The 114,337-nt window shown below is 73.5% G+C and carries 103 protein-coding genes and 1 pseudogene (1 of these 104 running past the window's edge); 56 read left to right on the forward strand and 48 right to left on the reverse strand.

Features of this window, described 5'->3' with window-relative positions:
• Positions 1–533: 533 nt before the first annotated feature.
• From EIW28_RS14375 to EIW28_RS14390, 4 genes are all read right to left on the reverse strand, one after another.
• A complete protein-coding gene (locus tag EIW28_RS14375; protein WP_125248415.1) occupies positions 534–968 on the reverse strand; it encodes a CBS domain-containing protein in 435 nt (144 codons plus the stop codon).
• An 85-nt stretch (positions 969–1,053) separates the two neighbouring features.
• On the reverse strand, positions 1,054–1,698 hold the full coding sequence (locus tag EIW28_RS14380) for an NADPH-dependent F420 reductase (protein ID WP_125248416.1): 645 nt from the start codon (positions 1,696–1,698) through the stop codon (positions 1,054–1,056).
• Complete coding sequence (locus EIW28_RS14385) at positions 1,695–2,738, reverse strand: LLM class flavin-dependent oxidoreductase (RefSeq protein ID WP_125248417.1); 1,044 nt, start codon at positions 2,736–2,738, stop codon at positions 1,695–1,697. The genes EIW28_RS14380 and EIW28_RS14385 overlap by 4 nt, the downstream gene beginning before the upstream one ends.
• A 129-nt stretch (positions 2,739–2,867) precedes the next feature.
• Positions 2,868–3,335: a carboxymuconolactone decarboxylase family protein gene (locus EIW28_RS14390; RefSeq protein ID WP_232013995.1), complete on the reverse strand. Its 468-nt coding sequence runs from the start codon at positions 3,333–3,335 to the stop codon at positions 2,868–2,870.
• A gap of 114 nt (positions 3,336–3,449) precedes the next feature.
• Here EIW28_RS14390 and EIW28_RS14395 point away from each other — a divergent pair, with 114 nt between their 5' ends.
• Positions 3,450–4,814, forward strand: a complete 1,365-nt coding sequence (locus tag EIW28_RS14395; protein ID WP_125248418.1) for a bifunctional pirin family protein/GNAT family N-acetyltransferase — start codon at positions 3,450–3,452, stop codon at positions 4,812–4,814.
• Between the two features lies 1 nt (position 4,815).
• Here the strand turns inward: EIW28_RS14395 and EIW28_RS14400 are convergent, their stop codons facing one another.
• Complete coding sequence (locus tag EIW28_RS14400; RefSeq protein ID WP_125248419.1) at positions 4,816–5,304, reverse strand: MarR family winged helix-turn-helix transcriptional regulator; 489 nt, start codon at positions 5,302–5,304, stop codon at positions 4,816–4,818.
• 110 nt (positions 5,305–5,414) lie between these two features.
• Between EIW28_RS14400 and EIW28_RS14405 the strand changes: the two genes are divergently transcribed.
• The 5 genes from EIW28_RS14405 (at position 5,415) to fahA (ending at position 10,586) form a co-directional block, all read left to right on the forward strand.
• The gene (locus EIW28_RS14405; protein ID WP_125248420.1) at positions 5,415–5,885 is read left to right on the forward strand and encodes a MarR family winged helix-turn-helix transcriptional regulator; all 471 of its coding nucleotides are present in this window, start codon (positions 5,415–5,417) and stop codon (positions 5,883–5,885) included.
• A gap of 179 nt (positions 5,886–6,064) precedes the next feature.
• Positions 6,065–7,270 carry a 4-hydroxyphenylpyruvate dioxygenase gene (gene hppD / locus EIW28_RS14410; protein WP_125248421.1) on the forward strand — a complete coding sequence of 402 codons (1,206 nt, stop codon included), beginning with the start codon at positions 6,065–6,067 and terminating at the stop codon, positions 7,268–7,270.
• An 18-nt stretch (positions 7,271–7,288) separates the two neighbouring features.
• Complete coding sequence (locus tag EIW28_RS14415; protein ID WP_125248422.1) at positions 7,289–8,485, forward strand: homogentisate 1,2-dioxygenase; 1,197 nt, start codon at positions 7,289–7,291, stop codon at positions 8,483–8,485.
• On the forward strand, positions 8,482–9,417 hold the full coding sequence (locus tag EIW28_RS14420; protein WP_197717278.1) for a hypothetical protein: 936 nt from the start codon (positions 8,482–8,484) through the stop codon (positions 9,415–9,417). The genes EIW28_RS14415 and EIW28_RS14420 overlap by 4 nt, the downstream gene beginning before the upstream one ends.
• Entirely contained in the window at positions 9,414–10,586 is a 1,173-nt protein-coding gene (gene fahA, locus EIW28_RS14425; RefSeq protein WP_125248423.1) for a fumarylacetoacetase, read from the forward strand. Before EIW28_RS14420 ends, fahA begins: the two co-directional genes overlap by 4 nt.
• A gap of 50 nt (positions 10,587–10,636) precedes the next feature.
• On the opposite strand, the gene EIW28_RS14430 is transcribed toward fahA, so the two are convergent.
• From EIW28_RS14430 to EIW28_RS14445, 4 genes are all read right to left on the reverse strand, one after another.
• Positions 10,637–11,485 carry a deoxyribonuclease IV gene (locus tag EIW28_RS14430; RefSeq protein ID WP_125248424.1) on the reverse strand — a complete coding sequence of 283 codons (849 nt, stop codon included), beginning with the start codon at positions 11,483–11,485 and terminating at the stop codon, positions 10,637–10,639.
• A gap of 74 nt (positions 11,486–11,559) precedes the next feature.
• Positions 11,560–12,768, reverse strand: a complete 1,209-nt coding sequence (locus EIW28_RS14435; RefSeq protein ID WP_125248425.1) for an ROK family transcriptional regulator — start codon at positions 12,766–12,768, stop codon at positions 11,560–11,562.
• A 112-nt stretch (positions 12,769–12,880) separates the two neighbouring features.
• Entirely contained in the window at positions 12,881–15,016 is a 2,136-nt protein-coding gene (locus tag EIW28_RS14440) for an alpha-galactosidase (RefSeq protein WP_125248426.1), read from the reverse strand.
• Positions 15,013–16,287 carry an ROK family transcriptional regulator gene (locus tag EIW28_RS14445; RefSeq protein WP_125248427.1) on the reverse strand — a complete coding sequence of 425 codons (1,275 nt, stop codon included), beginning with the start codon at positions 16,285–16,287 and terminating at the stop codon, positions 15,013–15,015. Before EIW28_RS14445 ends, EIW28_RS14440 begins: the two co-directional genes overlap by 4 nt.
• A gap of 116 nt (positions 16,288–16,403) precedes the next feature.
• Here EIW28_RS14445 and EIW28_RS14450 point away from each other — a divergent pair, with 116 nt between their 5' ends.
• The 7 genes from EIW28_RS14450 to manD are packed head-to-tail and all read left to right on the forward strand — an operon-like array spanning position 16,404 to position 25,736.
• Positions 16,404–18,080 (forward strand): ABC transporter substrate-binding protein, encoded by a 1,677-nt coding sequence (locus tag EIW28_RS14450; protein ID WP_125248428.1) that lies wholly within the window; start codon positions 16,404–16,406, stop codon positions 18,078–18,080.
• A 30-nt stretch (positions 18,081–18,110) separates the two neighbouring features.
• Entirely contained in the window at positions 18,111–19,100 is a 990-nt protein-coding gene (locus tag EIW28_RS14455; protein WP_125248429.1) for an ABC transporter permease, read from the forward strand.
• A gap of 12 nt (positions 19,101–19,112) precedes the next feature.
• Positions 19,113–20,117 carry an ABC transporter permease gene (locus tag EIW28_RS14460; RefSeq protein ID WP_125248430.1) on the forward strand — a complete coding sequence of 335 codons (1,005 nt, stop codon included), beginning with the start codon at positions 19,113–19,115 and terminating at the stop codon, positions 20,115–20,117.
• Positions 20,114–20,995 (forward strand): ABC transporter ATP-binding protein, encoded by an 882-nt coding sequence (locus EIW28_RS14465; RefSeq protein ID WP_125248431.1) that lies wholly within the window; start codon positions 20,114–20,116, stop codon positions 20,993–20,995. Before EIW28_RS14460 ends, EIW28_RS14465 begins: the two co-directional genes overlap by 4 nt.
• Complete coding sequence (locus EIW28_RS14470) at positions 20,992–21,903, forward strand: ABC transporter ATP-binding protein (RefSeq protein WP_125248432.1); 912 nt, start codon at positions 20,992–20,994, stop codon at positions 21,901–21,903. Before EIW28_RS14465 ends, EIW28_RS14470 begins: the two co-directional genes overlap by 4 nt.
• Positions 21,904–21,939: 36 nt before the next feature.
• The gene (locus EIW28_RS14475; protein ID WP_125248433.1) at positions 21,940–24,468 is read left to right on the forward strand and encodes a glycoside hydrolase family 2 protein; all 2,529 of its coding nucleotides are present in this window, start codon (positions 21,940–21,942) and stop codon (positions 24,466–24,468) included.
• A 29-nt stretch (positions 24,469–24,497) separates the two neighbouring features.
• Positions 24,498–25,736 (forward strand): D-mannonate dehydratase ManD, encoded by a 1,239-nt coding sequence (gene manD / locus EIW28_RS14480; RefSeq protein WP_125249018.1) that lies wholly within the window; start codon positions 24,498–24,500, stop codon positions 25,734–25,736.
• Positions 25,737–25,843: 107 nt separating this feature from the next.
• Here manD and EIW28_RS14485 read toward each other — a convergent pair whose 3' ends face one another.
• The 7 genes from EIW28_RS14485 to EIW28_RS14515 all read right to left on the reverse strand — a co-directional run bounded on the left by EIW28_RS14485 (position 25,844) and on the right by EIW28_RS14515 (position 33,332).
• Positions 25,844–26,791 (reverse strand): DUF389 domain-containing protein, encoded by a 948-nt coding sequence (locus EIW28_RS14485; RefSeq protein WP_125248434.1) that lies wholly within the window; start codon positions 26,789–26,791, stop codon positions 25,844–25,846.
• Between the two features lie 174 nt (positions 26,792–26,965).
• Positions 26,966–27,721, reverse strand: coding sequence for a hypothetical protein (locus tag EIW28_RS14490; protein ID WP_125248435.1), 756 nt, complete (start codon positions 27,719–27,721; stop codon positions 26,966–26,968).
• A 130-nt stretch (positions 27,722–27,851) separates the two neighbouring features.
• Positions 27,852–28,736: an ABC transporter ATP-binding protein gene (locus EIW28_RS14495; RefSeq protein WP_125248436.1), complete on the reverse strand. Its 885-nt coding sequence runs from the start codon at positions 28,734–28,736 to the stop codon at positions 27,852–27,854.
• The gene (locus EIW28_RS14500) at positions 28,736–29,689 is read right to left on the reverse strand and encodes an ABC transporter ATP-binding protein (RefSeq protein WP_125248437.1); all 954 of its coding nucleotides are present in this window, start codon (positions 29,687–29,689) and stop codon (positions 28,736–28,738) included. The genes EIW28_RS14495 and EIW28_RS14500 overlap by 1 nt, the downstream gene beginning before the upstream one ends.
• Positions 29,690–29,691: 2 nt before the next feature.
• Entirely contained in the window at positions 29,692–30,573 is an 882-nt protein-coding gene (locus EIW28_RS14505) for an ABC transporter permease (protein WP_125248438.1), read from the reverse strand.
• Positions 30,570–31,565 (reverse strand): ABC transporter permease, encoded by a 996-nt coding sequence (locus tag EIW28_RS14510; RefSeq protein ID WP_125248439.1) that lies wholly within the window; start codon positions 31,563–31,565, stop codon positions 30,570–30,572. Before EIW28_RS14510 ends, EIW28_RS14505 begins: the two co-directional genes overlap by 4 nt.
• 48 nt (positions 31,566–31,613) lie before the next feature.
• Complete coding sequence (locus EIW28_RS14515; protein ID WP_125248440.1) at positions 31,614–33,332, reverse strand: ABC transporter substrate-binding protein; 1,719 nt, start codon at positions 33,330–33,332, stop codon at positions 31,614–31,616.
• Between the two features lie 673 nt (positions 33,333–34,005).
• Here EIW28_RS14515 and EIW28_RS25415 point away from each other — a divergent pair.
• Positions 34,006–36,477: an Hsp70 family protein gene (locus EIW28_RS25415; protein WP_158630408.1), complete on the forward strand. Its 2,472-nt coding sequence runs from the start codon at positions 34,006–34,008 to the stop codon at positions 36,475–36,477.
• A 3-nt stretch (positions 36,478–36,480) separates the two neighbouring features.
• On the opposite strand, the gene EIW28_RS14525 is transcribed toward EIW28_RS25415, so the two are convergent.
• Positions 36,481–37,365: a transglutaminase domain-containing protein gene (locus EIW28_RS14525; RefSeq protein ID WP_125248442.1), complete on the reverse strand. Its 885-nt coding sequence runs from the start codon at positions 37,363–37,365 to the stop codon at positions 36,481–36,483.
• Positions 37,366–37,523: 158 nt separating this feature from the next.
• On the opposite strand from EIW28_RS14525, the gene EIW28_RS14530 reads away from it, so the two are divergent.
• The 7 genes from EIW28_RS14530 to EIW28_RS14560 all read left to right on the forward strand — a co-directional run bounded on the left by EIW28_RS14530 (position 37,524) and on the right by EIW28_RS14560 (position 41,424).
• Complete coding sequence (locus EIW28_RS14530; protein ID WP_125248443.1) at positions 37,524–37,922, forward strand: YbaB/EbfC family nucleoid-associated protein; 399 nt, start codon at positions 37,524–37,526, stop codon at positions 37,920–37,922.
• A 70-nt stretch (positions 37,923–37,992) separates the two neighbouring features.
• Positions 37,993–38,391, forward strand: a complete 399-nt coding sequence (locus tag EIW28_RS14535; RefSeq protein ID WP_125248444.1) for a hypothetical protein — start codon at positions 37,993–37,995, stop codon at positions 38,389–38,391.
• 2 nt (positions 38,392–38,393) lie between these two features.
• On the forward strand, positions 38,394–38,741 hold the full coding sequence (locus EIW28_RS14540) for a WXG100 family type VII secretion target (RefSeq protein WP_125248445.1): 348 nt from the start codon (positions 38,394–38,396) through the stop codon (positions 38,739–38,741).
• A gap of 10 nt (positions 38,742–38,751) precedes the next feature.
• On the forward strand, positions 38,752–39,246 hold the full coding sequence (locus EIW28_RS14545) for a WXG100-like domain-containing protein (protein WP_125248446.1): 495 nt from the start codon (positions 38,752–38,754) through the stop codon (positions 39,244–39,246).
• Complete coding sequence (locus tag EIW28_RS14550) at positions 39,239–39,973, forward strand: YwqJ-related putative deaminase (RefSeq protein ID WP_125248447.1); 735 nt, start codon at positions 39,239–39,241, stop codon at positions 39,971–39,973. Before EIW28_RS14545 ends, EIW28_RS14550 begins: the two co-directional genes overlap by 8 nt.
• Positions 39,974–39,982: 9 nt before the next feature.
• Positions 39,983–40,453 (forward strand): toxin-antitoxin system YwqK family antitoxin, encoded by a 471-nt coding sequence (locus tag EIW28_RS14555; protein ID WP_125248448.1) that lies wholly within the window; start codon positions 39,983–39,985, stop codon positions 40,451–40,453.
• Positions 40,454–40,503: 50 nt separating this feature from the next.
• Positions 40,504–41,424 (forward strand): aminoglycoside phosphotransferase family protein, encoded by a 921-nt coding sequence (locus EIW28_RS14560; RefSeq protein WP_125248449.1) that lies wholly within the window; start codon positions 40,504–40,506, stop codon positions 41,422–41,424.
• 48 nt (positions 41,425–41,472) lie between these two features.
• Here the strand turns inward: EIW28_RS14560 and EIW28_RS14565 are convergent, their stop codons facing one another.
• A complete protein-coding gene (locus EIW28_RS14565; RefSeq protein WP_125248450.1) occupies positions 41,473–41,985 on the reverse strand; it encodes a winged helix-turn-helix transcriptional regulator in 513 nt (170 codons plus the stop codon).
• Positions 41,986–42,067: 82 nt separating this feature from the next.
• On the opposite strand from EIW28_RS14565, the gene EIW28_RS14570 reads away from it, so the two are divergent.
• The 6 genes from EIW28_RS14570 (at position 42,068) to EIW28_RS14595 (ending at position 50,453) form a co-directional block, all read left to right on the forward strand.
• The gene (locus tag EIW28_RS14570; RefSeq protein ID WP_125248451.1) at positions 42,068–43,417 is read left to right on the forward strand and encodes an MFS transporter; all 1,350 of its coding nucleotides are present in this window, start codon (positions 42,068–42,070) and stop codon (positions 43,415–43,417) included.
• 287 nt (positions 43,418–43,704) lie between these two features.
• A complete protein-coding gene (locus EIW28_RS14575) occupies positions 43,705–45,387 on the forward strand; it encodes an ABC transporter substrate-binding protein (protein ID WP_125248452.1) in 1,683 nt (560 codons plus the stop codon).
• Positions 45,388–45,434: 47 nt separating this feature from the next.
• Positions 45,435–46,448, forward strand: coding sequence for an ABC transporter permease (locus EIW28_RS14580; protein ID WP_125248453.1), 1,014 nt, complete (start codon positions 45,435–45,437; stop codon positions 46,446–46,448).
• A gap of 17 nt (positions 46,449–46,465) precedes the next feature.
• Positions 46,466–47,368 (forward strand): carbohydrate ABC transporter permease, encoded by a 903-nt coding sequence (locus EIW28_RS14585; protein WP_408612222.1) that lies wholly within the window; start codon positions 46,466–46,468, stop codon positions 47,366–47,368.
• Between the two features lie 53 nt (positions 47,369–47,421).
• A complete protein-coding gene (locus EIW28_RS14590; protein WP_125248454.1) occupies positions 47,422–49,764 on the forward strand; it encodes a beta-xylosidase/alpha-l-arabinosidase in 2,343 nt (780 codons plus the stop codon).
• Positions 49,761–50,453, forward strand: a complete 693-nt coding sequence (locus EIW28_RS14595) for a hypothetical protein (protein ID WP_125248455.1) — start codon at positions 49,761–49,763, stop codon at positions 50,451–50,453. Before EIW28_RS14590 ends, EIW28_RS14595 begins: the two co-directional genes overlap by 4 nt.
• On the opposite strand, the gene EIW28_RS14600 is transcribed toward EIW28_RS14595, so the two are convergent.
• Positions 50,450–51,379, reverse strand: a complete 930-nt coding sequence (locus EIW28_RS14600; protein ID WP_125248456.1) for a cation diffusion facilitator family transporter — start codon at positions 51,377–51,379, stop codon at positions 50,450–50,452. The two genes, EIW28_RS14595 and EIW28_RS14600, sit on opposite strands and share 4 nt — an antisense overlap.
• A 237-nt stretch (positions 51,380–51,616) precedes the next feature.
• Here EIW28_RS14600 and EIW28_RS14605 point away from each other — a divergent pair, with 237 nt between their 5' ends.
• Positions 51,617–53,455 carry a glycoside hydrolase family 2 protein gene (locus EIW28_RS14605; RefSeq protein WP_125248457.1) on the forward strand — a complete coding sequence of 613 codons (1,839 nt, stop codon included), beginning with the start codon at positions 51,617–51,619 and terminating at the stop codon, positions 53,453–53,455.
• Here the strand turns inward: EIW28_RS14605 and EIW28_RS14610 are convergent.
• On the reverse strand, positions 53,452–53,898 hold the full coding sequence (locus tag EIW28_RS14610) for an aminoacyl-tRNA deacylase (RefSeq protein WP_125248458.1): 447 nt from the start codon (positions 53,896–53,898) through the stop codon (positions 53,452–53,454). The two genes, EIW28_RS14605 and EIW28_RS14610, sit on opposite strands and share 4 nt — an antisense overlap.
• On the reverse strand, positions 53,895–54,350 hold the full coding sequence (locus tag EIW28_RS14615) for an Lrp/AsnC family transcriptional regulator (protein WP_125248459.1): 456 nt from the start codon (positions 54,348–54,350) through the stop codon (positions 53,895–53,897). Before EIW28_RS14615 ends, EIW28_RS14610 begins: the two co-directional genes overlap by 4 nt.
• Before the next feature lie 116 nt (positions 54,351–54,466).
• Between EIW28_RS14615 and EIW28_RS14620 the strand changes: the two genes are divergently transcribed.
• On the forward strand, positions 54,467–55,846 hold the full coding sequence (locus tag EIW28_RS14620; protein ID WP_125248460.1) for a tryptophanase: 1,380 nt from the start codon (positions 54,467–54,469) through the stop codon (positions 55,844–55,846).
• Positions 55,847–55,849: 3 nt separating this feature from the next.
• Here EIW28_RS14620 and EIW28_RS14625 read toward each other — a convergent pair whose 3' ends face one another.
• Positions 55,850–56,800, reverse strand: a complete 951-nt coding sequence (locus EIW28_RS14625) for a helix-turn-helix transcriptional regulator (RefSeq protein ID WP_125248461.1) — start codon at positions 56,798–56,800, stop codon at positions 55,850–55,852.
• A gap of 62 nt (positions 56,801–56,862) precedes the next feature.
• Between EIW28_RS14625 and EIW28_RS14630 the strand changes: the two genes are divergently transcribed.
• Both EIW28_RS14630 and EIW28_RS14635 read left to right on the forward strand, forming a co-directional pair.
• Complete coding sequence (locus tag EIW28_RS14630) at positions 56,863–59,094, forward strand: ATP-binding cassette domain-containing protein (RefSeq protein ID WP_125248462.1); 2,232 nt, start codon at positions 56,863–56,865, stop codon at positions 59,092–59,094.
• A 58-nt stretch (positions 59,095–59,152) separates the two neighbouring features.
• Positions 59,153–59,809, forward strand: coding sequence for a hypothetical protein (locus EIW28_RS14635; RefSeq protein WP_125248463.1), 657 nt, complete (start codon positions 59,153–59,155; stop codon positions 59,807–59,809).
• Here the strand turns inward: EIW28_RS14635 and EIW28_RS14640 are convergent.
• The 3 genes from EIW28_RS14640 to EIW28_RS14650 are packed head-to-tail and all read right to left on the reverse strand — an operon-like array spanning position 59,792 to position 64,517.
• The gene (locus EIW28_RS14640; protein WP_125248464.1) at positions 59,792–60,580 is read right to left on the reverse strand and encodes a nucleotidyltransferase domain-containing protein; all 789 of its coding nucleotides are present in this window, start codon (positions 60,578–60,580) and stop codon (positions 59,792–59,794) included. The genes EIW28_RS14635 and EIW28_RS14640 overlap by 18 nt on opposite strands.
• A gap of 15 nt (positions 60,581–60,595) precedes the next feature.
• Positions 60,596–63,136: a polynucleotide kinase-phosphatase gene (locus tag EIW28_RS14645; protein ID WP_125248465.1), complete on the reverse strand. Its 2,541-nt coding sequence runs from the start codon at positions 63,134–63,136 to the stop codon at positions 60,596–60,598.
• Complete coding sequence (locus EIW28_RS14650) at positions 63,129–64,517, reverse strand: 3' terminal RNA ribose 2'-O-methyltransferase Hen1 (protein WP_187350610.1); 1,389 nt, start codon at positions 64,515–64,517, stop codon at positions 63,129–63,131. The genes EIW28_RS14645 and EIW28_RS14650 overlap by 8 nt, the downstream gene beginning before the upstream one ends.
• 120 nt (positions 64,518–64,637) lie before the next feature.
• On the opposite strand from EIW28_RS14650, the gene EIW28_RS14655 reads away from it, so the two are divergent.
• Positions 64,638–65,210, forward strand: a complete 573-nt coding sequence (locus EIW28_RS14655; protein ID WP_125248466.1) for a dihydrofolate reductase family protein — start codon at positions 64,638–64,640, stop codon at positions 65,208–65,210.
• Here EIW28_RS14655 and EIW28_RS14660 read toward each other — a convergent pair.
• A complete protein-coding gene (locus EIW28_RS14660) occupies positions 65,207–65,680 on the reverse strand; it encodes a carboxymuconolactone decarboxylase family protein (protein ID WP_125248467.1) in 474 nt (157 codons plus the stop codon). The two genes, EIW28_RS14655 and EIW28_RS14660, sit on opposite strands and share 4 nt — an antisense overlap.
• Before the next feature lie 224 nt (positions 65,681–65,904).
• Between EIW28_RS14660 and EIW28_RS14665 the strand changes: the two genes are divergently transcribed.
• Positions 65,905–66,123: a hypothetical protein gene (locus tag EIW28_RS14665; RefSeq protein WP_125248468.1), complete on the forward strand. Its 219-nt coding sequence runs from the start codon at positions 65,905–65,907 to the stop codon at positions 66,121–66,123.
• A 46-nt stretch (positions 66,124–66,169) separates the two neighbouring features.
• Here the strand turns inward: EIW28_RS14665 and EIW28_RS14670 are convergent, their stop codons facing one another.
• From EIW28_RS14670 to EIW28_RS14695, 6 genes are all read right to left on the reverse strand, one after another.
• Positions 66,170–67,177, reverse strand: coding sequence for a CobW family GTP-binding protein (locus tag EIW28_RS14670; RefSeq protein ID WP_125248469.1), 1,008 nt, complete (start codon positions 67,175–67,177; stop codon positions 66,170–66,172).
• A 98-nt stretch (positions 67,178–67,275) separates the two neighbouring features.
• Complete coding sequence (locus tag EIW28_RS14675) at positions 67,276–67,680, reverse strand: DUF1761 domain-containing protein (protein ID WP_125248470.1); 405 nt, start codon at positions 67,678–67,680, stop codon at positions 67,276–67,278.
• Between the two features lie 69 nt (positions 67,681–67,749).
• A complete protein-coding gene (locus EIW28_RS14680) occupies positions 67,750–68,022 on the reverse strand; it encodes a DUF2277 domain-containing protein (protein ID WP_125248471.1) in 273 nt (90 codons plus the stop codon).
• 20 nt (positions 68,023–68,042) lie between these two features.
• On the reverse strand, positions 68,043–68,714 hold the full coding sequence (locus EIW28_RS14685) for a phosphotransferase family protein (protein WP_125248472.1): 672 nt from the start codon (positions 68,712–68,714) through the stop codon (positions 68,043–68,045).
• Between the two features lie 74 nt (positions 68,715–68,788).
• Complete coding sequence (locus tag EIW28_RS14690; protein ID WP_125248473.1) at positions 68,789–71,581, reverse strand: AfsR/SARP family transcriptional regulator; 2,793 nt, start codon at positions 71,579–71,581, stop codon at positions 68,789–68,791.
• Positions 71,582–71,675: 94 nt separating this feature from the next.
• Positions 71,676–72,719, reverse strand: coding sequence for an aldo/keto reductase (locus EIW28_RS14695; protein ID WP_125248474.1), 1,044 nt, complete (start codon positions 72,717–72,719; stop codon positions 71,676–71,678).
• An 89-nt stretch (positions 72,720–72,808) separates the two neighbouring features.
• Between EIW28_RS14695 and EIW28_RS14700 the strand changes: the two genes are divergently transcribed.
• Entirely contained in the window at positions 72,809–73,417 is a 609-nt protein-coding gene (locus EIW28_RS14700) for a TetR/AcrR family transcriptional regulator (protein WP_125248475.1), read from the forward strand.
• Positions 73,418–73,500: 83 nt separating this feature from the next.
• On the opposite strand, the gene EIW28_RS14705 is transcribed toward EIW28_RS14700, so the two are convergent.
• The 3 genes from EIW28_RS14705 to EIW28_RS14715 are packed head-to-tail and all read right to left on the reverse strand — an operon-like array spanning position 73,501 to position 76,821.
• Positions 73,501–74,235: a phosphotransferase gene (locus tag EIW28_RS14705; protein ID WP_197717280.1), complete on the reverse strand. Its 735-nt coding sequence runs from the start codon at positions 74,233–74,235 to the stop codon at positions 73,501–73,503.
• A gap of 4 nt (positions 74,236–74,239) precedes the next feature.
• Positions 74,240–74,875 (reverse strand): hypothetical protein, encoded by a 636-nt coding sequence (locus EIW28_RS14710; RefSeq protein ID WP_125248477.1) that lies wholly within the window; start codon positions 74,873–74,875, stop codon positions 74,240–74,242.
• Positions 74,876–74,910: 35 nt separating this feature from the next.
• Positions 74,911–76,821, reverse strand: coding sequence for an acetoacetate--CoA ligase (locus EIW28_RS14715; protein ID WP_232014027.1), 1,911 nt, complete (start codon positions 76,819–76,821; stop codon positions 74,911–74,913).
• A gap of 159 nt (positions 76,822–76,980) precedes the next feature.
• Here EIW28_RS14715 and EIW28_RS14720 point away from each other — a divergent pair, with 159 nt between their 5' ends.
• The gene (locus tag EIW28_RS14720) at positions 76,981–78,135 is read left to right on the forward strand and encodes an acetyl-CoA C-acyltransferase (RefSeq protein ID WP_125248478.1); all 1,155 of its coding nucleotides are present in this window, start codon (positions 76,981–76,983) and stop codon (positions 78,133–78,135) included.
• Between the two features lie 2 nt (positions 78,136–78,137).
• On the opposite strand, the gene EIW28_RS14725 is transcribed toward EIW28_RS14720, so the two are convergent.
• From EIW28_RS14725 to EIW28_RS14760, 8 genes and pseudogenes are all read right to left on the reverse strand, one after another.
• Positions 78,138–80,048: a helix-turn-helix domain-containing protein gene (locus tag EIW28_RS14725; RefSeq protein ID WP_187350611.1), complete on the reverse strand. Its 1,911-nt coding sequence runs from the start codon at positions 80,046–80,048 to the stop codon at positions 78,138–78,140.
• 16 nt (positions 80,049–80,064) lie between these two features.
• Positions 80,065–81,429: pseudogene (locus EIW28_RS14730) on the reverse strand (MFS transporter); the annotation flags it as partial.
• Between the two features lie 31 nt (positions 81,430–81,460).
• A complete protein-coding gene (locus EIW28_RS14735) occupies positions 81,461–82,246 on the reverse strand; it encodes a 3-hydroxybutyrate dehydrogenase (RefSeq protein ID WP_125248480.1) in 786 nt (261 codons plus the stop codon).
• A 67-nt stretch (positions 82,247–82,313) separates the two neighbouring features.
• Complete coding sequence (locus EIW28_RS14740) at positions 82,314–83,519, reverse strand: MFS transporter (RefSeq protein ID WP_125248481.1); 1,206 nt, start codon at positions 83,517–83,519, stop codon at positions 82,314–82,316.
• A 139-nt stretch (positions 83,520–83,658) separates the two neighbouring features.
• The gene (locus EIW28_RS14745) at positions 83,659–83,841 is read right to left on the reverse strand and encodes a hypothetical protein (RefSeq protein WP_125248482.1); all 183 of its coding nucleotides are present in this window, start codon (positions 83,839–83,841) and stop codon (positions 83,659–83,661) included.
• A gap of 117 nt (positions 83,842–83,958) precedes the next feature.
• Positions 83,959–85,080: a winged helix DNA-binding domain-containing protein gene (locus EIW28_RS14750; protein ID WP_197717281.1), complete on the reverse strand. Its 1,122-nt coding sequence runs from the start codon at positions 85,078–85,080 to the stop codon at positions 83,959–83,961.
• A 29-nt stretch (positions 85,081–85,109) separates the two neighbouring features.
• Positions 85,110–85,964: a hypothetical protein gene (locus tag EIW28_RS14755; protein ID WP_125248484.1), complete on the reverse strand. Its 855-nt coding sequence runs from the start codon at positions 85,962–85,964 to the stop codon at positions 85,110–85,112.
• Positions 85,965–86,036: 72 nt separating this feature from the next.
• Entirely contained in the window at positions 86,037–86,669 is a 633-nt protein-coding gene (locus tag EIW28_RS14760; protein ID WP_125248485.1) for a dihydrofolate reductase family protein, read from the reverse strand.
• A 529-nt stretch (positions 86,670–87,198) separates the two neighbouring features.
• Here EIW28_RS14760 and EIW28_RS14765 point away from each other — a divergent pair.
• Positions 87,199–87,744 carry a hypothetical protein gene (locus tag EIW28_RS14765; RefSeq protein ID WP_125248486.1) on the forward strand — a complete coding sequence of 182 codons (546 nt, stop codon included), beginning with the start codon at positions 87,199–87,201 and terminating at the stop codon, positions 87,742–87,744.
• 86 nt (positions 87,745–87,830) lie between these two features.
• Entirely contained in the window at positions 87,831–88,295 is a 465-nt protein-coding gene (locus EIW28_RS14770) for a hypothetical protein (RefSeq protein ID WP_125248487.1), read from the forward strand.
• Here the strand turns inward: EIW28_RS14770 and EIW28_RS24250 are convergent.
• The gene (locus EIW28_RS24250; RefSeq protein WP_158630409.1) at positions 88,292–88,813 is read right to left on the reverse strand and encodes a hypothetical protein; all 522 of its coding nucleotides are present in this window, start codon (positions 88,811–88,813) and stop codon (positions 88,292–88,294) included. The genes EIW28_RS14770 and EIW28_RS24250 overlap by 4 nt on opposite strands.
• A gap of 126 nt (positions 88,814–88,939) precedes the next feature.
• Positions 88,940–89,620 (reverse strand): NUDIX hydrolase, encoded by a 681-nt coding sequence (locus EIW28_RS14785; protein ID WP_125248490.1) that lies wholly within the window; start codon positions 89,618–89,620, stop codon positions 88,940–88,942.
• 69 nt (positions 89,621–89,689) lie between these two features.
• Between EIW28_RS14785 and EIW28_RS14790 the strand changes: the two genes are divergently transcribed.
• From EIW28_RS14790 to EIW28_RS14815, 6 genes are all read left to right on the forward strand, one after another.
• A complete protein-coding gene (locus tag EIW28_RS14790; protein ID WP_125248491.1) occupies positions 89,690–90,691 on the forward strand; it encodes an SPFH domain-containing protein in 1,002 nt (333 codons plus the stop codon).
• A complete protein-coding gene (locus EIW28_RS14795) occupies positions 90,688–91,611 on the forward strand; it encodes a diacylglycerol kinase catalytic domain-containing protein (protein WP_125248492.1) in 924 nt (307 codons plus the stop codon). Before EIW28_RS14790 ends, EIW28_RS14795 begins: the two co-directional genes overlap by 4 nt.
• Positions 91,612–91,666: 55 nt before the next feature.
• A complete protein-coding gene (locus tag EIW28_RS14800; protein WP_125248493.1) occupies positions 91,667–92,404 on the forward strand; it encodes an SDR family NAD(P)-dependent oxidoreductase in 738 nt (245 codons plus the stop codon).
• Between the two features lie 406 nt (positions 92,405–92,810).
• Complete coding sequence (locus EIW28_RS14805; protein WP_125248494.1) at positions 92,811–93,170, forward strand: RNHCP domain-containing protein; 360 nt, start codon at positions 92,811–92,813, stop codon at positions 93,168–93,170.
• 11 nt (positions 93,171–93,181) lie between these two features.
• Positions 93,182–93,595, forward strand: coding sequence for an RNHCP domain-containing protein (locus tag EIW28_RS14810; RefSeq protein WP_125248495.1), 414 nt, complete (start codon positions 93,182–93,184; stop codon positions 93,593–93,595).
• Between the two features lie 131 nt (positions 93,596–93,726).
• Complete coding sequence (locus EIW28_RS14815; protein WP_125248496.1) at positions 93,727–94,296, forward strand: hypothetical protein; 570 nt, start codon at positions 93,727–93,729, stop codon at positions 94,294–94,296.
• A gap of 39 nt (positions 94,297–94,335) precedes the next feature.
• On the opposite strand, the gene EIW28_RS14820 is transcribed toward EIW28_RS14815, so the two are convergent.
• Positions 94,336–95,175 (reverse strand): serine protease, encoded by an 840-nt coding sequence (locus EIW28_RS14820; RefSeq protein ID WP_158630410.1) that lies wholly within the window; start codon positions 95,173–95,175, stop codon positions 94,336–94,338.
• Positions 95,176–95,326: 151 nt separating this feature from the next.
• On the opposite strand from EIW28_RS14820, the gene aac(3) reads away from it, so the two are divergent.
• A complete protein-coding gene (gene aac(3) / locus EIW28_RS14825; RefSeq protein ID WP_125248498.1) occupies positions 95,327–96,142 on the forward strand; it encodes an aminoglycoside 3-N-acetyltransferase in 816 nt (271 codons plus the stop codon).
• Here aac(3) and EIW28_RS14830 read toward each other — a convergent pair.
• Positions 96,139–97,884 carry a glycoside hydrolase family 35 protein gene (locus tag EIW28_RS14830; protein WP_125248499.1) on the reverse strand — a complete coding sequence of 582 codons (1,746 nt, stop codon included), beginning with the start codon at positions 97,882–97,884 and terminating at the stop codon, positions 96,139–96,141. The genes aac(3) and EIW28_RS14830 overlap by 4 nt on opposite strands.
• 165 nt (positions 97,885–98,049) lie before the next feature.
• On the opposite strand from EIW28_RS14830, the gene EIW28_RS14835 reads away from it, so the two are divergent.
• The 12 genes from EIW28_RS14835 (at position 98,050) to EIW28_RS14890 (ending at position 113,180) form a co-directional block, all read left to right on the forward strand.
• Entirely contained in the window at positions 98,050–99,066 is a 1,017-nt protein-coding gene (locus tag EIW28_RS14835) for a LacI family DNA-binding transcriptional regulator (protein WP_125248500.1), read from the forward strand.
• Positions 99,067–99,179: 113 nt separating this feature from the next.
• Positions 99,180–100,061: an ROK family protein gene (locus EIW28_RS14840; RefSeq protein ID WP_125248501.1), complete on the forward strand. Its 882-nt coding sequence runs from the start codon at positions 99,180–99,182 to the stop codon at positions 100,059–100,061.
• 10 nt (positions 100,062–100,071) lie between these two features.
• Positions 100,072–101,892: a class I mannose-6-phosphate isomerase gene (locus tag EIW28_RS14845; RefSeq protein ID WP_125248502.1), complete on the forward strand. Its 1,821-nt coding sequence runs from the start codon at positions 100,072–100,074 to the stop codon at positions 101,890–101,892.
• 31 nt (positions 101,893–101,923) lie between these two features.
• Positions 101,924–103,186, forward strand: coding sequence for an ABC transporter substrate-binding protein (locus EIW28_RS14850; protein ID WP_125248503.1), 1,263 nt, complete (start codon positions 101,924–101,926; stop codon positions 103,184–103,186).
• A 7-nt stretch (positions 103,187–103,193) separates the two neighbouring features.
• Positions 103,194–104,090 (forward strand): carbohydrate ABC transporter permease, encoded by an 897-nt coding sequence (locus tag EIW28_RS14855; RefSeq protein WP_125248504.1) that lies wholly within the window; start codon positions 103,194–103,196, stop codon positions 104,088–104,090.
• Between the two features lies 1 nt (position 104,091).
• Positions 104,092–104,904: a carbohydrate ABC transporter permease gene (locus EIW28_RS14860; protein WP_125248505.1), complete on the forward strand. Its 813-nt coding sequence runs from the start codon at positions 104,092–104,094 to the stop codon at positions 104,902–104,904.
• 8 nt (positions 104,905–104,912) lie between these two features.
• Complete coding sequence (locus EIW28_RS14865; RefSeq protein ID WP_125248506.1) at positions 104,913–107,060, forward strand: glucosidase family protein; 2,148 nt, start codon at positions 104,913–104,915, stop codon at positions 107,058–107,060.
• Positions 107,057–108,229 carry a GDSL-type esterase/lipase family protein gene (locus tag EIW28_RS14870; protein WP_125248507.1) on the forward strand — a complete coding sequence of 391 codons (1,173 nt, stop codon included), beginning with the start codon at positions 107,057–107,059 and terminating at the stop codon, positions 108,227–108,229. Before EIW28_RS14865 ends, EIW28_RS14870 begins: the two co-directional genes overlap by 4 nt.
• Complete coding sequence (locus EIW28_RS14875; protein WP_125248508.1) at positions 108,226–109,311, forward strand: DUF4185 domain-containing protein; 1,086 nt, start codon at positions 108,226–108,228, stop codon at positions 109,309–109,311. Before EIW28_RS14870 ends, EIW28_RS14875 begins: the two co-directional genes overlap by 4 nt.
• A 79-nt stretch (positions 109,312–109,390) precedes the next feature.
• The gene (locus tag EIW28_RS14880; protein ID WP_125248509.1) at positions 109,391–109,792 is read left to right on the forward strand and encodes a DUF7144 family membrane protein; all 402 of its coding nucleotides are present in this window, start codon (positions 109,391–109,393) and stop codon (positions 109,790–109,792) included.
• 41 nt (positions 109,793–109,833) lie between these two features.
• Entirely contained in the window at positions 109,834–110,874 is a 1,041-nt protein-coding gene (locus EIW28_RS14885) for a LacI family DNA-binding transcriptional regulator (RefSeq protein ID WP_125248510.1), read from the forward strand.
• A 308-nt stretch (positions 110,875–111,182) separates the two neighbouring features.
• On the forward strand, positions 111,183–113,180 hold the full coding sequence (locus tag EIW28_RS14890; protein WP_125248511.1) for a hypothetical protein: 1,998 nt from the start codon (positions 111,183–111,185) through the stop codon (positions 113,178–113,180).
• Positions 113,181–113,513: 333 nt separating this feature from the next.
• On the opposite strand, the gene EIW28_RS14895 is transcribed toward EIW28_RS14890, so the two are convergent.
• Positions 113,514–114,337, reverse strand: the 3' portion of a protein-coding gene (locus tag EIW28_RS14895; RefSeq protein WP_125248512.1) for a phytoene desaturase family protein. It continues 739 nt past the right edge of the window; only the last 824 of its 1,563 coding nucleotides appear in the window; the start codon falls outside the window, past its right edge; its stop codon occupies positions 113,514–113,516.

A 114,337-nucleotide genomic window follows, 5' to 3' on the forward strand; every position in this document is an offset into this window, starting at 1 on the left:
CTGGTTTTGATGGATTCGTATGCCGAGTCGTAGACCGCTGCGGCGGTCACGATGATGGAGCGGTGCGGTCGCGCGTCTACGGTCGCCAACTCCCGTCCCCGGCGACCTGGACCCGGTTCGCGACCGCGAGTTGGGTGTGAAGGCGGGGTTCGCCGTTGCGGTTGTCGAAGTAAACGAGAGAGCGCGACCAGGCTGTTCATGTCGACTTGGGGGCCCGTCGGCCACCGACACGTTTAGACGCGGCGTGCTCCTCCAAGTATGGGGGTCAAACTGGGTGAATCGTCGATAGCCGATGGACTCGGCAATGATCTTCCCAGCGAGCTCACCGAGGTTCTCGTGGCATACCAGCCCGTACTAGGGGGATGAGCTTTCGATGGGGTTGGGCCGGAGGGTCAGGATGCGGGAGACAGTCCGGAGCTGGCCGACAGTAGCGAGGGCTGACACGGTGGTCTCACAGAGAGGGCAATAGAACCCAGGGGGCAACCAAATTTGGCCCCCTGGGTGATGTACTTACCTTGCATGTGCGGGGGTGGTCAGGTGACTCCTGAGATGTAGCCCTCGAGTTGGCGCTTCTCGAATTCGAGTTGGCCGATGCGGTTCTTGACGACGTCGCCGATGCTCACGATGCCGGTGAGGGCGCCGTCGGCGGTGACGACCGGGACGTGGCGGATGCGGCGTTCGGTCATGAGGACCATGAGGTCCTCGATGGAGTCGTCGAGGACGCGAGTGTGGACTTCGGGCGTCATGATCCGCGAGACGGGGGCGTCGAGCACGTCGGGGTCGGCGTGCAGGCCCCGCGCCACGTCCCGTTCCGAGACGATGCCTTCGACGGTGGAGCCGTCGGCGCTCACCACGAGCGCGCCCACGTTGTGCTCGGCGAGGCGGGCCAGCAGGACCCGCACGGAGTCCTCCGGTCGGATGGTCACCACGGTCGATCCCTTGGACCGCAAGATGTCGCTGATGCGCATGGGACACCCTCCCGAAAGCACTGAACGAGTAGCTTTTCAGAGTAACCCAGACAAGGCCCCAGGAACAGCGTCACAGCGCACCGGATTAGGCGGCCGGGGCGGTCTCCAGCAGCTCGCGCAGCCGTGCGGCGTCCACATTCGCGCCGAAGACCGGGGTGCCCGGCTCCATCCGCGCGCCCGCGGCGAGCGGGCCGACGGGGACCGGGTCGAAGCCGAGGGCGTCGACCAGGGCGGCCGCGGCCGCGACGTCGGCCGCGTCGTCACCGGCGACGGCGATCGCCTTGCGGCCCGGCGCGCCCGCGGGCCGGGACTCGGCTTCGAGGTCGTGGTAGCCCATGTGATTGAACGCCTTCACCAGGCGCGGCGTGCCGAGGAACGACCGCACGGCCTCGCTGGAGGTCGTGCCCGGGTCCAGAATGCGCTCGCGCGGGCCGTCGACCTCCCACCAGTGGTTCATCGCGTCGATCACGAGCGCGTCGCCCAGCCCGGCCGGGATCGTGCGGTGCCTGCCCAGCGGCAGCGCCAGGACCGCGATGTCGGCCTCGCGCGCGGCCTCGGCCGGTGCCACCGCGACCGCGCCGGGCGTGAGGACCTCGACGGTGAGGGCGATCCTCTCGGGGTCGCCCGACCCCGCGATGAGGGTCCGGTACCCGGCGGCGACCGCGAGGCGGGCGAGGACGGTGCCGACCTTGCCCGCCCCGAGGATGCCGACCGTCTCCGGGCGGCTCATCGGGCGCCGTCCGAGAGCATGTCGCGGAGCATCGGGATGACCTTGGCGCCGTAGAGTTCCACGGCCCGCAGGCGCGCGTCGGCCGCCATGGCCCCGCCCGCGGAGTAGATGAGGTCGAAGCGGCCGACGTCGAGCGCGCGGATCGCGGCGGCGACCCGGCGGGCCACCGTCTCGGGCGATCCGATGTAGAGCGAGCCGTGCTCGACCTCCGCGTCGAACTCCTCGCGGCGCAGCGGCTGCCAGCCGCGGAGCTTGCCGATGCGGTCGCGGACCACCTTGTACCCCGGGTAGAACAGCTCCTTGGCCTCCTCGTCGGTGTCGGCGACGAAGCCCGGCGAGTGGAGCCCGACCGGGTAGGCGGTGGTACCGAGCTGGTCGGTCGCGCGCCGGTACAGGTCGACGTAGGGTGCGAAGCGCTCGGCCGGGCCGCCGATGACGGCGAGCATGAGCCGGAACCCGTACTTGGCGGTGCGGACCACCGACTGCGGGCTGCCGCCCACCCCGACCCAGGTGGGCAGGCGGCCGGACTCGGTCTTGGGGAAGACGTCCTGGTCGATCAGGGCCGCGCGCTGGGTGCCCTTCCAGGTCACCGGCCGCTCGTCGAGGAGCTTGTGGAACAGGTCGATCTTCTCCTCGAACAGGGCGTCGTAGTCGGCCAGGTCGTAGCCGAACAGCGGGAACGACTCGGTGAACGAGCCGCGCCCGAGGATGATCTCGGCGCGCCCGTTCGAGAGGGCGTCGACCGTGGCGAACCGCTGGAAGACCCGCACAGGGTCGTCGGAGCTGAGCACGGTCACGCCGGAGGAGAGGCGGATGCGGTTCGTCCGCGTCGCGATGCCCGCGAGGACGGTCTCGGGGGAGGAGATCGCGAACTCGGGCCGGTGGTGCTCGCCGAGGGCGACCACGTCGATGCCGACCTCGTCGGCGAGCACCGCCTCGTCGACGGTGGCGCGGATGGCCTGGGCGTAGGTGGTGACCTCGCCGTCGCCGTCCAGGGGCAGGTCGCCGAAGCTGTCGATGCCGAACTCGATGCCGTTCACGGTGCTCTCCTCGATCGCCGGCCGCCGGGCCGGGAACTGATTGACGTGTCAATCATAGGACGCGGTGCATGACGCGTCAACTATTCGGGTGGCCGCTGCGACGGGCGCCACCGTCGCCGCGCTCGGGACTCAGTCTGGCCGCACGGGGTGCTTGCTCAGCACCGAGACACGGTTGAACGCGTTGATCGCGATCGCCGTCCAGATCACCGCGGAGATCTGGTCCTCGGTGAGCGCGCCCCGCGCGGCCGAGTACGCCTCCTCCTGCGCCTCCTCGTCCGCGGGCGAGGTCACCGCCTCGGCCAGCGCGAGCGCCGCGCGCTCGGCGGGGGAGAACAGGCCGGTGTCGCGCCAGGCCGCCAGGACCCCGAGCCGCCGTGGCGACTCGCCGGCCTTGAGCGCGGCCTCGGTGTGCACGTCGAGGCAGTACGCGCAGCGGTTGAGCTGCGAGACGCGGAGGTTCACCAGCTCGACGAGGAGGCGGTCGAGCCCGGCGGCGGCCGCGGCCTCACGCACCGCCTTCGCGGTCTCGCGCAGCGCCCGGAACGGCTCCGGGGTCTGCCGGTCGATGTAGATCCGCGGTGACCGCTCAGTGCTCACGATGTGCCTCCTTCGAAACGCCCACCGTGGAAGTGGTGGCCCGTCATGATCGTAGGGCTATGCTCGTGAGTATATAGATGACATGACAACTAGTTCGGATTGCAGGTGGTCCAGGTGAGCAACGCGGAATCGGCCCCCGAGGCGGTGCGGTGCGGGACGCCCGGCGGCGGTGCGGCCGGCGTCGAGGTCCTCGCGGCGCGCGAGGTGCCCCTGGGCGGCCCGCGGGCGCTGCTGGTGCGCCGCACTCTGCCGCAGCGGGCCCGGACCCTCATCGGCGCCTGGTGCTTCGCCGACCACTACGGCCCGGTCGAGGTTCCGGCCGCCGGCGGCATGGACGTGCCGCCCCACCCGCACACCGGTCTCCAGACCGTCAGCTGGCTCTTCGCGGGCGAGATCGAGCACCGCGACAGCCTCGGCAGCCACGCGCTCATCCGCCCCGGCGAGATGAACCTGATGACCGGCGGCCGCGGCATCGCCCACTCCGAGGTCTCCACGCCGAACACCGCGGTACTCCACGGCGTCCAGCTGTGGGTCGCGCTGCCCGAGGAGCACCGGCGCGCCCCGCGCGACTTCCAGCACCACGTGCCCGAGCCGGTGCGCGTCGACGGGGCCGAGATCCGGGTCTTCCTCGGCTCGCTCGCGGGCGCCGCCTCGCCGGTGCACACCTTCACGCCGCTGCTGGGCGCCCAGATCGACCTCGAGCCGCACGCGGCCCTCACGCTCGACGTCGACCCGGCCTTCGAGCACGGCCTGCTCGTCGACGCCGGCGAGGTCCGCTTGGGCGGCACCGCGATCGGCCCCGCCGAGCTCGGCTACGCCCCGACCGGCGCCGCGGCCCTGACCGTCGTGAACGACTCGGACGGACCCGCCCGCGCGATCCTGCTCGGCGGCCCGCCGTTCGAGGAGGAGATCGTCATGTGGTGGAACTTCATCGCCCGCACCCACGACGAGATCGTGCGGGCCCGCGAGGACTGGGAGGCCGCGAGCGACCGCTTCGGCGAGGTGGAGGGCTACCCCGGCCGCCGCCTGCCGGCGCCGCCGCTGCCGAACGCGGTCATCATGCCCCGGCGCAACCCGCCCGCCCGCGAACGCGCCCCCGAATCCGACGGCGCCCCCGAACCCGACCGCGCCCCCGATTCCGACGGTCCGGTCGTGCGGCGCGTCGACGCCGAGCGGCGCTACGAGATCGCGGTCGGCGGCGTCCGCGCCGGCCTGACCGCCTACCGCGACCGCGGCGAGCAGCGGATCTTCTACCACACCGAGGTCGACCGGGCCTTCGCCCGGCAGGGCCTGGCCCCGGTCCTGGTCGAGCAGGCGCTGCACGACGCCCGCGCGGCCGGCCGGCGGATCGTGCCGGTGTGCCCGTACGTGGCCCGCTTCGTCAAGAAGCACCCCGAGTTCGCCGACGCCGTCGACCAGCCGACGCCGCAGCTCCTCAACTGGCTGGAGGCCGAGCTCGCCGTGCCCGAGCGGCACTGATTCAGCCCCGGCCCGGCGCGCGCCCGAGAGCGGCGAGGTGGTCGCGGAGCGTCTCGGCGACGTCCCGGGCGGCGGCGAGCTGCTCGGGGGTGAGCGCGTCGAGGAACAGCTCGCGGATGGCGTGGAAGTGCGGCACGCTCGAGCGCCGCAGAGCGTCGCGGCCCTCCTCGGTGAGCACGGCCTCGGCGCCGCGGTTGTCGCCCGCGGCCGCCTCGCGCCTGATCAGGCCCCGCTTCTCCATGCGGCCCAAGTGGTGCGAGAGGCGGCTGCGCTCCCAGCAGATCGCGTCGGCCAGCTGCGAGGAGCGCATGCGCCGACCCGGGGCCTCGCTCAGCTCCAGCAGCACCCGGTAGTCCCCGGTCGAGATCCCGCTGTCGGACTGGAGCCGCCCGGCCAGCGCCGACCGCAGGTCCTCGGTGGTCTCGATGAAGACCCGCCAGCTGTCGAGCTCGGTCCGGGTGAGCGCGGTGCGGCCCTTCCGCTCCGTCATCGGCGCCTCCTTTGGTTGACACGTCAATCATATAGGCCGCCGCCGGAACGAGGCCGCACGACCTGGAAGCGGAGATCCATGACGCGTCAACTAGAGATAGGATCGGCGGCGTGAACGACGCCGAACCGGTCCCGTGGCTGAGCGACGACGAGCAGCGCTCGTGGCGCGCGTTCGTGCGCCTGCACCTGAAGCTGTCCGCCCGCCTGGCCGCGGACCTCCAGTCGCACTCGGGCCTCTCGGCCGCCGACTTCGAGGTCCTCGTGGCGCTCACCGACGTCCCCGAGGGCCGCGTGCGGTTCCAGGACCTCGCTAAGGAGATCGACTGGGAGCAGAGCCGCCTCTCCCACCAGATCCGCCGCATGATCAAGCGCGACCTCGTCACCCGCGAGGAGTGCGCCGAGGACGGCCGCGGCGCGTACGTCGCGATCTCCGCGCACGGCCGCGCCGTCATCGAGGCCGCCGCGCCCAAGCACGTCGTCGCCGTCCGCCGCCTCGTCGTGGACGCCCTCACCCCCGAGGAGTTCGCCGAACTCGGCCGCCTCTCGGCGAAGCTCACCGACCGGATCGAGCGCGAGCCCTAGCGGACCCGGCGGACCGCGCCCGCCGCGCCCACTGGGCAATCTGTACAGCCTCCGGCCCGAAACACTGGCAGCAGGTGGGCACAAGCGCCAGGCGAAACGGTCACTATTGCCAACGGTTCGCGCTTGCGGTGTCCTAGGCGTCTACTCGTATCCCGCTGCGACGCGCACAGGAGGACCCGATGACCATCGACCAGACCCTGACGAGCCAGGAGCGCTTGGCCGACCTCGACCTCGAGCAGCTGCGGCAGCTCGTCGGCCTCGTCGAGTACGACGCCGCGTCCGACCCGTTCCCGGTCACCGGCTGGGACGCCGTCGTCTGGTCCGTCGGCAACGCCACCCAGGCCGCGCTGCTCTTCCAGGTCGTCTTCGGCATGGAGCTCGTCGCCTACTCCGGGCCCGAGACCGGCAACCGCGACCACCAGGCGTACGTCCTGCGCTCGGGCGCCGTCCGCTTCGTGTTCAAGGGCGGCGTCGACCCCGACAGCCCCCTGCTCGACCACCAGCGCCGCCACGGCGACGGCGTCGTGGACGTCGCCCTCGAGGTGCCCGACGTGGACGCCTGCGTCAAGCACGCGCAGGCCCAGGGCGCCACCGTCGTCCAAGCACCGCACGACCTCTCGGACGAGCACGGCACCGTCCGCCTCGCCGCGATCGCCACGTACGGCGAGACCGTCCACACCCTCGTCGACCGCTCGCAGTACGACGGCCCCTACCTCCCCGGCTACGTCGCCCGCACCTCCGGGTACGTCAAGCCCGACACCGAGCCCAAGCGCCTCTTCCAGGCCCTCGACCACGTCGTCGGCAACGTCGAGCTCGGCGCGATGGACCAGTGGGTCGACTTCTACAACCGGATCATGGGCTTCACCAACATGGCCGAGTTCGTGGGCGAGGACATCGCCACCGAGTACTCCGCGCTCATGAGCAAAGTGGTCGCCAGCGGCAACCGCCGCGTCAAGTTCCCGCTGAACGAGCCCGCGATCGGCAAGAAGAAGTCCCAGATCGACGAGTACCTCGAGTTCTACCGCGCGCCGGGCGTGCAACACCTCGCGCTCGCCACGAACGACATCATCCGCACCGTGGACTCGCTGCGCGCCAAGGGCATCGAGTTCCTCGCCACCCCTGACTCCTACTACCAGGACCCCGAGCTGCGCGCCCGCATCGGCGAAGTCCGGGTGCCGATCGAGGAGCTCCAGTCGCGCGGCATCCTCGTCGACCGCGACGAGGACGGCTACCTGCTCCAGATCTTCACCAAGCCGATCGGCGACCGCCCCACGGTCTTCTTCGAGTTCATCGAGCGCCACGGCTCCCTCGGCTTCGGCATCGGCAACTTCAAGGCGCTGTTCGAGGCCATCGAGCGCGAGCAGGCCAAGCGCGGCAACTTCTAGGGCTCGGAGGCGATCACCGTGGCGTACTACCGCCGTGTGGGCAGCGTGCCGCCGAAGCGGCACACCCAGCACCGGACCCCCTCGGGGGAGCTCTACCGCGAGGAGCTCATGGGCGAGGAGGGCTTCTCCTCCGACTCCTCGCTGCTCTACCACTCCGGCGTGCCGTCGGCGATCGTCGACGCGTCCCCCTGGGACGTGCCGGGGCAGGCGACCGAGGAGCACCGGCCGCTCAAGCCCCGGCACTTCAAGCTGCACGACCTGACCGCGCCCGACTGGAAGGCCGTCGACGCGGTCACCGGCCGCCGGCTCGTCCTCGGCAACGCCGACGTGCGACTCTCCTATGTGGCCGCCGGTGAGGCGTCCCCGCTGTACCGCAACGCGGTCGGCGACGAGTGCGTCTACGTCGAGTCCGGCTCGGCCACCGTCGAGACCGTGTTCGGCGCCCTCGACGCCCGCCAAGGCGACTACGTGGTCCTGCCGCGCGCCACCACCCACCGCTGGCTCCCCACCGGGTCGGAACCGCTGCGGCTGTATGTGATCGAGGCGAACTCGCACATCACGCCCGCCAAGCGGTACCTGTCGCGGTACGGCCAGCTCCTGGAGCACGCCCCGTTCTGCGAGCGGGACCTCCACGGCCCGACCGAACCCCTCATCGAGGACGGCGAGGATGTCGAAGTGCTGGTGAAGCACCGCGGCTCGCGCGGGATCACCGGCACCCGGTACGTGTACGCGACCCACCCGTTCGACGCGGTCGGCTGGGACGGCTGCCTGTACCCGTACACCTTCAACATCGCCGACTTCGAGCCGATCACCGGCCGCGTCCACCAGCCCCCGCCCGCCCACCAGGTGTTCGAGGGGCAGAACTTCGTCATCTGCAACTTCGTGCCGCGCAAAGTGGACTACCACCCGCTCGCCGTCCCCGTCCCGTACTACCACTCCAACGTGGACAGTGACGAGGTGATGTTCTACTGCGGCGGCGACTACGAGGCCCGCAAGGGCTCGGGGATCGGCCAGGGCTCCATCAGCCTCCACCCCGGCGGCCACAGCCACGGCCCGCAGCCCGGCGCGATGGAGCGCTCGCTCGGCGCGGAGTTCTTCGACGAGCTCGCGGTCATGGTCGACACGTTCCGGCCGCTCGAACTCGGCGAGGGCGCCGCGGCCAGCGAGGACCCCGGCTACGCCTGGACCTGGGCGGGCCGGGGGCCGCGCCCGTGATCCCGGGGCTCGCCGCCGGACTCTTCGACGACGCCGCGGTCTTCCCGCCCGGGAACGCCCCGCTCGCCCTCGCGGTGCGCGCGTACGGCGGGCGGCGGCGCGTCTGGTACGCCGGGCTCGTCGGCCCGCTGGTGGTCCCGGCCGCGGCGGTGCCGCGGCTCGGGCCGCTCCTGCCGGCCGGCGAACCGGCCCTGCCGGTGTCCGTGACGTTCCCCGACGGGCCCGCGGGCGTGCCCGCGGCCCTGGCGACCGCCGCGTTCCTGCCCGTCGAGGTCCGCTCGATCGAGGTCGCCGTCCCCGAAGGCACCGAACCGGACGCGTTCCTCGCCGACCTCGACGCCGCCGTGGAGGACGCGCCCGCGCTCGACGTGTACGTGGAGATCCCGCGGGACGCCAGGCGCGACAAGGTGATCGCCGCGATCGCCGGCCGCCGCCGCGCCAAGTTCCGCACCGGCGGCGTGCGCGCCGAACTCCACCCCGGCGAGGACGAACTCGCCGCCTCGCTCGCCGCCGCGGTCGCCGCCGGCGTCCCGTTCAAGGCCACCGCCGGGCTCCACCACGCCGTGCGCAACACCGACCCCGAGACCGGGTTCGAACAGCACGGCTTCCTCAACCTGCTGCTCGCGACCGACGCGATCCTGAACGGCGGCACCGAGACCGACGCCCGCGCCCTCCTCGCCGACCGCGACGAGGACCGCATCGCCGACCGCGTCGACGCCCTCGGGGACGCCCGCACCGCGGCCGCCCGGGCCGCGTTCACCTCCTTCGGCACGTGCAGCGTCACCGAGCCCCTCGACGAGCTCATCGGCCTCGGCCTCCTCAGCGCCCCCGACCCCGGCGACCCCGACCGCACCGCGCTCGACCCGAGCACCCCCGACGACCGCGCCCCCCACGACCGCACCTCCCACGACCGCGAGGACCACACCGCATGACCGCCATCGAGATCCCGGACGGCTCGCCGTTCGGGCCCGACAACCTGCCCTACGGCGTCTTCTCCACACAGGACGGATCGCGGCGGGTTGGCGTGCGCCTCGGCGACACCGTCGTCGACCTCTCGCTCCTGCTGCTCGACCCGGTCTTCGCCGCCCCGACCCTGAACCCGTTCATGGCCCAGGGCCGGCGGCGCTGGGACGAGGCGCGCGAGCGCATCCGCGACGCCGTCGCCGGTCCCGTCCCCAAGCAGGCCCTGCACCCGCTGCGCGAGGTCCGCCTGCACCTGCCGTTCGAGGTCGGCGACTACGTCGACTTCTACGCCTCCGAGCACCACGCCGCGAACCTCGGCCGCCTCTTCCGGCCCGGCGCCGAGCCCCTCATGCCGAACTGGCGGCACCTGCCGGTCGGCTACCACGGCCGCGCCGGCACCGTCGTCGTCTCCGGCACCGGGATCGTGCGGCCCTGCGGCCAGCGCAAGGACCCCGGCGAGGCCGCCCCGACGTACGGCCCCAGCCGCCGGCTCGACATCGAGGCCGAACTCGGCTTCGTCGTCGGCACCGGCTCGGCCCTGGGGGAGCGGATCGGCGTCGGCGACTTCGCCGAGCACGTCTTCGGCGCCGTCCTCGTCAACGACTGGTCCGCCCGCGACCTCCAGGCCTGGGAGTACGTGCCGCTCGGCCCCCACCTCGGCAAGAGCTTCGCGACCTCGGTGTCCCCGTGGGTGGTTCCGCTGGCCGCGCTCGAGGCGGCCCGAGTCCCGCTCCCGGGCCAGATCCCGGCGCCGCTGCCGTACCTGCGCGGCGGCGCGGACTGGGGCCTGGACGTCGACCTCGCGGTGGAGTGGAACGGCGAGCAGGTCTCGCGCCCGCCCTACCGCGAAATGTACTGGTCCCCGGCGCAGATGCTCGCCCACCTCACCGTCAACGGCGCCTCGACCCGCACCGGCGACCTCTTCGCCTCCGGCACCGTCTCCGGCCCGGCGAAGCACCAGCGCGGCGCGTTCATCGAACTCACCTGGGGCGGAACGGAACCGATCACCGTCAAAGGCGAGGAGCGCACCTTCCTCCGCGACGGCGACCACGTCGCGATCACCGCCACCGCGCCCGGCCCGCACGGCGCCCGCATCGGCTTCGGCGAGGTCGCCGGCACGATCCTCCCGGCCCGCTGACCCGCCCCGGCCGCGACCGGATCGCCGGTCACGCGGCCGCTTCGGCCAGCTCACCGCTGTTCGAGGGCCTTGGCGTAGGCGACGTCGTGCTCGCGCGTGGGCGTCTCGATCACCAGCGGCACGCCTTGCAGCAGCGGCGTCGCCACGACCGCGCCGAGGCCCTCGCGGCCGAGCACGCCGTCGCCGAGCTTCTCGTGCCGGTCGCGGCGCGAATCGCGCGCGTCCTTGCTGTCGTTGAAGTGCACCAGGCCGATCCGGCCGGGGCCGATCGCGGCCGTGAGGGCGCGCAGCGACGCGTCGAGCCGCTCGGGGTCGGCCAGCGCCTCGCCCGCGGCGTGCAGGTGGCAGGTGTCCAGGCACAGGCCGACGCCGTCGACGCCCACCGCGTCGAGGTACTCGCCCGTGCTCTGGAACGTGGAGGCCATCGCGTTCTTCGCGCCCGCGGTCGGCTCCACGAGGAGCCGCATCGGCGGCAGGCCGTCGAGGACGCGGCGGTACACCGGCCCGAGGCGCTTGAGCGCGCCCGCGCGGTCGCCGTCGATCGAGGAGCCGGCGTGCACGACCACGGCCTCCGCGCCGAGCAGGTGGGAGGCCGTCATCGCCGCCCGCAGGTTCTCCACCGAGCGGTCCACGGTCTCCGGGACCGGCGACGCCAGGTTGATCAGGTACGCGGCGTGGACGAACACCGGCCAGCCGCGCTCGCCGCACGCCTCCCGGAACGCCAGGGCCGCGTCCTCGTCGACGCGCGGCGGCGCCCAGCCGCGCGGGGAGCCGGCGAAGATCTGGATCGTCTCGGCCCCGATCGCGTCGCCCTCGGCCACGCCCTTCTTCACCAGTCCGCCCGCGACGGGCACGTGCGCCCCGATCGGGTGACGGGGCTTCTTCCGGCGAGACGCCATCGACCGCTCCTCCAGCTCGGATCGGACCCACTCTAGCCGAGGCCGCGGGACGCGGGAGCCGAAGCGCGCGGGCGTCAGGCGCCGGTGCGCAGCACGGGGTTCGGCGACTCCAGGAGGTCGCGCAGGACCACGGCCGCGCCGCCGAGCGCCGCGGCCTGGGAGACGTCCCCGGCGAGCTCGACCTCGACGGTGTGCACGTGCCGCATGAACACCGAGCGGTTGAGCCACTCGTGGAGGACGTCCCGGTACGCCTGGCCCGACTCCGAGAACGCGTGCCCGGCGAGCACGACCCGGCCCACGTCGAACATGTTCACCAGCGTGACCACGGCGACCGCGAGCCGCTGCGCGGAGTCGGCGATGAGCGCGGCGGCCGCGGCGTCGCCTTCGCGGGCGGCGCGGCCGATCAGGTTGAAGTCGGTGAGCGTGTCCGCGCCCAGGCCGAGCCGCGCGGCGAGCGCCGGGTCCTCCAGGGCCCGTTCGACGACCGGGCGCGGCCCCGCGATCGGGTCGAGGCAGCCGCGGTTCCCGCACGCGCAGTCCTCCCCGAACGCGTCGACCGAGATGTGGCCCAGTTCGACGCCGTTCGAGGTCACGCCCCGGTACGGGTGCCCGTCGAGGATGACGCCGCCGCCGATGCCGCCGGACATGAACACCACGGCGAAGCTCGACCCCGAGCCGCCGAGGGTCTGCACGCCCAGGCCCGCCGCCGTCGCGTCGTTCTCCAGCGCCACCGGCAGCCCGGTCGCCTCGGCCAGGGTCGCGGCCAGCGGGTACCCGGTCCACTCCGGGGTCGGGTGCGGCGTGATGACGACGCCCGCCTCGCGGTCCTGCGGCCCGTACGTGGCCAGCCCGATCCCGAGGACCTTCTCGCGCGGCACGGCCGCGTCCTTGAGCATCACCCGCACGTGCCCGGCGAGGTCGGCCACGACCTCGGCCAGCGGCCGCCTGCCAGACCCGGGCATGTCGTGGCGGACCACGACCCGCCCGGCCAGGTCGACCACGACCGCCACGGCCGAGAACTGGTCGAGCTGGACGCCGACCATGTAGCAGGCGTCGGCCTTGATGCCGATGAGCCGCCGCGGGGTCCCGCGGTTCGCCGGGACGGTGCCGACCTCGTGGACGAGCCCGAGCCCGGTGAGCTTGCGGACCGCGTGCGTCATGGTCGCCGGCGTCATGCCCGTGGCGTCGGCCAACTCGACGCGGCTGACGGCGCCGCGCTCGCGGATGATGTCGAGCACGACCGCCAGCGTGGGCAGGCGCGTGTCGGCGCCGAACGAGCGCAATGCGGACTCCTTACTCGGGGCGAACGGGCCGGTATCACCTTACTGGAGTCGCCCGTCCGGTCATCGGGCGAAAGCGGCGGGGCCGCCCGGCGCCCGGGCGGCCCCGGCCGCGTCAGACCGCGGTCGCGTGCAGCATGAGCGCCTGCACCGGCCACAGCGTCGGCAGCTGGAGGCCGATCCCGGTGAGGACCCGGCCGGGCAGGACCGTCTCGCCGCCGTCGAGCCACTGCGGGTGCACCCACCCGCGCTGGGCCGCGCCGATCTCCTCGCGCACCCGCACCCGGTAGCGCCGTTCGGGATCGAGGCCGTCGAGGCGGAGCCGCTCGGTGAGCGCGTCCTCCAGCGAGGCGGTCGTGCACACGGTGTACACGGCCTCGGACCGGTCGGGCGCGACCACGCCGCGCACGCGCAGCGCCGGGTCCACGGTCTCGGGGTGGACGACCGCGCCGGTGTGGAGCAGGCCTCGCAGCTCCTTGTAGAGCGCGGCGAACGCGGTGATCCGGGCGGTCTCCTCCTCGTCGCAGGCGAGCAGGTCCCACTCGAAGCCCGCCGAGCCCTGGAGCGAGGTCGCGATCCGGTAGGACAGCGGCGTGGCCCGCCCGGAGGAGTGGGCGGGGGAGGGGCCGACGTGCGCCCCGATGAGCTCGGGCGGGAGGACGAGCTCGGTCCAGCGCTGGATCTCCTGGCGCTCGACCGGGTCGTTGGAGTCCGAGGCCCAGACGCGGTCGGTGTACTGGAGGATGCCGAGGTCGGTGCGGGCGCCGCCCGAGGAGCACGACTCGATCTCCAGGCCGGGGTGGTCGGCCTTGAGCCGCGCGATGAGCCGGTAGGCCGCCAGGGTCTGCTCGTGCGTGCCGGGCCGGCCCTCGTGGACGGCCTCGACCAGGTCGCGGTTGTGGTCCCACTTGACGAAGTCGATCCCCAAGGCCCCCACCAGGGCCGACATCCGCGACCGCAGGTGCTCCCACGCGCCGGGGTGGGCGAGGTCGAGCACGTACTGGGTGCGAAACGACAGGCCCTCCGGCGCGGGCACCGACGCGGGGTTGGCGAGGAGCCAGTCCGGGTGGGCCCGGGCGAGGTCCGAGTCGAGGTTGACCATCTCGGGCTCGAACCAAAGCCCGAACTGCATGCCGAGGCCGTGCACGAGGTCGGCGAGCGGCCCGAGCCCGTCGGGCCACACGGCCGGGTCGACCTCCCAGTCCCCGAGCCCGGCGGTGTCGTCGCGGCGCAGGTGGAACCAGCCGTCGTCGAGGACGAACCGCTCGACGCCGACCGCGGCGGCCTTGCGGGCGAGGGCTTCGAGCCGGGCCGGGTCGTGGTCGAAGTAGACGGCCTCCCAGGTGTTGAGCACGAGCGGGCGCGGCGTGCCCGGATGCTGCGGCCGCGCGCGCATCCAGGTGTGGAAGCGGTCGGCGACGCCGTCGAGGCCGGTGTCGGACCACGAGAAGTACGCGGTCGGCGTCCGGTACGCCTCGCCCGGCGCGAGCCGGATCTCGCCGGGGCGCACCAGTTCGCCGGCGCCGAGGAGGGACACGTGCTCGGTGAGGCGGTCGGTGCGGTGGCGCACGTCGGCGCTCCAGCCCAGGTGCACGGCCCACACGCCGCCGTCGCGGTCGCGCGGCGCCCCCTCGGAAGCCAGTGTGACCCAAGGCGAGTCGTGGCCGCCGCGACCGCGGCGGGTCTCGCGGACGGTCGTGCCGCGCGGCATCGGCGCCGTCAACGGCGCCTTCTCCCGCGCCCAGCGCCCGGTGAACTGGGTGAGGTGGTCCGCGCTCTTGGGCACCGGCAGGGCCGCCTCCAGCCACGCCACCTCCAGGACGCCCTCGCCCACGTGCTCGATCTCGTGGTCGAGGAGCACGAGTCCGCCCGCGCCGATCTCCAGGCTCGTGCGCAGCACCAGCCCGCTGTCGGCGTCGGTCGCCGCCAGACGCAGCCCGTGCCCGTCCTCGTGCTCGACGGCGCTCGTCCAGCGCGGGAACACCGGCCGCCCGTCGCGGGTCGCGAGCAGGCCGGGCCGCCCGGCCCAGCCGTCGGACTCCTGCGGGACGAGCGGCACCCGCCAGGCCGCGTCGAGCGTGCCGGGCGCGGTCTGGCGGGCCGTGGCCCGGTCGAGGGCCGCGAGGTCGGCGTCCGTGAGATCGCCGAGGTCGGCGCCCCAGTGCAGCACCGCGGGCAGGCCCGCCTCGGGGTGCGCGAGGACGATCGACACGCCGTCGCGGCGCAGCACGGTCCAGGTTCGAGTGTTCACAGAGCTCCTTCGATGAGAGGCCGGGACGTCCGCGGGGCGCCGCCGCGCGGCGGCGCCCCGATGTGCATGGTGCGCAAGACGTGCAGCGCGCCGCCGAGCGCCGCGGCCGACGCGGCGTCCGAGGACACGAGCACCTTGGGGCGGCTGAGCGCGCGGCCGAGCGCCAGCCGTTCGAGCTCGGCGGCGACGTGGTCGCGGTACAGCGTCCCGGCGACCGTGAACGCCGGACCCGCGAGGACGACGGTGTCGAGGTCGAACAGGTTGACCAGCGTAACCGCGGCCTGGCCGATCCAGCGCGCCGACCGTTCGAGCATCGCGGCGGCCTCGCGGTCGCCGTCGCGCCAGGCCCGCGCGATCCGGTCGAAGTCCGCCAGCGCCCCGTCCCGCGCCCCGCTCAACGCGAAGCGCTCGGCGAGGCCGGGGTCGGCGAGCGCCCGCGCGACCACCGCCTGCGGGGCGGCCTCGGCCTGGGCGCAGCCCGCGCCCCCGCACACGCACGGCGTGCTGCCGCCGGCCAGGGCCACGTGCCCGATCTCGACGGCGTTCGAGGCCCGGCCGCGGTAGACCTCGCCGTCGACGATCACCCCGCCGCCGATCCCGGCGGACATGTAGACGAGCCCGAACGTGTCGGTGCGCGGCTCGCCGGCCCACAGCTCGCCGACGGCCGCGGCGGTCGCGTCGTTCTCCAGCAGCACCGGCAGCCCCAGCCGCGCGGCGAGCGCCCCGGTGAGCGGGTACTCGAGCCAGTCGGGGCCCGGCTGCGCGGTGAGCAGCACGCCCCGCTCCAGGTCCTGCGGCCCGTGCGTCACCAGCCCCGCGCCCAGGACCCGCGCGCGCGGGACTCCGGCGCGGTCGAGCAGCGCGTCCACGTGCCCGGCCAGCGCCCTGACCGTCTCCTCTGGACCGTCGCCGCCGGTGCCGGGCAGGCTCGCGGCCGCGACGCGGCCCCCGGCGAAGTCGAGGACCTCGATCGTGGTGGTGGTGCGGTCGACCTGGACGCCGATCGCGTGCCAGGCGTCGGGGACGAGTTGCAGGAGTCGCCGCGGCTGGCCGCGGCCGGGCTGCGGGTCGCGGCCGATCTCGCGCACCAGCCCGTCGGCGATGAGCGGGCGCACGGTGTTGGTGATGGTCGCGGCGGTCAGGCCGGTCCGCTCGGCGAGCTCGACGCGGCTGATCGTGCCCTCGGTGCGCAGGAGGTCGAGGACGCGTCGGGCCGCGCTGGCGCGGGCTCCGCCCCGGTGGCGCATGCGGCGGCCTCCTCGGAAGTTCATCGGATCTTATTCTTGACACCTTAAATTTAACAGGTTAATAATTGGCCGGACGCCCGAGCGGGCGTCATCCCCTCCAGTTCCGCGGGCGACGGCGCCCCGGACCCGAAAGGACGACGATGTCACCCAAGAACGGACTGCGGCGCCGCGCCGCGGCCGCCCTCGCAGGCGCGGCCGTGCTCGGCCTGGCGCTCACCGGCTGCTCAGGGGGCTCCGGCGGCTCCTCCGCCAGCGACACCCTCGTGGTCTACACCGGTCAGGCCGGCGACTACCAGCTCAACTTCAACCCCTTCTCGCCCACCAAGATCGGCGGCATGGGGACGATCTTCGAATCCCTCTTCTTCTTCAACAAGGCCCAGGTCCAGGACCCGGTGCCGCTGCTGGGCACCGAGCAGTCCTGGAACGAGGACGGCACGGTCCTCTCGGTGACGCTGCGCGAGGGCGTCACGTGGAGCGACGGCGAGGCGTTCACCGCCGACGACGTGGTCTTCACCTTCGACATGCTCAAGGCCACGCCCGCGATCAACGGCGGCGGCTACGACGGCACCGCCGCGGCCGTCGACGACACGCACGTGACCCTCACCTTCGCGACCCCGATGTACACCAAGGCCCCCGACCTGCTGAGCACCCCGATCGTGCCCGAGCACCTGTGGGCCGACATCGACCCGACCGCCGACGTCGTCGAGGAGCCCGTGGGCACCGGCGCGTTCACGTTGGAGGAGTTCAAGCCGCAGGCGTACACCCTCGCCGCGAACCCCGACTACTGGGGCGGCGAGCCGAAGATCAAGCAGATCCGCTACCTGTCGCTCTCCGGCAACCAGGCCGGCGCCGACGCGATCGCGGCCGGCACCGTCGACTGGCAGACCGGGCCCATCCCGGACATCCAGAACACGCACGAGAACTTCCCGAACTACCACGCGTACACGCAGTGGCAGAACCAGATGGTCCTCGGCACCTGCTCCAACCCCGACCTCGGCTGCACCGGACCGCAGACCGACCCGGCCGTGCGCAAGGCCCTCTACTACGCGATCGACCGCGACCAGCTGAACTCGCTCGCGTTCATGGACACCGCCAACGAGGTCTCCCCGGTCTTCACCCTGACCCCGAGCCAGGACCAGTTCGTCTCCGCGTCCATCGAGGAGCCCGTGGCCCCCCAGACCGCGCAGACCGACACCGCCGTGCAGACCCTGGAGGCCGCCGGCTGGACCCCGGGCGCCGACGGGATCTACGAGAAGGACGGCGAGCGCCTCTCGCTCACCGTCGAGGTCGTGACCGGCTGGACCGACTACATCACCGCCGTCGACACCATCGCCTCCCAGGCGAAGGAGGCCGGCATCGAGATCACCGCCGCCCAGTCCTCCTGGAACGAGTGGACCGACAAGCGCCTCAAGGGCGAGTTCCAGCTCGCGATCGACTCGCTGTGGCAGGGACCGACCGCCGACCCCTACTACCTGTACAACTACTTCTTCGTCTCCACCGCCACCACGCAGGTCGGCGAGTCCGCCGGCAACAACTACGCCCGCTTCAGCGACCCCGACGTGGACGCGGCCCTCGCCTCGCTCTCCTCGCTGCCGCTCGACGACCCGGCCGCCCGCCAGCCCCACTTCGACACCATCCAGGCCGCGATCTGGGAGGACATGCCGTACGTGCCGATCATGACCGGCGGCACCACCAGCGTGTGGAACACCGCCGAGTTCACCGGCTGGCCCTCGGACGAGGACCTCTACGCGTTCCCGGCGGTCTGGTCCGCCTGGGACTGCGCCGAGATCTTCAAGCGCCTCGAGCCCCAGGGCTAGCGGCCGCCCCCGAGGAGGAGTCGAGACACCGTGAACTACTTCCTGCGCAAACTGAGCTTCTACGCCGTGGCCCTGTGGGCGGCGCTGACGCTGAACTTCGCCATCCCGCGAATGCTCCCGGGCAACCCCGTCGACATCCTGCTGGCCAAGCTCCAGCAGCGCGGCGAGACGGTCACCCCGGAGACCCGCAAGGCGTACGCGCTCCTCCTCGGGGGCGACTCGTCCGATCCCCTGTGGATCCAGTACTGGGACTACCTGAAGAACCTCGCCAGGGGCGACCTCGGCGTCTCGGTCAGCTACTACCCGGCCCAGGTCTCCGACGTGATCCTCACGTCGCTGCCGTGGACGGTGGTGCTGGTCGGGATCGCCACGATCCTCGCGGCGGTCCTCGGCGTCCTGCTCGGGGCGATCGTGGGGTGGCGGCCCGGCACGTGGCTGGACTCGCTCGTCCCCTCCACCACGCTCCTGGCGGCCGTCCCCTACTTCTGGCTCGCCCTCATCCTCGCCTACCTGCTCGCCCGCGTCCTGGGCTGGTTCCCGCTCCAGGGCGGCTACGACGTCGTGCTCACCCCCGGCTGGAACGGCGAGTTCATCGCCTCGGCCATCCAGTACGGGTTCCTGCCGGCGCTCACCATCGTGCTCGCCTCCGTCGGCGGCTGGCTCCTGGGCATGCGCAACATGATGGTCTCGACCCTCTCGGAGGACTACATCCTCACCGCCGAGGCCAAGGGCCTGTCGCCGCGGAAGATCCTGCGGTCCTACGCCTCCCGCAACGCCGTGCTCCCCTCGGTCGCCGGCTTCGCGATCTCCCTCGGCTTCGTCGTCTCCGGCTCGGTCATCACCGAGCAGGTCTTCTCCTACCCCGGGATCGGCGGGCGCCTCCTGGGCGCGGTCACCAACAACGACTACGCCCTCATGCAAGGCGTGTTCCTGTTCATCACCCTCGCCGTACTGGGCGCGAACCTCCTGGTCGACCTCCTCTACGGCCTGATCGACCCCCGCACCCGGGCGCGGGCGTAAGGAGCGGCGACCATGACGAACCTCAAGCCCGCCGACCCGGCGCCCGCCGCCGAGGCGACCGTGACCGCGGCCCCCGCCGCCGGGCCCGCCCGCTCCGGCTGGCGCTCCCTCCTGCCGACCATGACCCCCTGGCTCGCCATCGGCCTCGTGCTCGTCGCCGGCATCACCCTGTTCGGCCTCCTCGGCCCGCTGCTCGTCGGCGACCCGCGGCAGATCCGCGACCAGGGACTGACCCCGCCCTCGGCCGAGTTCTGGCTCGGCACCACCCAGACCGGCCAGGACGTGCTCGCGCAGCTCGCCTACGCCACCCGCGGCTCCCTCCAGATCGGCCTGCTCGTCGGCGTCCTCGCCACCGCGCTCTCGGCCTTCTTCGGGATCTACGGCGCCTACCGCGGCAAGTTCCTCGACGACGCGTTCTCCCTGTTCACCAACGTCTTCCTGGTCATCCCGGGCCTCCCGCTGGTCATCGTCATCTCCGGGTTCGTGCCCCGCGAGAGCCGCGGACTGTGGACCATCGCCGTCGTCCTCGCCGTCACCGGCTGGGCCGCCTCCGCCCGCGTCCTCCACGCCCAGACCCTCTCGGTGCGCCAGCGCGACTACGTGGCCGCCTCCCAGGTCTCCGGCGAACGGCCCTGGCGCGTCATCGTCGTCGAGATCCTCCCGAACCTGCTGCCGGTCATCGCCTCCCAGTTCGTGTTCGCCGTCATCGCCGCCATCCTCGGCGAGGCCGGCCTCTCCTACATCGGCCTCGGCGCCTCCAACTCCGCCACCCTCGGCACCATGCTCTTCTACGCGCAGAACGGGTTCGCGCTCTCCCTCGGCGCCTGGTGGTGGTTCGTGCCCCCGGGCCTCATGATCGCCCTGTTCGGCATGGGCCTGTCCCTCGTCAACTTCTCCATCGACGAGGTCATCAACCCCAAGCTCAAGAACCTGCGCCAGCACCGCAAGCGCGCCCGCCGCGCCCTCCGCCTCGAGCGCGAGCTCGCCCGCCGCAGCACCCAGGAGACCGACCGATGACGACCGCCCCCACCGCCCCGGTGCTCACCGTCGAAGACCTCACCGTCGTGTACGAAGTGGACGAACCGGTGACCGCCGTGCGCGGCGCCGCCCTCACCCTCCACCGCGGCGAGATCCTCGGCCTCGCCGGCGAGTCCGGCTGCGGCAAGACCACCCTCGCCTACGCCGTCAACCGCCTCCACCGCCCGCCCGCGCGCATCGCCTCGGGCCGCATCACCTTCCACGACCGCTCCGGCGAGGACGTCGACCTCCTCGCCCTCGACGACCGCGAACTCCGCGCCTTCCGCTGGGACAAGCTCTCCATGGTCTTCCAGGGCGCCATGAACGCCCTCAACCCGGTCGGCACCGTCCGCGCCCAGCTCGCCGACACCCTCCGCGCCCACCGCCCCCGCATGGGCCGCAAGGAGATCCGCGAACGCTCCGAGGACGTCCTGCGCCGCGTCGGCGTCGACCCCCGCCGCCTCGGCTCCTACCCCCACGAGCTCTCCGGCGGCATGCGCCAGCGCGTCATGATCGCCATGGCCATGCTCCTCGAACCCCAGATCATGATCATGGACGAGCCCACCACCGCCCTCGACGTCGTCGTCCAGCGCGACATCCTCCGCGAGATCGTGCGCCTGCGCGACGAACTCGACTTCGCCGTCGTCTTCATCACCCACGACCTCCCGCTCCTGCTCGAGATCGCCGACCGCATCGCCGTCATGCTGGAAGGCGAGATCGTCGAACTCGACACCGCCGACAACCTCTACCGCAACGCCGAGCACCCGTACACGAAACGGCTCCTCGGCTCCTTCCCGAGCCTCTCCGGCGAGCGCGGCGCCTTCATCCGCACCGGCGTCGACCAGACCGCCGCCCACCCGACCGAGGAGCGAGCATGACCAGCGTGCACGTCACCGACCTGGTGAAGGACTACACGATCCGGGGCGGCCTCAAGCGCACCCGCCTGCGCGCGGTCGACCACGTCAGCCTCGACCTCACCCCCGGGCGCACCGTCGCCCTCGTCGGCGAGTCCGGCTCCGGCAAGTCCACCATCGCGAAGATCCTCACCCGCATGGAGACCCCCACCTCCGGCGCCGTCGAGGTCGTCCGCGACGACGGCACCGCCGTCGAGCGCGCCGCCTACCGCCGCGAAGTCCAGATGGTCTTCCAGGACCCCTTCGCCTCCCTCAACCCCTTCCACTCCATCGAGCACCACCTCGCCCGCCCCCTGCGCATCCACGGCCGCACCGCCCCCGGCGACGAGACCCGGCGGCGCGTCCACGAGATGCTCGAACGCGTCAACCTCACCCCCGCCGCCGCCATCGCGCCCCGCCGCCCCCACGAGCTCTCCGGCGGCCAGCGCCAGCGCGTCGCCATCGCCCGCGCCCTCGCCCCCGGCGCCAAGGTCCTCATCGCCGACGAACCCGTGTCCATGCTGGACGTCTCGATCCGCCTCGGCGTCCTCAACCTCCTCGGCCGCCTCCAGCGCGAGGACGACCTCGCCGTCCTCTACATCACCCACGACCTCGCCACCGCCCGCCACTTCTCCGACGAGATCACCGTCCTCTACCGCGGCCGCGTCGTCGAGCGCGGCCCCGCCGACGCCGTCATCCTCGACCCGCACCACGAGTACACGAAACTCCTCGCCGCCGCCGCGCCCGACCCCGAACGCCCCGGCAAGGTCACCGCCGACGCCGCCGTCGACCGCGACGGCATCGACAGCAGCGCCTGCTACGACCACTACGCCCGCGAATGGCGCGAAGCCGGCGTCCCCGCCGCGCAGGCGAACCCGGTCACCCGCACCTGACCCCCGACCGCCCATCCACGACCGCAAAGGACCCAGATGACCCGCCTTCCCGCCACGTTCCGCCCGCTCCACGACGGCTGGACCCTCACCGCCGCCGCGCTCCCCGCCGACGCGCCCGTCGACGCCGCGGCGCTGGCCGCCGGCGTCCCGGCGACCGTGCCCGGCGAGGCCCACCTGGACCTGCGCCGCGCCGGCCTCGTCGCCGACCCCTTCGACGGCGACAACGAGGCCGCGCAGCAGTGGATCGGGGACACGTCCTGGCGGTTCGCGACCACGTTCACCTGGACGGACGACGGCTCGGACCGCCACGACCTGGTCGCGCTCGGCCTCGACACCGTCGCCACCGTGGAGCTCAACGGGACCGAGGTGGGCCGCACCGAGAACATGTTCCGGTCCTACCGCTGGGACGTGCGCGAGCACCTGCGCGAAGGCGAGAACACCCTCGCGGTCGTGTTCGCCGCACCCGTCCCCGAGGCCGCGGCGCGCGCCGAGCGCGACGGCGCCCTGCCGCGCACCAACCACCACGACTACAACCAGCTGCGCAAGATGGCCTGCTCCTTCGGCTGGGACTGGGGCATCGACGTCGCCGGTGCCGGGATCTGGAAGCCGATCGGCCTCGACTCCTGGTCCGGCGCGCGCATCGCCGCCGTCCGGCCCCTGGTCGACGTCGTGGAGAACGCCGACGGCGGACACGACGGCGTCCTCACCGCGCACCTCGACATCGAGCGCGCCGGCGCGGACGGCGACGTGGAGGTCCTCCTCGTCGTCACCGGCCCCGACGGCCGCCCCCTGGAGACCGCCGCGACCGTCCCCGCCGGCGCCGACTCGGCCACCGTCGTCACCGACGTCCCGCACGTGCGCCGCTGGTGGCCCGTCGGCCACGGCGACCAGCCCCTCTACGACGTGGCCGTCGAGATGGGCGAGGCGCACTGGCGGGGCCGCGTCGGGTTCCGCACCGTCGCCCTCGACACCGCCCCCGACGCCGCCGGCGCCCCGTTCGACCTGCGCGTCAACGGCGAGCGCGTCCTCGTGCGCGGCGCCAACTGGATCCCCGACCACGCCTTCCTCACCGAGATCGACCGCGACCGGTACGCCCGGCGCGTGGCCGACGCCCTGGAGGCCAACGTCAACCTCCTCCGCGTGTGGGGCGGCGGCGTCTACGAGTCCGACGACCTCTACGACCTCGCCGACGAGCACGGCCTGCTCATGTGGCAGGACTTCCTGTTCGCCTGCGCCGCCTACAGCGAGGACGAGCCGCTGCGCTCCGAGATCGAGGCCGAGGTCCGCGAGAACGTCACCCGCCTGAGCCCGCACCCGTCCCTGGTCCTGTGGAACGGCAACAACGAGAACACGTGGGGCTCGGTCGACTGGTCCTGGGCCCACCGCCTCGGCGGCCGCGGCTGGGGCGACGCCTACTACACCGGCCTCCTCCCCGCCGTCCTGTCCGAACTGGACCCGACCCGGCCGTACTCGCCCGCGAGCCCGTACTCCTTCGGCGACTACCGCCACCCCAACGACGAGCGCTACGGCTCCATGCACATCTGGGACGTGTGGAACCGCGCCGACTACACCGTCTACGCCGACTACCTGCCGCGCTTCGTGTCCGAGTTCGGGTTCCAGGCCCCGCCCGCCTGGTCCACGCTCACCGGCGTCGTCCACGACGAGCCCCTGGACCCCTTCGGCCACCAGATGCTGGTGCACCAGAAGGCGAACCAGGGCAACGCCAAGCTCCAGCGCGGCTGGCGGGGCCACCTGCCCGACCCCCGGTCCATCGAGGACTGGCACTGGACCACGCAGCTGAACCAGGCGCACGCGATCCGCTTCGGCGTCGAGCACTTCCGCTCGCTCACGCCCCACAACACCGGCACGATCCTGTGGCAGCTCAACGACAACTGGCCCGTCGTCTCCTGGGCCGCGGTCGACTTCGCCGAGCACCGCAAGCCGCTGTGGCACGCCCTGCGCGACATGTACGCCCCGCGCCTGGCGACGCTCCAGCCCCGCCCGTCCGAGCAGGCGCTCGCGAACGCCTGGGAGGGCCTGCGACCCGAGTTCGACGCGCTCGCGCTCGTCCTGGTCAACGACACCGGCGAGGACTACGAGGGCGCGTTCACGCTGGTGCGCGAGTCCTTCGACGGGACCGTGCTCGCCAAGGCCGCCGTCGAGGCGGCGGTGCCCGCGCGCGGCGCGGCCACCGTGTTCGTCCCCGCCGACGTCGCCGCGTTCGGCGACCCGGCCGCGGAGGCGATCGTGGCCATCGCCGACGACGGCGCCTTCGCGCCGGCCTTCCGGTACGGCGCCGAGGTCGTCGACCAGCGGCTCGACCCGAACCCGCTCCGAGTCGAGGCCGCCGCGGCCGACGGCGCGGTCGAGCTGCGGCTCACCGCGACCTCCCTCGCCCGCGACGTGCACTGCCACGCCGACACCGTCGATCCGCGCGCCCGGGCCGACCGGGGCATGATCACCTTGCGCGCCGGACAGACGGCCGTGATCCGCGTCGAGACTCCGGCCGGGGCCGCGCCGGACGCGTTCGCCGCCGCGCTGCGCTGCGCGAACGACCTGCTCTAGCCTTGGCCTCCAACGAAAGCGAGGTGCGCATGATCATCGACAGCGCCGAAGTGATCGTCACGAGCCCGGACCGGAACTTCGTGACCCTGAAGCTGACCACCGACGACGGGCTCACGGGCCTGGGGGACGCCACGCTGAACGGCCGCGAACTCGCCGTCGTCGCCTACCTCAAGGACCACGTCGTGCCCCTGCTCCTGGGCCGGGACGCGCACCGGATCGAGGACACCTGGCAGTTCCTCTACCGCTCCGCCTACTGGCGCCGCGGCCCGGTCACCATGGCCGCCATCGCCGCCGTCGACACGGCCCTGTGGGACCTCAAGGGCAAGGCCGCGGGGATGCCGGTCTACCAGCTCCTCGGCGGCGCCTCCCGCACCGGCCTCCTCGCCTACGGCCACGCCTCCGGCCGGGACCTCCCCGAACTGTTCGACTCCATCCGCGCCCACCAGGCCCAGGGCTACAAGGCGATCCGCGTCCAGACCGGCGTCCCGGGCCTGAAGTCGATCTACGGCATCGCCTCCAACGCCACCTACGAGGCCATGGACGGCGTCCGCTACGACCACGAGCCGGCGCAGCGCGGCAGCCTGCCGGCCGAGGAGGACTGGGACACCCGCTCCTACCTGCGCCACGTCCCGACCGTGTTCGAAGCCGTCCGCGGCGAGTTCGGGCCCGAGCTGCCGCTCCTGCACGACGCCCACCACCGCCTCACCCCCGTCCAGGCCGCCCAGCTCGGCAAGGCGCTCGAACCGTACGACCTGTTCTGGCTCGAGGACGTCACCCCCGCCGAGAACCAGGAGGCCCTGCGCCTGGTCCGCCGCCACACCACGACCCCGCTGGCGATCGGGGAGATCTTCAACACCGTGTGGGACTACCAGCAGATCATCCGCGAACAGCTCATCGACTACGTCCGCAGCGCCGTCACCCACACCGGCGGCATCTCCCACCTGAAGAAGGTCCTCGACTACGCCGCCCAGTACCAGATCAAGTCCGGCATGCACGGCCCCACCGACATCTCGCCGGTCGGCATGGCCGCCGCCCTCCACTTGGGACTGTCCGTCCACAACTTCGGCATCCAGGAGTACATGCGGCACGGCGCCAGGACCGACCAGGTCTTCCAGCAGTCCTTCACCTGGCAGGACGGCCTCCTCCACCCCGGGGACCGGCCCGGCCTCGGCGTCGAGCTCGACCTCGACGAGGCCGGGAAGTACCCGTACGTCCAGGCGTACCTGCCCTTCAACCGCCTGGCCGACGGCACCGTCCACGACTGGTAGCCCGCCGCGGGGCCGGGGGACCGCTCCCGGCCCCCGCAGCGCCTTTGCCATTGAGGCCCTTCCCGAAGTGCTCTTCTCAAGGCGCCCGGTCTCTCAAGCCCCCGTGCTCACACGGCGGCGTCGATCTCGTCCACGACGAGCGGACGCCGCCGCCACACCGCGCGCTGGATCGCGAGCGTGACGATGCCGGCCAGGATCATGCCCGCCAGGTTCACCGCGAGCTGCACGAACGACGCGCCCACTTCGCTCCAGTGCTCCAAGGGGATCGCGACCGCGAGGTTGCCGACCGCGGGCACCGTCGTCACCGAGATGAAGACGCCGACCAGCGCCGCGGACTTCCGCGCCGTCATCGACAGGATCCCGGCCACCCCGGCCAGCACCGCGACCACGAACGACCAGCGGTCGGGGTGGATGATGAAGCTCGTCAGCGGCCGGTCGTCGAGCATCGACGGCTCGATCCAGCCGATGAGCCGGCTCGCGTACGCGCACAACAGGGTCACCGCGATCGCCGCCGCGAACCCGGCGACGAGGGTGCGCACCGCGGTCGCCGCCAGGCGCGCGTCGCGCTGGAGCACCCCGAAGCACAGCGCGGCGACCGGCCCGAAGTCCGGGCCCAGGACCATCGCGCCCACGATGAGGATCGGCTGGTCCAGCAGCGCCCCGATGGCCGCGATCTGCACCGCGAGGATGAGGAACATCAGGTACGACCACGTCAGGCGCGTCTCCGAGGCGGTGCGGGCGGCGAGCTCCTCCCACACGACCGCGTCTTCGGAGTGCCCCGGCGCGGCCTCGACCGCCTCTTCGGCGGCGTCGGAGATCCACAGGTCGACCTCCTCGACCGCGATGCTGCCGCGCTCCTTCAACCCCAGGTCGCGCAACTGCTCCAGGACGGCGTTGGCGCCCTCGCGGGCGACGTCGAAGTGGACGCAGTCGCCCTCGGGCGAGCGCGCGACGCCCGGCAGCTTCACCACGTTGGCGACCGCTTCGTCCTCGACGGCGATCCGCACCACCTCGTCGCTGAGCGCGGCGGGGGCGATGACTCGAACATGCAGCACGACGGCATTGTGCACCACGCCCGCCGCGTCCCGACCCGAGCGGCGTCCGCCGCGACCGCGCCGGCCGGTCCGGCGCAGCCAGCGCGTCCGCCGGGCCGAGGCCCTCGGCGGACGCGCCCCCGCCACCCCGCCGGGAGCCCCCGACGCCGCGGATCTTGACGGAATCCATACGCGTCAGTCCGCCGTGCGGGACTTCCGCAGTGCCGTCCACGTGAACTGGAGGCCCGCGGCCACGGCCGCCGCCGCGACCACCGCCGGCACGAAGGTTTCGACGCCGAGGTAGCCGACCGGGGCCGCGTCGGGGTCCTCGGTGTGGAACAGCCACGGGCCGCCGGCCGCGATCAGGGCGAGCAGCAGTGCCAGGAACCCGTACGCGACCCGCCGCGCCGGCCGCCGCCAGGCCGCGACGCCCACGAGGACGGCCGCGGCGGCGAACACCAGCGCCAGCCACCCGGCCGGCGAGGCCGGGTCGGTCGCGGTCCCGATGGAGATGGTCAGGACCCACAGCGAGGTCGCCAGGAGCACGAGCGCGGCCGCCTCGGCCAGGAGCGAGCCCGGCCCGCGCCACACCGCCGCCATGAGCAGTGCCGCGGGCATCGCCATGAGCGCGTAGAAGATCGGGTCGACCACGTAGTCGGGCCACGCCCACCACGAGCCCTCCCAGCCGTAGCCGAACCAGTCGTAGAAGGACAGGACCCAGCAGACCGGCACCAGCGCCCAGCCCGCCAGCCGGAGCCCGCGGCCCGCGGCGCAGAGCGCGGTCGCGACGGCCGCCAGCAGGGCGGCGAAGTGCATGACGAGGCTGAGCACCGGCTCCATCGACACCAGGTAGCCGACGGCGATCCCGGCGGCGACGAGGACGACCGCGAGCGGTCCGGTGACCCAGGCGATGCGGCCCGCGGCCGCCGACGTGTGCGTGGAAGTAGTCATGGAGGCAGTATCCGCACCGCCACCCACCGCTCATTCCGGCATTTCGGGCGCCGATTGTCGGTTCCCCACAACGGAACCGGGTCCGATGCCCGGTTCCGCCCGCGGTTTTTCTCGGTTTCCGCCAATCGGTTCAGACGCCTGCGACCCAGTGGTGCTCGTCGACCTCCGTCAGCGGCGGGGGAGGGACGTCCCGGTCGCCGTCCGGTTCGAGCGCCTCGGGCTCGGCGTCGCTGTCGGACCACTTGCGGTGCAGTTGCGGCACCGACGCGAGGAGGTTGCGCGAGTACGGGTGCCGCGGGTCGGTGAAGACCTTGCCGGTCGCGCCCGCCTCCACGACCGCGCCGTGGCGCATGATGACGACGCGCTCGGAGATGTAGTTCGCCAGCGAGAGGTCGTGGGTGATGAACAGGACGCCGAGGCCGCGTTCCTTGAGCTCGCCCAGCAGGTTGAGGACGTCGATTCGGGTGGAGGCGTCGAGCATGCTGATGATCTCGTCGGCGACCAGGACCTGGATGTCGAGCAGCAGGGCGCGGGCGATGAGCATCCGCTGGAGCTGGCCGCCGCTGAGCTGGTGCGGGTATTTGCCGAGGACGGACCCCGGGTCGAGCCGCACGCCCTGGAGCACGTCGTCGACGCGGGCGCTCCACTCGGCGCGCTTGACCGCGGGGAAGTACGACTCGCGGACGGCCTCGAAGATCCTGTCCGCCTTGAAGATCGGGTTGTAGCTGCTGAACGGGTCCTGGAAGACGCCCTGGACGCGCCGGTAGTACGCCTTGCGGGCGGCGTGGCCGCGGGCGGTGACGTCCGCGCCGTCGAGGAGGATCGAGCCGCGGGTGACGGAGGTGAGCTGGAGGACCATCTTGCCGATCGTGGTCTTGCCGCTGCCGGACTCGCCGACGACGGAGAGGACCTCGCCGGGGGCGATGTCGATGCTGACGTCGCGGACGGCGGTCAGGCGCTTGGAGCCGAGGGTGCCGACCCGGTAGGACTTCCACACGTTCCTGAGTTCGAGCATCAGTCGGCCGCCTTCCAGCACGAGACCTCGTGGCCCGCTTCGACGGCCACGATCGGGGGCTCGGCGGCGCACTCGTCGGCCGCGAGCGGGCACCGCGCGCGAAACCGGCAGCCGGTCGGCGGGTGCAGCAGGTGCGGGGGCTTGCCGGGGATGCTCTGGAGCCGCTCGTCGCCGTACTCGAGCCCGACCTCGGGCAGTGCGCCGATGAGCGCGCGCGTGTAGGGGTGCCTGGGCGCCTTGATGATCGTCTCGGCCGGGGCCTTCTCGACGATCTGCCCGGCGTACATGACCATGATGGTGTCGGCGATCTGGTACACCAGCGACAGGTCGTGGGTGACCACGATCATCGACTTGACGAATCCCATGTCGCGGAAGCGGACCAGGGTCTCGGCGACGGCCTTCTGGTTGGTGACGTCGAGCGCGGAGGTGACCTCGTCGGCGATGAGCAGGCTCGGGTCGAGGAGGGTCGACAGGACCATGACGACGCGCTGCTTCATGCCGCCCGACAGCTCGATCGGGTAGTTGTCGAGCACACGTGCTTCCAGCCCGACGAGTTCGAGGCGGCGCACGAGCTCGTCCCGGTGGTCCCGGTAGGACTTCCCGCGCGAGCGCAGCAGTTCGGCGATCATCCTCCCGATCCTGCGGGTCGGGTTGAGCGCGCTCATCGAGTACTGCGGGATGATGGACACGGCGCTCCAGCGGCGGGGGTTCATCGCCTTGTCGTCGCCGATCGGCAGCTCCTCGCCGTCGAGGACGGCGGTGCCGGCGACGTGGCGCATCCGGCCGTCGAGCCGGATGAGGCTCTTGCCGAGGGTGGTCTTCCCGCAGCCGGACTCGCCCGCGAGGCCGACGATCTCGCCGTCGGCGAGGGAGAACGAGACCCCGTCCAGGGCCCGCACGTCGCCCTTGAGGGTCCGGTAGTGGACCTTCAGGCCCTCCACTTCGAGCGTCACGGCTACATCTCCCTCAGCTTGGGGTTGAAGACCTCGTCGAGGCCGACGTTGGTGATGTACAGGGCCCCGACGATCAGGGTGATCGCCAGGCCGGGCGGCACGAACCACCACCACATGCCGAGGTGGAGGGAGCTCCACGCCATCGACTGCTGCATCATGGTGCCGAGCGAGACGGCGTTGGCCGGCCCGAGGCCGATGAAGTCGAGCATCGCGGCGAACAGGATCGCGCCGCCGAAGAGCAGGATCATCGACATGAGCAGGTACGAGGCCATGTTCGGCATGATCTCGTGGACGATGATCCGCCAGGAGCGCTTCCCGGTCAGGCGCGCCAGGTCCACGTAGTCGCGGTTGGCGAGTGTGAACGTCTGCGCGCGAACGGCTCTCGCCACCCACGGCCACGAGAACACCCCGATGATGACGGCCTGCGCGACCACCCCGCGCACTTCGAGGTAGGAGCTGATGACGATGAGGACCGCGAGCGCCGGGAGGACGAGGACCACGTTGGTGACCATGTTGAGGACCTCGTCGACGAGGCCGCCGCGGTACCCGGCGGTGAAGCCGACGGCGAGGCCGATGACGAACGCGATGCCGCCGCCGAGGGTGCCGACCAGGTAGGAGGAGCGGAGGCCGTGCACGAACTGCGTGAACACGTCCTGGCCGAAGTAGGTGGTGCCGAACCAGTGCGCGCCCGAGGGCGCCTCCGACTTGGGGCCGACGTACTCGTTGGGGGAGTCGGAGAGGAAGAATGGCCCGATGAGCCCGAGCAGGAGCAGCGCGAGCACCACGGCGAGGCCGCCGGCGACCTTGGGGTTGCGCAGCGCGAAGTACAGGTGCTCGCCCCGGCGTCCGACCGGTTCGGTCTGGAGGACGACTTCGGCGCTCATGACTGGCCTCCTTCGAGTCCGAGGCGGGTGCGGGGGTCGACCAGGACGTACACGATGTCGGCCAGGAAGTTGAACACCAGGACGCCGATCACGATGAACAGCAGGATGCCTTGCAGCAGGAAGAAGTCCTGGCTGTTGACGGCTTCGAGCAGGAGGCTGCCCAGTCCCGGGTAGGCGAACACGACCTCGGTGACCAGGGCGCCGCCGACGACCACGCCCAGTTGCAGGGCGAGGCCGGTGATCTGGGGCAGGACCGCATTGCGGAAGGCGTACCGCCGGACCAGCCGGTTCGGGGCGCCGAGCGCCTGGAGGTAGTTCGAGTAGTCCGACTCCAGCTCGTAGATGACGAGGTTGCGCATGCCGATCGCCCAGCCGCCCAGGGCGACGACGAACAGCGACAGGAACGGCAGCACCCAGTGGTGCAGCAGGTCCACGATGAACGTCCAGGTGAAGGCCGGGGTGAGCGCGAAGCTGTAGCCGCCGGCGACGGGGAACCAGCCGAGGATGATGCCGCCGACCCAGGCGAGCAGGATCGCGAGCCACATGTACGGCACCGCGGTGAGCACGTACCCGATCGGCAGGGCCCCGTTGTCGAGGAGCTTGTTGCGGGCGGCCATGGCGCCCAGGGCGTTCCCGGCGAACCAGCTGAGGAGGATCGAGGGCAGCAGCAGCGCCAGCGTGTACGGGAGCGCGTCCGCGACCACCGAGGCCACGGGGGAGGGGAACGCGAAGACGCTGACGCCGAGGTCGCCGCGGAACAGGGCCGCCCAGTAGTTCAGGTACTGCTGCCACAGCGGCACGTCGAGCCCGAAGAGCTGGTTGAAGTACGCGCGCATGGCCTCGGACGACTCGATGTTGGCCACCGAGTTGCGGGTGAGCATCCGCGCGACCGGGTCGCCGGGCATGAGGCGCGGCACGGCGAAGTTGATCGAGACGGCGATGACGAACGTCAGGCCGTAGATGAGCAGTTTGCGCCGGAAGTAGCGGCCCAAGGGGACTCCTAGCGGAAGGGGGGCCGGGCGCGGGCCCGGCCCCGCGGCCTACTCGGCGAGCTTGAGCTCGGTCAGCATGTAGATCGAGCCCATGTTCCAGAGGGTGTTCCACATGGACGGGAACACCTTCGGGCCGTCGCCGGACTCAGAGGGCCAGTTCGTCCAGACGCTGTTGTTCACCTGGGACCAGGCGCCGTTGTACCAGATCGGGACGGCCGGCATGTCGACCAGCGCGTGCCGCTGGAGCGCGGAGAGGATCTCCTGGTAGCGCGGGTCCTCGGCGGCGGTGGCGGCGAGCTCCTGGGTGAGCGCCCACGCCTCCTCGTTCGTCCAGCGCGAGAAGTTCGCGGTGGTCTGGGTGTCGAGGACGGGCAGCTGGAACAGGTACCGGTAGTGGGTCCAGGGGGTGTGGCTGGTGCCGCTCCAGTTGTTGAGCATGAGCTGGAAGTCGCCGTTGGTGCGGGCGTCGTCGACGGCGCCCGCGTCGAGGAACTCCTCGGTGACGTTGATGCCCGCGGCCCGCAGGTCGGCGGCCATGCTGCGGGCGGCCTCCTCCCAGTCGGTCCAGCCGGTGGGGACGTTGAGCGTGAGGGCGATCGGGTCGCCGCCGGGGGTCTCGACGAAGCCGTCGCCGTCGCCGTCCTCGTAGCCGGCGGCGGCGAGGATCGAGGCGGCCCGGGCCGGGTCGTACGAGAAGCCGACCTCGTCGATGACGGCCTGGTCGTAGTACTTCTCCCAGATCGGCAGCAGCCCGGTGGGGCTGGCCGCGGCCACGAGTCCGGAGTAGACCGAGTCGACGATCTTGGGGCCGTCGATGGCGAAGGCCATGGCGCGGCGGAACTCCGGGTCGTTCAGCGGCTCGATCGCGGTGTTGGGGATGAGCATCGCGGTGTTGGCCGAGAGCATGTACGGCGGCTCGTCGTAGTAGGTGCTCAGGTCGGGGTTGGCCGCGACGAGGTCCTGGATGCCGGGCAGGAAGTTGTTGGAGATGTCGAGTTCGCCCTGGGCCATGAGGTTGAGGGTGACGTCGTTGGAGGTGTTGACGATGTCGACGATGAACCGGGGCGCGACCTCGAGGCCGAGCGCCTCGGTGGCCCACCAGTCGTCGCGCCGCACCCAGGCGAGGCGGTCCTGGTCGTAGCTGTGGACGGTGTACGGCCCGGAGACCACGGGGTTCTCGTTCGCGCCGGTGAGCAGCTCCTCCTCGGTCAGCTGGGAGAACACGTGCTCGGGCACGATCTGCTCGGCCCACAGGAAGTTGTTCCACTCCTGGTGGCGCGCTTCGGTGAAGGTGAACGCGACGGTGAGGTCGTCGACGACGTCGACCGAGGCCAGCCAGGTCCAGATGTTGGCGTAGGGCACCGCCTCGATCTTGCCGAGCTCGGCGGTGTACTTGACGTCGTCGGCGGTGAGCTGCTCGCCGTCGGACCAGGTGATGCCGGGCCGGAGCTTGAGGGTGTAGACGAGGTCCTCGGTCCACTCGCCGGACTCGGCGAGCCAGGGGGTGAGCTCGGTGGTGTTGGGGTCGAACAGGAACAGGGTCTCGTAGCCGAGGCCGTTGAGGCCGGTGGCCTCGCCGGGGGTGATGGTGTTCCAGTCGGCCGGCGGGCCCCAGGCGCTGCCGGTGGAGTACAGGGTCTCGTTGCGGGGGAACTGGTCCATCGAGAGGTCGGAGGGGTCGTCGGTCCCGCTGCTGTCGTCGGTGCAGGCCGTGGCCGCGAAGGCGGTGCCCGCGGCGAGGGTGAAGATCGTTCGTCGTCGGATCATCTGCTGCTCCGCTTTCGGATCGAGGAGTGTCGAGACCCGCCTCGGACGCCGCCGAGGGGCGCGACCGAACGTGCTCCAGAACACTTAACCGGGTCAGTGATGACACTGAATCACGGGTGTCCTGGCGGGTCAAGAGAGCGGAGCGAAATCTTCGAATCCTGGCGCGAAAATCAAGTGATTTTCTCATATGTCGAGATGTCTGGATGTCATTCCGGCACTTGCCTCACGATAAGCGAAAGTAATCCCGTAGGCCACGAGGTGTCAACTTCACTCCAAGGAAACCTTAGATATTGACGAATCTGGATCTTTGGTGTACTGTGGCTCTGGCTTATGCGGTTAAGTCTGCGCCTCTTGAGTCTCTCGGCCAACCACGAGCTGTCACTGAACTCGTCCTCGACCTGCTGTGTCCGTACCGGCCAGCCCGTCCTCGTGCCGCCGTCCGATGCTGCGGCGGTGGACGAGTGGCACGGTGAGGACGCCCGTGGGCACTCTCGCGGTGCATGCGGTCGCGTCCTGGGCGGCACGCGAGCCGTACTCGCTCGATCCTGGCTGCCGGTCCATTGCGGACGATGTCGGGCGGTGCCGTCGGATCGGGAGGAATGCCGCCTTTCGCAGGCCCGCTGCGCTGGGGTTACGCCCCGGGCCGATGGTGCCGCTGGACTACGGTGTGACCATGTACTCACCCCCTGCCCGAGGCCCGATCGAGCTCGGCGTCGACTTCGGCACGTCGCACACCGTCGCCATCCTCCGCCGCCCCGCCGACCGCGAGCGGCCCCTGCTCTTCGACGGCTCGCCGCTGCTGCCCTCAGCGGTCTTCGCCGCCGACACCGGACTCGTCACCGGACGCGACGCCCTCCGCGCCGGCGTGCGCGACCCCGGGCGGCTCGAACCGAACCCCAAGCGCCGCATCGACGAAGGCACCGTCCTCCTCGGCAGCCGCGAGTACCCCGTCATCGACCTGTTCGCCGCCGTCCTCGCCCGCGTCCGCGACGAGGCCGTGCGCGTGGCCGGCTCCCTCGACCGGGTCCGCCTCACCGTCCCCGCCACCTGGGGCCCGCAGCGCCGCGCCCGCCTCGCCGAGGCCGCGGCCGCCGCCGGGTTGCCCGAGCCGCTCCTCGCGGCCGAACCGGTGGCCGCCGCGGCCTACTTCACCTCGATCCTCGGGAACCGGGTGGCGCCCGGCTCGGCCGTCGTCATCGCCGACTTCGGCGCCGGCACCTTCGACGTCAGCGTCGTGGCCGCCGCCCCCGACGGCTTCGAGGTCCTGGCCGTCGCGGGCCGCGACGACATCGGCGGCCTCGACCTCGACGCGGCCCTGGTCGACCACCTGGGACGCCAGCTCGCCGCCGACCCCGAGTGGATTCGCCTGGCGCGCCCCGAGACCGAGGCCGACGCCCGCCAGCGCCTCGCCCTGTTCGACGAGGTCCGCGCCGCCAAGGAGCAGCTCTCCCGCCAGACCGCCGCCGACATCCTGGTGCCCCTGCTCGACCGCACCACCCACCTCACCCGCGGCGAACTCGAACAGGTCGTCGCGCCCCTGCTGGAGCAGGCCGTCGCCCTCACCGCCGCGGCGATCGTCCAGTCCGGACTCGGCCGCGACCGGATCGCCGGCCTGTTCCTCGTCGGCGGCGCCTCCCGCATGCCCCTGGTCGCGACCCTCCTCCACCGCGCCCTCGGCATCGACCCCACGGTCCTCGAACAGCCCGAACTCGTCGTGGCCGAAGGCAGCCTCGCCGTCGCCGGCCCCGCTCCGACTGAGGGACCCGCTCTGGCCACGGGGCCCGTTCCCGGTCCTGCTCCGGCCGCCTTCGCCGCCCCGAGCCCGGCCCCGACCCCCAGTCCGGCTCCGACCCCCAGCCCCACCCCGGGACGCCTCCCCGCCCCCGTTTCCGCCCCGACCCCCGCCCGGGACGCCGCCGGCGCCTCGCCGGAGCACCCGCTGCCGAAGATCGCCCTGCCCCAGACGCCGCCGCAGCAGCCGCAGCCCTTCATCGAACGCCGCGCGCCCCAGGAGCGGCGCCGACGCTCCCGGCGGCCCCTCGTCATCGCGATCGCCCTCATCGCGGCCGCCGGCCTCACCGCCGCGGCCCTCCAGTGGTGGCCCGAGCGCCCCGACGGCACCGGCGACGGCGGCGAGGGGACCACCGGCGCCTCGACCGGCGACCAGACCTCCGAGGCCCCGCCGGACCCGTTCGCGGCCATCGTGATCTCCGGCAGCGCGGACGGAAGCCTGACCGCCTGGGACCTCGACACCGGCGCCGCCGTCGACGACTACGACAGCGGCCAGGAGATCGTCTTCGAGACCGCGATCGCCGCCGACGGCGACGCCCTCCTGGCCGTCTCCGCCGGCGGCGACGGCACCGTCCGCGCGGTCGACATCTCCGGCGGCCCGGACTCCGTCGCCGCCGAGACCGTCAACATGCACGTCCACGACGAGGTCATCGGCGACCTCGACCTGGCCCACGGCGACGACGGGCACCTCCTCGCCGCCACCGCGAGCAACGACGGCACCGCGAAGGTCCTCGACCTCACCGACCAGACCGAGATCACCGCCTTCACCGGCCACGGCGACCAGGTCCGCGTCGTGCGCTTCGCCCGCCTCGGCGACCGCCTCGTGGCCGTCTCCGGCGGCAACGGCGACGCGATCCGCGTCTGGGACGCGCACACCGCCGAGCCCATCGGCGAGTTCACCGGTCACGGCGGCGCGGACGTGCGGATGCTCGCCGTCGGCGAGCTCGACGGCCGCCCCGTCGTCGCCTCGGGCGACATCGACGGCACCGTCCTCGTCTGGGGCCTCGACGACCGCGAGGCGATCGGCGAGATCGCGCACGACGGGGCCGTTCGGATCGCCGCGTTCATCGACTACGGCGACCGGACCGCGCTCATCGCCGGCGGCGACGGCTCCGCGATCCTCGTCTCCGACCCCGAGACCGGGGAGGAACTGGGCCGCATCGAAGGCCAGCGGACCGCACTGTCCTCGATGGCCCTCGACTTCCGCGACCCCGACCGGACCCTGGTCCTCGGCGGCGGCGCGCTCGGCGCGATCCAGGTGTGGGACCTCGCCACCGGCGACCTGCTCCGCACCCTCGAACCCGTCGGCGAGGCCACCTTCGTCGAGACGATCGCGATCCCCACCGCGGACTGACGCTCAGCCCAGCGCCACGGGCTCCTCGCGCCCGAGGTTCGCGTTCAGGACGACGGCCGGCACCCGCAGCCGGTCGTCGCCGTACCACTCGCGCGCCTCGGCCGCGGTCGCCGGATCGGCCGTCAGCGCCGCGAGCCGGTCGAGGAGCCCGACCAGCTCGGGGCCGATCTCGTCGCCGGGCTCGGGCATCGCGCCCCACACGTCCCACGGCAGCATCTCGACGTTCGACAGCGCCGCCACGTCGCGGATCAGGTTCGCGGCGATCCACCAGTCGCCGAACTCCCCGATCGCGTTGAGCCCGAACCGGTCCGGGTCATCCTCGCCCGCCCGGCAGCGCCGCCACGCGTCGCCCGCGACGACGAAGCCGTCCCGCGGCACGTCCGCCGTGTCCAGGTCGGCGCCGAACAGCTCGCGCTGGCGGGCGTCGATCTGGGCGTCCGCGAGCACCCACCGCACCTCCTCGGCGTGCCAGAACTCGGCGACCCAGTGGTCCTCACTGGACGGTCCGGGGAAGTACTCGCCGAAGCCGCACCGCGCCCGCGCCGGCACGCCGGCGGCGCGCAGCGCGGCCACCGTCAGCACCGTGAAGTGCCGGCAGGTCCCGCCGAGCCGCTCGTGCGGCGGGCGCGGCTCCGTCAGCGGCCGGCCGTCGGCCAGGAGCCGCCCGAGCAGGTCCTCGGCGCGGCGCACGTTCGCGGCCTCGCTGTGCTCGGGCCGGTGCTCGACCTCATACGCCCACGTCAGGTGCACGTGGATGAGCAGGCCCTGGACCGCTTCGAGCAGCGAAGGCACGTCGCGCGGCAGCGCGAGCAGCGCGTCCCGGTGCGCGCCGGGATCGGTGAAGGGGCCCGGCCGCGTGTAGTAGTCGAGGGCGTCGTCGGTTGTCAAGGCTCACTCCGTTCGGCGTCGGTCCCGCGACCGTACCGCCGAGGTGCGACACCGGCACGGCGCGGGTGTGACCCGCCCGGCCCGCCGTCCCTCGCGCGCGCCGGCCCCGACCCGCGGGCTTACCATCGGTGCGTTCCGAACGCGCCGAGGGAGGTTCGATGACCGGAGTGAACGAGTTCGCCGCGCGGCTGGCCGAGGAGCGGGCCGCGCTGGCGAGTGCGGCGGCGGCCCCCGAGGCGCACCAGGCGGCGCCGGTGACGGCCGAGGCCGGGCAGGGCCGCATCCGCGTGACCCTCGGCGTCGACGGCCGCGTGGCGCGGATCGAGGTGGACCCCAAGGGGTTCAAGGAGGGCTCGGACTACATCGCCGAGCACGTGCTGGCGGCGCTGAACGAGGCGCTCGACCGGCGCGCGGCCATGGTCGGCACGGACGAGCGCGTCCCGGACCTGCGGGCCGTCGGCGACTCGCTCGCCGAGGTCCAGGAGGGCTCGCTGCCCCGGCTCCAGGCCATGAGCGCCTCGATCGAGCACGTCCTCGGCAAGCTCGACGCGCGCTGACCGCAAGGGCCCCACGGCGGCCCGGATTCATGAAAGACACTTTGATATGGTGTCGCGTCGGGAGGTCGGAATGTTCGGAGAAGACCGGATCGGCGAACAGCTCGCGCAGGTGCGCGAAGCCCTCGCCCAGGCCGCCGCTCAGCCTGGGGCGCAGACGGAACCGATCCTCACCGAGGCCTCGGGCGGACGCATCCAGGTGACCCTGGGGACCGACGGCCGCTTCGAGCGGATCAAGATGACCCTCAGCGCCCTCAAGGACGGCCCCGAAGCGCTCGTCGAGCAGCTCACCCTCGCCGTCAACGACGCCATCGACCAGCGCGCGGCGCTCACCGCGGCCCCCGGCCCCGCCCCCGACATGGCGGCCGTGAACGAGCAGGCCGCCCGCATGCAGGAGGCGTCCCTGCGCCAGTTCCAGGCGATGGACGCCGCCATCGGCGACCTCATGACCAGGCTCTACGGAGGACGGTGACCGTGACCGGATTCAGCGTCACGCCCGAGTCGATCCGCCGCTCGGCGGACGAGCTCGACGCCGCCCGCGACGAGGTGCAGGCGCTCCTCGACCAGTTCACCGCCGCGGTCGAGCAGTACGCCGACGCCTTCGGCGGCGACATGATCGGCACCCTCGGCGGCATCGGCCACCAGGCGTGCCTGGACGCCGTGACCGAGTGCTTCACCGCGAACATCGAGGACCTGACCGGCCTCGCGCAGGCGCTGCGCGACATGGCCGACGACCACGAGGTGACCGACGACGAGATCGCCGCCGTCTTCGCCCAGTTCCAAGGCGAGATCGGCGCCGGGCCGACCGCCTCCCCCGCATAGGAGTCCGCCCATGGGCCTGCAACTGCCCTCTGAACTCATCGGCCTGCTCGGCATGCTCGGCTACGAGTGGCCCGAGTCCGACGAGGAGTCCATGTTCAACCTGGCGGGGGAGTGGACCGGCATGGCCGACCGGATCGCCGGCCGCGTTGAGTCGCTCCAGGCCGCCGCCCGCACCCTCCTGGAGAACAACTCCGGCGGCCACATCGACGCGTTCCGGGCCGAGTGGGAGGGCCACGAGTCCGCGCCCTCGAACCTCGCCGACGCCGGCGACCCCGCCCACAAGCTCAACATCGGCCTCACCGTCATGGCCGGCATCGTCCTGGCCCTGAAGATCCAGGTGATGGTGCAGCTGGCGATCCTCGCGTTCCAGATCGCCCAGGCCATCGCCACGGCCGCCTTCACCTTCGGGGCGTCCCTGGCGCAGATCCCGATCTTCAAGACCATCACCGGCCTCATCATCGACCAGCTGATGGGCATGGCGATCAACCGGGTGATGAATGCCTAGGTCACGCAGCGGCTCCGGCGCCTCCGACGGCGGCGCGAAGATCCTCACCAAGGTCCTCGACGACGCCGACACCTGGCGCGCGCCCAAGCAGAAGGACCGCGGCGGCGGCGGCAAGGGCCCCAAGCAGAAGCCGCCGAAGAAGGACCCGAACTTCCAGCCCAAGGCGCCCACGAACATGAAGCCCAGCGGCGACATCGAGGCCGACCGGCTGCGCCTGCGCCAGGCCGTGCGCGACAAGATCGACGACGCCGCCGACCAGACCAACCCCGACGGCTGGACCAAGAAGACCCGCCAGCCCTGCGTCAGCGCCGTCTGGGACCGCAAGTCCGGGAACGTCTACTACAACCACAACGTCAAGGACAGCGTCGACCCCGACGACCTCGACCCGATCCTCCGCGAGCGCTTCCAGAACTTCCAGGACAAGAAGAACTGGGACTTCGACCTCGAAGAGGACCAGACCATGCACGGCATCCCCGGCCAGCACTCGGAGACCCGCGCCACGAACGAGGCCCTCAAGGCCGCCCGCGCCGAGGGCCGCGACCCCGACCTCGGCGACTTCATGGTCGAGAACGCCCGCGTCACCAGCGAGAGCCGCTCCGACCACAAGAATCCGATGCCCTGCTGCGCCAACTGCACCCAGATGATCGACGGCGTCAACGGCAGCTCCGGCGGCTGGGACGTCGTGGACGGCAAGAAGACCAAGCGCAAGAACTGGGACGGAAGCTAGGATGGCCGCGTGAAACCGAATTACGACCCCGTCGCCCTGTCGGTGCCCGACGACGAGATCGGCATCGACGACGACCAGGTGTACTGGCACGGCTCCGAGCGGTTCACCGGCTTCACCGGCGAGACCCTGCGCGACGGCGACTACGAGTTCCAGTGCTTCCGCGACGGCGTCCTCGACGGCCCCAGCGGCCAGGTCACGCCCGACGGCGACCTCATCGTCGAGGAGTGGTACCGGCGGAACTTCCTCCACGGCATCACCCGGAGGTTCCGCCGCGACGGCACCCTCGCCACCGCCGTCGCCTACGAGTACGCCCATCCCGTGTGGACCGTCCACTTCGACTTCGACGGCCGCACCGTGCAGTCCTCGCACACCGCCGAGCTCAGCGAGTCCGAGCGCAAGACCATCGCCGTCCTCCGCGACGAGGTCCCCCTCCCCGCGCCCCCCGGCCCCGAGCACGCCGCCGACCTGAACCGGCACTGACCCGCCTAAAAGCGGTGGCGCCGCGCGACCCGCCTCCCGATACTGGGGCGATGCCGTTCGCACCGCTCCCGGACACCGTCCGCCGCAACGTCCTCGACTGGCACGGGGACCGCGGCCGCAGGTGGCTCGAAGACCTCCCCGCCACGGTCGACCGCCTCACCTCCGCGTGGGACCTGCACCCCGTCGGCGACCCGTTCCCCGGCGGCTCGACCGCCTACGTACTGCCGCTCGACCGCGCCGACGGCACCGCCGCCGTCCTCAAAGTCGACCTCGTGGACGACGAGACGCGGTCCGAACCGACCGCGCTGCGCGCCTATGACGGCGAGGGCGCGGTGCGCCTCCTCGACTACGACCCCGCATCCGGCGCGCTGCTCCTCGAACGCGCCCGGCCCGGCACCCCGCTCCTCTCGCACGACTTCCCGGGCCTGGACGAGCGGGCGGCCGCGCGCGAACGCATCGCACTCGCCTGCGGCCTCTTCCGCCGGCTGTGGCGCGTCCCCGTCCCCGATCCCGGCCTCCCGCCGCTGCCCGCGACCGCCGGCCTCCTCAAGGACTGGTCGGAGCGGTTCGCGCTGACCGCCGAGCGCACTCCGGCACTCGCCGCCGACCTCGCCCTCGGGCTCGACCTCTGCGAAGCGCTGGCGGACCCGCCCGAACTCGGCATCGCCAACCGCGACAACCACATGAGCAACGTCCTCACCGCCCAGCGCGAGCCCTGGCTCCTCATCGACCCCAAGCCCGTCCTCGCCGAACGCGCCTTCGACGGCGCGTTCTTCCTCTTCAAGCAGCAGTTCCACGGTCCCCTGGGCGGCGGCGAGCTCCTCGACGCCGTGGCGGGCGGCCTCGGCGCCGACCGCGAACGCGTCCGCGCCTGGGCCATGCTCTGGACCGTCGCCGAGATCGCCGGCGCGTGGAGCGACGACGACCTCGCCGCCAAGCGGGCGGTCCTCGACGCGATCCGAGCCGCCTGAACCGCGCGGCGGTTCAGGCCGCGACTCCGTTCGAGCCGCGGCCGGCCGTCATGCAGGGACGACCGGTTCGAGGAGGCGCCGCGGGCGGTTCATCGCGCGGCTGACCGGGTCGGTCCGCTTGGGCCCGGGGCCCGGGTACATCTCGACCTCGCCGGGCGGGATCGAGCCGCACTCGGGGCAGTCGCTGGAGGGCAGGAGGCCGCTCCCGCAGGACGCGTGGCGGAAGAGCCGCGGAGGCTCCCCGCCGATGTTGCGGTGGCTCCACGCGCTCAGCGAGTAGATCACCGGCCACAGCTCGACGCCCGCGTCGGTGAGCAGGTACTCGAACCGCGGCGGCGACGGCTGGTACTGCCGCTTCTCGAGCACTCCGCCCTCGGTCAGCCGCGCCAGGCGGTCGGAGAGGACCGCCTTGGGGATGTCGAGCCGGACCTGGAAGTCGTTGAATCGCCGCACGCCGTAGAGCGCGTTCTGCACCACCAGCAGCGTCCAGCGCTCGCCGAGCAGCTCCAGTCCGCGCGAGAGCGAGCAGTCCTGGCCCGTGTAGTCCTTGCCGAGTGCCATCGCCACATCCTACCTCGGTTCAGTCATTGAACCCTGGCTGCTAGGCTCCAGTGAGTTCACTGAACGAACCCAGGAGGCACCCATGGCGTCCACGACCCTCGCCGCACCGCACGCACCCGCCGGGACCCGCGCGGTCCTGGCGATCCTCTGCGCGGCCCCCCTGCTGGTCATCCTCAACTACTCGACCCCGCTCATCCTCGCCCCCCAGACCGCCGCCCAGCTCCACGCGAGCGCCGCCGGCCAGACCTGGATCATCAACGCCGTCTCCCTCGGCCTCGCCGTCCCCCTGCTCGCCTCCGGCAGCCTCGCCGACAATCACGGCCGCCGCCGGGTCCTCACCGCCGGCGCCTGGATCTTCGCCGCCGCGACGCTGCTCGCCGCGCTCGCCCCGAACACCCCCGTGTTCGCCGCCGCCCGCATCGTCCAAGGCGCCGCCAGCGCCGCCCTGCTCACCGCCAGCCTCGGCATCATGGGCGCGGTCTTCACCGGCGCCGAGGAGCGCCGCCGGGCCACCGCCGCCTACGGCGCGATGATGGGCCTCGGCGTCGGCGCCGGAGCCGTCCTCGCCGCCCTCCTCGAGGCCGCCCTCGGGTGGAACGGCCCCTACTGGCTCTACGCCGCGGCGGCCGCCGGCCTGGCGCTCGCCGCGCGCACCGCCCTGCCCGAGTCCCGCGCGGAGCGCCCCCGCCGGGCGGACCTCCCGGGTACCGCCGCCCTCGGCCTCGCCGTCGCCGCACTCATGGCCGGGCTGACCCTCGGCCGCCAAGGCTGGTCCGACCCCCTCGTCATCGCCCTGCTCATCGCCGCCGCGGTCGGCTCGACCGCGTTCGTCGCCATCCAGGTCCGCAGCCGCGAGCCCATGCTCGACCCGGCCCTGTTCGCCCGCCCGGCCTTCCTGACCGCCTCCCTCGGCGCCCTCGTCACCGGGGTCGCGGTGATCAGCATGATGAGCTATCTGCCCACCGTCTACCAGGCCCAGACCCACCTGGGCCCGATCGCCACCGCGGCCGTCGTCGCCATCTGGTCGACCGCCGCATTCGTGGTCTCCTTGCAGGTCAAGCGGTTCGCGCTGGGGGCCGGCGCACTGCTCGCGCTCGCGCTGCTGACCGCGGCCGCCGGATCGGCCCTGCTCGTCGGCCTCGCCGTCCACTGGTCCTGGTGGCACGCCGTCCCCGCACTCCTGGTCGCCGGGGCCGGCTACGGCGCCGCCAACCCCGCGCTCACCCGCCTGAGCATCGACAGCGTCCCCGCCGACCGCGGCGGCATGGGGTCGGGCGTGAACAACACCATGCGCTACATCGGCACCGCCGCCGGCATCCCGATCATCGCGACCCTGGTCGACGCCCTCGGCGCCGACGGGGCGCTGTGGATCTGCGCTGCCCTCGCGGCCGCCGCCGCCCCGGGATTCGCGCTCCTGGCCCGCCGCGCCTGACCGCCGCCCGACTTCGCCTGTCCCGCTTCGGATTCCCGACCGCTCTCCGTACTGCCGCGCCGCCGCGTCCTCCCGACGCAGCGGCGCGGCCGTGTTAGTGGCTCGGCTTCGTTACCGCTCCTGACCCCCAGCGTTACGAAAGTGGGTCATTGACACGACCGTCCAGTGAAACTAAGCTCTGGAAAGTATCGGTAAAAGTCCCGAAACTTTCGGTCGACGCGGTTGAGCGATAACAGCCCCCGCGCCGGCCGTGAGGTGCCCCAGGGACGATCTCAAGGAGGAGACACATGTCGAACGCGTTCGAGCGGAGCCCGCTCAGAGCTTCGCGCCGCGGACTCATCGGATTCTCGATCGCCGCGACGAGCGCCGCCGCACTGGCCGCTTGCAGCGGCGAGGACGGCGGCGAGGAAGTGGACCTCGACGCCCAGTCCACCGGCGCGATGGACGACTTCGCCGCCGACACCCCGTTCAAGGCCACCGAGCCGTTCACCCTCTCGGTCCTGTGGACCGACTGGCCGGACCTGCCGATCACGGACACTTGGCAGTTCTTCACCGAGATCGAGAAGCGCACGAACGTCACGTTCGAGCTCACCAACATCCCCTTCAGCGACGCCACCGAGAAGCGCAACCTGCTGCTCTCCGCCGGCGACGCCCCGACGGTCATCCCGCTGGTCTACACCGGCGAGGAGAGCTCGTTCGTGTCCTCCGGCGCGATCCTGCCCATGAGCGACTACGTCGAGCACATGCCCAACTTCCAGAAGTACGTGGAGGAGTGGGACCTCGGCGAGATGATCGACAACCTCAAGCAGGCCGACGGCAAGTACTACATGCTGCCGGGCCTCCAGGAGGTCTCCGTCCCGGTCTTCACGCTCGTCATCCGCAAGGACGTCTTCGAGACCGTCGCCGGCGGCATCCCCCAGACCTGGGACGAGATGCGCGAGGCCCTGGTCAAGATCAAGGCCGAGTACCCCGACTCCAAGCCGCTCGCCGACGGCTTCGAGTCGGCCTCGCTGCTCAACTTCGCCTCGCACGCCTGGGGCGCGCGGGCCGGCTGGGGCTTCGGCAACGGCATGGTCGACGACGGCTCCGGCAAGCTCGAGTACACCGCCGTCACCGACGGCTACAAGCAGATGGTCGAGTACTTCCGCGGCCTCGTCGCCGACGGCCTGATCGACACCGACTCGCTCACCGCCTCCAACGACGGCAGCGGCGGCGGCTCCGTGGCCGAGAAGTTCGCGGCCGAGACCGTGTTCGCCGCCTCCGGCTCCGCCGGCACCGCGATCGAGTTCGCGCAGGCCCTGAACGCCACCGTCGGCGAAGGCAACTACGAGGTCCTCCAGATCGCCCCGCCGGGCGGCCCGTTCGGCCAGGTCGTGGAGCCGCGCAACTTCTGGAACGGCTTCATGCTCAACGCCGAGATCAAGGACTCCGAGTACTTCCTCGCGATCCTCCAGTTCCTCGACTGGCTCTACTACAGCCCCGACGCGCGCGAACTCATCCGCTGGGGCATCGAGGGCGAGACCTACACCAAGGCCGCCGACGGCACCATCACCCTCAACCCCGAGTACCGCCTCGACGCGTACAACATCAACCCGGGCGCGCCCACCGACATCCAGAAGGACCTCGGCTGGTCCAACGCGGTGTTCGCCGACTCCACCGAGTCGCGGGCGCTCAAGGAGTCCTACAACGCGGCCGCGTTCGTCGAGTACATCGACTCGGTCCTCTCCACCCGCACGCCGCGCGAGCCCTCCCCGCCCGCGCCCCTCGACGAGATGGAGCTGGAGCAGTCCTCGCTGCTGTCCACCCCGCTCAAGGACACGGTGGACACGAACACGCTCAAGTTCATCATGGGCGAGCGCGACATCGCCGAATGGGACGACTACGTCGCCGAGCTCGAGGCCCAGGGCCTCCAGCAGTACGTCGACCTGATCAACGGCGCGCGCGAGCGCTTCGAGGAGGAGAACTCCTGATCCGCTCGCCGGGGCCGCCGCCCCGGCGCGGACGGGAGGGAGCACGGATGTCCCTCACACAAGACGAGAAGTCCCCGCGGGCCACGGCCCGCGGGGCGGGCGCCGGGACCGCACCCGCGCCCTCGCAGCAGCCGTCGCCACCGCGGCGGCGCAAGCAGCGCCAGAGCTGGCGCGACGCGTTCCGGCGCGACTGGCAGCTCTACAGCCTCGCCCTCATCCCGCTGATCTTCTTCGCCATCTTCCGGTACGGGCCGATGGTCGGCAACGTCATCGCCTTCCGGAAGTTCCGGCCCGGCGGGAGCATCTTCGGCGACGAGTGGGTCGGCCTGCGCTACATCGAGATGTTCATCAACGACCCGACGTTCTGGAAGGTGTTCACCAACACCGCGGTCCTCGGCGGACTCACCCTCCTGGTGTGCTTCCCGCTCCCGATCGTCCTGGCGCTCATGCTGAACGAGGTCCGCCGGCAGCACTTCAAGCGGATCGTCCAGTCGATCTCGTACCTGCCGCACTTCCTCTCGATCGTCATCGTCGTCGGCATGGTCATGCAGCTCCTGTCCCTCGAGGGCACGGTCAACCAGATCATCGGCGCGTTCGGCGGCGAGCAGATCCCGTTCATCCAGCGCCCCGAGTGGTTCCGCACCATCTACGTCGGCTCCGAGGCGTGGCAGACCGTCGGCTGGGGCACCATCCTCTACCTGGCCGCCCTCACCACGATCGACGACTCCCTCTACGAGGCCGCGAAGATCGACGGGGCCGGCCGGTGGCGCCAGACCTGGCACGTGACCCTCCCGGGCATCCGCCCCACCATGGTCACGCTCCTCATCCTCAACATCGGGTCGTTCCTCAACGTCGGGTTCGAGAAGGTCTTCCTGCTCTACAACCCCCTGACGTACGAGACGGCCGACGTCATCTCGACCTACCTCTACCGGGTGGGCCTCATGTCGAACAATCTCAGCTACGCGGCGGCGATCGGCCTGTTCCAGGCCGTGATCGGCCTCGTGATGGTGCTTTCCGCGAACCTGATTTCGCGCCGGATTACGGGGACGAGCCTGTGGTGACCGACGTGCAAGCGAAGATCTCCGCGCCCGCGTGCCGCTCGCGGCGGCAGGAGACCCCCGGGACGCGCCTGTTCGGCGCCGTCAACGCGACCCTCCTCGTCCTGCTGTGCCTGGCGATGCTCTACCCGTTCATCACGGTGCTCGCCCAGTCGTTCAGCTCGGCCGAGTCCATCAAGGCCGGCCAGGTGAGCTTCTGGCCCGTCGGCTTCAACATCGACACCTACATCGCGGTGATGTCGAACGACATCTTCTGGCGCAACTACGGCAACTCGGTGCTGTACACCGTGGTCGGCACGGCCATCGCCATGACCCTGACCACCACGTACGCGTACGTGCTGTCGAAGAAGCACCTCAAGGGCCGCCGCGCCCTCATCGGCATCGCCGTGTTCACCATGTTCTTCAACGGCGGCCTGGTCCCCAACTACGTGCTCATCTCCGGGCTCGGCATGAAGAACACCATGTGGGCCATCGTGCTCCCCGGCGCCATCTCGGTGTTCAACCTGCTGGTCATGAAGTCCTTCTTCGAGAGCCTCCCCAAGGAGCTCGAGGAGGCCGCGCAGATCGACGGGCTCGGCTGGTACGGCATCTTCGGCCGGATCGTGCTGCCCCTGTCGAAGGCTGTCATCGCCACGATGGTGCTGTTCTACTCGGTCGCGTACTGGAACGACTGGTTCGCCGCGTTCCTCTACCTCGACAAGAGCGAGCTGTTCCCCGTGACGCTGTTCCTGCGCAACCTCATCGCCGGCGCCTCGACCTCGGCGTCCGAGGGCGCGGCCGCCGCCGGGACCACGACCGCGCTGGTGTCGGCGAACATCCAGGCCGTGACGATGATCCTCACCGTCATCCCGATCCTGTGCGTCTACCCGTTCGTGCAGCGCTACTTCGTGTCCGGCGTGATGCTGGGATCGGTCAAGGGATGACGCGGACCGCACCGCAGGACCCGTCCGCGCCTCCGAGCAAAGGGAACCACGACATGACCACCGACATCGCCGCCTCCGCCGCGCCCGCCGCGGCGGGGCTGCGGCCCTGGCACGACCACCGGCTCAGCCGGGCCGAGCGCGCCGCGGCCCTCGCGGCCGAGATGACGCTCGAGGAGAAGGCCGCGCAGCTCGTCGGCCTCTGGGTCGGCGCCGACGCCTCCGGCGGCGACGTCGCCCCGCACCAGAGCGAGATGGGCAAGGACGCCCCGTCCTTCGACGACGTCATCGCCAGCGGGCTCGGCCAGCTCACCCGCCCGTTCGGGACGCGCCCGGTCGCGCCCGAACCGGGCGCGGCCTCGCTCGCCCGCGCCCAGCGGCAGATCACCGCCGCCAACCGCTTCGGCATCCCGGCGCAGGTCCACGAGGAGTGCCTCGCGGGCTTCGCCGCCTGGGGCGCCACCGCGTACCCGGTGCCGCTGTCGTGGGGCGCGAGCTTCGACCCCGACCTCGTCCACGAGATGGCCGTGCGCATCGGCCGCTCGATGCGCGCGGTCGGCGTCCACCAGGGGCTCGCGCCCGTCCTCGACGTCGTGCGCGACTACCGCTGGGGCCGCGTCGAGGAGTCCATCGGCGAGGACCCGTACCTCGTCGCGACCGTCGGCGCCTCCTACGTGGCCGGCCTCGAGGACGCCGGGATCGTCGCCACCCTCAAGCACTTCGCCGGGTACTCCGGTTCGCGCGCCGGACGCAACCACGCGCCCGTCTCCGCCGGGCCCCGCGAACTCGCCGAGATATACCTGCCGCCGTTCGAGACCGCGCTGCGCCACGGGCGCGCCCGCTCGGTCATGAACTCCTACGCCGAGGTCGACGGCATGCCCGCGGCAGGCGACCGCGGCCTGCTCACCGACCTGCTGCGCGGCACGCTCGGCTTCGAGGGCGTCGTCGTCTCCGACTACTTCTCGGTCGCGTTCCTGCGCACCCTCCAGCGGGTCGCCGGCACCGACGCCGAGGCCGCCGCCCGCGCCCTGTGGGCCGGCATCGACGTCGAGCTGCCGTCCGTCGCGGCCTTCGGGGCGCCCCTCATCGAGGCCGTGCGCTCCGGTGAGGTGGACGAGGCGCTCGTCGACCTCGCGCTGCGGCGGGTCCTGGAGCAGAAGATCGACCTCGGGCTCATCGAGGCCGACTACGACCCGGCCCCCGCGCTCGACGCCGCCCTCGACGACGCCGAGTCGCAGCGGCTCGCGCTGCGCCTGGCCCGCGAGGCCGTCGTCCTCGTCGCGAACGACGGCGTCCTGCCGCTCGCCGCGGACGCCCGCGTGGCCGTCGTCGGCCCGCTCGCGGACGACCCGATGGCCATGCTCGGCTGCTACTCGTTTCCCGCCCACGTCGGCGTCCACCACCCGGAGACCGGCCTCGGCATCGACATCCCCACGGTCCTGGGCGAGCTGTCCGCGCGCCGCACCGTCGTCGCCACCGCCCCCGGCTGTGACGTCATGGCCCCGGGCCGGGACGGCTTCGCCGCCGCGGTCGAGGCCGCGTCCGGCGCGGACGCGGTCGTGGTCGCCCTCGGCGACCGCGCCGGCCTGTTCGGCCGCGGCACCTCCGGCGAGGGCTGCGACGCCCCCGACCTGCGGCTCCCGGGGGAGCAGCAGGCGCTGCTGGAGGCGCTCCTGGACACCGGCACGCCCGTCGTCCTCGTCCTGCTCACCGGCCGCCCGTACGCGCTCGGCGCGGTGGCCGACCGCTGCGCCGCCGTCGTGCAGGCGTTCTTCCCCGGCCAGCTCGGCGGGCAGGCGCTCGCCGAAGTCCTCGCTGGCGAGGTGAACCCGAGCGGGCGGCTGCCCGTCGGCATCCCGCGCGAGCCGGGCGGCCAGCCCGGCACCTACCTCGCGCCGCCGCTCGGCCGCGCGAACGAGGTGTCCAACCTCGACCCGACGCCGCTGTTCCCGTTCGGTCACGGCCTCTCGTACGCCGCCGCGACCTGGCACCCGGTCGAGGCCGACGAGCGGGACTGGCCCGTCGACGGCACCACCGAGGTCGCGGTCGCGCTGTCGAACGAGACCGGGGACCGCGTCGACGACGTCGTCCAGGTCTACCTGCACGACCCGGTCGCGCAGGTGACCCGGCCCGAGCACCGGCTCGTCGCCTACCGGCGCGTCTCGCTCGCCGCGGGGGAGCGCGCCGAGGTCCGGTTCCGGCTCCACGCCGACCTGGCCTCGTTCATCGGGATCGACGGCGACCGGATCATCGAGCCGGGCGCGGTGGAACTGCGCGTCGCGCGCTCGAGCGCCGACGTGCACGCCGCGGTGCCCCGGCGCATGACCGGGCCGGTCCGCCGCGTCGGAGCCGACCGGGTCCTCCTCGCCGAATCGGAAGTGAGAGAGTCGGCGGCATGACCACGCCGCACGCCGACGAGATCGGCCCGGGGGCGCTGTCGCGGCTGACCGCCGCGGTCTACCGCTTCCTCGTCCTCGGGCTGTTCCTGGCCGCCGCAGGCCTCCCGACGCTGCTGTTCTGGAGCCTGCTGACCCCCGCTCCCGAGAACGCGGTCCTGTTCGTGGCCGCGCTCCTGCCGGTCGCGCCCGCGCTCTCGGCGGCGCTGTACGCGCAGCGGGCGTGGGCGAAGGAGCCGGACCTGAGCCCGTCCCGCCCGCTCCTGCGCGGACTGCGGCTGAACCTGCGCGACACGCTCGCCTGGTGGGTCCCGGTCCTGGCGGTGGCGGCGGTTCTGGCCGTGAACGTCGTCTTCGCCGACCTGGTCGCCGGCGGGCGGCTGCTGCGGCCCGTGTGCGCCGCGCTCATGATCGTGCTCGCGGTCTGGTCGGGCCACCTGCTGGTGGTGACGTCGTTCTTCTCGTTCCGCTTCCGCGACGTGCTCCGCGTGGCCGCCGCGGAGTTCTTCCTCTCCTGGAAGGCGACGCTCGGCATCCTCGCGGTCCTCATCGTCGCGACGGCGCTCGTGGTCCTCGCCTCCGAGGTGCTGCTCCTGCTCCTGGCGTGGGCGTTCGCGGCCATGCTGTGGCTCGTCGTCCGCCCCGTCGTCGCCGACGTGACGGCCCGGTTCACCGCCCAGGACCCGGACTAGGGCCGCTCGCCGGGGGCGGGGCAGCGGCCGGGCTCGTCGCAGCCGGCGTGCACCGCCGGCTCCAGCTGCACGGTCGCGTGGTCGATGCCGTGGTCGTCGCGCATGAGGTGCTGCGCCCGGTCGAGGACGGCGTGGTCGTCGGCGCCCGGGTCGGTGACCAGGTGCGCGGTGGCGACGTTCATCCCCGAGGTGAGCGTCCACAGGTGCACGTCGTGGACGTCGCTGACGCCCTCGATCGCGCCGAGGTCGGCGGTCACGCGGGCCGGGTCGACGCCGTGCGGGGCGTGCTGGGCGAGGACGGCCAGCACCTGGCGGCCCAGCGGGACGGCGCGGACGACGACGAAGACGCCGATCGCGAGCGCGACGGCGGTGTCCCACACCGCGTTCCCGGTGACCGCGACGAGGACGCCCGCCGCGATGACGCCGACCGAGCCGACGGTGTCCGCGAGCACCTCCATGTAGGCGCCCTTGACGTTCAGGCTCTCGCCGGCCCCGGCCCGCAGGAGCCGCATCGCGGCCAGGTTCACCGCCAGGCCGAGCGCGCCGACCACGAGCATGGGCCCGACCTCGATGCCCGGCGCCGCGCCGATCCGCCCGATCGCCTCCACGGCGATGTAGACCGACATGCCGAGCATGACCAGGACCGCGAACCCGGAGGCGAAGACCTCGGCCCGGTAGGAGCCGTAGGTGCGCCGGCCGGTGGTGTCCGGCCGGCTCGCGAGGCGGGTGGCGACCAGCGCGGTCGCGAGGGTGACCACGTCGGCGGCCATGTGGCCGGCGTCCGACAGGAGCGCGAGCGACCCCGACACCAGCCCGGCGGCCAGCTCGACGGCGAAGAACCCGCCGACGAGCACCAGCGCGGCCCGGAGGCGCCACGCGTGGCGTCCGCCCGCGTGCCCGACGGCGTGGTCGTGACCGTGACCCATTGCAACCCGCTTTCAAAATCAATAACACATTGCAATTATTGCATGTATGGGCTGAAGCGTACGCGACTCCCGAGAACTCCTCGGACCGGGGCCCCTGAGATACCCCCGGACCCGCCCGCCCATGCCGGAAGCGAGGGCCGCCACGTCGAGACCGTCCTCGGCGGGACCGCCCGGACGCGACGGACGGCCACTCCCGGGGACGGTGTTGAATGAGACCCGGATGAGGGAGGTTCGGGTATGAGCGACCGGTCACCGGTCTTCGAGGTCCGCGCCGGCCGGCAGCGGGTCGCGCGTCCGCGCCCGCAGCTGCTGCGGGAGTCGTTCCTCGACCTCGGCGGGACATGGGGCTTCGCCCACGACGACGAGGACCGCGGCCTCACCGAGCACTGGTTCGACGGCCGCGCCCTGCCCCGCACGATCACCGTCCCCTACCCGCCCGAGTCACCCGCCTCCGGGATCGGCGCCACCGGGTTCCACCCCGTCGTCTGGTACCGCCGCGAACTCACCGCCGCCGACCTGGCCGCCGCCGGCCACGCCCCCGGCCGCCGCCTCCTCGTCCACTTCGGCGCCGTCGACTACCGCGCCCGCGTCTGGATCGACGGCCGCGACGTCGGCGCGCACGAAGGCGGCCACACCCCGTTCACCCTCGACCTCACCGACGCGCTGGGGGAGGGGCCGCACGTGCTCGTCGTCCGCGCCGAGGACGACCCCCACGACGCCGCCCAGCCCCGCGGCAAGCAGGACTGGCGCGAGTCCCCGCACGCGATCTGGTACCACCGCACCACCGGCATCTGGCAGCCCGTGTGGCTGGAGTCCGTGCCGCCCCTGCACCTCGCCCACCTGACGTGGACGAGCGACCTCGCCCGCGGCACCGCCACCGCGCACGTCGAGCTCAGCCGCCGCGCCGACGCGCTGGTCCGGGTCCGCATCGACTGCGGCGACACCACGGCCGAGGCCGCCGTCCACGCCGCCGACACCGAGGTGAGCGTGACCGTGCCGCTCCCGGGCCTCGCGAACGGCCAGGACCACGAGGAGCTGCTGTGGCGCCCCGGGCAGCCCACCCTCCTCGACGCCTGGGTCAGCCTCGAGACGGACGGCCGCACCGGCGACGCCGCCGCCTCCTACCTCGGCCTGCGCTCCGTGCGCACCGAAGGCGGCGCGTTCCTGCTCAACGACCGGCCCGTGGTGCTCCGCTCCGTCCTGAGCCAGGGCTACTGGCCGCGCACCCACCTCGCCGCCTCCGAAGCCGACCTGCGCCGCGAGGCCGAGCTCATCGCCGAGCTCGGCTTCAACGCCGTGCGCGTGCACCAGAAGATCGAGGACCCGCGCTTCCTCTACCACGCCGACCGGCTCGGCCTCCTCGTCTGGGGCGAGATGCCCGCCGCCTACCGCTTCTCGCCGACCGCGATGCGCCGCACCGCCGCCGAGTGGACCGAGGCCGTCCGCCGCGACGCCGGCCACCCCTCGATCGTCACCTGGGTCCCGCTCAACGAGAGCTGGGGCGTGCAGCACCTCGCCACCCGCCCCGACCAGCGCGCCTTCGCCGAAGCGCTCTACCGGCTCACCAAGGCCCTCGACCCGACCCGCCCCGTCGTCGCCAACGACGGCTGGGAACTGGGCGACTCCGACCTGTGGACCGTCCACGACTACGAGGCCGACGGGGCCGTCCTCGCCGCCCGCTACGACGTCCCCGACGCCGACCTGCGCGCCTACCTGGCCGGCACCGGCCCCGCCGGGCGGCGCCTGCGCCTGGACGGGACCGCCGACCGCGGCGAACCGGTCCTGCTCACCGAGTTCGGCGGCGTCAAGTGGACGACCGGGCCCGCCGCCGCGGACGCCTGGGGCTACTCCGAGGCCGGCAGCGCCGAGGACTTCGAGCGCCGCGCCGGCGACATCCTCCGCGCCGTCCAGCGCGCCTGCCTCGGCCACCGCGGCCGCCCCGACGGCCTCGCCGGCTGGTGCTGGACGCAGCTGACCGACACCCTCCAGGAGACCAACGGCCTCCTCACCGAGGACCGCGAGCCCAAGCTCCCGATCGAGCGCCTCCGCGCCCTCGTCCTCGGCGAGGATTCCTAAGGCTCCAGGTCCACGACGTCGGCGCCGTACGCGCGGATGAGCGCGTCGGCGTCCACCCGGGCCGCGAAGTCCGGCGAGCCGGAGCCCACGAGGATCTCGCGCCCGCGCAGCCGCGCGTCCGCCAGCACCGGGAACGCCTGCGCCGCACCGAGCGGCGTGATCGTGCCGCGCCGGTACCCGGTCGCCGCGAACGCCTCCTCGGCCGTCGGCAGCTTCACCTTGTTCACCCCGAGCACCGCCCGCAGCTTCGGCCACGAGAACCGGTCCTCGTACGGCACCAGCACGAACACGTACCCCTCCCGGTGGCGCAGCACCACCGTCTTCACCCCCAGCGGCCCCCGCGCGAGCGGCACGCCCGTCTCGGGGTCGCGCGGCACGAACGCCACCGCCAGGCCGCGCGCGGCCGCGTCCTCGGCCGCCCGCTCCGGGGCCGCCGGCGTCACCGCCCCGCCCCCTCGACCGCGGCCGCCGCCACCGGCGCCCACGGCACCGGCTGCGACAGCACCATGCTGCTGCTCGGCCGCCCGTACCGCGCGAGCCGGTCGATGAACGCCTCGAACTCGGCCATCGACGGCACCGACGCCACCAGCACCGAGCAGCCGTCGCCGGTGATCCGGAACAGCTGCCGGATCTGCGGCCAGCCCGCCACGTCCGGGTCCCGCAGCAGGCAGCTGGGCCCGTAGCAGTCCATGACCACCACCGCCCGCACCGGCAGCCCGGCCCGCTCGGGCGCCACGTGCGCGTGGTAGCCGCTGATCACCCCGTCCGACTCCAACCGCCGCACCCGCTCCGCCACGGCCGGCGCCGACAGGTGCACCCGCCGCGACAGCTCGTTGAACGACAGCCGCGCGTCCGCCTGCAACTCCTCCAGGAGCCGCCAGTCCATGCGATCCATACCGGTTTCCATTCGTAAGCCGCGTTCGCGAAACAGGTGGCGATCGTAACGCGCCGCGCCCGAACCGGCCCGTGTCCGTCCTTCCCGCCGCGACCGGGACGGACGATCATGTGGGCATGGACGAGCCCGCATTCCGCACCATCATCGAACCCTTCCGCATCCACTCCGTCGAGCCGATCCGGATGACCACCGCCGCCGAGCGCCGCGAACGCCTCGCCGCGGCCGCCTACAACCTCTTCCAGCTCCACGCGGACGACGTCCTCATCGACCTGCTCACCGACTCCGGCACCGGCGCGATGAGCCGCGACCAGTGGGCCGCGATCCAGCGCGGCGACGAGTCCTACGCCGGCTCCCCCTCGTACTTCGTCTTCCGCGACGCCGTGCGCGACCTCTTCGACTTCGCCCACGTCATCCCCGTCCACCAGGGACGCGCCGCCGAGCGCATCCTCTTCACCGTCCTCGGCGGACCCGGGAAGACCGTCCCCAACAACACCCACTTCGACACCACCCGCGCCAACGTCGAGGCCACCGGCGCCACCGCCGTCGACCTCGTCATCCCCGAAGGCAGGGACCCCGCCTCCCGCCACCCCTTCAAGGGCAACATGGACCTCGCCGCCCTCGAAGCGCTCCTCGCCGGCGGCGCCGACGTCCCGTGCGTCTTCGTCACCATCACCAACAACAGCGGCGGCGGGCAGCCCGTCTCGCTCGAGAACCTCCGCGGCGTGCGCGCCCTCTGCGACCGGTACGGCAAGCCCCTCTTCCTCGACGCCTGCCGCTTCGCCGAGAACGCCTGGTTCATCCGCGAGCGCGAAGCCGGCCAGGGCGGGCGCGACGTCGTCGACATCGTCCGCGACATCGCCGCGCTCGCCGACGGGATGACCATGAGCGCCAAGAAGGACCCGATGGGCAACATCGGCGGCTGGCTCGCCCTCGACGACCCCGCCCTCGCCCAGGAGTGCCGCAACCTCCTCATCCTCACCGAGGGCTTCCCCACCTACGGCGGCCTCGCCGGCCGCGACCTCGAAGCGCTCGCCCAGGGCCTCAAGGAGGTCGTCCAGCACGACTACCTCCGCTACCGGATCACCTCGACCGCCTACCTCGGCGAGGCCCTCCAGCAGGCCGGCGTCCCCGTCCTCACCCCGATCGGCGGCCACGCCGTCTACATCGACGCCCGCGCGCTCCTGCCGCACCTCGACCCGCTCCACTACCCCGGCCAGGCCGTCGCCGTCGCCCTCTACGAGCTCGGCGGGGTCCGCAGCTGCGAGATCGGCACCGTCATGTTCGGCCGCCGCCCCGACGGCGCCGAGGCGGCCGCCCCGATGGACCTGGTCCGCCTCGCCGTCCCGCGCCGCACCTACACCCAGAGCCACATCGACTACGTCATCGAGGTCTGCGGGTGCCTCGCCGAACGCGCCCACCGCCTCCCCGGCTACCGCATCGTGGAGGAGCCGGACGCCCTGCGCCACTTCACCGCCCGGTTCGAGCCGATCGCCTGACGCTCACCCGGCCGCGTCCCGCAGCCGCGCCGCGAAGGCCCGGTACCCGTCCAGGAACCGCTCGGGCGCCTCGATCGTGAAGCCCGCGTTCACGATCGCGAGCGTCGCGAGCGGCCACTCCCACGACTCCAGGTGCATCGCCACCCGGGTCCGGCCGTCCTCCAGCGCCGTCAGCTCGACGGTGTCGTGGCGGAACGCGTCCGCGACCGGGCCCTGCGGCGCGTCGACGGTGAACACGACCGGCTCCCGGTTCCGCCTGATCCCGGTCACCAGGTAGTCCATCGCGTGCGGCGCGGCCCGCGGCTCGAACCGGCTGGTGGACAGGCGGAGCCCGTCGATGCGGTCGGTGCGGAAGACCCGCCAGTCGCCGCGGTCGAGGTCCCACGCCAGCAGGTACCAGCGCTGGAGGTGGTGGAGCTGCCGGTGCGGTTCGACCCGCCGCGCCGACGCGGCCCCGTCCGCGCGCCGGTACTCGAACGCCGCGACCTGCCGGTTCGCGATCGCGTCCGCGAGCTCGCCGAGGTACCCGGCGCTGGTGCTCGGCGCCGGCACGTCCCCGGTGTCCAGGCTCGCGCGCAGCCGCGCGATCCGGTGCCGCAGCCGCTTGGGCAGGTACTGCTCCACCTTCCCGTAGGCGCGGGTCGCGGCCTCGTCCACCGAGCCCTCGGCCGCGCTGCCGGTCGCGGCCAGGGCCGCGAGGCCGAGCAGGACCGCGACCGCCTCGTCGTCCTCGAGCATGAGCGGCGGCATCGCGGCCCCCGCGGTGAGCCGGTAGTGGCCGCCCGGCCCCGGCCGGGTCTCCACGGGGTAGCCGTACTCGCGCAGGCGGTCCACGTCGCGGCGCAGCGTGCGCGGGCTGACGCCGATCCGGGCGGCGAGCTCGCCGCCGCTGAACGAGCGGCCGGTCTGGAGCGTCGCCAGGAGCGAGAGCATGCGGCGGGTGACATCGGGCATGCCTCCAGTGTGCCCCGAATCGCGGTCAGGAACCGGCCGCATCTGGGCCTACCGTCGCAGGCATGAACGAGCGAATGATCCGCATCCGCGGCGCCAGGTCCCACAACCTCCAGACCGTCGACCTCGACCTGCCGCGCGGGGCCCTCACCGTGTTCGCCGGCGTCTCCGGCTCCGGCAAGTCCTCACTCGTCTTCGACACCATCGCCGCCGAGGCCGGGCACCAGGTCAACGAGACCTACCCGCCGTTCCTGCGCAACCGGCTCCCCAAGTGGACCCGGCCCGAGGCCGACGAGATCACCGGCCTCTCACCGGTGGTCGTGATCGACCAGCGCCGCCTCGGCGGCAACGCCCGCTCCACCGTCGGCACCGTCACCGACACCTGGACGTACCTGCGACTCCTGTACTCCCGCATCGGGACCCCGCAGCTCGGCGAGTCGAACCGGTTCTCCTTCAACGACCCCGCCGGCATGTGCCCCACCTGCTCGGGCCTCGGCGAGACCGTCGAGATCGACACCGCGAAGTTCCTCGACCCCGACCGGTCCCTGCGCGAGGCCGCGATCCTCCTGCCCGGCTTCGCGGACGACGGCTACTGGCAGTCGAAGTACATCGACGCCGGCTGCTTCCCGACCGACCTCCCGGTGCGCGAGTGGACCGAGGACCAGCGCCTCGCGCTCCTGTACGGCGGCGAGTACGCCGAGCGCCTCGACCCGAAGCCGCCCAAGGGCTTCGAGAGCCTCGTGGCCTGGTTCGAGCGGATCTACCTGCGCACCTCCGACACCCTCTCCGAGCACAAGCAGCGGGCCGTCGACCGCTTCACCCGCTCGGGCCGCTGCCCCGACTGCCGCGGCGAGCGCCTGAACGCCGAGGCCCGGGCCGTCACCGTCCGCGGCCGCACCATCGGCGAGCTCGCCCTCGTCGAGGTCGCCGAGCTCGCCGGCCTCGTCGCCGCCGTCACCGAGCCCGCCGTGGCGCCGGTCGTCGCCGCGCTCACCGAACGGCTGCGCGCGATGGACGCCATCGGCCTGGGCTACCTCCACCTCGGCCGGGCCACCGCCACCCTCTCCGGCGGCGAGTCCCAGCGCATCAAGACCGTCAAGCACCTCGGCAGCAGCCTCGTCGAGATGCTGTACATCTTCGACGAGCCCACCGTCGGCCTCCACCCGCACGACGTCGACGCCATGACCGGCCTCCTGAAGCGCCTGCGCGACAAGGGGAACACCGTGCTCGTCGTGGAGCACGACCCGGCCGTCATGGCCGTCGCCGACCAGATCGTGGAGATCGGCCCCGACGCGGGCGCCGGCGGCGGCCGCGTCGTCTTCCAGGGCCCCTTCGCCGCGCTGCGCACCGCCGACACCCCGACCGCGAAGGCCCTCGCGAGCCGCGCCCCCGAGCGGCGCGAGCCCCGCGAGGCCGCCGGCGCGGTCACCGTCGCGCACGCCTCCCGCAACAACCTCCGGGACGTCACCGTCGACCTCCCCACCGGCGTGCTCACCGTCCTCACCGGCGTGGCCGGATCCGGGAAGTCGAGCCTCGCGGCCGAACTCGTCGCCCAGCACGGCGCGATCACCGTCGACCAGCGGCCCGTCGGCGCCAACCGCCGCTCCACGCCCGTCACCTACACCGGGATCGCCGCCCCCGTCCGCCGCCTCTTCGCCAAGGCCAGCGGCCTGCCCGCGAAGTTCTTCAGCGCCAACTCCGAAGGCGGCTGCCCCGAATGCAAGGGCCTCGGGGTCGTCTACACCGACCTGGCGTTCATGGACGGGCAGGAGACGGTGTGCGAGTCGTGCGGCGGGCGGCGCTTCAGCGACGAGGCGCTGCGCCACCGCGTCGACGGGCTCACCATCGCGGACGTGGACGACCTGACCATCGCCGACGCGCTCGACCGGCTCGCCGACCCCGCGATCCGCAGGGGACTGCGCGACCTCGACCGCGTCGGCCTCGGCTACCTCCGCCTCGGCCAGCCGCTCACCACCCTGTCGGGCGGCGAGTGCCAGCGCGTCAAGATCGCCAAGGAGCTCCGCGACGCCGCCGCGCCGTCGCTGTACGTCCTCGACGAGCCCACCACCGGACTCCACCTGCGCGACACCGACACCCTCCTCGACGTGCTCGACCAGCTCGTCGACAAGGGGCACACCGTGGTCGTCATCGAGCACAACCTCGACGTGATCCGCCGCGCCGACTGGGTCGTCGACCTCGGCCCCGGCGCGGGCCGCCACGGCGGCCGCGTCCTCTACGAGGGCCCCGTCGCCGGACTCCGCGGCACCCCGACCGCCGCGGCGCTCGGCCACGACTGACTCGAAGGCGGCCCCGCCCGCGCGGGGCCGCCCTGGCCGGGCGCCGATAAGCTGAGGCGTGCGCCGATTCGTGCCGATCACCGCCGCGGCCTTCGCCCTCGCCGCCGCAGCCGCCTGCCAGGCCGACCCGCCGCCGCCCTGGGAGACCCGGGCGCCCGGCGCGACCGCCGCCGAGTACCTCGACTCCCTCCCGTACGACTTCCACCCCGACACCGGCGTCTGCCCCACCGAAGCCCAAGTGCGCGAAGCGTTCCCGGCCATGCCTGCCTTCGCGCGCACCGAGGCCGAGGCCCGGACCGAAGCCCTCGACACGGCCGTCGCCGTCATCGACGACGGCGGCAGCGAACCCGAGTCGCTCGCGACCGTCGCCAGCGGCGTCGAGTGCTTCTTCTGGATCGACGACGCCGACTTCTTCTACGTGAGCTTCGGCGTCTACCCGTTCCAGGAGGGCGCCGACGAGTGGTACGCCGACGCGAGCGGCGACACCGGGTTCACGCTGCCCGACTGGGACCGCGCCTCGTTCTCGCACACCAAGAACGACGAGAACGCCGCCGCCCCCGGCGCGCTGGACGAGGTCCGGTTCGCCCTGCTGCGCGGCCAGGTCGTCGTCTACGGCGGCGGCTCGCTCGCCAACGACGGCATGACCGAGGAGGAGACCGCGCTGGCGCTGTTCGCGCTCGCGCCGGTCAACGCCGCCTCACTCTGGGAGGACTGAGTCCCAGTGGCGGCGGTGCGCCGCGACCGACCACGCTGAGATCGCGGCCGTGTCGGGCGCCTCCGGCAGCGGGGTGCGGCCGGTGTCGAGCAGCGTGCTGACGCGGTCGCGGACCCGCTCGATCTCGGCGAGCACCGAGGCGAGGTCGGGGGCGGCGCCGGTCTTGACCCGCAGCACGCGTTCGCGGTCGGCCTCGGGCATGGGGAGCGTCAGCCGCGCGTGCTCGGCCAGCTCCAGTCCCTGGAGGCCCAGCCGCAGCGCGTGGGAGGCGAACTTCGTGTCGTAGCCGTGCTTCGCGACGAGCTCGGGCCGCTTCGGCATGTCCTTCTGGCGGCCGCGGCCCAGGAGCATCGCGACCTGCCCGTCGAGGTAGCCGACGGTCCGCCGCACGGCCTGGCGGGAGAGGAACGCGGGCCCGAGCGCCCGCAGCTCCTCGCCGAGCGCCGACGTGCGGTAGACCGATGCCTTGGGCGCGTACAGCATGAGCAGCAGGTTCGGGTTGCCCGCCACCGCGAGCCGCAGGAACTTCCGCAGCGAGTACAGCGTGCACTCGCGGTCCCCGGCCTGCGAGCGGTGCCCTTCGGGGCGGTCGCGCCACGTGTGGTGGTCGACGGCGTCGGCCAGGCCGATCACGTGCTCGGCCGGTTCGACGAACACGCCGTTCTCGTCGTGGTCGCTGACGCCCGCGATCGCCAGCCCGTGGACGCCGGAGCCGGCCTCGGTGCGCAGGATCTCGTTGGCGCGCGCGATCGCGCCCGGGTCGGCGGTCACGGCCTCATCCCCTCCTCACAGCCGCGGGTCGACCGGCTCGGATTCGAGCGCGAGGACCGCGAACACGTACTGGTGCACCTGCCACAGGGGAGCGCGCTGCGCGACGAGGTCGAGCCCGGCGACGCCGAGCGCGTACTCGCGCAGCGCCTGGGACCGCTTGTGCTGGAGCCGCCGCTGCCGCAGGCCCGCGAGCCGCTCGGGGTCGGTGTAGTCGGCGCCGTAGATGATCCGCAGGTACTCCCGACCCCGCACCTTCAAGCCAGGCTGGAGGCGCGGGCGGTCCTCGAGGACCGGTTTGACGACCATGCCCTCGCCGCCGGCCGCGCACAGGTCCAGCCACCACTGCACGGCCGCGGCCTCGTCGGCGGTGCCGAGGGCGACGAAGCGGCGCCGCGTCTCCAGCAGCAGCCCCGAGCCGTCGGCGGCGACGAGCGCGTCGGCGAGGGCGAGGTGCTCGTCGTGCCGGTGGTCGGCCCGGTTGCGGCCCTCGGTGGCGAGCACCTGGAACGGGGCGAGGCGCACGCCGTCGAGCCCGTCGGTCGGCCAGCAGTACCGCTGGTACGCCGCGGCGAACTTGGCGATGTTCGCGTGCCGCGAGGCGGTCCGCTCGGCGAGCGCGGCCACGTCCAGGCCCCGCGCGGCGGCGGCCTCCAGGACCGCCGCGGCGGCCGGGAGCGCGGCGAGGCCCGCCGCGGCCACGCCCGCGAACTGGTCCTCGATGAGGTCGCGGGCCTTCGCCGACCAGGGGAGCAGTTCGCAGTCGAGGAGCATCCAGTCGGTGTCGAGCCGCTCCCACAGGCCCGCCGCGCCGGCGGCGGCCGCGACCCGGTCGAGGAGCGCGCCGGTGAGCGCCTCGTCCTGGAAGAACGCCCGGCCGGTGCGGGTGACGAGCGCGCCCCACGGCGCGGCGTCGAGCCCGAAGCGCCGCCGCGCGGTCCCGGCGTCGCGGCACACGAGCGCGACGGCCCGCGACCCCATGTGCTTCTCCTGGCACACGACCCGCTCGGCGCGCCCGCGGTACTGGTCGAAGGCCTGCGCCGGGTGCTCCAGGTAGCCGTCCGCGTCGGAGGCGTCGACGGGGGCCATGGTCGGCGGCAGGTACAGCAGGCGCCGCGGGTCCTCGGCGAAGCGGCTCATGACCTCCAGGGCCGCCGCGGCGTGCTCGGCCGTCACCTTCACCGTGCCGACGAGGCCGGTCGCCAGGTGCCGGTCCCCGGCCACGTCGGTGACGTCGAGGGTCGCCGGGTCGCGGTCGGGCACCGCGGGCCCGAGCGGCCGGGCCGGCGCGTACCACTCGCGCTCGGCCTTGACGGCGACGAGGTCGCGCTCGGGGTAGCGCAGCGCGGTGAGCTTCCCGCCGAAGCAGCAGCCGGTGTCGAGGCAGATCGTGTTGTTGACCCACTCGGGTTCGAGGACGGGCGTGTGGCCGTACACGACCGCGGCCTCACCGCGGTAGTCCTCGGCCCACGGCAGGCGCACCGGCAGCCCGTACTCGTCGGTCTCGCCGGTGGTGTCGCCGTAGAGCGCGAACGAGCGGACCTTCCCCGAGGCGCGGCCGTGGAACTCCTCCTTCAGGCCGGCGTGCGCGACGACGAGCCGGCCGCCGTCCAGGAGGTAGTGCGAGCGCAGCCCGTCCATGAACGCGCGGGCCCGCCCGCGGAACGCCTCGTCCTCGGCGCCGAGCTGCTCGAGGGACTCGGCGAGGCCGTGCGCGACGCGGACCTTGCGGCCGTCGAGGGCCTTGACGAGCTTGTGCTCGTGGTTGCCCTGCACGCACAGCGCGTTCCCGGCCTCGACCATGCCCATGACCAGCCGCAGCACGCCGGGCGTGTCGGGGCCGCGGTCGACCAGGTCGCCCACGAACACGGCCGTGCGGCCCTCGGGGTGCGCCGCGCCGGCGGCCCGGCCCTGCGCGTCGCGGGCGATCTCCCAGCCGAGCTCGCCCAGGAGCGCCTCGAGTTCGGCCCGGCAGCCGTGCACGTCGCCGATGAGGTCGAACGGCCCGGTCTCCTCCGTGCGGTCGTTCCAGGACTTCTCGGTGACCACGCGCGCGGCCTCGATCCGGGCGGCGCCCTCGAGGCGGTGGACGCGCCGGAAGCCCTCCTTGGCCATCCGCTTCAGGCCGCGCTTGAGGTCGCGGTGGTGGCGGCGCACCACGGCCTCGCCGAAGTCGCGGTCGGCCCGGGCCCGGTTCCGCTCCACGGCCGTCTCGGGCTCGACGTCGAGCACGATCGCGTCCACGAGCACGTTGTGGCGCTTGGCGAGGTCGACGAGCTGGGCGCGGGCGTGCGCCTGCACGTTCGTGGCGTCGACGACGGTGAGCCGGCCGAGCCGCAGCCGCGTCCCCACGATGTGGTTCAGCAGCGCGAACGCCTCGGGCGTCGCGCTCTGGTCGGTCTCGTCGTCGGCGACCAGGCCCCGGCAGTAGTCCGAGGAGACCACCTGCGTCGGCTTGAAGTGCCTGGCGGCGAACGTGGACTTGCCCGACCCGGAGACGCCGACGAGCAGCACGAGGGACAGTTCGGGGACGCTCACCACCGGCGCGTCGTCAGTCACGGTCGAACACTCCCATCTGGGTCGGGGCCCCCGCGTCGGGGTCGGCCGCGCCGACCCCCTCGAACCGCACCCGGTAGCCGTGGCGCGCCGCGACGCCCTCGGCCCACGCGGCGAACCGCGCCCGGTCCCATTCGAACCGGTGGTCGGCGTGGCGCAGCTCGTGCCCGGCGAGGCCGTACCGGGCGTTGTACTCGGCGTTCGGCGTCGTCACGACCACGGTGCGCGGGCGGGCCGCGCCGAACACGACCCGCTCCATCGCCGGGAGCCGGCCGGGGTCGAGGTGCTCGATCACCTCCATGAGGACGGCCGCGTCGTACCCGGCGAAGCGCTTGTCGCGGTAGACGACCGAGCCCTGGATCAGTTCGAGGCGCCGCCGCCGCCGCTCGGGCATCCGGTCGAGGCGCAGGGCCCGCTCGGCTTGGTCGAGCGCGCGCGAGGAGACGTCCGCGCCGGTGATCCGCGTGTACCGGGGGTCGTCCAGGAGCGCGTCGAGGAGCTTCCCGGACCCGCACCCCAGGTCGAGCACGGAGGCCGCGCCGGAGGCCGCGAGCGCGTCGAGGACGGCGCCGATCCTGATGCGGTGCAGCGGCAGCGACCCCTCGCCCGGCTCGCCCGCCTCCTCCTCGACGGGGCTCTCGTCCTCGTCGCCGGCTTCGGCGACCTCGGCGAGCCGGGCGAACGCGGCCCGCTCGTACGAGCGGCGGTGCGCGAGGTAGCGGCGGGCGATGAGGCCGCGCCGCGGGTGCGCGGCGAGCCAGTCGCCGCCCGAGCGCACGAGCTTGTCGACCTCCCCGATGTCGACCCAGTAGTGCTTGGCGTCGTCGAGGACCGGCAGCAGCACGTACAGCTGGCTGAGCGCGTCGGCGAGCCGCACCTCCCCGCGCAGGCGCACCCGCACGTGCCGGGAGTCGGCGTCGAAGCCCGGCAGGGGCACCGCCTCGGCCTCGACCTCCCAGCCGAGGGGCGCGAACAGGTCCCGCACCAGGTCCGGCCCGCCCTTGCACGGGACGGCCGGCAGCGCCACCTCCAGTGGCAGCGCGCTCGCGGCGAGTTCGGGCCGCTCGTCGCTGACGCCGCTGCGCGCGGTCGAGAAGACCTTGCCGAGCGCGACGGCGAGGAGCGAGGAGGCCGCGTACGGCCGGTCGTTCACGTACTGCTTGAGCGTGGCGTCCCCGGAGGCGCGCGCGTGCGCCCGCGCCAGGCGCGCGGCGTCCACTTCGAGCAGGAGCGCCGCGGTGCACCGGTCCTCGCCGGCCTCGGGGTAGAACACCCATGCGGTGCCGAAGGACTGCTCGAACGACTGCACCCGGTCGGGGTGCTTGCGCAGGAGCCGGCCCAGGTCCGTGGCGGGCCGCGCCGTGGTCGTGATCGTCAGCAGCACCCGCCGATCATGCCATCCGATCCACACAGGTCGCGAGCCGGTTTCGGTACCGGCCCGGATGTCGGCGGGCTCTGCCAGACTGGCCGGGTCCGCACTTCCTCGAGACGACGGAGCCCCGACATGCGGCGACTCATCGCGACCGTGTTCAACTACTCCCTCGACGGCCTGCTGGCCGACGAGGGCACCGAGTTCTGGAAGTACTGCTTCAGCCTGCCCGAGAACAGCAACCCCGACGCGCCGTCGCAACTGGACTTCCTGCGGAACGCGTACGCGATCGCCTTGGGCCGCAACTCGTACGAGAGCATCGCCGCGGCCATGACGGCCGATGCCCGCCACCCGTTCTCGCCGATCCTCACCGCCCAGCGCAAGGTCGTCTTCTCCTCGACGCTCGAACGCGCCGACTGGGCGAACACCACGATCGCCTCGGGCGACACGGCCGAGGAGGTCGACCGGCTGCGCCGCGGCGGCGAGGGCTACATCGTCGTCATGGGCGGCGTGGGCCTGTTCCGGTCCCTCATGGAGCTCGACCTGCTCGACGAGCTCCAGGTGAGCCTGTTCCCGTACATCGCCGGGGAGGGCACCCGCCTGTGGGACGGCGTGCCGAAGTCGTACCGGCTCGACCTGGTCTCCAGCGAGGCCACCGGCAACGGGCTCCTGGAGCTCCGCTACCGGCGGCACCGCGGCGGCGCCTAGGCGAACTGGCCCGGCTCGTAGCTCCCGGCCGGGCTGCCCGCGACCACGTTGAGCCGGTTGTAGGCGTTGATGACCGCGATGAGGCCCACGAGTCCGGCGAGCTCGTCGTCCGTGAACGCCTGGCGCGCGGCCAGCCACACGTCCGCGGCGATCCCGGTCTGCGCGTCGGCGATGCGGGTGGCCTCCTCGGCGAGCGCGAGGGCGGCGCGCTCGGCGGCGGTGAACACGGTCGCCTCGCGCCAGGCGGCGACGAGGTTGAGCCGCACCGGGTCCTCGCCCTCGTGCACGGCGTCCTTGTAGTGCATGTCGGTGCAGAAGCCGCACCCGTTGATCTGGCTGGCGCGCAGCAGCACCAGGTTCGGGAGGGACGCGGGCAGGCCGGCGCCCTCGGCGGCCTTCACGGCCGAGTTGAGGTGCTTGACGAGCTTCTGGCCGACAGTGCTCGCGTAGAGGTCGAAGCGGGGTTCCATGGCGGTGTCCTTCTCGTTCGGTGTCGCGTTGCCGTCCGGTTGACGGCCGCCGCGGCCCCGATGTGACCGGATCGTGCCCGGCGTCACGCTCCGGGCGGCGCTCCAGCTGGCTGTACCGCCCCGGCGGGCCCTGGCCCCACCGCGGATCGCCAGGTGACTGCATTGGTCGCGCACCTGATCCGCCCTACCGTCGAGGTATCCGAAACGAACCTGAGGAGCCCGCCGTGAACGACCAGCCGCCCGCCGCCCCGCCCGTCCCGGGCACCGGCCACTACAAGCTCACCACCGCCGCCCTGTGGGTCGGCCTCGCCGTCGGGACCGTGCTCAACGTGGGCCTCCAGTCCGCCGGGCTGTGGCTCCTCGCGCTCCCCTTCGGGCTCGTCGCGCTCGCCAGCGCGGTCGGGCTCGTCGCCCGCGCCGTCGTGAACTGGAAGCGCCGGTAAGCGCCTCGCGGGAACCGGCGGTCGGGTCCGCCGCGCCGCGGGCGGCCTAGCGCCGGTAGCGGAGCAGCCGCTGGAGCCCGGCCGGATCGCGCCGCTCCGGCACGGCGACCGCGGCCTCCATCCGGGGCCGCGCGGCCTCGACGTCGAGGTGCGATCCGATCGCGACCAGTTCGCCGGGCCCGGTCGCGTCGCGGGAGGCGACGTCGATCCGGTCGCCGACGACGTGCACGACGAAGCCGCGCCGCCGCCCGCCGCCGGTCTCGACGGTGACGGTGCCCTTCATGCGGTACGCGCCCGCCGGCGGGTGCTCGAGCAGGTCGAGGAGCGCGCCGGGGTCGACCGGGCCCGGGGCCCGCACGGTCACGGACCTGGCGTGCGCGTGGTCGGCCGCGTCGTGGTGGGCCTGCCGGGCGAGCGCGGCGAGCGGCAGCTCGTCCTCGGGGTCGGCGGTCGAGGCGGTGTCGTAGACGAGCGCCGGGTCCACGCGGCCGTTCGAGGTGCGCACGAGGTGGATGTCGGGGTTCACGGCCAGGATGCGCCGCTCGATGGCCGCGAGCGCGTCCTCGGCCCCGGCCTCGGGGAGCCGGTCGCACTGGTTGATGACGGCGAGCGTGGCAGCCTTGAACCGGACCGGCGGCTGGTCGGTGCGGTCGACGGTGTTGAAGTGCTCGACGGCGTCGACCACGTCGACGACCCCGCCCGCGCGGACCCGCTCGGCCTCGCTGAAGTGGATCATCTTCGCGATGACGCCCGGCTCGGCGATGCCGCTGGCCTCGACGATGACGACGTCGAGCCCGAACTTCGGGTGCGTGAGCCTGTCAAGGGCCGCGTCGAGGCCGCTGAGGTCCTCGATGCAGCACAGGCAGCCGCCCGCGATCGAGACCGGTTCGTCGATCTGCCCGGTCACCAGTGCCGCGTCGACGTTCACCTCGCCGAAGTCGTTCACGATCACGCCGACGCGCGCCCCGGGCTGGCACAGCAGGTGGTTGAGCAGGGTCGTCTTGCCCGCTCCCAGATAGCCCGTCAGGACGATGACCGGTACCCGCTGCTCCACACTGCCCCCTCGCTCGATCCGCCTGCGCCATGGGAACACACCGCCGACGGCCGCCCGCGACCGCCCGGCCCGCTCGTGCCGGCGGTCGCCCGGCCGCCTCAGACCAGCCCGATCACCAGGGCCATCGCGAGGAACAGCACGAGCTGGTACGCGCTGTTCAAGACGGTCAGCTTCGCGGGTTTCAGCTCGAACGCGTTGTGCTGGAGCAGGGTCGACGCCGAGAACGCCAGCCACGCGACGACGCCGACGAGCAGCGCCGTCCCGACCGGACCGCCGCCGACCGCCTCCTCCGCGACCGCGGTCCCGACCGCCAGCCCCAGCGCCGTCACGGCGTTCGCGACCAGGAGCTGCGCCATGTTCCGGCGGCTCGCCCGCTTCGAGTCCGCCGGTGCGATCCCGGTCAGCCTCGCCCAGAGGTCCAGGAACGCCTTCCCGTACCAGACGCCCGCCACGATCATGCCGACCGCGAGCGCGAGCGCGGCCCCCAACCAGTCGATGTCCAACCGCTCATCCCTTCACGCCGTCGAAGCGGCGCCGGGCGCCGCCGTACTCCCTCATGAGATCCCGCGCCGTCAGGCGGTGCCGAAGCGCTCGGCGGCCCTCGCACGGGCCTTCTCGGCCTCGACCTCGCGGTCGCGCGGCGGCGCGGTGGTCACGAGCGCGTCGAGGAGTTCGCGGGTCGCGGCGGCGACGGCCTCCACGGCCTTGTCGAACGCCTCCTCGTTCGCCTTCGACGGGTGGGTGGAGCCGCTGAGCTTGCGCACGTATTGCAGCGCGGCGGCGGCGACCTCCTCGTCGGTGGCGGGCGGCTCGAAGTTGAACAGGGTCTTGATGCTGCGGCACATGCCCCTACGATGCCACGGGGCTACGACAGCGCCGGCCCGTTCGCGTCCTCGCCCCACGCCGCGGTGGCCGCGGCCCGCTGCTCCCACTGGCGGACGGCGCCGCCGCCGGGCTGCCAGCGTTCGCAGAAGTCGCGCAGTTCGCGGCAGCGCTCGACCATGGCGTCGCGCCGCTCGAGCCAGGGCGGGACCGGGAGCCCGTACGCGGCGTGGAAGTGCTCGACCTCCCGCGCGCGGGCGGGGTGGTGCGTCCGCATGATCCACTCGCACCAGGCGAGGTCGGCGATCCGGTCGCCGTAGCGGGCGAACTCCCAGTCGAGGACGGCCGTCACCGCGAACGTCGCGGGGTCGACGAGCACGTTGTTGGGTCCGAAGTCGCCGTGGACGAGGACGGTCCCGGCCGGGGCCGGGAGGGCGTGGAGGCGGCGCAGGACGGCGCCGCAGGCGCGCATGACGGCCGCCGCGTGCCCGGCCTCGACGAGCTCCTGGCCCTGCACGCCCGCGACGAACCCGATCGTGAGCGACTCGCCGTCGCCGTCGAGCACCGGCGGCACCGGCACGGCGCCCGCGAGCCCGTTCAGGAACCGGCGCTCCCGCTCGAGCCGGTCGGCCGCGTCGGGGCCCTCGTAGCGTTTGACGACGATCCGGCCGTCGCCGACCGTGGCGTTCGTGTACCCGTGGGGGAGTGGCCGCATCCCCTCATCCTCGCCGGGCCGTCAAGCGGGTTCCGCCGGGCCGCGTGCTCAGGGCCTGAACCGCACGGAGCGGGCTACCGCTCCCCGGCGGCCCGACCGCCCGGACCGCGGCCGACCGCGGCCTCCCGGTCCGCCCGCAGCGCCGCGAGCCGCTCGCGCACGCCCGCGGCGCCGGGGTCGCGGAGCTCCTCGAGGAGTCGCACCGCCGCCTCCCACGCCCGCGCCGCCGCGTCCCGGTCCTCGGTCGCGAGCCGGTTCTCTCCCAGGCCGATCAAGGCGACCGCCGCCTGCTGCTTCTCGCCGCACGCGAGCGACGCGGCGGACGACCGCTCCATGCACTCGGCCGCCCGGTCGTGCCGCCCGCTCAGGGAGTGGACGAGGCCGAGGCTCTCCCACGCGCCGGCCGCGCCGGCCGGGTCGTCGAGCCCCGCGAACACCGCGATCGCCTCCTCGCAGCGGCGGAGCGCGGGCCCGAGCTCGCCGAGCCGGGCGAGGCAGTACCCGACGTTGTTGAGCGCCCGCGCCTCGCCCCAGGCCGCCCCCGCCTCCCGGTACAGGCGCAGGGACTCGACCGCGTGCGGCAGCGCCGCCGCGAAGTCCTCCTCGCCCGCGGCGAGCTTGCACATGACCGAGTGGACGCTCGCCTGCCCGACCCGCTGCCCCAGCGCCTCGTACCGGCGCAGCGCCTCCGCGAGGTGCCGCCGGGCCGTGCCGCGGTCGCCGTACCAGGTGTGCGCGGCCGCCAGGCCCTGCACCGCCATCGCCAGCGCCTCGGCGTCGCCCGCCCGGGTCGCCGCTGCCACCCCGGCGGCCGCGGTCGCGATCCACTGCGTCCCCAGGCCCTGCTTGCGCAGGTACGGCATGAGGCTCCACGCGATCAGCCAGGCGTGCGAGTCGAAGCCGCGGTCGCGGGCCGCCGCGACGGCCGCGGTGAGCACCGGGTGCTCCCGGTCGAACCACGCCATCGCCGCGTCCCGGCCCGCGTGCGCCACCGGCACCGCGCCCGGGGCCGGCTCCCCGATCGCGCCCGGCTCGCGGAACTGGTTCAAGAGGTCGGCGCCGCGGCGGGCGCCGTGCAGGTAGTGGTCGAGCAGCCGGCGCAGCGCCTCCCGCCGGCCGGCCTCGGACTCCTCGGCGGCGGCCAACTCGGCGGCGTACGCGGCGAGCAGGTCGTGGAAGCCGAACCGGCCCGGGCCGGCCTCGCCGAGCAGCTGCATCCGCCGCAGCTCCATGACCAGGCGCCGCGCCTCCGGCACCGGGACCGCGGCGAGGCTCGCCGCCGCCTCGACGGTGAAGTCCGGTCCCCAGTGGAGCCCGAGCAGCCGGAACAGGCGCGCCGCGGCCGGGCCCAGCGCCCCGTACGACCACGAGAACACCGTCCGCAGATCGGTGTCGGCGTCCAGGTCCGCGAACGCGTCCAGCGCGGCCGTCTCCAGTTCCCCCGCGACCGCGGCGAGCGCGAACGGGCTCTCGTCGGCGCGCGCCGCGACGATCGACAGCGCCAGCGGCAGCCCCGCGCAGCCCGCGATGATCCGCTCCGCCGCCGCGTCCCCGCGCACGCGCTCCCCGAGCCGCCGCGCCAGCAGGTCGAGCGCCTCGGACGGCCCCACCGGCTCGACCCGGACCCGCAGGACGCCTTGGCGCGCGGCCAGACCCGTGAGCGGGGCCCGCCCGGTCAGGACCGCGGCGCACCCCGGCGCGCTCGGCAGCAGCGGCCGCACCTGCGCCTCGTCCCGGACGTCGTCGAGGACCAGCAGCAGCCGCCGGCCCGCGAGCACGCTCCGGAAGTGCGCGGCGCGCGCGTCCAGGCCCGTCGGGACCCGCGCCGCCGGCACCCCCAAGGCGTGCAGGAACTCCTGGAGGACCTCCGCCGGATCGCGCGGCCCGGCCGCGCCGAAGCCCCGCAGGTTCGCGTACAGCGTCCCGTCCGGGAACCGGTCCTCGACCCGGTGGGCCCAGCGCACCGCGAGGGTCGTCTTGCCCACCCCGGGGAGCCCGTCGAGCGCGACCGCGAACGCCGCGCCCCCGCTGCGCTCGAGCAGCTCGTCGAGGCGCGCGATCGCGTCGGCCCGCCCCGCGAACGCCGCCAGGTCGCCCGGCAGCTGCCGGGGGACCGGCTCGCCGCGGCGCCCCCCGGGCGCGGCGAGCAGCCGCTGGAACTCGCGCTGCAACTCGGGACCGGGATCGACGCCCAGCTCCTCGCGCAGCACGGTCCTGGTGCGATGGAACGTCTCGACGGCCTCCGCGCCCCGTCCGGCCGCGTCCAGCGCGGACATGAGCAGCAGCGCCAGGCGCTCGCGCGTCGGATGCTCGGCCAGCAGCGCGGACAGCTCCGGGACCGCTTCACCCGCCTCCCCGGCCGCCAGACCGCACGCCACCCGGTCCTCGACGGCCGCCAGCCGTTCCTCCTCCAGCGCCGCGCACTGGACCCCGCGCCACCGCTCGGCCGGCAGGTCGGCCAGCGCCGGGCCCCGCCACAGCGCCAGCGCCGCCGCGAGCAGCCCGCGCGCCTCCGCGGGCGCCGCCCCGCGGGCCCGGGCGACCAGGTCCCGGAACCGGTACAGGTCCACCCGGTCCCGCGCGCACGACAACCGCCAGCCGCTCCCGACCGTCTCCAACCGCACCGACGGGTCCGCGGCGAGGAGGCGCCGCAGCCGCGTCACGTAGACCCGCAGCGTGTTCTGCGCCGACCGCGGCGGCTCGGCCGGCCACAGCGCCGCCGTCAACCGGTCCGCGCTCACCACCCGCCCGAGGTCCAGGAGCAGGGCCGCCAGCACGCAGCGCTGCTGCGCCGTCGTCGGCTCCAGCACCCGCCCGCCGTGCCGCGCCTCGACCGGCCCGAGCAGCCGGAACTCCAAGCCGGCCATACGAACCCCCTTGCCGCCGCGCACCCCGGCCCGCCCGCCGAGGTGCGCCACGATACCCGGTCGCCGCCCGCCGCGGCCCGCCGCCTCGGCGCCGCTAGGCGGCCGCGACCGCCGGCGGATTCAGCCGCGCGAAGCCCTCCTGCCGCTCGTACGGGTAGTACGGATACGGCGCCGTCTTCGCGCTGGCCCGGTCGAGCCGCGCCACCTGCTCGGCGTCGAGCTCCCACCCGACGGCGCCCAGGTTCTGCCGCAGCTGCTCCTCGTCCCGCGCGCCCACGATGACCGAGGCCACCGTGGGGCGTCGCAGCAGCCAGTTGATCGCGATCTGTGGCACCGACCTCCCGGTCTCGGCGCTCAGCTCGTCGAGCACGTCGACGACCCGGTACAGCGCCTCGTCCTCGACCGGCGGCCCGAACTGCGCGGTCCGGTGCAGCCGGCTGCCCTCGGGGACGGGGCTGCCGCGCCGGATCCTGCCGGTCAGCCGCCCCCAGCCGAGCGGGCTCCACACCAGCGCCCCCACCCCCTGGTCGATCCCGAGCGGCATGAGCTCCCACTCGTAGTCGCGGCCGACGAGCGAGTAGTAGACCTGGTGCGCGGCGAAGCGCTGGCGGCCGAGGCGGTCGGCGGCGTCGAGGCTCTTCTGGAGCTGCCAGCCGGCGTAGTTCGAGGCGCCGGTGTAGCGGATCTTCCCGGCCCGCACCAGGTCGTCGAGGACGGCGAGGGTCTCCTCGACCGGGGTGCGGGCGTCGAAGGCGTGCAGCTGGAACAGGTCGATGTAGTCGGTGCCGAGGCGCCGCAGCGCGGCCTCGACGGCGCGGGTGAGGTGGACGCGGGAGGACCCGGCGTCGTTGGCGCCCTCGCCGACCGGGAGGCCGGCCTTGGTGGAGAGGAGGACCCGGTCGCGGCGGCCCTTGACGGCCGCGCCGAGGACCTCCTCGGAGGCGCCGTCGGAGTAGACGTCGGCGGTGTCGAACATGGACATCCCGGCGTCGAGGGCGATGTCGACCATGCGGCGGGCCTGCGCCGCGCCGGTGTCGCCCCAGGCCCCGAACAGCGGGCCGGAGCCGCCGAAGGTGCCGGCGCCGAAGGACAGGGCGGGGACGTGGAGGCCGGAGCGGCCGAGGCGGCGGAGTTCCATGGGAGATCCCTTCTAAAGGAACTGTGGTTCCATTAACGTGAGGTCTAAGCTAGCTCAGACACGACGCTTAACGCAACTGGAGTCCCGTTATGAATGAGGTCACCGGCGCCCCCGGCACCTCCCGGCCCGGCGGGCGCACCGCCCGGGTCCGCGAGGCCGTGCTGCGCGCCGCCGGAGACGCCTTCGCGGACAAGGGCATCGGCGGTGTGGACCTCGGCGAGGTGGCCCGCCGCGCGGGCGTCGGCAAGACCACCGTCTACCGCCGCTGGGGCACCGTCCCGGGCCTGGTCGCCGACATGCTCGCCGAGATGGCCGAGTCGTCGCTGCCGCGCGCCCGCACCGGCGACCTCGACGCCGACCTGGCCGCGCTCGCCTCGCTCATCCTCGCCACGCTCACCGACGCGCGCCAGGGGCCCCTGTTCAAGGCCGTCATCGCCGCGGCGGCCTCCGACGCGCAGACCGCCGCGGCCCTGCACCGCTTCTACCGCGTGCGCATCGACGAGTGGTCCCCGTGCGTGGACGAGGCCGTCGCCCGCGGCGATCTCCCCGCGGGGACCGACGCCGACGAGGTGATCCGCGCGCTCTCGGCCCCGCTCTACTACCGGTTCCTCGTCAGCGGCGACCCGCTCGACGAGGCCGCCGCGGCGCGGGCCGCGGCCGCGACCGCCGCGGCCGCCCGCGCCGGCGCGTACACCTGAGACGATCCCTTGAGGATGACGGGCCTCGAGAGGCCGCGCGCCGGGCCGGGCCACGCCCGGCGGCGGGCTCCGCACCCCTGGAGTCAGGCCAGGGCCGCGTCGAACACCTCGCGGTGCGCGTGCGTGAACGCGTGCTCCCTTCTGCTCCAGGCGATCCGCTCACCGATCTCGGCGGCCGTCGCCGCGGCGGCGCCCGCCCGGGCGGGGAACTCGGTCCAGAAGCGCACGTTCCGGGACTGGCGTTCGAGGATGCAGTCCACCAGGACCGCGCGCTCGGCCGGCTCCAGGCCGTACGCGTCGGCGACGAGGCGCACCTGCTCCGCCTGGCGGCGCACCGGCACGGTCCGCTGCGACGCGACCGCCCAGGTCCAGGCGAGGTAGGCGACGTCTTCGAGCCGGCCGCCGGGCGCGGCCTCGGCGAAGTCGATGAACGCCACCGGCACGCCGTCGCGGAAGACCGCGTTGTTCGGGCCCGGGTCGTGGTGGCAGACGACGTCGAACCGGCCCGCCAGGGCGCTGCCGCGGGTCGCGTCGTGCATCGCCCGCAGCAGGGCGGCGGCCGCCGCGACCTGGGCGTCCGACCAGGTCTGGAACCGCGCCGGCACGTCGCCGGGCAGGTACGACAGCAGATCGGCCCCCGCGGAGCGCCCCAGGTACCTCGGCGCGCCGGTGAAGCCGCGCTCCTCGAGCAGGAGGAGCAGCGCCGCCATGAAGTCGGAGCCGGCCCCCGCGGGCCGGTGCACGACGTCGCCGACCCGGGCGACGCCGGCGGCGACGCGGCCGCCGGCCAGCGGCACCGCCTCGGGCGACTCGGTCACGGCGTCACTCGGCGGGCCTGAGGACCGGCGCGAAGGCGACCGCGTCCTCGGGGAAGTGCTCGGCCGCATACGCTTCCAGCTCGGGGCTGACCAGGAGGGTGTCGACGACCGCGACACCGGCCGCCTCGTCCGGGTAGCCGCCGAAGACGAGGGCCGGGAACCGGTCGACGAGCTCGTCGGTGATCGCCTGGAGCTCGGCCCCGCTCAGCTCCTCGGCGGGGTCCCCGATCTCGGGTTCGGCGTACTGGAGCTCGGGGTGCTCGGCGAGGTCGATCTCGTCGAGCGTCAACGGGTCCTCGGTGACGGTGAAGGCCTTGCCGTCGAAGGTCCCGGCGACGACGTACGTGCCCCACCGGACCCCTTGGGCCTCTTCGTGCTCGACCGCATCCCAGTCCCAGCCGGCGACCGGCGGGCCGCTGCACTGCGGGGGATACGACTCGGCGACGACCGCGCACAGCTCGGCGCTGTCGCGTTCGACGCCCTGGTACACCGTGATCGACCCCCGGTAGACCACGTCCTCGGCCGCGGGGGCCGCCGTGTCGTCGCCGCTGCCGCCCGCGTCGGCGCCCTGGCCGCACGCGGCCAGCGTGAACAGCGCCGCGACCGGGAGGAGCCGCTGCCATGTCGTGAGTGCGTTCATGGGGGTTGGACGCCGCGCCCGCGCCCGCGGTTCCCTCACCCCCGCGGCAGGAAGGCGTCCAACGCGGCCGGGTCGGCGAGGGCGCCGCGGGCGACGGCCCGGTCGACCGGGACGCCTTGGAGGAGCCGCTTGACGGGGACCTCGACCTTCTTGCCGGTGACCGTCCGCGGGATCGCCGGGACGGCGGTGATCGCGTCCGGCAGGTGCCGCGGGGAGAGCTCGGTGCGGATCGCGGCCCGGATCGCGGCCTCGAGCGCCGCGTCGAACGGGACCGTCGTCGCGACGAACACCAGGAGCCGGTCCTCGTCGTCGAGGTGGACCACGAGGGAGTCGGCGACACCGGGGACGGCCTCGACGACCGAGTAGAACTCCGCGGTGCCCATGCGCACGCCGCCGCGGTTCAGGGTCGCGTCCGAGCGCCCGGAGATCACGGCCGAGCCGCGCTCGGTGACGGTGATCCAGTCGCCGTGCCGCCAGACCCCCGGATACGTGTCGAAGTACGTGTCCCGGTAGCGCTTGCGGTCGGTGTCGCCCCACAAGCCGACCGGCATCGACGGCATCGGGGAGGCGATCACCAGCTCGCCCTCGCGTCCGACGCCGTCGCGCCCGCTCGGGTCGAACGACCGCACGTCCGCGCCCAGGCACCGGCACGACAGCTCGCCGCGCCACACCGGGACGGTGGGGGCGCCGCCGAGGAACCCCGTGCACAGGTCGGTGCCGCCCGAGAGCGACTGGAGCTGCGCCGTCGCCGAGACCGCCTCGCGCACGTAGTCGAACCCGGCCGGCGGCAGCGGCGCGCCCGTGGAGCCGATGCCGCGCAGGCGCGACAGGTCCGCGACCTCCTTGGGGACGACGCCGCGGTCGCGGCAGGCCATGAGGAACGGCGCGCTCGTCCCGAAGTAGGTCGCGCCCGACTCCTCCGCGAGCCGCCACAGGCCCTCGGGGTCCGGCGCGCCGTCGAACGCGACGACGGCCGCCCCGACCAGCGGCGCGGACGCGAGGTAGTTCCACATCATCCAGCCGGTCGTGGTGTACCAGAGGAACCGGTCGCCCGGGCCCAGGTCGTGGTGCAGGCCGAGCATCTTCGCGTGCTCGACGGCGATGCCGCCGTGGCCGTGCACGATCGCCTTCGGCAGGCCCGTCGTGCCCGAGGAGTACAGGATGTACAGCGGATGGTCGAAGGGGACCGGCTCGAACGCGAGCGCGCCGTCCCGCCCGAAGTCCTCCCACCGCTCGCCGGCCTGGAAGCCCTCGCCCAGGTACGGGAACGTGACCACCGCGCCGGGCCGCAGCGCGTCCACGACCTGCGCGATCTCGCGGTCGCGGCGGATCGTCTTGGCGCCGTACCGGTACCCGTCGGTGACGAACAGGACCGCGGGCTCGATCTGCTTGAGCCGGTCGATCACGGCCCGCGCCCCGAACTCGGGGGCGCACGAGGAGAACACCGCGCCGATCGAGGCCGCGGCGAGCATGAGCGCGTACGTCTCGGGCGCGTTCGGCATCCACGCCGCCACCCGGTCCCCGCGCCCGACGCCGGCCGCGAGGAGCCCGCCGCGCAGGCGCGCCACCGCCGACCGCAGCTCCCGGAGCGTCCACTCGACGGGATCGCGCGTGTCCGAGTAGCCCCTGACGGCCGTGTCGGCCTCGCCCATGCCCGGCGCCGCGAGCACGGCCTGCGCGTAGTTGAGGCGCTCGTCGGGGAACCACACCGCGCCCGGCATCGCCGCCGACGCCAGCACCCGGTCCTCCGGGACGGGACCGCCGAGCCCGAAGTGCTCCCACACCGCGCCCCAGAACAGGCCGGGCCGCTCGACCGAGCACCGCCACAGGTCCGGGTACGCGGTCAGGTCCGCGCCCGCGAGCGCGGACAGCCGCCTCGCGAACGCCCCGATGTTCGCCGTCTCGGCCGCGTCGGGCCGCGGCCGCCAGAGCACCTCGCCGGTCACGCACTCGCCTCCTTCGCCGCGGGTCACCGTCGACCCGCCCCGCCATTGTTTCCGACGGCACGGCCGCGGCGCAGTGGCGCCCGCCCACACACCGGCCGGCCCGGAAATGGGTTGCCGAACCATGTCCCGGCGGCCGTCCCGCTCACTAGGATCGGGCGCATGGACACGACCGTCATCCTCGCCGCCGCGCGCACCCCGATCGGGCGCTTCGGCGGCGGCCTCGCCGACGTCCCCGCCACCACCCTCGGCGGGATCGCGATCGGCGCCGCCCTCGACCGCGCCGGCCTCGCCCCCGACCGCGTCGGCCAGGTGATCCTCGGCCACGTGCTCCCCGCCGGGTGCGGCCAGAACCCGGCCCGGCAGGCCGCCGTCGCCGGCGGCGTCCCCATGCACGTGCCGAGCCTGTCGGTGAACAAGGTGTGCCTGTCCGGCCTGACCTCGGTCGCGATCGCCGACCGGTTCCTGCGCGCCGGCGACGTCGAGTTCGCCGTCGCCGGGGGCATGGAGTCGATGACCCGCGCCCCGCACCTGCTCCCGCTCGCGCGCCGCGGCCACAAGTACGGCGACGTCACCATGCTCGACCACACCGCGTTCGACGGCCTCACCGACGCCTACGACGGCGTCTCCATGGGCGAGTCCACCGAGCGGCACGCCCGCGCGCTCGGCCTCTCCCGCGCCGAGCAGGACGCGTACGCGCTCGAATCGCAGCTCAAGGCCGGCAAGGGGGCCGCGGACCGGGCGGCGGAGCTCGTGCCCGTCGCGACCCGCGCCGGGACCGTCGACGCCGACGAGAGCCCCCGCCCGCACACCACGCTCGACGGCCTCGCCGGGCTGCGCCCCGCGTTCACCGCCGACGGCGCCCTGACCGCCGGGAACTCCTCCCCGATGAACGACGGCGCCGTCGCCCTCGTCATGACCACCAGGTCGACCGCCGAACGCCTCGGCCTCGACTGGGAGGCCGAGATCCTCTCCTACGCGTCCGTGGCCGGTCCGGACAACTCGCTGCTGCACCAGCCCGCGCGGGCGATCGAGGCGGCCGCCGCGCGCGCCGGCGTCGCGGTCGCCGACCTCGAGACGATCGAGATCAACGAGGCGTTCGCGGCCGTCGCGCTCGCCTCGATCCGCGAACTCGGGGTCGACCCCGAGCGCGTCAACCGCGACGGCGGCGCGATCGCGCTCGGCCACCCGCTCGGCGCCAGCGGCGCCCGCCTCGTCCAGACCCTGGCCCGGCAGCTCCCCAGCGGCGCGGTCGGCGCCGCCGGCCTCTGCGGCGGCGGCGGCCAGGGCGACGCGATCGTCCTGCGCGCCAGGTAAGGTCAGCGCCCCGCGCGGGAGAGCCGGTGGACGCGCAGCGCCAGCTGCACCTCCAGCGACCTCGCGGGGGCGTTCCAGTCGCGCCCGAGGATCGCCGCGACCCGGTCGAGGCGCTGCGAGACGGTGTTGACGTGGACGTTCAGCGCGGCCTTCGTCTTCGCCAGGTGCCCGCCCGCCGCGTAGTACGCCTCGAGGGTCCCGACCAGGTCGGTGCCGCGGCGCCGGTCGTAGTCGAGGACGGGCCCGATGGTGCGCTGCACGAACGCGTCCGTGCCCGACTCGCCCAGGAGGACGCCGATGAAGCCGAGCTGCTCCATGCACGCGCCTTCGCCCCGGCGGCCCAGCGTGAGCATGGCCTCGGTGCATCGCACGGCCTCCGCGTACGCCTCCGGGAGCCGCTCGGGGTCGTCCACGGGCGCCGACGCCCCGACCGTGGCCGGCTGCCCGACCGACCGCCCGATCGCGGCCGCGAGCTTCGCGGCCTGCGCGCCCGGGTCGGTCGCGGGCAGCAGCAGGACCGGGCGGCCGTCGCGGCCCCCGGCGAGGCCGCCCTCGGCCCGCGCGTGCCGGTTCGCCTCCGAGGCCAGGCGCGGCTGGGCGTCGCAGTCGAGGACGAACACCGCGTGCGGCCGGTGCAGGTCGATGCCGAGCCGGCGGGCCCGCAGCCGCAGGCTCGACCCGCCGCTGCGGCGCCGGCCCGCGTCGGTGAGCAGGTCGTCCAGGAGCTCCCCGCGGACGCGGTCCTCGGCGTCGGCCACGGACCGGCGCAGGAGCAGCAGCAGCGCGGTCACCAGCGCGGTCCGCTCGAACAGCTGCCGGTCGGCCTCCCCGAGCCCGGTCCGGCCCCCGAGCACGATGCTGCCCAGCGGCTCCGGGCCCGCCATGACCGCGCACACCCACAGCCCGTCCGCGAGGACCGCACCGCGGCCGGCCTGCGAGCCCTCGACGCCCTCGGCCACGAACCGGACTTCGCCGTCCCCGGCGCGGGCCAGCTCGCCGCCCTCGGCGTCGTAGATCCCGATCGGGCCGGCGAACAGCTCCGCGGTCTGGGAGGCGAGGTCGGCCACGTCGCCGCCGCTGAGCACCAGGCCCGTCAACCGGTCGTGCGCGTCCGCGGCCCGCCGCAGCGCCCGGTTCAGCCGCTCCGAGGTGCGCGCGGCCTCGCTCAGCTCCCGCAGCGTCTGCGCCGACCCCTCCAGCTGGCGCACCGACTCGATCGCGACCGCCGCGTGGTTGGCGAGCGACACGAGCATCGCGATGTCGTCGGGCGCGAACCCGCGCGGGGCCCGGTCCGCCGCGAACAGCACCCCGATGACCTGCTCGCCCACCCGCAGCGGCACGCCCACGATCCCGTGCACGCCCTCCTCGGCCACCGCCGAGTCGATCCGCTCGGTGTGCCGGAACCGCGGGTCGACCCGGTAGTCGGTGCTCGCGTACGGCAGCGCCGTCTCGGCCACCAGGCCGCCGAGGCCCTCGCCCATGCCGAGCCGCAGCCGCTGGAACGCGGCCGACACCGACCCGTCCGTGACCCGCATGTACGTGTCCCCGGCCTCGGGGTCCTGGAGGGCGATGTAGGAGAGGTCCGCGCCGAGCAGGGTCCGGGCCCGGTGGACGATGGCGCGCAGCACCGAGTCGAGGTTCCGCAGCGCCGCGAGGTCCCCGGCGGTGTCGAACAGGGCCGCGAGCTCGGCCTCGCGGCGCCGCCGCTGCGCGAGCGTCCGCGTGATCCGCCGCGCCGCCTCCGTGGCCTCCTCGACCGCGGCGACGGCCGCGGCCGAGGCCCGGGACCGCTTCAGGTCCCGGGCCGGGGCCGCGAGCCGCTCGTCCGACGTGTCCGCCGCGATCAGGCCGATCAGCCGCAGCAGCGCCTCGGCGGCCGCGCCGATGCCGGATTCGTCGTCGTCGACGGACACGGGGACTTCCTTCAGTTCGGGGGGTGGGCTCGTCCGAGTGTAACGACGCCCTGACGTCGCTGGTCAGGTCGCGGCCCCGCGTCTCGCGCACCAGCGCCGCCGTGATCGCGGTGACGACCGCCGCCGCGCACAGGTACACCGACACCGGCGTCGACGATTCATAGTCCGCCAGGAGCTTCACCGCGACGATCGGCGCCAGCGCCCCCGCCACCACGGACGCGAGCTGCGACCCGATCGCCGCCCCCGAGTACCGCACCCGGGTGTCGAACAGCTCCGACACGAACGCCGCCTGCGGCCCGTACATCGCGCCGTGGAACAGCAGGCCCGCCGTCACCGACGCCGCCACCGTCCAGAACTCGCCCGAGTCGACCAGGCCGAAGAACGCGAACGCCCACGCCGCCATGCCGACCGCGCCGACGAGCGTCACCGGCCGCCGCCCGATCCGGTCGGACAGGGCGCCCCACAGCGGGATCGTCGCGAAGTGCACCGCCGAGGCGATCAGGACCGCGTTCAGCGCCAGGCTCCGCGGCAGCTCCAGCTGCACCGTCACGTACACGAGCACGAACGCCGTCAGGATGTAGTACGAGACGTTCTCGCCGAACCGCAGCCCGATCGCGCCCAGGACCTCCCGCCAGCCGGTGCGGAACACCTCCACGATCGGCGGCCGCTCCTTCGCCCCGCTCGCGGCCCGCCGCGCCTGCGCGGCCAGGAACACCGGCGACTCCGACACCGAGATGCGGATCCACAGGCCGATGACGACCAGGACCCCCGACAGCAGGAACGGGATCCGCCACCCCCACGCCAGGAACGCCTCCTCGGTCTGGACGACCGCCAGCAGCGCCAGCACACCGGTCGCGAGCAGGTTCCCGCCCGGCGCCCCGGCCTGCGGCCACGACGCCCAGAACCCGCGGTGCCGCGCCCCGCCGTGCTCGGACACGATGAGGACCGCGCCGCCCCACTCGCCGCCGAGCGCGAAGCCCTGCACCAGCCGCAGCGCCGTCAGCAGGATCGGCGCGGCGACGCCGATCGCCGCGTACGTCGGCAGCAGGCCCATCGCGAACGTGGCCCCGCCCATGAGCAGCAGGCTGAGCACCAGCAGGCGCTTGCGGCCGAGCCGGTCGCCGAAGTGGCCGAACACGAGCCCGCCGAGCGGGCGGGCGAGGAACCCGATCGCGTAGCTCGCGAACGCAATGAGCGTCCCCGTCAAGGGGTCCCCGGCCGGGAAGAACGCGGTGTTGAACACCAGCGCCGCGGCCGAGCCGTACAGGAAGAAGTCGTACCACTCCACGGTGGTGCCGACCAGACTCGCGGTCACGATTCGGCCGATGCCGTTGCGGCGCTTCTCGACCGGGGCGGATACAGGGGCGGTGTCACTGGTCATGGGCGTGCCCGTTTCTCTTCGAAGGGTGGGGCTAGTTGGCGGTCCAGCCGCCGTCGAGCGTCAGGGAGGACCCGGTCACGAACCCGCTGCCGGGGCCGCACAGCCACACCACGGCGGCGGCGACCTCCTCGGGCTCCAGCAGCCGCTTGACCGGCGTCCGGTCCAGCAGCACGTGCGCGAGCGCCTCCTCACGGCCCGGGCCGGCCGCCGCGAGGTCGTCGAGCTGGCGCTCCACCAGCGGGGTCCGCACGTACCCGGGGTTCACGCAGTTGCTCGTGACCCCGTGCGGCGCGCCCTCGACCGCGGCGACCTTGCTCAGGCCCTCCAGCGCGTGCTTCGCCGCGACGTACCCGGCCTTGTTCGCGCTGGCGCGCAGGCCGTGGACGCTGGAGACGTTGACGATGCGGCCCCAGCCGCCGCGGCGCATGTGCGGTAGGCAGTGCTGCATGAGCAGCAGCGGCGCGGTGACCATGACCCGCTGCATGCGCTCGAACCGCTCCAGCGGGAACGCCTCGAGCGGCGCGACGTGCTGGAACCCGGCGTTGTTCACCAGGACGTCCACATCGCCGGGCAGCGAGGCGATCGCGTCCGCGTCGGCGAGGTCCACCACATGGGCCTTCCCGCCGACCGCGAGCGCGGTCGCGTGCGCCGACGCCGCGTCGACGTCGACGGCGTGGACGGCGGCCCCGGCCGCGGCGAGCGCGACCGCGCACGCCCGCCCGATCCCGGACCCCGCGCCGGTCACCAGCGCCGTCCGTCCGGAGAGGACACTCCCGGGGGCGGGCGCGCCCGACCCGGCGGCTGCAACGGTATTCATGCCGGTAGATGCTATGGACGCAGTGACGGGAGAACCATGTGGCGGCGCCACACAATTCCCGCCGGCCTCATGTGGCCGCGCCACCCGCTTCGGGTCCGCGCCGGGACCGGCCCGGGTCGGTCAGGAACAGGCTCGTCCCCACCGCGGCCGCCGCGAACACCGTCCCGGTCAGCGCGATGTGGTCCGCGCCCGCATGCGCGAGCGTGAGTCCCCCGAGGGACGACCCGAGCGCGATCCCGACGTTGAACGCCACCGAGTTCGCGGCCGACGCCGTGTCCGTGCTCCCGGGCGCGAACTCCATGACCCGGTTCTGGAGCGCGGGACTGAACATGCCCATGGACAGGCCGGTCAGGACGATGACGCCCCCGGCGACCCACGGGCTCGACCCGAACGCCCACAGGCCGGCGAAGACCGCGGCCAGGAGCGCGAGCGGCAGCGTCACGGCCAGGCGCTGGTCCCGGTCGGAGAGGACGCCGCCGGCGGCGATCCCGCCGAAGTCGGCCACGCCGCGCGCCAGCAGCAGCGGCCCGAGCAGCGCCGCCGACATCCCCGCCACGGCGGTGATCACCGCCGACGTGTACGTGTACACCGCGAAGAACCCGGCCACGGCGAGCACGGTCGTGACGAGTACGAGCGCGAACCGGCGCGCGTCGGGCACGGTCCCGCGCCCGGCGTGCTCGTTCCGGGTCGGCTTCGACGGCAGCGCCGCCAGGAGCACGGCGAACGCGACGAGGCCGGTGGCCGCGAGCGCGAGGAACGCGGCCTGCCAGCCGGCGCGCTGGCCGAGCCAGGTGGCGGCGGGGACGCCGAGCATGGGGCCGATGGAGCCGCCGGTGTAGACGACGGCCATGACGCGGCCGCGCACGTGGACGGGGAACATCCCGGCGGCGACAGGGCCGACGACGCCCCAGAACACGGCTTGGCTCAGCGCGGTGGCGACGCGGGCGGCGAAGAGCGTCCCGTATGCGGTCGCGGCCGCGGAGGCGGCGGTGGCGACCACCATGACGGCCATGAGGGCGAGGAGGAGCGGGCGGCGGGGGACGCGGGCGACGAGGCGCACGAGCGGGAGGGTGACGACGGCGACGGTGACGCTGTACCCGGTGACGAGGAGGCCCACTTCGGCGGGGGAGACGTCGAGGTCGCGGGCGATCTCGCCGAGGAGTCCGACGGGCGCGGTCTCGACGGTCACGTAGCAGAAGGCCGCGGCGGCGAGCGCGAGGAGCGCGGCCAGGGAGCGGCGGTCGAGTGCGGACGGTCTCGTCGCGGTCGTCATGGGGCACCTCGTTCGCGTCGGCTGCGGCGGGCAGCGCAAGGGCGGGGAAGGGCCCGGCCGTGAGGCGCCGGCGGGGCCGTCGGAAGCGTACAGCAGCGCGGGCGCACCCGGCTCCGGGTGCGCCCGCGGGTGCCGCGGTCTAGCGGTTGCTCGGATCGACGTTGTCGAGGTCGATGTCGACGCTGATGTCGGCGAAGTCCGCCGGGGCGTGCGGCGCGGCGCCGACGTCGGCGATGGTCGCCGCGGCCGGGGCGGCGGCGGCCAGGGCGAGGGCCGCGCCTGCGGCGACGGCGGCGAGTGCGGCTGCGATCTGCTTGCGCATCAACGGGTTCCTTCCGTGCGGAGCACTGCCGTTCAGTGCTGCTGTCCGGTAGGACGCGCCGCGACCGCGCCGCCGGTGCACCCGCGTGGCGTCCCGGACGGATCGGGACGCCGAGGCTCATTCGCGGGGGAGGAGCGGGTCGGCGAGGACGAAGGCGGCGTCGGGGTCGCCGGGGGCGATGAAGTCGAGGAGGCGGGTGCCTTCGTCGAGGACGGCCGCGGCGTCGTCGTCGCTCAGCGGCCGGGTGGGGGTCGCGGTCAGGGTCGCGCCGGCGACCGTCCAGGTGCCGGCCGCGAAGCCGTCGACGAGGAGCATCGGAATGCCGCCGGAGGCGCCGGTCGCGAAGCGCTTGCGGTCCTCGTCGCTGATGACGCGGGTGCGGTCGCGGTGCCCGAGGAGGGCGTTGTCGAACGCGGGCAGGAACCGCACCGGCGCGGGCCGGTCGGCGTCGGCGACCGCGCCGTCGGGCAGGTCGAGCAGTTCGGCGCCGTCCTCGCTCCGGTAGGTCCGCAGCGTGCGCCGCATGGTCTCGACGGGTTCGCGGAGCTTCGTCAGGCCCGACCACGCCTGGACGTCCATGACGGTCGCGGGCCCGAACGCGGCGAGGTAGCGCCGGATCAGGGTCTCCAGGTCGCGTCCGGTGCGCATGGGGACGCCGGTCTGCTCCTCGGCGAGGCTGACGGCGACGTTGCTGGGATGGCGCCAGCCGCCCCAGGCGCCGTTCTGCGGGGCGTGCGTCAGGGCGGTGGCGGCCTCGACGGCGTCGGCGAGCCGGCCGGCGTGCCGCCCGGGGTACCGCTCGGCGAGGAGCTTCCCGAACGCCTTGCGGGTCAGGGTCTTCCCGGCGAGGAGGGCGCGGCCGGCGCGGGTGAGCTCGTCGAGGTCGAGCCCGTCGATCTCGGCGGCGTAGTACGGGGACTTGAGGGCGGTCGCGACGACGGGCTGCACGGTGGGCCGCAGCCAGGCGTAGTCGGCCGCCGAGGAGAGGTGCACGGTCCGCCGCAGCGTCAGCGACCGCACCACCGACCCGTTCCGCAGGAGCGCGGCGAGGTCGTCGTGCGCGAACGCCGCCAGCCGCGTCCACAGTCCGATGTAGGGGCTGTTGGGGTGCTGGCCCTGCATCGCGACGAGGTGCTCGACCGCGTCGAGGGGCGCGAGCGGGGCCCGCTCGTCGAGGTGCTGGCGGGCGAGGAGGGTGCGGTTGAGGGCGCGGGTGCTGATGACGGACACGCCAGCCATTAAACCGCCCGCCGTCCACGCCGGGGCGTCTAGTCGGCCGTCCAGACGCAGCCGCCGATGAAGTGGACGCCGGCGTCGCCCTCCTCGACGGTGATCGATCCCTGCTCACCGCCGGGGACGTACTCGTAGCCGATGTCGTCCCCGAGGGCCATGGTGAACCCGGAGAGGCGGAACGCGTAGCAGCCGTCGAGGTCGGAGGCGTCCGTCGCGTACGCGCTGGGCGGGATCTCGGTGCCGGCCTCCCAGACGCCGTCCCCGTATTCGCCGTCGGCGTCGGCGAGGTTGTCGGGCCCGGCGGGGCGCCAGGAGCAGCTGCCGGCGAACTCGATCTCGGCGTCGGTGTCCAGGACGGTGATGCGCCCGGGGGAGAGGCCGACGACGGTGAGTTCACCGAGGACCTCCTCCCCGGAGCGCCGTTCGGCGGTGCAGTAGGCGTCGGTGTCGCCGCCCTGGGTCGCGTACGTGCCGGGGGCGATGTCCGCCCCGACCTGCCAGACGCCGGCCTCGAACCCGGACGGGTCCACAGGGGACTCCGAGACTGAGGGCGACGGCGTCTCGACGTCCTGCCCGTAGGTGGTGTACGGCCGCTCGTCGGTGGCGATCCAGACGATCGCGACGGTCGCGGCGATCGTGCCGAGGCCGCTGAAGAACCCGCCGGCGGCCGTGCTGCGGTTGGTGGCGAGGCCGGTGCAGGCCCAGGCGAGGCCGATCGCGCCGAAGACGACGGCGACCGCGGCCCCGATCCACGCGACGTTGAGGCCGAACGGCAGCCAGAGGAGCGCGAACGAGCACATCCCGATGGCGAGCGAGGCCGTGCCGAGGCCGTTCTGCGGCGGGCGGTCGCCTTGGGGTGCAACGGGAGCGTCGGTGAAAGGGTCGAGCATGAGGGTGTCCGGTTTCCGATCGAGGGGGTCCGCCCCCACCTTACCGCCGGACACCCGTCCGCACTGGACTCGTCAGCCGCGGCGCTTGTTGAACGTCAGGTGGGTGACGCCCGAAGGGGAGGAGACGGACTCGATCGCGAAGTCCTGTTCGAGCCCTTCGAGGCCGTCCCACAGGCGCACACCGCGCCCGAGGAGGATCGGGACGACGGCGACGTGCATGAAGTCGACGAGCCCGGCCTGGAGGAACTCGCGGATGACGGTGGCGCCGCCCCCGATGCGCACGTCGAGGCCGCCGGCGGCCTCGCGGGCGGCGGCGAGCGCGTCGGCGGGGGCGGCGTCGGTGAAGTGGAACGTCGTGCCGCCCTCCATCTCGATGGACGGCCGCTTGTGGTGGGTGAGGACGAAGACCGGGGTGTGGAACGGCGGGTTCGACCCCCACGGGCCCTTCCAGTCCGGGTCCTCGTGCCAGCCGGGGAAGCCGAACTTCCCGGCGCCCATGATCTCGGCGCCGATGCCGGGGTCGTGCTGGCGCACGAACGCGTCGTCGACGCCGGCGCTGCCGCCCTCCTCCCACCAGCGGGTGGTGAACATCCACTCGTGGAGGCGCTCCCCGGCGTGCCCGAAGAACGCGTCGCGGCTCGTTCCCTCCCCGGTGCCGAACCCGTCGAGCGAGACGGCGAAGTTGTGGACGCGGGCGAGTGACATGGTCGGTGCTCCTTTGCTTCCCGGGCCGACGCGGATGCGGCCCGGCCTCCAGCGATCATCGCGGTCGGCCGCCGAGATGTCCAGCCACGCCCCGCGATGTCCAGCCACGCCCCGAACCCACCCGGGGGTCGGTCCCGCCGATCCGGCCGCGGCCCTCGGGATGCCCCGAACCCGCCGGGGCGTCGGTGGCCGCCGGTCCGGCCGTGGCCCTCGTGATGCCTCGAACCCGCCCGGGCACCGGCCGCTGCCGATCCGGCCGCGGCCTTCGTGATTCTCCGAGCCCGCCCGGGGGTCGGCCGCCGCCGATCCCGCCGCGGCCTTCGCGATGCCCTGCTCGGGCCTCGCGATGCCCCGCTCGGGCCGCTCCGGCACCGCCGTGATCCTCCGCGACGACGCGCACCCTGAAGCCGGCGGCTTCCGCCTCCCCTTCGCCGCCCGCCACCGAACCCCATGGGGCACAGCGGGACACAACCCGGCGTTCGCCCCCGCCGCCGCCCGTCCGACCGGGCCGATCCCATATCCTGACGCCATGAGCGAACTCGAACGACTCACCCCGAAGGCCGCGAAACGCGGGCGCACGCTGATCGCGGCCCTGCTGGCACTCCCCGCGGTCCTCGCCCTCCTCGCGGCCGCCCCCGCCGCCGCCCAAGGCGCGACCGGCGCCGACCACTGCGTCGTCAACCTCGTGACCGACGAGGTCAGCTGCGCCGCCACCCAGGCCGCCGCCTTCGCCGAGGACCGCGCCGCCTCCGCCGACGCCGGCGTCCTCGCCGACACCACCCTCATCACCCTCTACGACCGCACCAACTACGACCCGGCCGGCGGCACCCGCTCCTTCGTCGCCACCGACCACACCTGCACCGCCGCGTACTCCCCGGTCGAGTTCAGCGTCGACTACCTCGACGCCGCCGGCTGGAACAACCGCGCCAGCTCCGTCCGCACCTTCCGCCAGTGCGACATCAAGCTCTGGGACACCGTGACGCTCTCCGGCGCCTCCTCCACCTGGATCGACGCCCTCGCCAACCTCGGCACCATCGGCTGGAGCAACCGCGCCGGCTCCTACCAGATCTCCTAACCCGTCGCGGTGCCCGCCCACCGGCGGGCACCGCCCCCCGCGAGACCGTCCGCACGCGCCGCGACCGCACCGACCGAAGGCACCGCATGACCGAGACCACCATGGACGCCGTCGCCGCGGCCCTCGCCGCCGGACCCGAGGCACGCCGACGGCTCCTCGCGATCTGGAACGCCGCCGGACCCGACGGCGACCCCCTCGTCCGGTGCACCCTCGCCCACCACCTCGCCGACCTCCACCCCGACCCCGCAGACGCCCTCACCTGGAACCGCCGCGCCCTCGACGCCGCCGACGCCCTCACCGACGACCACCTCGACGCCCACCACCCCGGCCTCCGCGCCGCCGGCCTCTACCCCTCGCTCCACCTCAACCTCGCCGAGGACCACCGCCGCCTCGGCGCCTTCACCGCCGCCGCACGCCACATCGAAGCGGCCCGCGCACACGCGCCCGCGCTGGCCGACGACCCCTACGGCCGCCTCGTGCGCGACGCGATCGAACGAACCGCCGCGGCGATCGACCGCGGGGACAGCGCCCCGGCGGGCCGGGCCCGCTAGCCCGCGGTGAACCGCACGATCGCCGTGCCGTCACTGAGGTCGAGGAGTTCGAGCAGCACCTCGCCGCTGCCGGGCGCCTCCGCGGCGGGCGGCTCGCCCTCCACGATCCCGTAGCAGCTCGACGACATCCCCGTGGCGCTCAAGTACGTCGCGCAATACCCGCCCGAGAGCGAGCCGGTCCCGGTGCCGCCGCCGCCCTCCTTCACCAGCTCGATGCCGTCGCCGGCCACGGTCACCTCGACCGTGAACTCCGCGAACTCGAACACCACCGGCTCACCGGACACCGCGACCTCGCACGAGCCGTCGTCGCACGCGGCGTAGTCGGTGCCATCCGCCGCGGTCGGCGCGGCCTCCTCCGTGGGGGCGGCCTCCGCCGACGCGCTCGCGGTGCCCGAGGCGTCCGCCCCGGCATCGGAACCCGGTTCGGGGCCCGGTTCAGCTCCGCACGAAGCGGTCGCGAAGGCGGCGAGCAGCACGAGGCCGCCCAACGGGCGCAGCGGAGCGGGCGAGAAGTCCATGCCCCGATGCTAGAAGCGAACCCCCGGGACCGGTCCCGCCGCACCGCACCCGGCCGGACGCGGCGGCCCCAACCGCCCCGGCGAACCGAAACACGTCGCCCCGCAACCGAAGCGAGCCGACCCCGGCTACCCGTCCGCCCTGCGCCGCAGCAGCGGCGGATTGAGCAAGGCCGCGTCCCCGCGCCGGTACAACCGCGCCGGCCGCCCCGGCTCGCCCTCCGTCACACCCCCGGTCGGGGACACGAACCCCGGCGTCGACGTCGCCTTGCGATGGAAGTTCCGCGGGTCCAGCGACTCCCCCCACACCGCCTCGTACACCTGCCGCAGCGCCGCGATCGTGAACTCCGGCGGGCAGAACGCCGCCGCCAACGGCGTGTACTCCAGTTTGGACCGCGCCCGCTCGACCCCGTCCTCCAAGATCTGGTCGTGGTCGAACGCCAATCCCAGCGCGCCCACCGGCCGCCACTCCGCCTCGGCCGCGTCCGTCCCCGCCACCGGCGCCGGCAGGTCCGGCAGCAGCGCCAGATACGCGACCGTGACCACCCGCCCGCGCGGGTCCCGGTCCGGCGCACCGTAACTCGCGAGCTGCTCCAAGTGCCCGCCCGGCCCGTCCAGACCCGTCTCCTCGGCCAGCTCCCGCCGCGCCGCCGCCGCCAGATCCTCGTCCTCCCGCACGAAACCGCCGGGCAGCGCCCACCGGTCCACGTACGGCTCCTCCCCGCGCCGCACCAGCAGCACGTGCAGATCGCCCTCCCGGACCGTCAGCACCACCAGATCCACCGTGACCGCGAACACCGGATAACCCATTATCACCACCTTGACGAAAACCTAGCACAGTCGTTATCGTCATCATGACGAGAAAAGGAGGCCCTCCCGATGGCCGATGTCACCCGACTCCTGTTCCTCCGCCACCTGCGCGGCACCCCCACCACCTGGATCCGCTACCAGCACAACGGCCGCTCCCGCCGCGAAGGCACCGGCCAGTCCTTCTGGTACCGCCCCCTGGTCGCCGTCCTCTCCGAAGTCCCCGTCGACGACCGCGAACTCCCCCTCATGTTCCACGCCCGCACCGCCGACTTCGCCGACGTCACCGTCCAGGCCACCGTCACCTACCGCATCGCCGACCCCGCGCTGGCCGCCGCCCGCCTCGACTTCTCCGTCGACCCCTACCGCGGCCAGGCCCGCGCCCGCCCCCTCGACCAGGTCGCCACCCTCCTCACCGAGCTCGCCCAGCAGCCCGCCCTCGACCTCCTCGTCCGCGTCCCCCTCGCCGACGCCCTCACCCGCGCCATCACCGACGTCCGCGAGGCCGTCGCCGCCGCGCTCGCGGCCGACGCCCGCCTGAGCGAGGTCGGCGTCGAGGTCGTCAGCGCCCGCGTCGTCGCCATCCGCCCCGAGCCCGAGATGGAGCGATCGCTCCAGACGCCCACCCGCGAGGCCGTCCAGCAGGACGCCGACAAGGCCACGTACGCCCGCCGCGCCCAGGCCGTCGAGCAGGAGCGCGCCATCGCCGAGAACGAGCTCCAGAACCAGATCGAGCTCGCCCGCCGCGAGCAGCAGCTCGTGGAACAGAAGGGCGCCAACGACAGGCGCCAGGCCGAGCTCACCGCCGCCGCGCAACTCGCAGCGGCCCAAGGCGAAGCGGAGAAGTCCCGCACGCTCGCCGCCGCCCACGCCGACCGCATCCGTGACGTCGGCGCCGCCGAGGGCGCGGCCGAGGCCGCCCGCATGGCCGCCTACCGCGACCTGCCCACCGAGGTCCTCCAGGCCCTCGCCATCCGCGAACTCGCCGGCCAGCTGCCGCAGATCAACCAGCTCACCATCACCCCCGACCTCCTCAGCGGGGCCCTGAGCCGGTTCGCGGACGGCCAGCGGTGAGCGCGACCCTCGCCCCGCGCGTCGTGGTCGTCAGCCGCCCCAGCGAACTCGACGAACTGCTCGTGCGGCACGGCACCCGCGCCGCCGCCGAGCACTTCCTGCGCCAGCGCGGCCGCGACCTCGACGAGGCCACCGCCCGGCACGAGGCGCTCCAGCGGGCGCTGACCGCGGTGGACGCGGCGATCCCCGCCGACTGGCGCCGCGGCCGCGTCGACCGCGCCGACCTGCCGCGGTTCCTGTTCGGCCCCGAGGACGTCGTGGTCGCCGTCGGCCAGGACGGCCTGGTCGCCAACCTCGCGAAGTACCTCGACGGGCAGCCGATCGTCGGCGTCGACCCCGAGCCCGGCCGCAACGCCGGCGTCCTCGTCCGCTTCCGCCCCGCCGCCGTCGGCCCCGTCCTGCGGGCCGCGGCGGCGGGGGCCGCGGACCTGCGGCGCCTCACCATGGTCGCCGCCCGCCTCGACGACGGCCAGGAGATCCACGGCCTCAACGAGGTCTACGCCGGACACGCCACGCACCAGTCCGCGCGGTACCGGCTCGTCACCGCCCGCGGCCGCGAGGAGCGCCAGTCGTCCTCCGGCGTCGTGGTCGGCACCGGGACCGGCGCCACCGGCTGGATCCGCTCCATCAAGGCCCACCGGCCGCCAGGTGCGGGCCAGCCCACCCGCGAGGGCCTGCCGCACCCGGACGAGCCGTGCCTGTCGTGGTTCGTGCGCGAGGCCTGGGCGTCGCCGGCCACCGGCACCGACCTCGCCGACGGCGTCCTGCGCGCGGGGGAGGAGCTGCGGCTGGTCTGCGAGAGCGAGCGGCTCGTGGTCTTCGCCGACGGCCTCGAGTCCGACCGCCTCACCCTCACCTGGGGCCAGCAGGTCGCCATCGGCCTCTCCGACCGGCGCCTGCACCTCGTCGCCGGCGGGTGAGCGCGCCGACGCATCCCGTTACCGCCCTGCGGAACGCGGACGATACCGTGGGCCGATGAACCGATTCGAAGGCAAAGTCGCCGTCATCACGGGTGGAGCGAAGGGCATCGGCGCGGCCTGCACGGCCCGCCTCGCGAGCGAGGGCGCGGCGGTGTACATCGCGGACGTCGACGAGGAGGCGGGGGAGCGGCTCGCCGCCGAGACCGCCGGGACCGTCCACTTCAGGCGGTGCGACGCCTCCAGCGCCGCCGACTGGACGGCCCTGGCCGAGCACGCCCTCGCCGCCCACGGCCGCGTCGACGTCCTCGTCTCCAACGCGTTCGCGAGCGTCAACGGCGCGCCCCACGAACTCGCCGAAGCGGACTGGACCCTGACCCTCGACGTCACACTCAAGGCCACCTACCTCGGCGTCAAGGCCCTCATCGACCCGCTGCGCGCCGCGAAGGGCGCGGTCGTGGCCGTCTCCTCGGTCCACGCCCACCGCTCGCACCCCGGCTACACCGCCTACGCCGCCGCCAAGGGCGGGCTGAGCGCCCTCATCCGGCAGCTCGCCGTCGAGTACGCCCCCGACGTCCGCTTCAACTCGGTGGCCCCCGGCCCCATCCGGACCACGCACTGGGCGAACACCTCCGAGGCCGACATCGTGCGCGCCGGCGACGCCACCCTCATCGGCCGCATCGGCCGCCCCGACGAGGTCGCCGCCGCCGTCGCCTACCTCGCCTCCGACGAGGCCGGCTACGTGACCGGCGCCGAGCTCCCCGTCGACGGCGGCTGGCTCGCGTACAAGTCCTGACGCCGAGGCGCGCCCCCGGACCCGCGCCGGGGGGCGCCCTGCCTGCACTCAAAGAGTTATCTCGAACTCGATGTAATCGCCCTCCCTGCGGCCGCACCGACGCAGCCGCACCAGGACGAGGCGCCGACTGCGTCGAACCGCCGCGCCGGCGGCCCGATAAATTCGTTGACAGGACCCGGCCGCGTTTCCTACCGTGGTCGGGTCCGCGCCCCGCGGACCCGAGACCGGGCCCCGGCCCTAGAAAGCAGTGTCTATGCCCCCCTTCGCGCCGAGCGCGCTTCGCCGCCGCGCCTAGGCATCCGACGATCCCGCCGCGATCGCGGCACCGGATGCGCGCGTCCGTCCGACCGAGCCGCTCGGCCTGCTCTTGCTGTCATTGCAGTTCTTCTCCAGCAAGGAGCTCCGGGTGCCAGACACCAGCAACACCCTCAAGATCCACACCTTCACCTGCGCTTGGTGCGGCCTGACCGCGACCAGGTTCGCCGCCGACGGCGCCATGCGCAACCACTGCCCGTCCTGCCTCGCCTCGCGGCACGTCACCGACCACGTCGAAGGCGGTCCCAGCGACTGCGAGGGGCGGATGAGCCCGATCGCCATCGCGGTGCTGCGCACCGGCGACTGGATGCTCATCCACCGCTGCGTGCGCTGCGACGAGCTCACCTCCAACCCGGTGTGCGCCGACGACAACCAGCTCATCCTCATGCGCATGGCGGTCCGCCCGCTCGCGCAGCCGCCGTTCCCGCTCGAAGCGCTCGGCAGTCTGTGAGGGGGGCCGGGATGCCACGACGAACCCGCCGGCACGAGCACCGCGGCCAGCGGCGCAAGGACGTCCTGCACGAGCGGGACGGCCACCGCGCGAACGACTTCCGCTGCGTCGGCTGCCGTCTCGACGTGTCCGTGCACGCGCCGGGCACCGCGCACCGGAACCACTGCCCGCAGTGCCTCGCGAGCCTCCACGTCGACCGCCGCCTCCCCGGCGACCGCGCGTCGCCGTGCCGCGGCCGCATGGAGGCGCTCGCGGTCTTCACCCGCCCCGACGGCGAGTGGATGATCGTCCACCAGTGCCTGAGCTGCGGCGAGCTGAGCTCCAACCGCATCGCCGGAGACGACAACGCCCTCGCGCTCATGCGCCTGGCGCTGCGCCCCCTCCAGGACACCGGCAGGGCGAGCCGCACGATGATCAACCTGTGAACCGGGCCGGGGGCGTCGGCCCCCGGCCCCATCGTCACGCCGATCGCCTTGGGGGAGTAGCGGAGGCGCGACTCCGTGCGCCCGCCGATCCGGTCCCGGCCGGTCCATTCCGGACCGGTTAGGATTCTTCAGTGATCGATGCGCGAGCATTCCTCAAGCGGCTCGGGGCGACCGGCGCGCTCCTCGCGGTCGCGGCCGCCTGCGGCGCCGAACCGGACGGCGACTCCGCCGCGGACGCCGAACCGAGCACCGCCGCCGAGACCGCGACCGAGCCGGCCCCGACCTCCGAAGCCGCCTCCCCGCCCGCGCCGCGCCCCTCCGAATCCGAGGAACCCGAAGCCGACGACCCCGCCCAGGACGACCCGGCCCAGGACGGCGGCGGCGCCTGCGGCGAGGACGCCTGCGAGGTGTCCTTCTCCGAGTCCACGCAGTTCACCGTGGCCGGCGACGACGGCCTGTGGACGGTCGAGGCGTCCTTCGAGGACGGCGGCGTCCGCGTGAGCCTGACGGACCCGGACGGCCTCGGCGGCGGCGGAGGCCTGCTGTACCAGGCGTCCTGCGCCCTGACGCTGAACGGCGACGGCTCCGGCGGCCTCGGCTGCGACCACGCGTCGGCGCCCGCCCCCGACGCCGGAGGCTTCGTGGCCTACCTCGCCGAGATGGACGGGACCACCGCCGTCCTCCAGGTCGCCCTGGGCTGAACCGGGCCGGGAGGGCGCGCCCTCCCGGCCCGCCCCGCGTCAGACGCCCCAGCCGTCCAGGACGTCGTCGATCGCGCCGTTGAAGTCGGCGACCTCGGCGTACACGCCCGGCTGCCCGGCGACGGCGCACCCGTAGCCCCAGCTGGTGATGCCCACGAGCACGGTCTCGCCGTTCACCTCCGCCGTGAGCGGGCCGCCGGAGTCCCCGTCGCAGGTGTCGACGCCGCCGTTCGCGAGGTCGCCGGCGCACAGCATCGTCTGAGCGTCGACCTCACCGGGGTAGGCCGCCTGGCACTGCGCGTCGGTCACGAACGGGAGCTCGACCCAGTGGGCGACCGTCGGGTAGGTGTCGTCGCCCAGGTTGCCCCAGCCGGCGGCCTCCAGCGTGTCGTACACGGCCGGGTCGGTCGCGAGCTCGATCGGCTCGACGTCGAGCTCCTCCTCCAGCCGCAGCAGCGCCCAGTCGTTCGCGAAGTCGACCGGCTCGTCCCAGTCGTGCGCGAGGTGGATCTCCGCGACGTCGGCCTCGTTCAGGTCCGGCGACTCCAGGTCGACCGAGCCGGCGAGGACGGTGATGTTCACGGCGGTCTTCGTCTCGACGCAGTGCGCGGCGGTGAGCACCACGTCGGGGGCGATGACCGTGCCGCCGCAGAAGTGCTCGGCGGCCGGCTCGCCGGGCCGCTCGTCACCGACGCTGACGAGCCACGGGAACTGGCCCTCGGCCGCCGGCTGCCCGCCGACGACCTGGGCCTCGAAACCGCCGTCGGCCGACGGCTCCTCGGCGTTCGCGCCGGCGCCGGTCCAGGCGAGCGCGGCCGCGCCGAGGCCGGCGGCGACGCCGGCGCCGAGGCGGACCAGGTGCTTCCTCTTGAACTCCACGGTGATCCTTTCGGGGTGGATGCGAGGGTCAGGCCGAATGGCCTGCCTGGACGGAAAATATCCGGATCGTCCCGGGACCCCTCCCGGCCCGCGTGCGCCGCGCCGGCGAGCCGATGTCGAGCGGCCCAAGGCGATCGGTGAGAATCGGGCCATGAGCAGACCCCCGAAGAACGCGGCGGTGACCCGGTCCCGGCTGGCGGACGACCTGCGCCGGCTCGGCCTGGAGGAGGGCGACGCCGTGATGGCGCACGCGGCCTTCCGCCGCGTCGGCGCCGCCGTCATCGGCGGCCCGGACGCGCTCGTCGACGCGATCCTCGACGTCGTCGGCCCCGCCGGCACGCTCCTGAGCTACCAGGACTGGGAGGTGGGCGCCGACGTGTGGGACGAGGAGGGCCGGGTCCTGGACGCGCTCCGCGACCACGTGCCGCCCTACGACCCCGAGACGGCCCGGCCCGCCCGCTACATCGGGCTCCTCGCGGCCACGATCGGCACCCGCAAGGGCGTGCGGCGCAGCGGCAACCCCGGCGCCGCCGTCGCGGCCCTGGGCGCCCGTGCCGAGGAGTTCACCGCCGGCCACCCCCTCGACTACGGGTACGGCGAGGACTCCCCGCTCGCGCGCCTGACGGCCGCCGGCGGGCGGGTCCTCATGGTCGGCGCGCCTCTGGACACCATGACGCTCCTGCACCACGCCGAGCACCTCGCCGACCTGCCCGGCAAGCGCCGCATCACCATCGAGTACCCGCTGGCGACCGCGCACGGCACCGAGTGGCGCACCGTCGAGGAGTTCGACACCGGCAACCCGGTGGTGACCGGGCCGCCCGAGGACTACTTCCGGCTCATCGTCGAGGACTACCTCGCCACCGGCGCCGGCCGGCGCGGCGAGGTGGGCCAGGCCGACAGCGTGCTCGTCGACGCCGCCGGCATCGTCGCGTTCGCCGTCGCCTGGCTCGAGGAGCGCTACGGCTAGAACTCCAGCGGGCCCAGCTCCGGCGCGGCGACGAAGCGCAGGACCGCCTCCGGGGCGCCGTCGAGTTCGAGCAGCACCGCCTCGTTGCGCCCGGCCCGCAGCACCGGCCCGGGCACGTACAGCGTCCGCTGCGGGCCACGGGACCAGTAGCGGCCCAGGCAGAACCCGTTGATCCAGGCGATGCCCTTGCCGAGCGCGGCGGTGTCGAGGAACCGGTCGGCGGCGTCCTCGGCCTCGAACTCCGCGCGCGCGAACACCAGGCCCGGCAGCGCCGGCCCGGTCCCGTCCGCCTCGCCCGCGAGCGCGAGCAGGTCGCCCTCGCCGAGGGCCCGGGTCGTCCAGCCGGTCAGGTCGCGCCCGTCCAGGCGCACGCCGCCGACGAGGCCCTTGTCCTCGCCCAGGCGCGGCCCGTAGTTGACCCGGCCCTGGTTCTCCACCAGCAGCCGCAGCGAGGAGGCGACGGGCGGGATCGCGAGGGCGCGCTGGTGGAGTTCGCGGGAGAGCACGCCCACGGTCGTGCCGTCGACGACGACGTGGACGCGGTCGCGGACCTCGCCGACGGTGAGCACTCCGGCCTCGGCCGTGAAGTGCTTCTCGTGCAGGAGGAACGCGGCGTCGTGGCGGGCCTGCGCGAAGGAGGGCACCTCGGCGGTCTCGAGCGCGTCGAGGGCCTGGGCGGCGTCGAGGAACGCGGCGGCGCGGCGCAGCGGGGCCTCGCCGGTCGGGGCGGGGGCGGCCGGGTCGGGGACCTCGGCGGGCAGTTCGGCGTAGCGGCCCAGGACCTCGCGGAACGCCCAGTACTTGGCGGTCGGGCGGCCGGCCTCGTCCAGGGGCGCGTCGTAGTCGTAGCTGGTGGTGATGGGCATGTAGGTGCCCTTGTCGTTGGCGCCGCTGGTGAGCCCGAAGTTGGTGCCGCCGTGGAACATGTAGAGGTTGACCGAGGCGCCGCGGCCCAGGAGCACGTCGAGGTCGGCGGCGGCCTCGTCGGCCTTGGTGGTGTGGTGGTGGGTGCCCCAGGAGTCGAACCAGCCGTCCCAGTACTCCGAGGACATGAGCGGGCCGGTGGGCTGGTGCTCGCGGAGCACGTCGAGGCGCGCGTCCGAGCGGGACCCGAAGGACGCGGTCATGTGGAGGCCGGGGGCCGAGCCGCGCTTGAGCATCCACGGCTCGGGCTGGTCCACGGTGGTCAGCGGGACGGTGATGCCGTTGCCGCGGAACATGTCCGTGAGGGTCTCGAGGTAGGCCGTGTCGTCGCCGTAGGCGCCGTACTCGTTCTCGACCTGCATGAGGACCACGGGGCCGCCGCGGTCGATCTGAAGGGGGGCGACGACGGCGCAGACGCGCTCGAGGTAGGTCGCGATCGCGGCCAGGAACGTCGGCTCGCCGCGGCGCACGCCCACCTCGGGGTCGGCGAAGAGCCATGCGGGCAGGCCGCCGTTGTCGAGCTCGGCGCAGATGTAGGGGCCGGGGCGCACGATGGCGTGCATGCCCTCGGCGGCCACGGCTTCGAGGAAGCGGCGCAGGTCGAGCCGGCCCGCTTCGGTCCACTCGCCGGGCCGGGGCTCGTGGAGGTTCCACGGGACGTAGGTCTCGACGGTGTTCAGGCCCATCAGCCGCGCCTTGCGGATGCGGTCGGTCCAGTGGTCGGGGTGGACGCGGAAGTAGTGGATCGCGCCCGAGAGCACGCGGCGGGGCTCGCCGTCGAGCAGGAAGTCGTGCTCGCCGATCGCGAAGCGGCTCATGCGCAGGTCCTTCGTTCGGGGTAATTATGTCCATTGGAAAAAGTACCCGGCCGCTTCGGGCGGCCGCCGGGCGGTCGCCGCTCGGTGAGGTAGCCCCCTTCCACGGGGCGCGCCCGGCGGCGGCGTTCGCATAGGATTGGCGGCACCACACGCGGAAGGGCGGGCATGTCGACGGTTCGAGGGGTGCGGCAGCCGACGATCAAAGAGGTCGCCAGTCGCGCCGGGGTGAGTCCGATGACCGTCTCGCGCACGCTCGCCGGCGGCCGGAACGTGCGCCCCGACGTGCAGGAGCGCGTCATGGCCGCCGTCCGCGAGCTCGGCTACTACCGGAACGAGAACGCCCGCAGCCTGCGCCCGGGCCAACCCAGCGGGCTCATCGGCGTCGCGATCACCAACCTCGCCAACCCCTACTACGGGAACTTCGCGCTCGGCGTGGAGGAGGTCGCCGCCGAGCACGGGCGGCGCATCATCCTCGGGAACACCGGCGAGGACGACGCGCGCGAGCGCCAGCTCGTCAGCGACTTCATCGGCCGCCAGGTCGACGGCCTCATCCTGGTCCCGACCAGCGGCGACGCCGCGCACCTGCGGCCCGAGCGCCTCGGCGAGGTCCCGCTGGTCCTCGCCTCCCGGCGGGTGCCGGGCCTGGACGCGGACACGGTCCTGCTCGACGACGTCGGCGGCGCCTACCGCGGCACCGCGGCCCTCCTCGACGCCGGCCACACCCGCATCGGGTTCCTCGGCAACCGCAGCTCCGTCTTCACCGGCGAGCGCCGCTACCGCGGCTACGAGCGGGCCATGACCGAGCGCGGCGTCCCGGTCGACCCCGCGATCGTCGCCCGCGATCAGCAGGACGTGGACGCCGCCAGCCGCGCCGCCCGGGCCATGTTCGACCTCGCCGACCCGCCGACGGCGGTCTTCAGCGCGAACAACCGCAACACGATCGGCGCGATGCGTGAGATCGGGCGGCGCCTGCGCGACGGCGTGCCCGGGCCCCGCCCGGCCGTGGTCAGCTTCGACGACTTCGAGCTCTCCGAGCTCATGCCGGTGCCGGTCACGATCATCGACCACGACGCGCGGCTGCTCGGCCGCGAGGCCGCCACGCTGCTGTTCTCCCGCCTCGACGGCTCGGCCGAGGGCCCGGCCCGCACGGTCGAGCTGCCGGTCTCGATCGAATCCCCCTGATTCCCCGGCGCGCCGGGTTGCCATCCGCCGCCCGATGTTGGTAACGTTACCAACCGCGAGGTCGTCCGAAGACGATCTTGCGACCACCCGCGCACCCAGGAGGCACACGAGCGATGGAGCTCTGCATCGACTTCGGCGGCTCCGAGATCAAACTCGCCGTCCTCGAGCGGGGCGTCCCCGTCCGCACCGGCACGGTGCCGGTCGGCGAGGGCGACCTCGAGGCCGCGGCCGCGGCCGCCCGGAGCCTCGCCGAGGGCCTCGCCCCGACCGCCGCCGGCATCGCCGTCCCCGGCGTGGTCGACCGCGCCGCCGGACGCATGGTCAGAGCCCACGACAAGCACCCCCGCCTCGACGGCCTCGACCTCACCGCCTGGGCCCGCGACGCCTTCGGCCTCCCCGCGGTCGTCGAGAACGACGCCCGCGCCGCGCTCGTCGGCGAGATCAGCACCGGCTCGGCCCCCGGCGCCCGCAACGCCGTGCTCATGGCGCTCGGCACCGGCATCGGCACCGCCGCGGTCATGGACGGCGTCGTCCTGCGCGGCGCCCACGACCACGCCGGCATCCTCGGCGGCCACCTCACCGTGGACCTCGCCGCCGGGCGGTGCAACTGCGGCAACGTCGGGTGCGCGGAGTCCATCGGCGGCGCCTGGGCGCTGCGCCGCGACCTCGCCGCCCGCGGCGACGGCGTCGCCGACGTCAAGGAGCTGTTCGCCGCCGTCGAGGCCGGCGACCGGACCGCCTTCCCGCTCTACGACCGCGCGGTGCTGGCCTGGAGCGCGGCGGCGGTGTCGCTCTGCCACGCGTACGACCCGGAGGTCCTCATCCTCACCGGCGGCATCATGCGCGCCGGGAACCTGGTCGCCGGCCCGATCGAGGCGTACCTCGGCGAACACCTCTGGTCGAGCCTGGAAGCGCCGACGATCGTCATCCCCGACCGACCCGACCTCTCGGTGCTGCGCGGACTCGCCGTCCTCGCCGCCGACCCCCATTCCTGAAGGAGCGCACGTGCCAACCAGCCTGTCCGACCCCGTCGGCCGCTACGAGAAGCAGCCGACCGTGCCGCTGCCGGCCGGCGCCCGCGTCCTCACCGGCGCCCGGGCCTGGGCCGCGGCCGCCGACGCGGCCGTCGAACGCGCCGCCGGCCGGTCCCCGCTCCTCGTGGTCGACGCCTACCCCGGCGCGGACCTGCCCCTGATCGCCGCCGCGATCGGCGAGGCGCTCCCGCAGTGGACGGTCGTGGACGTCGAGGACGCCGCCGCGCTCCCGATCGAGGCCATCGACGCGCGCTTCGCCGACAACCTCACCGACGACCGCGTCTTCGGCGTCCTCTCCCACGCCGATGTGGACGCGTTCTACGACCCCGAGCGCCTCGCCAAGCTCGCCGTCGAAGCCGACGGGGACGACCGCCCCCTCGTCCTCCTCGGCTGGGGCGCCGACCTCGTCGCCCGCCGCACCGGCGCCCCCTACGCGCTCGTCCTCGCCGACATGGCCCGCTGGGAGATCCAGCTGCGCCAGCGCGCCGGCGCCCCCAACTGGCGGGCCGGGAACCCCGACGAGGACCGCCTGCGCAAGTACAAGCGCGGGTTCTTCGTGGAGTGGCGGGCCGCCGACCGCCACAAGCGGACCCTGTTCGACCGGGTCGACTTCGTCTTGGACGCGAACGCGATCGGCGCCGCCGCGCCCGCCGGGCGCGAGGCCGGAATGATCACCGGCGACGCGTTCCGCGCCGCGACCGCGAACGCCGCGCGCGCCCCGTTCCGGGTGGTCCCGTTCTTCGACCCGGGCGTGTGGGGCGGCCAGTGGATGAAGCGCAAGCTCGACCTCGACCCGTCGCAGCCGAACTACGCGTGGTGCTTCGACTGCGTGCCCGAGGAGAACTCGCTCCTCCTGGAGGACGAAGAGGGCGCGATCGTCGAGATCCCCTCCCTCGACCTCGTCTTCACCCAGCCGCAGGCGCTGCTGGGGGAGCGGACCTACGCGCGCTTCGGCGCCGAGTTCCCCATCCGCTTCGACTTCCTCGACACGATGGAGGGCGGCAACCTCTCGCTCCAGGTGCACCCGCTCACCGACTACATCCAGGACCGCTTCGGTATGCACTACACCCAGGACGAGTCGTACTACCTGCTCGACGCGGGCGACGACGCCGTGGTCTACCTCGGGGTCAAGGACGGGGTCGACCGGGACGCGATGCTGGAGGACCTGCGGACCGCCGAGTCCGGCGACCGGCCATTCGAGGCCGAGCAGTACGTGAACGCCTTCCCCGCCAAGAAGCACGACCACTTCCTCATCCCCGCCGGCACCATCCACTCCTCGGGCGCGAACTCGATGGTCCTGGAGATCTCCGCGACCCCGTTCATCTTCACGTTCAAGCTGTGGGACTGGGGCCGCCTCGGCCTCGACGGCGTCCCGCGGCCCGTCCACCTCGACCACGGCGAGCGGAACCTCGTGTGGGACCGCGATCGCGAGTGGACCGAGGCGAACCTCGTCAACCGCGTCGAAGTCCTCTCCAGCGAGGACGGCGTCGTGGAGGAGCGCACCGGCCTCCACGAGCTCGAGTTCATCGAGGTCCGCCGCCACTGGTTCGCCGACGAGGCGGCCCACGACACCGAGGGCACCGTCAACGTCCTCAACCTCGTCGAGGGCGACGAGGTCGAGATCGTCAGCCCCACCGGCGCGTTCGCGCCCTACACCGTCCACTACGCCGAGACGTTCATCGTCCCGGCCGCCGTGGGCGAGTACGTCATCCGCCGCACCGAGCGCTCGCGCAGCGACCGGTTCGGCACGGTGAAGGCCTCCGTCCGCGGCACCCGCACCGGCGAGGCGTAGCCCAGACCCCTTGAGAACAAAGGAGTTCGACATGAGATCCCCGAGGATCCCCCTCATCGCCGCCACGGCCGCCGCCGCGAGCCTGGTGCTCGCCTCGTGCGGCGGGGGCGGCGAAGACGACGGCGCCACCACCGGCACCCTCGACTTCTACACCAACAAGGCCGCGTGGGAGCCCGACTTCGACGAGCTCAACGCCGCCAGCGAGTCCGGCGCCGACATCACCCTGGACACCACCGGGTACTCCGACGCCGCCCAGTACGACGCGTTCATCAAGCAGTCGTTCCGCACCGACAAGAGTCCCGGCCTGTTCACCTGGCAGACCGGCCCCTCCCTCGCCGAACTCGTCGAGGAGGGCCTCATCGCCGAGACCACCGACATCTGGACGACGGCCGTGGACGAGGGCTGGGTCTCGCCCGACCTGCGCGAGTCCTACACCTTCGACGGCGAGCAGTACTGCGTGCCGATGAACATCGCCTACTGGGTCATGTACTACAACAAGTCCATCTTCGAGGAGCAGGGCCTCCAGGAGCCGACCACGTGGGCCGAGCTCGACGCGATCGCCGCGCAGCTCGCCGACGCCGGCATCACCCCCTACTACCAGACCAGCACCCTGTTCACGTTCCAGTGGTTCCAGCAGCTCGTCGCCGGCACCGACCCCGAGCTCTACAGCGGACTCGCCACCGGCGAGGTGAAGTACACCGACCCCGCCATCGTCGAGATCATGAACACCTGGCTCGAGCAGGAGCGGGCCGGCTGGTTCTCCGACGCCGGCAGCACCGTCGACCCGGCCGTGGGCCTCAAGCAGGGCGACTTCGCCATGATCAACTTCGGGTCGTTCTTCAACGGCTCCCTCGACGGCGCCGGCATGGTCTCGGGCCAGGACTACGACATGTTCGTCATCCCCGCCGTGAACGGCGACCTCGACAAGACCCCTGTCGCCGTCGAGTCCGGGCCGCTGTGCGTGGCCGAGAACTCCAGCCAGAAGACCCTGGGCCTGACCTACTCCGAGTGGTGGATGTCGCCCGAGGCCCAGACCGCCTGGAGCGAGGCCCGCGGCGACGTCGCCTTCAACCCGCAGGCCACCGTCGCCGACCCCATGCTCGAAGAGCTCGGCGCCACCGTCTCCGGCGACGGCTACCAGCTCTACGACCGCTACTACGAGGCCACGCCCACGCCGATCCTCACCGTCGCGCTCGAGCAGTTCGGCGCGTTCATCGCCAACCCGGGCGACCCGCTCCCGTTCCTGGAGGCCATCCAGGCCGAGGCCGACGACTACTGGGCAGACCAGGGATAGCGCCGACATGACCGACACGACCCCCGGCCCGCGGGCCCGCCGCGACCAGTACCGCTGGCCGGCCCTCGGGTTCATCGCGCCCGGCGTCCTCCTCGTGGCCGTGCTGCTGTACCTGCCGCTGCTGTGGACGGTGCTCCTCGGCTTCACCGAGTACGACGGCCTCGGCGATCCCGAGTGGATCGGCCTGGAGAACTACGCCGAGATGTTCGACGACCCCGAATTCCTCGGCTCCGTGCTCAACACGCTGCTGTGGGTCGGCGGGACGCTCCTCGTCCCCGTCGGCATCGGGCTTGGGGTCGCGCTCCTCACCTGGAACCTCAAGGGCGGCACGTGGCTGCGCCTGCCGTTCCTCATCCCGTACGCCCTCTCCGGCATCGGCGTCGGCGTCATCTGGTCGTTCATCCTCTCCGGCGACGGCGCCCTCGACCAGGCGCTCGCCGCCTTCGGGGTCCACGACACGCCGCGCTGGCTGGTCGACGCCCCGCTCAACACGGTCGTGATGATCCTCGCGACCGCGTGGCAGGGCGTCGGCGTCAACGCCCTCCTGTTCACCATCGGCCTCCAGTCGATCCCCAAGGAGCCCCTGGAGGCGGCGCGCATGGACGGCGCCAGCGGCCCGCGCCTGTTCGGCAGCATCCTGTGGCCCATGCTCCGCCCGCTCACCGCCGTCGTCGTCGGCCTCTCGATCGTCGCCTCCCTCAAGACCTTCGACATCGTGCAGGGCATGACCAAGGGCGGGCCGGGCCGCGACTCCGAGACGCTCGCGCTCACGATGTACAAGGAGACGTTCGTGAACAGCGAGTACGGCCTCGGCTCGGCGATCGCGGTGTTCCTCACCGTCGTCACCCTCCTCGCCTCCGTCCTCTACCTGCGCCAGCAGCTCTCCAGCAAGCACGGGGTCTGACATGTCACGAGCGATCCGCACCGCCGTCCTCGCCGTCCTCGGCCTGGTCTGGCTCCTCCCGGTCTACCTGCTGCTGGTCAACGCCGCGAAGTCCCCGGCCGCGTTCACCACCACCGAGTCGTGGCGTCCCACCGACTTCTCCCTGCTCGCCAACATCGGGGAGGCCCTGGAGCTCTCGGGCCTGGCCGAGAGCGCCGGGAGCACCCTCCTGTACGCGGTCGTCTCGCCCGCGCTCGCCGTCCTCGTCGGCGCCGCCGCCGGCTTCGCGATCGTCGCCCTGCGCCTGCGCCACGGCTTCGCCTGGTTCGTCGCCATCTTCGGCGGCACCGTGTTCCCGCTCCAGATGATCCTGCTGCCGCTGTTCGACGCGTACTCGCGCACCGGCCTGTTCGACACGCGGGCGGGCATGGTCATCGTGTACACGGCGATCTCGATCCCGTTCTCGGCGTTCGTGATGCGCAACTTCTTCAGCGGCATCGCGCACAACGTGTTCGAGGCCGCCGTCATCGACGGCGCCTCGACCTGGCGGATCTTCGCCCGCGTCTACCTGCCGATGGCCTCGAGCGCGCTCGTGGCGATCTTCATCCTCCAGGCCACGTTCATCTGGAACGACTTCCTGCTCGGCCTCGTCCTCAGCCAGTCGGACACGGTGCGGCCCATCGTGACCAGCCTCGCCGGCATGCAGAGCACCTACGGCGGCGCCCAGATGTCCACCGTCCTCGCCGGCGGCCTGCTCGTCTCGCTGCCCACCGTGGTCCTGTTCCTGTTCACGCAGAAGTTCTTCGCCCGCGGCCTCGCCCTCGGGCAGTACTAGGAGCTCCCATGCGCCACATACCCACAGTGGACGACCTCGCCGCCGATCCGGTGACGCACCACTACGACGACATGATCGCGCCCAGCGGCCTGACCAACCACCTCGGCACCGTCCGCGTCGACCACGACCTCACCGCGGTCAGCGCCGTCACCTTCCCGCCGGTGTCCCAAGGCCTCACCCGCACCGCCGCGTGCTTCGTGGACGGGCGCCTCGTCGAGTCCTACGGCGCCCCCATCACCCACGAGTGGCGCCCCGACCGGGTCCGCCGCAGCGTCACGCTGCCCGGCCTCGACCTGTCCACCGTCACCGTCTGCGCCCCAGGCGAGACCGGCGTCGCGATCGACGTCAGCATCACCAACACGGGGGAGGAGCACCGCACCGTCCCCGTCACCCTCACCCTCGCCGCCGGCGCGACCCGCTCGGCCGAGGCGTGGCTCGACGCCGTCGCCCCCGAGGAGCGCAACCGCGCCACCCCCGGCCCCTCCCGCCTCGTCTTCCAGAACGACGCCGGCACCGCCTGGAGCGTCCAGGGCGTCGACACCCGCGCCACAGTCCACCGCTCCCGCATCGCGCCCGCCGCCGGCGGCCACGACTTCGGCATCGGCGGCATCGAACGCGGCGGCGAGGTCACCGTCCGCCTCGACCTCGCCCCCGGCGCCACCGCCCGCTTCGGCTACGTCCACACCACCGCCCCCACCCGCGAGGCCGCCGAAGCCGCCTTCGACCGCATCGCCGCCGACGTCCCCGCCGCCGTGCACCGCGCCGAAACCGACTGGAACGCCCGGCTCGCCGCCGCCTTCACCCCCGGCAACACCGAGTTCTCCGGCCACATGCCCCGCCTCGAGACCACCTCCGAACCCCTGCGCCGCCTCTACTGGTGGGGCGTCCTCGGCACGATCTGGTTCCGGCGCGACTTCGCCGGCAACGTGCTCGGCCGCAGCTACGACACCCTCATGCCCAACTATTGGGCCACCACCACCTTCATCTGGGACTACAGCCTCAGCTCCCTCACCCACGCCCTCCTCGATCCCGCCGTCATGCGCCGCCAGGTCGAGCACTGGATCGCCTCCGACGTCCACACCCACTTCGGCACCTCCTCGCTCACCGGCGGGCCCGTCGGCCGCTGGTACTCCGTCAACGACTACGCCATGACCCGCCTCGTCCACGACTACCTCCGCTTCACCGGCGACACCGGCCTGCTCGACGCCGCCCCGGGCGGGCGCCCCGTCACCGAGCACCTGCGCGAATGGGCGCTCGCCTGGCAGGGGCTCCGCGGCGCCTCGCCCCTCGCCGACTACGGCGAGATCGACAACCTCCTCGAATGCGTCAGCTCCTACACCCACGAAGTCGCGAGCCTGAACGCCGCCAACGTGTGGAGCATGCGCACCGCCGCCCAGATCCTCGCCGCCCGCGGCGAGGCCGACGCCGCCGCGGCCCTCACCGACGAGGCCCGCGCGCTCGTCGACGACGTCACCGAGCTCTACGAACCCGGCACCGGCCACTTCGCCGCCCGCCAACCCGACGGCACCCGCGTGCCCGTTCGCCACGTCTACGACTTCTCGGTCGTCGGCACCACCATCGCCGACGACCTCGACCCCGAGGTGCGCCGCGAGATGGTCGCGTTCTTCGAGCGCGAACTGCGGACCGAGGCCTGGCTCCGCTCACTGTCCCCATGGGACCCCGACGCGAGCTTCAGCCCCCGCCCCGACCACCAGTGGAACGGTGCCTACCCCGCCTGGCCCGCCGACGCCGCCCGCGCCCTCGTCGCCCTCGGCGCACCCCGCGCCGCCCTCGACTGGCTCCCCGGCCTCGCCCGCTCCGCCAACCAGGGCCCGCCCGGCCAGGCCCACTTCACCGAAGAGGCCATGCCGACCGTCAACGGCGGCGCCCGCAAAGCGCCCCCGCAGCTGCCCTACATCATCGACTGGGCCTGCTCCTCCGCCGGCGCCTACGCGGCCCTGGTCATCGAGTCCCTCTTCGGCGTCGACCCCGCGGTCGGCTCCACCGGCCTCGACACCTCCCGCGCCTGCATCGCCGACCTCGACCCCCGCGCCGTCCTGCGCGGCCTGCGCCTCGGCGACCGGCTCGTCGACGTCCACGCCGACGGCACCGTCACCGACAGCGCCCTCGCGAACGACACCGCCGAGACCACATGAACGCCTTGCAGCCCTACCCGATCGAACCGGCCATGGTCCGCGGCGCCGTCGAAGTCGAGGACACCGGCCGCGGCCTCCTCCCGCACCGCCTCCCCCGAGCCGCCCGACGCCAGATCCCCGACCGGTTCATGGTCCAGACCAGCGCCGAGAGCGCCGGCGTCCGCCTCGCCCTGCGCACCGCCGCCGACGTCATCGAACTCGACGTCCAGGCCCGCCGCATCGCCCCCGACCCCGCCTCGCCCCTGCCGCCCGGCACCTACGAACTCACCGAGCACGGCCGCGTCGTCGCCACCGCCGACGTCCCCGCCGGCTCCCGCTTCGTGTTCACCTTCGACCGGCCCGACGGCACCGTCGTCCCCGGCCCGGACGCCACCGCCCGCTTCACCGGCCTCGCCACCGGCGCCGAACGCGACCTCGAACTCTGGCTCCCCTACCACGACGCCGTCGAACTCCTCGCACTCCGCGCCGACGCACCCGTCCGGCCCCAGGCCCCGACGCGGCAGCCGCGCTGGGTCCACCACGGCAGCTCCATCAGCCACGGCTACCGCGCCGACACCACCACCGGCACCTGGCCCGCCGTCGCGGCCCTCCGCGCCGGCGCCCACCTCACCAACCTCGCCTTCAGCGGCAACGCCATGCTCGACCCCTTCACCGCCCGCACCATCCGCGACACCCCCGCCGACCTCATCAGCCTCAAGATCGGCATCAACATCGTCAACGGCGACACCATGCGCCTGCGCGCCTTCCGACCCGCCGTCGACGGCTTCCTCGACACGATCCGCGACGGCCACCCCGACACCCCGATCGTCCTCGTCTCCCCGATCTGGTGCGCCCCCGTCGAGACCCGCGCCGGCCCCACCGTCCAAGACCCCGCCCGCGACCAGGAGTGGTCCATCGCCGGCGGCACCGAGGACGACGTCCTCGCCGGCAAGCTCTCCCTCCAGGTGATCCGCGCCGAACTCGCCGCCATCGCCGACCGCCGCCGCGACGACGACCACCGCCTCCACTACCTCGACGGCCTGTCCCTCTACAGCGGACAGGACGCCGCGGCGGCGCCGCTGCCGGACAACCTCCACCCCGGCCCCGACGTCCAGCGCCTCATCGGCGAACGCTTCGCCGACCGCGTCCTCGCCCGATTCACTCCCGAACTGCAAAGGAGCAGCACATGACCCGCCGACCGACCACCCTCGCCACCGCGGCCCTCGCCGCGCTGGCCGCCGCCGCGATCCCCGGCGCCGCCCAGGCCGCCACCGCCTGCGCCCCCACCGCGAGCGTCAACGAGGAGCTCACCGAGCGCTTCGAGACCTACGGCGACACCGCCGGCCGCTGGACCGGCGCCGACTCCGCCTACAGCGTCCCCCTGCCCGACGGCACCACCGCCTGGCTCTACTCCGACACCTTCATGGGCGAGGTGCACGACGACCGCAGCCGGCCCCTCGACTCCCCGTTCCTCCACAACTCGATCATCGTCGACGACGACGGCGACCTCACCACCGTCACCGGCGGCACCGCGGCCGCCCCCGAATCCCTCGTCAAGGTCCCCGGCGGCGACGAGACCCAGAACTGGTACTGGTTTGGCGACGGCACCGTCGAAGGCGACACCCTCAAGGTCATGCTCCTCGAGTTCGTCAAGACCGGCACCGGCGTCTTCGACTTCGCGTTCGCCGGCAACGCCGTCGCCACCTTCGACGCCGACACCATGGCCCTCACCGCGATCACCGACCTCCCCGAGTCCACCGTCAACTGGGGCTCGGCGATCTACGAGGACCCCCGGGACGGCTACACCTACGTGTTCGGCGTCGAGGACAACCAGGCCCAGAAGTACGCCCACCTCGCCCGCGTCCCCACCGGCGCGCTCACCACCGCGCCCTGGGAGTACTTCGCCGACGGCGCCTGGACCGCCGACCCGAACGCCTCCACCCGCATCCTCGAAGGCGTCTCCAACGAGTTCAGCGTCCACCGCTTCCAAGGCCGGTTCACCCTCGTCACCGGCGACGCCACCCAGCCGCTCAGCGCCGAGATCGTCATGTACCAGAGCGACGACCTCTCCGGCCCCTACACCGGCCGGACCCTCCTCTACACCACCCCCGAGACCGGCGGGAACGTCTTCACCTACAACGCCAAGGCCCACCCGCACCTCGGCGACCGCGACTCCCTCCTCATCACCTACAACGTGAACAGCTTCGAAGGCGACGACCTCTACGCCGACGCCCACCTCTACCGGCCCCGCTACGTCGACGTCGACTTCTGACCGCCGATTCGCCGGTTTCGCCCCCGCCCGCACCGGGCGGGGGTACACAGGAGCGAGACGAGCGAGGGAGGAGCCGGCCATGTCCGACGACGCCGGAAGACTCGCCTGGGCCACCGCGGGCGCGGTCGCCGCAGGCGCCCTGATGATCACCGCGGGCCTGTTCCAGCTGTTCGAAGGCATCGCGGCCGTCGCCGACGACCGCCTGTTCGCCACCGTCGCCGACTACACCTTCGCGATCGACACCACCGGCTGGGGCTGGATCCACATCGTCATCGGCGCCCTGCTCGCCCTCACCGGCCTCTTCGTCCTCATGGGACGGTCCTGGGCCTACGGCGCCGGCATCGGCCTGGCCGCCGTGTCGGCGCTCAACCAGTTCTTCTTCCTGCCCTACTACCCGCTGTGGGCACTGCTCGTCATCGCGTTCGACGTGTTCGTGATCTGGGCGCTGGCGGTCGTCCTCGCCGAGGTCAACGCCCCCTGAGCCCGCACGGCCGCGCTTCGGGCGCCCACTAGGCTGGCCGCATGAGCGAGCGACGCGCCCGGCGGACGGCCCCCACCAGCCACGACGTGGCGCGACTGGCGGGCGTCTCCCAGAGCACCGTCTCGTACGTCATGAGCGGGAAGCGCTCGATCTCCGCCGAGACCCGCGAGCGGGTCATGGCCGCCATCGAGCAGCTCACCTACCAGCCGAACGCGGGCGCGCGGGCGCTGCGCGGGCGCACGACCCACGTCATCGCCCTCATGGTCCGCCTCGGCGAGCGCGCCGACCCCCGCGACACCGTGCCCTACATCGACACGATCGTGGAGGCCGCCCGCGAACGCGACTACGACGTCGTCCTCATCACCACCGACGAGGGCCCCGACGGCCTCAAGCGCATGGCCGGGCGCCAGAACTGCGACGCGTTCATCCTCATGGACGTCGCCGCCCGCGACGAGCGCATCGCCACCGCCGCAGCCCTGGACCTGCCGGTCGTCCTCATCGGCACGCCCGCCGACCGGGCCGGGCTCGACGCGGTCGACTACGACGCCGTCGCGGCCGCCGAGGCGCTCGTGGACGAGCTCGCCGACACCGGGCACACGCACGCCGTCGTCCTCGGCGAGACCGGCGGCGTCGTCCCCGGCGAGTACTGGTTCCTCAGCGCCTTCCACGACGCCTGCCGCGACCGCGCCGCCGCCCGCGGCCTCGCGTTCGACGCCGTCCACCCCGACCGGCCCGGCTGGGCCGGCGTCGACGCGGCCGCGCCCCGCCTGCTCGCCCACCGCGGCGAGCGCCTCGGCCTCATCGCCCGCACCCCGCAGGCCGCCGAGTGGCTGCTCCAGCTCACCCGCCTCCACGGACTGCGCCCCGGCGCCGACGTGTCCGTCGTCGGCGTGTGCTCCGACGCGGCCGCCGCGGCGTTCGACCCGCCGGTCACCAACGTCTCCGCGCAGGCCCGCGACGTCTCACGCAAGGCCGTCGACCTCCTCTTCGAACGGCTCGGCGGGTCCGAGACCGAGCCGGGCCTGCACCTCATCGCGCCCGGCGAGCTGCACCGCCGGGCCACGACCGCCGTCTTCTCCTAGGTCGTGTCTCTGAACCCGGATGGTCCGCATCCGGCCCGTTCGCCCGCTCGGTGCGTTGCCGAACGACCCGGGTTCCCGCGCCGGCAGCCGCGACGAGCTCGGCGTCCCCTCCGCCGCCGGCGGGCCCTCCGAAGCGGACGGCCGCGCGATCTGGCGGCGCTTCGCCGAGCACCCGGCGCCTTGAGCACAAAGGGACTCGGACGCGACCCGGGTCATGAAACACGACCCGGCCCGCTCGGGACGGGGCCGCGGCCGATGCCGCCGTGCTATCGTCGATTCGAATCGACAACGCGTGAAAGGCCCACCCCGTGCCCCAGCCTCCCCAGCGGCTCGCCTTCGGCGGCGGCCACGCCGTCCTCGACCCCGTGACCGGCGCGCCCCTCCAGTTCACCGACGCGGCCGACCCCGCCCGCCGCTTCCTCCTCGACACCGCCACCTCGGCCTGGCACTCGATCGAACACCAATGGGGCTCAGGGCACCTGGTCACCGACCGCGGCGGCTTCCGCTGGCAGGCCCCGGCCGAGCTGCACGTGATCGAGGGCGGCGTCGAGGCCGTCCACCCGCTCGGCGCGGACGTGCGCGTCACCGTGCGCCGCTGGAGCGACGGCGACGTGCTGCGCGAGCGCTACACCGTCCGCAACGACGGCGCCGAGGCGCTGCGCGTCACCGGCCTCGGCGTCCAGACCCCGTTCGGCGACCTCTACGGCACCGCCGAGGACGCCCTCGCGCACGCCGTCCACGCCCACCTCTTCACCGGCGGCACCTGGGCCTGGGCCCTGGCGCAGCCCATGTCCGGCACCGGCCGCGGCCTCGGCCTCATCGTGCGCGAAGGCGCCGTGCGCGCCTACTCGATCGAGTCGCGCAACCCCGCCTCGTACTCGAACGTCCGCGGCCACATCGCGCTCCTGACCACCGACCGCGCCCGCAACCCCGACGCCTTCGGCGGCCAGCCCGAACTCGCCGTCGCCCCCGGCGGCTCGCTCGCGCTCGAATGGGAACTGGGCTGGTACGACACCGTCGCGGACTTCCTCGCCGCGACCCGCGCCCCGGCCCGCTTCTCCGCCTTCGCCGCCGAGACGGGGCAGGCGATCACCGTCGAGGCCGACGCGGTCGCCAGCCCGGACGCCGCGGTCGCACCGGCGGGGGAGGGCCGCTGGTCGGTCACCGCCGACCGCCACGGCGTGTACACCGTGGACATCGGCGGCGCCCGCACCGAGGTCCTCTTCCACGACCCGCTCGAGACCGTCGTGCGCCGCCGCGTCGACTACATCGCGCGCCACCAGGTCGCCCGCGAGCGCCCCGGGCTCCTCGCCCACGCCTTCGTCCCCGTCGACGTGCGCACCCGCACCACCCACGCCACCAACGGCTGGCAGGACTGGACCGACGGCTCCGAGCGCCTCGCCATGCCCCTGCTGGTGCAGCTCGCCGCCCTGCGCGGCTGGACCGACCCGGACGCCGTCGAGCCCCTCCTGGCCGGCTGGGCCGAGTTCGCGTGGCGCCACCTGCTCGACGCCGACGCCACCCCCACTCGCGGCAGCCAGGTCGGCCGCGTCCCGCGCCTGTACGACGCGCCCTGGCTCGCGCAGTTCTTCCACGACCGCCACCGCCTCACCGGCTCCGCGACCGCGCTCGACCGCGCCGCGCGCATCATCGAACGCAACTTCGCCCTCGGCGGCGCCGCGCACCTGTCGATCACCCTGTCGGAGACCACCGTCGCCGTCGCGGCGGCCCTCGACGCGGCCGGGCTGCCGGACCGGGCCGCGCGGCTGCGCGACCACGTGATCGCCTCCGCGCGGCACTTCGTCGGCCTCGGCCGGGCGCTGCCCGCCCACGAGGTCAACTACGAGCAGTCCATCGTGGCCCCGCTCATCGACCTCCTCACGGCCGCATATGAACTCACGGGCGAGCCGGTCTTCCGCGACGCCGTCGCCGAGCGCCTGCCGTGGCTTCTCGCCTTCTCCGGTCCCCAGCCGCACGCGCGCCTCCACGGCGTCGCGATCCGCCACTGGGACGGCTACTGGTTCGGCATCGAGCGGCTCTGGGGCGACGTCTTCCCCCACCACTGGTCCGCGCTCACCGCGGCGACGCTCCAGCGCCTCCCCGCGGAGCTGCGCACGCCCGAGACCGATCGGCTCGCCGAGGCCGTGCACCGCGCGAACATGGCCAACCAGTTCGCCGACGGCTCCGCCACCTGCGCGTTCGTCATGCCCTCCACCGTGGACGGCCGCGCCGCGCACCGCGACGACCCGCTCGCGAACGACCAGGACTGGCACCTGGTCCTGTGGATGCGCGCCCTGGGGGACTGAGCGGCCGCCGGCACGGTCCGCGAGTACATCGTCCTCATCGGACTTCGATCCGCTCTGCGCGTCGAGGACGTCGCCCCGCCGCGGCTGGGCCCGGGACCGGTGCCCGCCGCTCCGGCCGCGGGCCCAGGGCCGTCGATTCGCACCGCTGACGCGTTCGCTGTGCGGCGCAACGGCTCCGTGCGGTCCGGCTCCCGGCCTGGGGCCGCCCCCCGGACCGGTGACGCGTTCGCTGTGCGGCGCAACGACTCCGTGCGGCCCGGCTGCGGGCCCGAGTCTGCCCACCCCGACCAGTGACGCGTTCGCCCTGCGCCGCTCCCCGCGGCGCGACTGGTCCTACGCTTCGAGGACGGCCATGGCCGCGTTGTGCCCGGGGATGCCGCTGACGCCGCCGCCTCTCGCCGCGCCCGCGCCGCAGAGGAGCACGTTCGCGTGAGCGGTCTCCACGCCCCAGCGGCCAGGCGCCGCCTCGGTCCGGTAGGGCCACGACAGGTCCCGGTGGAAGATGTTGCCGCCCGGCAGCCGCAGGTCCCGCTCCAGGTCGGCCGGGGTCTTCGCCTCGATGCACGGGTCGCCGTTCGCGTCCGTCGCCAGGCAGTCGGCCAGCGGTTCGGCGAGGAACCGGTCGAGCTGCGCGATCGTGGCCTCCAGGAGCGCGGCCTTCGCATCCCGTTGGGCCGCTTCGCCTCCGGTGAACAGGCGGGCGGGCGTGTGGAGGCCGAACAGCGTCAGCGTCTGGTATCCGCGGCGCACCAGGTCCTCGCCGAGGATCGACGGGTCGGACAGGGAGTGGCAGTAGATCTCCGAAGGCGGACGCGACGGCAGCCGCCCGGCCGCCGCCTCGGCGTACGCGGCCTCGAGCTCGGCGTACGACTCGGCGACGTGGAACGTCCCCGCGAACGCGTCGCGCGGGTCGACGCCGGTGTCGCGCAGCCGCGGCAGGCGCTTCAGCAGCATGTTGACCTTGAGCTGCGCGCCCTCGGCCCGCTCGGGCGCCGGCTCGCCGAGCAGGTCGGCCAGCGCCTCCGGTGAGGCGTTGACGAGCACGTGCCGGGTCTCGACGGCGCCGGCGCCGTCCTCGGCCGCGTAGGCGACCTCGGCCCGCGTGCCGTCGGTGTCGACGCCGGTGACCTCGTGTCCGGTGAGGATCTCGGCGCCGG

Origin of the sequence: Glycomyces terrestris (genome assembly GCF_003933745.1) — a bacterium.
GTDB classification, from domain to species: domain Bacteria; phylum Actinomycetota; class Actinomycetes; order Mycobacteriales; family Micromonosporaceae; genus Glycomyces; species Glycomyces terrestris.

What these genes read in the sequence shown, in the direction of transcription:
- EIW28_RS14800 (WP_125248493.1), top strand. Translation starts at nt 91,667, where the DNA reads ATGAACCGATTCGAAGGCAAAGTCGCCGTCATCACGGGTGGAGCGAAG.
- manD (WP_125249018.1), top strand. Translation starts at nt 24,498, where the DNA reads ATGATCATCGACAGCGCCGAAGTGATCGTCACGAGCCCGGACCGGAAC.
- EIW28_RS14375 (WP_125248415.1), bottom strand. Translation starts at nt 968, where the DNA reads ATGCGCATCAGCGACATCTTGCGGTCCAAGGGATCGACCGTGGTGACC.
- EIW28_RS14590 (WP_125248454.1), top strand. Translation starts at nt 47,422, where the DNA reads ATGACCACCGACATCGCCGCCTCCGCCGCGCCCGCCGCGGCGGGGCTG.
- EIW28_RS25415 (WP_158630408.1), top strand. Translation starts at nt 34,006, where the DNA reads ATGTACTCACCCCCTGCCCGAGGCCCGATCGAGCTCGGCGTCGACTTC.
- EIW28_RS14495 (WP_125248436.1), bottom strand. Translation starts at nt 28,736, where the DNA reads ATGCTCGAACTCAGGAACGTGTGGAAGTCCTACCGGGTCGGCACCCTC.
- EIW28_RS14545 (WP_125248446.1), top strand. Translation starts at nt 38,752, where the DNA reads ATGGGCCTGCAACTGCCCTCTGAACTCATCGGCCTGCTCGGCATGCTC.
- EIW28_RS14380 (WP_125248416.1), bottom strand. Translation starts at nt 1,698, where the DNA reads ATGAGCCGCCCGGAGACGGTCGGCATCCTCGGGGCGGGCAAGGTCGGC.
- EIW28_RS14770 (WP_125248487.1), top strand. Translation starts at nt 87,831, where the DNA reads ATGACCGAGACCACCATGGACGCCGTCGCCGCGGCCCTCGCCGCCGGA.
- EIW28_RS14810 (WP_125248495.1), top strand. Translation starts at nt 93,182, where the DNA reads ATGCCACGACGAACCCGCCGGCACGAGCACCGCGGCCAGCGGCGCAAG.
- EIW28_RS14570 (WP_125248451.1), top strand. Translation starts at nt 42,068, where the DNA reads ATGGCGTCCACGACCCTCGCCGCACCGCACGCACCCGCCGGGACCCGC.
- EIW28_RS14690 (WP_125248473.1), bottom strand. Translation starts at nt 71,581, where the DNA reads ATGGCCGGCTTGGAGTTCCGGCTGCTCGGGCCGGTCGAGGCGCGGCAC.
- EIW28_RS14490 (WP_125248435.1), bottom strand. Translation starts at nt 27,721, where the DNA reads ATGACTACTTCCACGCACACGTCGGCGGCCGCGGGCCGCATCGCCTGG.
- EIW28_RS14580 (WP_125248453.1), top strand. Translation starts at nt 45,435, where the DNA reads ATGTCCCTCACACAAGACGAGAAGTCCCCGCGGGCCACGGCCCGCGGG.
- EIW28_RS14740 (WP_125248481.1), bottom strand. Translation starts at nt 83,519, where the DNA reads ATGACGACCGCGACGAGACCGTCCGCACTCGACCGCCGCTCCCTGGCC.
- EIW28_RS14600 (WP_125248456.1), bottom strand. Translation starts at nt 51,379, where the DNA reads ATGGGTCACGGTCACGACCACGCCGTCGGGCACGCGGGCGGACGCCAC.
- EIW28_RS14505 (WP_125248438.1), bottom strand. Translation starts at nt 30,573, where the DNA reads ATGAGCGCCGAAGTCGTCCTCCAGACCGAACCGGTCGGACGCCGGGGC.
- hppD (WP_125248421.1), top strand. Translation starts at nt 6,065, where the DNA reads ATGACCATCGACCAGACCCTGACGAGCCAGGAGCGCTTGGCCGACCTC.
- EIW28_RS14710 (WP_125248477.1), bottom strand. Translation starts at nt 74,875, where the DNA reads ATGAACGCACTCACGACATGGCAGCGGCTCCTCCCGGTCGCGGCGCTG.
- fahA (WP_125248423.1), top strand. Translation starts at nt 9,414, where the DNA reads ATGACCGCCATCGAGATCCCGGACGGCTCGCCGTTCGGGCCCGACAAC.
- EIW28_RS14850 (WP_125248503.1), top strand. Translation starts at nt 101,924, where the DNA reads ATGAGATCCCCGAGGATCCCCCTCATCGCCGCCACGGCCGCCGCCGCG.
- EIW28_RS14595 (WP_125248455.1), top strand. Translation starts at nt 49,761, where the DNA reads ATGACCACGCCGCACGCCGACGAGATCGGCCCGGGGGCGCTGTCGCGG.
- EIW28_RS14655 (WP_125248466.1), top strand. Translation starts at nt 64,638, where the DNA reads ATGCGGCGACTCATCGCGACCGTGTTCAACTACTCCCTCGACGGCCTG.
- EIW28_RS14700 (WP_125248475.1), top strand. Translation starts at nt 72,809, where the DNA reads ATGAATGAGGTCACCGGCGCCCCCGGCACCTCCCGGCCCGGCGGGCGC.
- EIW28_RS14830 (WP_125248499.1), bottom strand. Translation starts at nt 97,884, where the DNA reads ATGAGCCGCTTCGCGATCGGCGAGCACGACTTCCTGCTCGACGGCGAG.
- EIW28_RS14720 (WP_125248478.1), top strand. Translation starts at nt 76,981, where the DNA reads ATGGACACGACCGTCATCCTCGCCGCCGCGCGCACCCCGATCGGGCGC.
- EIW28_RS14565 (WP_125248450.1), bottom strand. Translation starts at nt 41,985, where the DNA reads ATGGCACTCGGCAAGGACTACACGGGCCAGGACTGCTCGCTCTCGCGC.
- EIW28_RS24250 (WP_158630409.1), bottom strand. Translation starts at nt 88,813, where the DNA reads ATGGACTTCTCGCCCGCTCCGCTGCGCCCGTTGGGCGGCCTCGTGCTG.
- EIW28_RS14625 (WP_125248461.1), bottom strand. Translation starts at nt 56,800, where the DNA reads ATGCCCGATGTCACCCGCCGCATGCTCTCGCTCCTGGCGACGCTCCAG.
- EIW28_RS14630 (WP_125248462.1), top strand. Translation starts at nt 56,863, where the DNA reads ATGAACGAGCGAATGATCCGCATCCGCGGCGCCAGGTCCCACAACCTC.
- EIW28_RS14620 (WP_125248460.1), top strand. Translation starts at nt 54,467, where the DNA reads ATGGACGAGCCCGCATTCCGCACCATCATCGAACCCTTCCGCATCCAC.
- EIW28_RS14460 (WP_125248430.1), top strand. Translation starts at nt 19,113, where the DNA reads ATGACGAACCTCAAGCCCGCCGACCCGGCGCCCGCCGCCGAGGCGACC.
- EIW28_RS14465 (WP_125248431.1), top strand. Translation starts at nt 20,114, where the DNA reads ATGACGACCGCCCCCACCGCCCCGGTGCTCACCGTCGAAGACCTCACC.
- EIW28_RS14445 (WP_125248427.1), bottom strand. Translation starts at nt 16,287, where the DNA reads ATGAACTTCCGAGGAGGCCGCCGCATGCGCCACCGGGGCGGAGCCCGC.
- EIW28_RS14680 (WP_125248471.1), bottom strand. Translation starts at nt 68,022, where the DNA reads ATGTGCCGCAGCATCAAGACCCTGTTCAACTTCGAGCCGCCCGCCACC.
- EIW28_RS14605 (WP_125248457.1), top strand. Translation starts at nt 51,617, where the DNA reads ATGAGCGACCGGTCACCGGTCTTCGAGGTCCGCGCCGGCCGGCAGCGG.
- EIW28_RS14475 (WP_125248433.1), top strand. Translation starts at nt 21,940, where the DNA reads ATGACCCGCCTTCCCGCCACGTTCCGCCCGCTCCACGACGGCTGGACC.
- EIW28_RS14660 (WP_125248467.1), bottom strand. Translation starts at nt 65,680, where the DNA reads ATGGAACCCCGCTTCGACCTCTACGCGAGCACTGTCGGCCAGAAGCTC.
- EIW28_RS14560 (WP_125248449.1), top strand. Translation starts at nt 40,504, where the DNA reads ATGCCGTTCGCACCGCTCCCGGACACCGTCCGCCGCAACGTCCTCGAC.
- EIW28_RS14855 (WP_125248504.1), top strand. Translation starts at nt 103,194, where the DNA reads ATGACCGACACGACCCCCGGCCCGCGGGCCCGCCGCGACCAGTACCGC.
- EIW28_RS14860 (WP_125248505.1), top strand. Translation starts at nt 104,092, where the DNA reads ATGTCACGAGCGATCCGCACCGCCGTCCTCGCCGTCCTCGGCCTGGTC.
- EIW28_RS14755 (WP_125248484.1), bottom strand. Translation starts at nt 85,964, where the DNA reads ATGCTCGACCCTTTCACCGACGCTCCCGTTGCACCCCAAGGCGACCGC.
- EIW28_RS14885 (WP_125248510.1), top strand. Translation starts at nt 109,834, where the DNA reads ATGAGCGAGCGACGCGCCCGGCGGACGGCCCCCACCAGCCACGACGTG.
- EIW28_RS14400 (WP_125248419.1), bottom strand. Translation starts at nt 5,304, where the DNA reads ATGACGGAGCGGAAGGGCCGCACCGCGCTCACCCGGACCGAGCTCGAC.
- EIW28_RS14875 (WP_125248508.1), top strand. Translation starts at nt 108,226, where the DNA reads ATGACCCGCCGACCGACCACCCTCGCCACCGCGGCCCTCGCCGCGCTG.
- EIW28_RS14575 (WP_125248452.1), top strand. Translation starts at nt 43,705, where the DNA reads ATGTCGAACGCGTTCGAGCGGAGCCCGCTCAGAGCTTCGCGCCGCGGA.
- EIW28_RS14550 (WP_125248447.1), top strand. Translation starts at nt 39,239, where the DNA reads ATGCCTAGGTCACGCAGCGGCTCCGGCGCCTCCGACGGCGGCGCGAAG.
- EIW28_RS14765 (WP_125248486.1), top strand. Translation starts at nt 87,199, where the DNA reads ATGAGCGAACTCGAACGACTCACCCCGAAGGCCGCGAAACGCGGGCGC.
- EIW28_RS14450 (WP_125248428.1), top strand. Translation starts at nt 16,404, where the DNA reads ATGTCACCCAAGAACGGACTGCGGCGCCGCGCCGCGGCCGCCCTCGCA.
- EIW28_RS14790 (WP_125248491.1), top strand. Translation starts at nt 89,690, where the DNA reads ATGGCCGATGTCACCCGACTCCTGTTCCTCCGCCACCTGCGCGGCACC.
- EIW28_RS14745 (WP_125248482.1), bottom strand. Translation starts at nt 83,841, where the DNA reads ATGCGCAAGCAGATCGCAGCCGCACTCGCCGCCGTCGCCGCAGGCGCG.
- EIW28_RS14735 (WP_125248480.1), bottom strand. Translation starts at nt 82,246, where the DNA reads ATGAATACCGTTGCAGCCGCCGGGTCGGGCGCGCCCGCCCCCGGGAGT.
- EIW28_RS14685 (WP_125248472.1), bottom strand. Translation starts at nt 68,714, where the DNA reads ATGCGGCCACTCCCCCACGGGTACACGAACGCCACGGTCGGCGACGGC.
- EIW28_RS14470 (WP_125248432.1), top strand. Translation starts at nt 20,992, where the DNA reads ATGACCAGCGTGCACGTCACCGACCTGGTGAAGGACTACACGATCCGG.
- EIW28_RS14750 (WP_197717281.1), bottom strand. Translation starts at nt 85,080, where the DNA reads ATGGCTGGCGTGTCCGTCATCAGCACCCGCGCCCTCAACCGCACCCTC.
- EIW28_RS14615 (WP_125248459.1), bottom strand. Translation starts at nt 54,350, where the DNA reads ATGGATCGCATGGACTGGCGGCTCCTGGAGGAGTTGCAGGCGGACGCG.
- EIW28_RS14695 (WP_125248474.1), bottom strand. Translation starts at nt 72,719, where the DNA reads ATGGAACTCCGCCGCCTCGGCCGCTCCGGCCTCCACGTCCCCGCCCTG.
- EIW28_RS14530 (WP_125248443.1), top strand. Translation starts at nt 37,524, where the DNA reads ATGACCGGAGTGAACGAGTTCGCCGCGCGGCTGGCCGAGGAGCGGGCC.
- EIW28_RS14880 (WP_125248509.1), top strand. Translation starts at nt 109,391, where the DNA reads ATGTCCGACGACGCCGGAAGACTCGCCTGGGCCACCGCGGGCGCGGTC.
- EIW28_RS14840 (WP_125248501.1), top strand. Translation starts at nt 99,180, where the DNA reads ATGGAGCTCTGCATCGACTTCGGCGGCTCCGAGATCAAACTCGCCGTC.
- EIW28_RS14870 (WP_125248507.1), top strand. Translation starts at nt 107,057, where the DNA reads ATGAACGCCTTGCAGCCCTACCCGATCGAACCGGCCATGGTCCGCGGC.
- EIW28_RS14835 (WP_125248500.1), top strand. Translation starts at nt 98,050, where the DNA reads ATGTCGACGGTTCGAGGGGTGCGGCAGCCGACGATCAAAGAGGTCGCC.
- EIW28_RS14760 (WP_125248485.1), bottom strand. Translation starts at nt 86,669, where the DNA reads ATGTCACTCGCCCGCGTCCACAACTTCGCCGTCTCGCTCGACGGGTTC.
- EIW28_RS14865 (WP_125248506.1), top strand. Translation starts at nt 104,913, where the DNA reads ATGCGCCACATACCCACAGTGGACGACCTCGCCGCCGATCCGGTGACG.
- EIW28_RS14515 (WP_125248440.1), bottom strand. Translation starts at nt 33,332, where the DNA reads ATGATCCGACGACGAACGATCTTCACCCTCGCCGCGGGCACCGCCTTC.
- EIW28_RS14785 (WP_125248490.1), bottom strand. Translation starts at nt 89,620, where the DNA reads ATGGGTTATCCGGTGTTCGCGGTCACGGTGGATCTGGTGGTGCTGACG.
- EIW28_RS14430 (WP_125248424.1), bottom strand. Translation starts at nt 11,485, where the DNA reads ATGGCGTCTCGCCGGAAGAAGCCCCGTCACCCGATCGGGGCGCACGTG.
- EIW28_RS14535 (WP_125248444.1), top strand. Translation starts at nt 37,993, where the DNA reads ATGTTCGGAGAAGACCGGATCGGCGAACAGCTCGCGCAGGTGCGCGAA.